Annotated in this window: 116 protein-coding genes and 3 pseudogenes (2 of these 119 only partly in view); 52 read left to right on the top strand and 67 right to left on the bottom strand. The window is 65.5% G+C overall.

Annotated features, from left to right (window positions below; genetic code table 11):
• A protein-coding gene (locus tag PXJ20_RS15045; protein ID WP_199542164.1) for an MFS transporter crosses the window boundary here: on the top strand, positions 1–637 show its end. Its footprint begins 659 nt before the window's first position; the window shows 637 of its 1,296 coding nt (coding positions 660–1,296); its start codon lies off the left edge, out of view; the stop codon is at positions 635–637.
• 70 nt (positions 638–707) lie between these two features.
• Positions 708–1,490 (top strand): substrate-binding domain-containing protein, encoded by a 783-nt coding sequence (locus PXJ20_RS15040; RefSeq protein ID WP_421031264.1) that lies wholly within the window; start codon positions 708–710, stop codon positions 1,488–1,490.
• 24 nt (positions 1,491–1,514) lie between these two features.
• Here PXJ20_RS15040 and dctA read toward each other — a convergent pair whose 3' ends face one another.
• The 3 genes from dctA to PXJ20_RS15025 form a co-directional block, all read right to left on the bottom strand.
• Positions 1,515–2,897, bottom strand: coding sequence for a C4-dicarboxylate transporter DctA (gene dctA / locus PXJ20_RS15035; RefSeq protein ID WP_421031265.1), 1,383 nt, complete (start codon positions 2,895–2,897; stop codon positions 1,515–1,517).
• Positions 2,898–2,937: 40 nt separating this feature from the next.
• The gene (locus tag PXJ20_RS15030) at positions 2,938–3,855 is read right to left on the bottom strand and encodes a LysR family transcriptional regulator (protein ID WP_026121190.1); all 918 of its coding nucleotides are present in this window, start codon (positions 3,853–3,855) and stop codon (positions 2,938–2,940) included.
• Positions 3,856–4,002: 147 nt separating this feature from the next.
• Entirely contained in the window at positions 4,003–5,154 is a 1,152-nt protein-coding gene (locus PXJ20_RS15025) for an alpha/beta hydrolase (protein ID WP_421031266.1), read from the bottom strand.
• A 476-nt stretch (positions 5,155–5,630) separates the two neighbouring features.
• On the opposite strand from PXJ20_RS15025, the gene PXJ20_RS15020 reads away from it, so the two are divergent.
• The 12 genes and pseudogenes from PXJ20_RS15020 (at position 5,631) to PXJ20_RS14965 (ending at position 19,939) form a co-directional block, all read left to right on the top strand.
• Positions 5,631–7,397 (top strand): methyl-accepting chemotaxis protein, encoded by a 1,767-nt coding sequence (locus PXJ20_RS15020; protein WP_421031267.1) that lies wholly within the window; start codon positions 5,631–5,633, stop codon positions 7,395–7,397.
• A 478-nt stretch (positions 7,398–7,875) separates the two neighbouring features.
• Positions 7,876–9,447, top strand: coding sequence for an ABC transporter substrate-binding protein (locus tag PXJ20_RS15015; RefSeq protein ID WP_421031268.1), 1,572 nt, complete (start codon positions 7,876–7,878; stop codon positions 9,445–9,447).
• Between the two features lie 42 nt (positions 9,448–9,489).
• Complete coding sequence (locus PXJ20_RS15010; RefSeq protein ID WP_421031269.1) at positions 9,490–10,650, top strand: NAD(P)/FAD-dependent oxidoreductase; 1,161 nt, start codon at positions 9,490–9,492, stop codon at positions 10,648–10,650.
• Positions 10,631–10,918: pseudogene (locus tag PXJ20_RS15005) on the top strand ((2Fe-2S)-binding protein); the annotation flags it as partial. The gene PXJ20_RS15010 and the pseudogene PXJ20_RS15005, both read left to right, overlap by 20 nt.
• Before the next feature lie 80 nt (positions 10,919–10,998).
• Complete coding sequence (locus PXJ20_RS15000; RefSeq protein ID WP_421031270.1) at positions 10,999–12,396, top strand: FAD-dependent oxidoreductase; 1,398 nt, start codon at positions 10,999–11,001, stop codon at positions 12,394–12,396.
• The gene (locus PXJ20_RS14995; protein ID WP_421031271.1) at positions 12,393–13,562 is read left to right on the top strand and encodes an NAD(P)/FAD-dependent oxidoreductase; all 1,170 of its coding nucleotides are present in this window, start codon (positions 12,393–12,395) and stop codon (positions 13,560–13,562) included. Before PXJ20_RS15000 ends, PXJ20_RS14995 begins: the two co-directional genes overlap by 4 nt.
• Positions 13,559–14,500, top strand: coding sequence for an ABC transporter permease (locus PXJ20_RS14990; RefSeq protein WP_421031272.1), 942 nt, complete (start codon positions 13,559–13,561; stop codon positions 14,498–14,500). The genes PXJ20_RS14995 and PXJ20_RS14990 overlap by 4 nt, the downstream gene beginning before the upstream one ends.
• The gene (locus tag PXJ20_RS14985; protein ID WP_126875948.1) at positions 14,497–15,384 is read left to right on the top strand and encodes an ABC transporter permease; all 888 of its coding nucleotides are present in this window, start codon (positions 14,497–14,499) and stop codon (positions 15,382–15,384) included. Before PXJ20_RS14990 ends, PXJ20_RS14985 begins: the two co-directional genes overlap by 4 nt.
• Positions 15,381–16,397 carry an ABC transporter ATP-binding protein gene (locus tag PXJ20_RS14980; protein ID WP_421031273.1) on the top strand — a complete coding sequence of 339 codons (1,017 nt, stop codon included), beginning with the start codon at positions 15,381–15,383 and terminating at the stop codon, positions 16,395–16,397. The genes PXJ20_RS14985 and PXJ20_RS14980 overlap by 4 nt, the downstream gene beginning before the upstream one ends.
• Entirely contained in the window at positions 16,394–17,377 is a 984-nt protein-coding gene (locus tag PXJ20_RS14975; RefSeq protein ID WP_126875950.1) for an ABC transporter ATP-binding protein, read from the top strand. The genes PXJ20_RS14980 and PXJ20_RS14975 overlap by 4 nt, the downstream gene beginning before the upstream one ends.
• A 107-nt stretch (positions 17,378–17,484) precedes the next feature.
• Positions 17,485–18,864, top strand: a complete 1,380-nt coding sequence (locus tag PXJ20_RS14970) for an MmgE/PrpD family protein (protein ID WP_421031274.1) — start codon at positions 17,485–17,487, stop codon at positions 18,862–18,864.
• A gap of 160 nt (positions 18,865–19,024) precedes the next feature.
• Positions 19,025–19,939, top strand: a complete 915-nt coding sequence (locus PXJ20_RS14965) for a LysR substrate-binding domain-containing protein (protein WP_277599279.1) — start codon at positions 19,025–19,027, stop codon at positions 19,937–19,939.
• 20 nt (positions 19,940–19,959) lie between these two features.
• Here PXJ20_RS14965 and PXJ20_RS14960 read toward each other — a convergent pair whose 3' ends face one another.
• The 20 genes from PXJ20_RS14960 to PXJ20_RS14865 all read right to left on the bottom strand — a co-directional run bounded on the left by PXJ20_RS14960 (position 19,960) and on the right by PXJ20_RS14865 (position 40,887).
• Complete coding sequence (locus PXJ20_RS14960; protein ID WP_017773533.1) at positions 19,960–20,580, bottom strand: ANTAR domain-containing response regulator; 621 nt, start codon at positions 20,578–20,580, stop codon at positions 19,960–19,962.
• Complete coding sequence (locus PXJ20_RS14955; RefSeq protein WP_277599900.1) at positions 20,577–21,695, bottom strand: transporter substrate-binding domain-containing protein; 1,119 nt, start codon at positions 21,693–21,695, stop codon at positions 20,577–20,579. The genes PXJ20_RS14960 and PXJ20_RS14955 overlap by 4 nt, the downstream gene beginning before the upstream one ends.
• Positions 21,696–21,808: 113 nt before the next feature.
• Positions 21,809–23,101 carry an amidase gene (locus PXJ20_RS14950; RefSeq protein WP_421031275.1) on the bottom strand — a complete coding sequence of 431 codons (1,293 nt, stop codon included), beginning with the start codon at positions 23,099–23,101 and terminating at the stop codon, positions 21,809–21,811.
• Positions 23,102–23,127: 26 nt separating this feature from the next.
• Positions 23,128–23,835, bottom strand: a complete 708-nt coding sequence (locus PXJ20_RS14945) for an ABC transporter ATP-binding protein (protein WP_017773530.1) — start codon at positions 23,833–23,835, stop codon at positions 23,128–23,130.
• Entirely contained in the window at positions 23,832–25,619 is a 1,788-nt protein-coding gene (locus PXJ20_RS14940; RefSeq protein ID WP_421032606.1) for an ABC transporter permease subunit, read from the bottom strand. The genes PXJ20_RS14945 and PXJ20_RS14940 overlap by 4 nt, the downstream gene beginning before the upstream one ends.
• Before the next feature lie 70 nt (positions 25,620–25,689).
• Positions 25,690–26,523, bottom strand: coding sequence for a branched-chain amino acid ABC transporter permease (locus PXJ20_RS14935; protein WP_199542158.1), 834 nt, complete (start codon positions 26,521–26,523; stop codon positions 25,690–25,692).
• 66 nt (positions 26,524–26,589) lie between these two features.
• Positions 26,590–27,759 (bottom strand): substrate-binding protein, encoded by a 1,170-nt coding sequence (locus PXJ20_RS14930; protein ID WP_017773527.1) that lies wholly within the window; start codon positions 27,757–27,759, stop codon positions 26,590–26,592.
• 106 nt (positions 27,760–27,865) lie between these two features.
• Positions 27,866–28,837: a nitrilase family protein gene (locus PXJ20_RS14925; protein WP_421031276.1), complete on the bottom strand. Its 972-nt coding sequence runs from the start codon at positions 28,835–28,837 to the stop codon at positions 27,866–27,868.
• A gap of 220 nt (positions 28,838–29,057) precedes the next feature.
• On the bottom strand, positions 29,058–30,650 hold the full coding sequence (locus tag PXJ20_RS14920) for a methyl-accepting chemotaxis protein (RefSeq protein ID WP_421031277.1): 1,593 nt from the start codon (positions 30,648–30,650) through the stop codon (positions 29,058–29,060).
• 78 nt (positions 30,651–30,728) lie between these two features.
• A complete protein-coding gene (locus tag PXJ20_RS14915; RefSeq protein WP_199542157.1) occupies positions 30,729–31,448 on the bottom strand; it encodes a GntR family transcriptional regulator in 720 nt (239 codons plus the stop codon).
• Between the two features lie 5 nt (positions 31,449–31,453).
• The gene (locus tag PXJ20_RS14910) at positions 31,454–32,545 is read right to left on the bottom strand and encodes an ABC transporter ATP-binding protein (RefSeq protein ID WP_421031278.1); all 1,092 of its coding nucleotides are present in this window, start codon (positions 32,543–32,545) and stop codon (positions 31,454–31,456) included.
• A gap of 15 nt (positions 32,546–32,560) precedes the next feature.
• Positions 32,561–33,355, bottom strand: a complete 795-nt coding sequence (locus PXJ20_RS14905) for an ABC transporter permease (RefSeq protein WP_413214135.1) — start codon at positions 33,353–33,355, stop codon at positions 32,561–32,563.
• Position 33,356: 1 nt separating this feature from the next.
• Entirely contained in the window at positions 33,357–34,241 is an 885-nt protein-coding gene (locus PXJ20_RS14900) for an ABC transporter permease (RefSeq protein WP_199542155.1), read from the bottom strand.
• Positions 34,242–34,316: 75 nt separating this feature from the next.
• A complete protein-coding gene (locus tag PXJ20_RS14895) occupies positions 34,317–35,348 on the bottom strand; it encodes an ABC transporter substrate-binding protein (RefSeq protein ID WP_126875959.1) in 1,032 nt (343 codons plus the stop codon).
• Positions 35,349–35,412: 64 nt separating this feature from the next.
• Complete coding sequence (locus PXJ20_RS14890; protein WP_017773519.1) at positions 35,413–35,727, bottom strand: NIPSNAP family protein; 315 nt, start codon at positions 35,725–35,727, stop codon at positions 35,413–35,415.
• A 29-nt stretch (positions 35,728–35,756) separates the two neighbouring features.
• Positions 35,757–37,229: an aldehyde dehydrogenase gene (locus PXJ20_RS14885; RefSeq protein ID WP_421031279.1), complete on the bottom strand. Its 1,473-nt coding sequence runs from the start codon at positions 37,227–37,229 to the stop codon at positions 35,757–35,759.
• Between the two features lie 51 nt (positions 37,230–37,280).
• A complete protein-coding gene (locus tag PXJ20_RS14880) occupies positions 37,281–38,324 on the bottom strand; it encodes an LLM class flavin-dependent oxidoreductase (protein WP_421031280.1) in 1,044 nt (347 codons plus the stop codon).
• 70 nt (positions 38,325–38,394) lie between these two features.
• A complete protein-coding gene (locus PXJ20_RS14875; RefSeq protein ID WP_421031281.1) occupies positions 38,395–39,351 on the bottom strand; it encodes a flavin reductase family protein in 957 nt (318 codons plus the stop codon).
• Positions 39,348–40,301, bottom strand: a complete 954-nt coding sequence (locus PXJ20_RS14870) for an alpha/beta fold hydrolase (RefSeq protein ID WP_421031282.1) — start codon at positions 40,299–40,301, stop codon at positions 39,348–39,350. The genes PXJ20_RS14875 and PXJ20_RS14870 overlap by 4 nt, the downstream gene beginning before the upstream one ends.
• Complete coding sequence (locus PXJ20_RS14865) at positions 40,291–40,887, bottom strand: amino acid synthesis family protein (RefSeq protein ID WP_421031283.1); 597 nt, start codon at positions 40,885–40,887, stop codon at positions 40,291–40,293. Before PXJ20_RS14865 ends, PXJ20_RS14870 begins: the two co-directional genes overlap by 11 nt.
• A gap of 269 nt (positions 40,888–41,156) precedes the next feature.
• On the opposite strand from PXJ20_RS14865, the gene PXJ20_RS14860 reads away from it, so the two are divergent.
• Entirely contained in the window at positions 41,157–41,843 is a 687-nt protein-coding gene (locus tag PXJ20_RS14860) for a GntR family transcriptional regulator (RefSeq protein WP_017773513.1), read from the top strand.
• Between the two features lie 46 nt (positions 41,844–41,889).
• Here PXJ20_RS14860 and PXJ20_RS14855 read toward each other — a convergent pair whose 3' ends face one another.
• The 5 genes from PXJ20_RS14855 to glnT are packed head-to-tail and all read right to left on the bottom strand — an operon-like array spanning position 41,890 to position 47,783.
• Positions 41,890–43,356 carry an ammonium transporter gene (locus PXJ20_RS14855; RefSeq protein ID WP_421031284.1) on the bottom strand — a complete coding sequence of 489 codons (1,467 nt, stop codon included), beginning with the start codon at positions 43,354–43,356 and terminating at the stop codon, positions 41,890–41,892.
• Positions 43,357–43,409: 53 nt separating this feature from the next.
• On the bottom strand, positions 43,410–44,771 hold the full coding sequence (locus PXJ20_RS14850) for an FMN-binding glutamate synthase family protein (protein WP_277599268.1): 1,362 nt from the start codon (positions 44,769–44,771) through the stop codon (positions 43,410–43,412).
• A gap of 25 nt (positions 44,772–44,796) precedes the next feature.
• Positions 44,797–45,486 carry a protein glxC gene (locus tag PXJ20_RS14845; protein ID WP_199542150.1) on the bottom strand — a complete coding sequence of 230 codons (690 nt, stop codon included), beginning with the start codon at positions 45,484–45,486 and terminating at the stop codon, positions 44,797–44,799.
• Positions 45,474–46,382 (bottom strand): class II glutamine amidotransferase, encoded by a 909-nt coding sequence (locus PXJ20_RS14840; protein WP_017773509.1) that lies wholly within the window; start codon positions 46,380–46,382, stop codon positions 45,474–45,476. Before PXJ20_RS14840 ends, PXJ20_RS14845 begins: the two co-directional genes overlap by 13 nt.
• A gap of 12 nt (positions 46,383–46,394) precedes the next feature.
• On the bottom strand, positions 46,395–47,783 hold the full coding sequence (glnT, locus tag PXJ20_RS14835) for a type III glutamate--ammonia ligase (protein WP_421031285.1): 1,389 nt from the start codon (positions 47,781–47,783) through the stop codon (positions 46,395–46,397).
• Between the two features lie 249 nt (positions 47,784–48,032).
• Between glnT and PXJ20_RS14830 the strand changes: the two genes are divergently transcribed.
• On the top strand, positions 48,033–48,635 hold the full coding sequence (locus tag PXJ20_RS14830) for a helix-turn-helix domain-containing protein (protein ID WP_126875967.1): 603 nt from the start codon (positions 48,033–48,035) through the stop codon (positions 48,633–48,635).
• 212 nt (positions 48,636–48,847) lie between these two features.
• Here PXJ20_RS14830 and hutG read toward each other — a convergent pair whose 3' ends face one another.
• Both hutG and PXJ20_RS14820 read right to left on the bottom strand, forming a co-directional pair.
• Positions 48,848–49,657, bottom strand: coding sequence for an N-formylglutamate deformylase (gene hutG, locus PXJ20_RS14825; RefSeq protein ID WP_421031286.1), 810 nt, complete (start codon positions 49,655–49,657; stop codon positions 48,848–48,850).
• Between the two features lie 17 nt (positions 49,658–49,674).
• Positions 49,675–50,640, bottom strand: coding sequence for a LysR family transcriptional regulator (locus PXJ20_RS14820; protein WP_277599264.1), 966 nt, complete (start codon positions 50,638–50,640; stop codon positions 49,675–49,677).
• A 190-nt stretch (positions 50,641–50,830) separates the two neighbouring features.
• On the opposite strand from PXJ20_RS14820, the gene PXJ20_RS14815 reads away from it, so the two are divergent.
• The 7 genes from PXJ20_RS14815 to PXJ20_RS14785 all read left to right on the top strand — a co-directional run bounded on the left by PXJ20_RS14815 (position 50,831) and on the right by PXJ20_RS14785 (position 59,402).
• Complete coding sequence (locus PXJ20_RS14815) at positions 50,831–52,018, top strand: NAD(P)/FAD-dependent oxidoreductase (protein WP_421031287.1); 1,188 nt, start codon at positions 50,831–50,833, stop codon at positions 52,016–52,018.
• Between the two features lie 58 nt (positions 52,019–52,076).
• A complete protein-coding gene (locus tag PXJ20_RS14810) occupies positions 52,077–52,856 on the top strand; it encodes an electron transfer flavoprotein subunit beta/FixA family protein (protein WP_421031288.1) in 780 nt (259 codons plus the stop codon).
• Positions 52,853–53,812, top strand: coding sequence for an electron transfer flavoprotein subunit alpha/FixB family protein (locus tag PXJ20_RS14805; RefSeq protein WP_421031289.1), 960 nt, complete (start codon positions 52,853–52,855; stop codon positions 53,810–53,812). The genes PXJ20_RS14810 and PXJ20_RS14805 overlap by 4 nt, the downstream gene beginning before the upstream one ends.
• Positions 53,809–54,486, top strand: a complete 678-nt coding sequence (locus PXJ20_RS14800; RefSeq protein WP_421031290.1) for a HutD family protein — start codon at positions 53,809–53,811, stop codon at positions 54,484–54,486. Before PXJ20_RS14805 ends, PXJ20_RS14800 begins: the two co-directional genes overlap by 4 nt.
• A 22-nt stretch (positions 54,487–54,508) precedes the next feature.
• A complete protein-coding gene (locus PXJ20_RS14795) occupies positions 54,509–56,200 on the top strand; it encodes an electron transfer flavoprotein-ubiquinone oxidoreductase (RefSeq protein WP_421031291.1) in 1,692 nt (563 codons plus the stop codon).
• A 149-nt stretch (positions 56,201–56,349) separates the two neighbouring features.
• Positions 56,350–58,038 (top strand): APC family permease, encoded by a 1,689-nt coding sequence (locus tag PXJ20_RS14790; RefSeq protein WP_421031292.1) that lies wholly within the window; start codon positions 56,350–56,352, stop codon positions 58,036–58,038.
• Positions 58,039–58,235: 197 nt separating this feature from the next.
• Complete coding sequence (locus PXJ20_RS14785; RefSeq protein WP_421031293.1) at positions 58,236–59,402, top strand: porin; 1,167 nt, start codon at positions 58,236–58,238, stop codon at positions 59,400–59,402.
• A gap of 108 nt (positions 59,403–59,510) precedes the next feature.
• Here PXJ20_RS14785 and PXJ20_RS14780 read toward each other — a convergent pair whose 3' ends face one another.
• From PXJ20_RS14780 to PXJ20_RS14770, 3 genes are read right to left on the bottom strand one after another with little or no spacing between them, the layout of a single operon-like run.
• Positions 59,511–60,278, bottom strand: coding sequence for a PAS domain-containing protein (locus PXJ20_RS14780; protein ID WP_421031294.1), 768 nt, complete (start codon positions 60,276–60,278; stop codon positions 59,511–59,513).
• The gene (locus tag PXJ20_RS14775; RefSeq protein ID WP_017773496.1) at positions 60,268–60,939 is read right to left on the bottom strand and encodes a response regulator; all 672 of its coding nucleotides are present in this window, start codon (positions 60,937–60,939) and stop codon (positions 60,268–60,270) included. Before PXJ20_RS14775 ends, PXJ20_RS14780 begins: the two co-directional genes overlap by 11 nt.
• The gene (locus PXJ20_RS14770; protein WP_421057425.1) at positions 60,939–62,060 is read right to left on the bottom strand and encodes a sensor histidine kinase; all 1,122 of its coding nucleotides are present in this window, start codon (positions 62,058–62,060) and stop codon (positions 60,939–60,941) included. Before PXJ20_RS14770 ends, PXJ20_RS14775 begins: the two co-directional genes overlap by 1 nt.
• A gap of 296 nt (positions 62,061–62,356) precedes the next feature.
• On the opposite strand from PXJ20_RS14770, the gene PXJ20_RS14765 reads away from it, so the two are divergent.
• From PXJ20_RS14765 to PXJ20_RS14730, 8 genes are all read left to right on the top strand, one after another.
• Positions 62,357–62,926, top strand: a complete 570-nt coding sequence (locus tag PXJ20_RS14765; RefSeq protein WP_421031297.1) for a dimethylamine monooxygenase subunit DmmA family protein — start codon at positions 62,357–62,359, stop codon at positions 62,924–62,926.
• Positions 62,923–63,858, top strand: a complete 936-nt coding sequence (locus PXJ20_RS14760) for a PDR/VanB family oxidoreductase (RefSeq protein WP_421031298.1) — start codon at positions 62,923–62,925, stop codon at positions 63,856–63,858. Before PXJ20_RS14765 ends, PXJ20_RS14760 begins: the two co-directional genes overlap by 4 nt.
• 10 nt (positions 63,859–63,868) lie before the next feature.
• Entirely contained in the window at positions 63,869–64,879 is a 1,011-nt protein-coding gene (locus PXJ20_RS14755; RefSeq protein WP_421031299.1) for a heme-dependent oxidative N-demethylase family protein, read from the top strand.
• Between the two features lie 49 nt (positions 64,880–64,928).
• Complete coding sequence (locus PXJ20_RS14750) at positions 64,929–66,059, top strand: aminomethyltransferase family protein (protein ID WP_421031300.1); 1,131 nt, start codon at positions 64,929–64,931, stop codon at positions 66,057–66,059.
• Between the two features lie 84 nt (positions 66,060–66,143).
• Positions 66,144–67,001, top strand: coding sequence for a formyltetrahydrofolate deformylase (purU, locus tag PXJ20_RS14745; RefSeq protein ID WP_277599251.1), 858 nt, complete (start codon positions 66,144–66,146; stop codon positions 66,999–67,001).
• On the top strand, positions 66,998–67,891 hold the full coding sequence (locus tag PXJ20_RS14740; protein ID WP_421031301.1) for a bifunctional 5,10-methylenetetrahydrofolate dehydrogenase/5,10-methenyltetrahydrofolate cyclohydrolase: 894 nt from the start codon (positions 66,998–67,000) through the stop codon (positions 67,889–67,891). Before purU ends, PXJ20_RS14740 begins: the two co-directional genes overlap by 4 nt.
• Positions 67,892–67,926: 35 nt before the next feature.
• Positions 67,927–69,291, top strand: coding sequence for an NAD(P)-binding domain-containing protein (locus tag PXJ20_RS14735; RefSeq protein WP_017773488.1), 1,365 nt, complete (start codon positions 67,927–67,929; stop codon positions 69,289–69,291).
• Between the two features lie 16 nt (positions 69,292–69,307).
• Entirely contained in the window at positions 69,308–71,659 is a 2,352-nt protein-coding gene (locus tag PXJ20_RS14730; RefSeq protein WP_421031302.1) for a DUF1989 domain-containing protein, read from the top strand.
• A 46-nt stretch (positions 71,660–71,705) separates the two neighbouring features.
• Here PXJ20_RS14730 and PXJ20_RS14725 read toward each other — a convergent pair.
• Both PXJ20_RS14725 and PXJ20_RS14720 read right to left on the bottom strand, forming a co-directional pair.
• Positions 71,706–72,123, bottom strand: a pseudogene (locus tag PXJ20_RS14725) (DDE-type integrase/transposase/recombinase); the annotation flags it as partial.
• Positions 72,124–72,196: 73 nt separating this feature from the next.
• Positions 72,197–72,568, bottom strand: a complete 372-nt coding sequence (locus PXJ20_RS14720) for a VOC family protein (RefSeq protein WP_017773486.1) — start codon at positions 72,566–72,568, stop codon at positions 72,197–72,199.
• Between the two features lie 54 nt (positions 72,569–72,622).
• Here PXJ20_RS14720 and PXJ20_RS14715 point away from each other — a divergent pair.
• Both PXJ20_RS14715 and PXJ20_RS14710 read left to right on the top strand, forming a co-directional pair.
• A pseudogene (locus PXJ20_RS14715) lies at positions 72,623–72,970 on the top strand (carotenoid oxygenase family protein); the annotation flags it as partial.
• Positions 72,918–73,133: a DUF3820 family protein gene (locus PXJ20_RS14710; protein ID WP_026121182.1), complete on the top strand. Its 216-nt coding sequence runs from the start codon at positions 72,918–72,920 to the stop codon at positions 73,131–73,133. The pseudogene PXJ20_RS14715 and the gene PXJ20_RS14710, both read left to right, overlap by 53 nt.
• A gap of 75 nt (positions 73,134–73,208) precedes the next feature.
• On the opposite strand, the gene PXJ20_RS14705 is transcribed toward PXJ20_RS14710, so the two are convergent.
• The 16 genes from PXJ20_RS14705 to nifH form a co-directional block, all read right to left on the bottom strand.
• Positions 73,209–74,000 carry an ATP-binding cassette domain-containing protein gene (locus PXJ20_RS14705; protein WP_413214111.1) on the bottom strand — a complete coding sequence of 264 codons (792 nt, stop codon included), beginning with the start codon at positions 73,998–74,000 and terminating at the stop codon, positions 73,209–73,211.
• Between the two features lie 13 nt (positions 74,001–74,013).
• Positions 74,014–74,781, bottom strand: coding sequence for a molybdate ABC transporter substrate-binding protein (gene modA / locus PXJ20_RS14700; protein ID WP_017773483.1), 768 nt, complete (start codon positions 74,779–74,781; stop codon positions 74,014–74,016).
• Between the two features lie 16 nt (positions 74,782–74,797).
• Positions 74,798–75,472, bottom strand: coding sequence for a molybdate ABC transporter permease subunit (modB, locus tag PXJ20_RS14695; RefSeq protein WP_026121180.1), 675 nt, complete (start codon positions 75,470–75,472; stop codon positions 74,798–74,800).
• Between the two features lie 94 nt (positions 75,473–75,566).
• Positions 75,567–76,553, bottom strand: coding sequence for an LLM class flavin-dependent oxidoreductase (locus PXJ20_RS14690; protein WP_421031303.1), 987 nt, complete (start codon positions 76,551–76,553; stop codon positions 75,567–75,569).
• A 3-nt stretch (positions 76,554–76,556) separates the two neighbouring features.
• Complete coding sequence (locus PXJ20_RS14685; protein ID WP_421031304.1) at positions 76,557–77,153, bottom strand: oxygen-binding protein; 597 nt, start codon at positions 77,151–77,153, stop codon at positions 76,557–76,559.
• Positions 77,154–77,254: 101 nt separating this feature from the next.
• Complete coding sequence (locus PXJ20_RS14680) at positions 77,255–77,851, bottom strand: nitrogen fixation protein NifQ (RefSeq protein WP_421031305.1); 597 nt, start codon at positions 77,849–77,851, stop codon at positions 77,255–77,257.
• Positions 77,852–77,868: 17 nt separating this feature from the next.
• On the bottom strand, positions 77,869–78,174 hold the full coding sequence (gene fdxB, locus PXJ20_RS14675; protein ID WP_017773478.1) for a ferredoxin III, nif-specific: 306 nt from the start codon (positions 78,172–78,174) through the stop codon (positions 77,869–77,871).
• Between the two features lie 28 nt (positions 78,175–78,202).
• Entirely contained in the window at positions 78,203–78,406 is a 204-nt protein-coding gene (locus PXJ20_RS14670; RefSeq protein ID WP_026121178.1) for a CCE_0567 family metalloprotein, read from the bottom strand.
• Positions 78,407–78,420: 14 nt separating this feature from the next.
• The gene (locus PXJ20_RS14665; RefSeq protein ID WP_199542129.1) at positions 78,421–78,915 is read right to left on the bottom strand and encodes a NifX-associated nitrogen fixation protein; all 495 of its coding nucleotides are present in this window, start codon (positions 78,913–78,915) and stop codon (positions 78,421–78,423) included.
• Entirely contained in the window at positions 78,908–79,324 is a 417-nt protein-coding gene (gene nifX / locus PXJ20_RS14660; RefSeq protein WP_042302364.1) for a nitrogen fixation protein NifX, read from the bottom strand. Before nifX ends, PXJ20_RS14665 begins: the two co-directional genes overlap by 8 nt.
• Positions 79,325–79,349: 25 nt before the next feature.
• A complete protein-coding gene (nifN, locus tag PXJ20_RS14655; RefSeq protein WP_413214105.1) occupies positions 79,350–80,741 on the bottom strand; it encodes a nitrogenase iron-molybdenum cofactor biosynthesis protein NifN in 1,392 nt (463 codons plus the stop codon).
• A gap of 31 nt (positions 80,742–80,772) precedes the next feature.
• Positions 80,773–82,266 carry a nitrogenase iron-molybdenum cofactor biosynthesis protein NifE gene (gene nifE / locus PXJ20_RS14650; RefSeq protein WP_017773473.1) on the bottom strand — a complete coding sequence of 498 codons (1,494 nt, stop codon included), beginning with the start codon at positions 82,264–82,266 and terminating at the stop codon, positions 80,773–80,775.
• Positions 82,267–82,438: 172 nt separating this feature from the next.
• The gene (locus PXJ20_RS14645; RefSeq protein WP_017773472.1) at positions 82,439–82,759 is read right to left on the bottom strand and encodes a hypothetical protein; all 321 of its coding nucleotides are present in this window, start codon (positions 82,757–82,759) and stop codon (positions 82,439–82,441) included.
• Positions 82,760–82,771: 12 nt separating this feature from the next.
• On the bottom strand, positions 82,772–84,331 hold the full coding sequence (gene nifK / locus PXJ20_RS14640) for a nitrogenase molybdenum-iron protein subunit beta (RefSeq protein ID WP_421031306.1): 1,560 nt from the start codon (positions 84,329–84,331) through the stop codon (positions 82,772–82,774).
• Between the two features lie 90 nt (positions 84,332–84,421).
• Positions 84,422–85,885, bottom strand: coding sequence for a nitrogenase molybdenum-iron protein alpha chain (gene nifD / locus PXJ20_RS14635; protein WP_017773470.1), 1,464 nt, complete (start codon positions 85,883–85,885; stop codon positions 84,422–84,424).
• An 85-nt stretch (positions 85,886–85,970) separates the two neighbouring features.
• The gene (nifH, locus tag PXJ20_RS14630; RefSeq protein WP_017773469.1) at positions 85,971–86,852 is read right to left on the bottom strand and encodes a nitrogenase iron protein; all 882 of its coding nucleotides are present in this window, start codon (positions 86,850–86,852) and stop codon (positions 85,971–85,973) included.
• Positions 86,853–87,280: 428 nt separating this feature from the next.
• Between nifH and PXJ20_RS14625 the strand changes: the two genes are divergently transcribed.
• The 5 genes from PXJ20_RS14625 (at position 87,281) to PXJ20_RS14605 (ending at position 89,886) form a co-directional block, all read left to right on the top strand.
• Positions 87,281–87,700: a group II truncated hemoglobin gene (locus PXJ20_RS14625; RefSeq protein ID WP_277599245.1), complete on the top strand. Its 420-nt coding sequence runs from the start codon at positions 87,281–87,283 to the stop codon at positions 87,698–87,700.
• 104 nt (positions 87,701–87,804) lie between these two features.
• Entirely contained in the window at positions 87,805–88,413 is a 609-nt protein-coding gene (locus tag PXJ20_RS14620) for a hypothetical protein (protein WP_421031307.1), read from the top strand.
• Positions 88,414–88,512: 99 nt separating this feature from the next.
• Positions 88,513–89,154, top strand: coding sequence for an ankyrin repeat domain-containing protein (locus tag PXJ20_RS14615; protein ID WP_421031308.1), 642 nt, complete (start codon positions 88,513–88,515; stop codon positions 89,152–89,154).
• Positions 89,155–89,194: 40 nt separating this feature from the next.
• A complete protein-coding gene (locus tag PXJ20_RS14610) occupies positions 89,195–89,629 on the top strand; it encodes an ArsC/Spx/MgsR family protein (protein ID WP_421031309.1) in 435 nt (144 codons plus the stop codon).
• Between the two features lie 14 nt (positions 89,630–89,643).
• Complete coding sequence (locus PXJ20_RS14605; protein ID WP_421031310.1) at positions 89,644–89,886, top strand: FmdB family zinc ribbon protein; 243 nt, start codon at positions 89,644–89,646, stop codon at positions 89,884–89,886.
• Between the two features lie 19 nt (positions 89,887–89,905).
• Here the strand turns inward: PXJ20_RS14605 and PXJ20_RS14600 are convergent, their stop codons facing one another.
• The 16 genes from PXJ20_RS14600 to nifA form a co-directional block, all read right to left on the bottom strand.
• Entirely contained in the window at positions 89,906–90,280 is a 375-nt protein-coding gene (locus PXJ20_RS14600; RefSeq protein WP_042302354.1) for a hypothetical protein, read from the bottom strand.
• Positions 90,281–90,293: 13 nt separating this feature from the next.
• The gene (locus tag PXJ20_RS14595; protein ID WP_026121177.1) at positions 90,294–90,590 is read right to left on the bottom strand and encodes a 2Fe-2S iron-sulfur cluster-binding protein; all 297 of its coding nucleotides are present in this window, start codon (positions 90,588–90,590) and stop codon (positions 90,294–90,296) included.
• Between the two features lie 48 nt (positions 90,591–90,638).
• A complete protein-coding gene (locus PXJ20_RS14590; protein ID WP_421031311.1) occupies positions 90,639–91,487 on the bottom strand; it encodes an SIR2 family NAD-dependent protein deacylase in 849 nt (282 codons plus the stop codon).
• Positions 91,488–91,499: 12 nt separating this feature from the next.
• Positions 91,500–92,663, bottom strand: a complete 1,164-nt coding sequence (locus PXJ20_RS14585) for a DegT/DnrJ/EryC1/StrS family aminotransferase (RefSeq protein WP_421031312.1) — start codon at positions 92,661–92,663, stop codon at positions 91,500–91,502.
• The gene (locus PXJ20_RS14580; protein WP_017773459.1) at positions 92,650–92,931 is read right to left on the bottom strand and encodes a hypothetical protein; all 282 of its coding nucleotides are present in this window, start codon (positions 92,929–92,931) and stop codon (positions 92,650–92,652) included. Before PXJ20_RS14580 ends, PXJ20_RS14585 begins: the two co-directional genes overlap by 14 nt.
• A 1-nt stretch (position 92,932) precedes the next feature.
• Complete coding sequence (gene nifT / locus PXJ20_RS14575; RefSeq protein ID WP_026121175.1) at positions 92,933–93,151, bottom strand: putative nitrogen fixation protein NifT; 219 nt, start codon at positions 93,149–93,151, stop codon at positions 92,933–92,935.
• A 28-nt stretch (positions 93,152–93,179) separates the two neighbouring features.
• Positions 93,180–94,355: a cysteine desulfurase family protein gene (locus PXJ20_RS14570; protein WP_421031313.1), complete on the bottom strand. Its 1,176-nt coding sequence runs from the start codon at positions 94,353–94,355 to the stop codon at positions 93,180–93,182.
• A gap of 48 nt (positions 94,356–94,403) precedes the next feature.
• Positions 94,404–94,784 (bottom strand): hypothetical protein, encoded by a 381-nt coding sequence (locus PXJ20_RS14565; protein ID WP_421031314.1) that lies wholly within the window; start codon positions 94,782–94,784, stop codon positions 94,404–94,406.
• Positions 94,781–95,056: a nitrogen fixation protein NifZ gene (locus PXJ20_RS14560; RefSeq protein WP_421031315.1), complete on the bottom strand. Its 276-nt coding sequence runs from the start codon at positions 95,054–95,056 to the stop codon at positions 94,781–94,783. The genes PXJ20_RS14565 and PXJ20_RS14560 overlap by 4 nt, the downstream gene beginning before the upstream one ends.
• Positions 95,053–95,469: a nitrogen fixation protein NifZ gene (locus PXJ20_RS14555; protein WP_421031316.1), complete on the bottom strand. Its 417-nt coding sequence runs from the start codon at positions 95,467–95,469 to the stop codon at positions 95,053–95,055. The genes PXJ20_RS14560 and PXJ20_RS14555 overlap by 4 nt, the downstream gene beginning before the upstream one ends.
• A complete protein-coding gene (locus PXJ20_RS14550) occupies positions 95,462–96,316 on the bottom strand; it encodes a 4Fe4S-binding leucine-rich repeat protein (protein WP_421031317.1) in 855 nt (284 codons plus the stop codon). Before PXJ20_RS14550 ends, PXJ20_RS14555 begins: the two co-directional genes overlap by 8 nt.
• Positions 96,313–96,915 (bottom strand): hypothetical protein, encoded by a 603-nt coding sequence (locus tag PXJ20_RS14545; protein ID WP_421031318.1) that lies wholly within the window; start codon positions 96,913–96,915, stop codon positions 96,313–96,315. The genes PXJ20_RS14550 and PXJ20_RS14545 overlap by 4 nt, the downstream gene beginning before the upstream one ends.
• A 14-nt stretch (positions 96,916–96,929) precedes the next feature.
• Positions 96,930–97,334, bottom strand: coding sequence for a HesB/IscA family protein (locus tag PXJ20_RS14540; RefSeq protein WP_017773451.1), 405 nt, complete (start codon positions 97,332–97,334; stop codon positions 96,930–96,932).
• A 64-nt stretch (positions 97,335–97,398) separates the two neighbouring features.
• Positions 97,399–97,593, bottom strand: a complete 195-nt coding sequence (locus PXJ20_RS14535) for a 4Fe-4S binding protein (RefSeq protein WP_017773450.1) — start codon at positions 97,591–97,593, stop codon at positions 97,399–97,401.
• Positions 97,594–97,697: 104 nt separating this feature from the next.
• Positions 97,698–99,299: a nitrogenase cofactor biosynthesis protein NifB gene (gene nifB / locus PXJ20_RS14530; protein ID WP_421031319.1), complete on the bottom strand. Its 1,602-nt coding sequence runs from the start codon at positions 99,297–99,299 to the stop codon at positions 97,698–97,700.
• A gap of 226 nt (positions 99,300–99,525) precedes the next feature.
• Positions 99,526–101,259, bottom strand: a complete 1,734-nt coding sequence (nifA, locus tag PXJ20_RS14525; RefSeq protein ID WP_421031320.1) for a nif-specific transcriptional activator NifA — start codon at positions 101,257–101,259, stop codon at positions 99,526–99,528.
• A 341-nt stretch (positions 101,260–101,600) separates the two neighbouring features.
• On the opposite strand from nifA, the gene PXJ20_RS14520 reads away from it, so the two are divergent.
• From PXJ20_RS14520 to PXJ20_RS14455, 14 genes are all read left to right on the top strand, one after another.
• The gene (locus PXJ20_RS14520) at positions 101,601–102,839 is read left to right on the top strand and encodes an IscS subfamily cysteine desulfurase (protein ID WP_421031321.1); all 1,239 of its coding nucleotides are present in this window, start codon (positions 101,601–101,603) and stop codon (positions 102,837–102,839) included.
• A 43-nt stretch (positions 102,840–102,882) separates the two neighbouring features.
• A complete protein-coding gene (iscU, locus tag PXJ20_RS14515) occupies positions 102,883–103,326 on the top strand; it encodes a Fe-S cluster assembly scaffold IscU (protein WP_017773446.1) in 444 nt (147 codons plus the stop codon).
• Between the two features lie 29 nt (positions 103,327–103,355).
• Entirely contained in the window at positions 103,356–103,727 is a 372-nt protein-coding gene (gene erpA, locus PXJ20_RS14510; protein WP_017773445.1) for an iron-sulfur cluster insertion protein ErpA, read from the top strand.
• A gap of 11 nt (positions 103,728–103,738) precedes the next feature.
• Complete coding sequence (iscA, locus tag PXJ20_RS14505; RefSeq protein ID WP_026121171.1) at positions 103,739–104,062, top strand: iron-sulfur cluster assembly protein IscA; 324 nt, start codon at positions 103,739–103,741, stop codon at positions 104,060–104,062.
• 38 nt (positions 104,063–104,100) lie between these two features.
• Positions 104,101–105,981, top strand: a complete 1,881-nt coding sequence (hscA, locus tag PXJ20_RS14500) for a Fe-S protein assembly chaperone HscA (protein ID WP_421031322.1) — start codon at positions 104,101–104,103, stop codon at positions 105,979–105,981.
• Between the two features lie 33 nt (positions 105,982–106,014).
• Entirely contained in the window at positions 106,015–106,350 is a 336-nt protein-coding gene (locus PXJ20_RS14495) for a 2Fe-2S iron-sulfur cluster-binding protein (protein WP_017773442.1), read from the top strand.
• A gap of 207 nt (positions 106,351–106,557) precedes the next feature.
• Positions 106,558–107,694: a homocitrate synthase gene (gene nifV, locus PXJ20_RS14490; RefSeq protein WP_017773441.1), complete on the top strand. Its 1,137-nt coding sequence runs from the start codon at positions 106,558–106,560 to the stop codon at positions 107,692–107,694.
• Positions 107,695–107,728: 34 nt separating this feature from the next.
• On the top strand, positions 107,729–108,067 hold the full coding sequence (gene nifW / locus PXJ20_RS14485) for a nitrogenase stabilizing/protective protein NifW (RefSeq protein ID WP_017773440.1): 339 nt from the start codon (positions 107,729–107,731) through the stop codon (positions 108,065–108,067).
• A gap of 15 nt (positions 108,068–108,082) precedes the next feature.
• Complete coding sequence (locus PXJ20_RS14480) at positions 108,083–108,931, top strand: electron transfer flavoprotein subunit beta/FixA family protein (RefSeq protein WP_421031323.1); 849 nt, start codon at positions 108,083–108,085, stop codon at positions 108,929–108,931.
• On the top strand, positions 108,928–110,055 hold the full coding sequence (locus tag PXJ20_RS14475) for an electron transfer flavoprotein subunit alpha/FixB family protein (protein WP_421031324.1): 1,128 nt from the start codon (positions 108,928–108,930) through the stop codon (positions 110,053–110,055). Before PXJ20_RS14480 ends, PXJ20_RS14475 begins: the two co-directional genes overlap by 4 nt.
• A gap of 49 nt (positions 110,056–110,104) precedes the next feature.
• A complete protein-coding gene (locus PXJ20_RS14470; protein ID WP_126876013.1) occupies positions 110,105–111,415 on the top strand; it encodes an FAD-dependent monooxygenase in 1,311 nt (436 codons plus the stop codon).
• Positions 111,412–111,711, top strand: coding sequence for a ferredoxin family protein (locus tag PXJ20_RS14465; protein ID WP_421031325.1), 300 nt, complete (start codon positions 111,412–111,414; stop codon positions 111,709–111,711). Before PXJ20_RS14470 ends, PXJ20_RS14465 begins: the two co-directional genes overlap by 4 nt.
• Positions 111,712–111,722: 11 nt before the next feature.
• Positions 111,723–112,049 (top strand): (2Fe-2S) ferredoxin domain-containing protein, encoded by a 327-nt coding sequence (locus PXJ20_RS14460; RefSeq protein ID WP_126876014.1) that lies wholly within the window; start codon positions 111,723–111,725, stop codon positions 112,047–112,049.
• A protein-coding gene (locus PXJ20_RS14455; RefSeq protein ID WP_126876015.1) for a hypothetical protein crosses the window boundary here: on the top strand, positions 112,046–112,200 show its 5' portion. The gene runs 322 nt beyond the window's last position; the window shows 155 of its 477 coding nt (coding positions 1–155); its start codon is at positions 112,046–112,048; the stop codon falls past the right edge of the window. Before PXJ20_RS14460 ends, PXJ20_RS14455 begins: the two co-directional genes overlap by 4 nt.

Here is a 112,200-nt window from a genome sequence, read left to right as displayed (position 1 = left end):
CCAGCATCGCCCCGGCATGAAGGAAGTGTTCGGCACGTTGCTGCAAAACTGGGGCGTCGTGATTGCCGGCATGTTGCTGGTGGCGATGACCACCACGAGCTTCTACCTCATCACGGTCTATGCGCCCACCTTCGGCAAGACGGTGCTGCACCTGAGCACCGCCGACAGCCTGCTCGTCACGCTGTGTGTCGGCGTGTCGAACTTCGTGTGGTTGCCGGTGGGCGGTGCGCTCTCCGACAAGATCGGCCGCCGGCCGCTCCTCGTCGGCATGACGGTGCTGACCATCGCCACCGCCTATCCTGCGCTTTCGCTGCTCGCTCACGCGCCGTCGTTCGTCAACATGCTGCTCGTGCTCCTCTGGCTCTCGTTCATGTACGGCATCTACAACGGCGCGATGGTCGTGGCGCTCACGGAAGTGATGCCGGTCCAGGTGCGCGTTGCCGGCTTCTCGCTGGCCTACAGCCTCGCGACAGCCGTGTTCGGCGGCTTCACGCCGGCCATCTCGACGGCACTCATCCACATGACCGGCGACAAGGCTGCCCCTGGCTACTGGATGAGCCTCGCCGCGGCGTGCGCCCTCTGCGCAACGTTCGCGCTCTATCGCCGCCGCGCGGCGACGCTGACGCCGGCACACTAATGCCGGCGCACTGATGCCCAGACCGTCCGTATCCTCGCGAACCACACACACGACACCCCCCACCTCAACCATGAAAAATCTGCTTCTGAAACTCGGCGCGGCCGCGCTCGTTGCCACCTCCGCAGCGGCGGCGAACGTACAGGCCGCCGACCTGCACGTCATGAGTTCGGGCGGCTTCACCGCCGCCTACAAGGTGCTCGGCCCCCGCTTCGCCGCCCAGACAGGCGACACGCTGGAAACCGCGCTCGGCCCGTCGATGGGCAAATCGCCCGAAGCGATTCCGAACAGGCTCGCGCGTGGCGAGCCTGCTGACGCCGTCATCATGGTCGGCTATGCGCTCGACGATCTGATCAAGCAAGGCAAAGTCATTCCCGGATCGCGGGTCGAGCTGGCCGATTCGCGCATCGGCATGGTCGTGCGCGAGGGCGCGGCGAAACCCGACATCAGCTCGCCCGAAGCGCTCAAGCAAACGCTGCTGCATGCGAAGTCGATTGCCTACTCGGACAGCGCGAGCGGCGTCTATATCGAGCGGGAGCTGTTCAAGAAACTCGGTATCGAGGATGAGGTGAAATCGAAGGCAAAGATGATTCCGCGAATTCCCGTGGCGTCGGTGGTCGCGAACGGAGATGATGAAATCGGCTTCCAGCAGGTGAGCGAGTTGCTGCCCGTGCAGGGCGCGACCTTCGTCGGCAAGATTCCGGAGTCTCTGCAGTCGGTCACGCGCTTCGCCGCGGGCATCCCCGTCGGGGCGCAACATCCGAAGGAAGCGAAGGCGCTGCTCGACTATCTCGCCTCACCCGGCGTGCAGCCCGAAGTGAAAGCGACCGGTCTCGATTCCGTTTCCGCACATTGAGACAAGACCGCGGGAAGGCTTGCGTCAGCCGGCTTTTCCCTCACGCCGGGCGGGGGTTACGGCCGGGGTTACGGCCGGGGTTACGGCCGGGGTTACGGCCGGGGTCACAGCCTCATCACCGGCATCATCGCCGCCGCCCGAGCCGCCCGGCTCGGCCCCGCTGAGCCTCTGCGCAAGCCGCGTACGATCGCATGCGCCTTCCCACAACGACACGAAGATCACCGCGCAGGCATTGCTGATCACGCTCGTCAGGGCGCGCGCTTCGGACATGAAGCGATCGATGCCCACGAGAAGCGCTACCCCGGCAACGGGCAGATCGGGAATCACCGCGAGCGTAGCGACGAGCGCAATCAACCCGCTGCCGGACACGCCCGCCGCGCCCTTGGACGTGAGCAGCATGACGGCGAGCATCGTCGCGATCTGCGTCGCCGAAAGCGGCACGTCGCACGCCTGCGCAATGAACAACGAGGCGAGCGTCAGATAGATCGCGGTGCCGTCCAGGTTGAACGAGTAGCCCGCGGGCAGCACGAGCCCCACAACGCCTTTGTCGCAGCCCAGCGACTCCAGCTTGACGATCAGGCGCGGCAATACCGGCTCCGTAGACGACGTCGCGAGAACAATGAGCAACTCCTCGCGCAGGTAGCGCAGGAGCCGCCAGAGCGAGAAACCGTGCAGCCGCGCGAGCGACGCGAGGACCAGCGCCACGAAGAGCCCGCATGCCACGTAGAACGACACCATCAGCATGGCGAGCGAGCCGACCGAGCCAATGCCGAAGCGGCCCACCGTGAACGCCATCGCCCCGAACGCGCCCAGCGGCGCGAGCCGCATGATCATTGCGAGAATGCGAAACACGATCTCGGCGATGCCGTCGATCAACGCCAGCACCGGCCGACCGGCCTGCGGATGTGCGTTCAGCGCAAAGCCGAACAGCACCGAGAGCAGCAACACAGGCAGCACATCACCCTTCGCGAAAGCGGCGAACATCGTGTCCGGGATCACGCTCAGCGCGAAGTCCACGAGCCCGTGCGCCTGTGCATGCTTCGTATAGGGCGCGAGGATGCTCGAATCCAGACGATGCACATCGATGTGCATGCCGGCACCAGGCCGCAGCACGAATGCGGTGACGAGCCCCAACAGGAGCGCTGCCGCAGTCAGGAGATAGAAGAGCGCCAGCGCCCGCACGATCGTGCGTCCGATCGCCTTGCCGTTGGCCAGCGACGCGATGCCCGAGACGATCGTGCAAAAGACGACCGGCGCGATCATCATCCGCACGAGGCCTACGAATGCATCGCTGAGCGGCTTGAACATCGCGCCCGCAGTCGGCCAGAAATGGCCGACGGTCACGCCAAGCACCATGGCCACGAGGACCTGCACGTACAACGAACCCGGCGGTCTTGCCCACCTCACGATGCTGTCTTCCTTCCAGTCTTTTCTATCGTCGTCGCGTTCATGCAGCGCTGCGGGCCATGCCGCCGCGCTTCGCTTCGATGATCGCCCGGTGAAATTCCTCTGCGGCCGGCGTGAGCGGCCGTCCGCGCCGCTTCACGATGCCCACGCGCCGTTTCACTGCCGGTTCGACGAGCGGCACGCTCGTGAGAACAGGGTGATCCTGTCCGGGCATGGCCATCGACGGCACCGCAGCCACGCCGAGCCCCGCTTCCACCAACCCGAGCATCGTGGTGACGTGCCGCGTCTCGCACACGCTCGGCGCACGCGGCGCCACCGCCGAAAGCGCCTGGTCGAGCAACAGGCGGTTGCCTGAAGTCTTGTCCACCGACACGTACTCGTGCTCGTAAAGCTCGTTCCACGTGACGCGCTTCTTGCGCGCGAGGGGATGGTCGCGGCGACAGGCCACGACAAAGCGCTCCTGCAGCAACAACTTGAACTCGATGTCGGACTCCTGGCTGCCCATGAAACTCACGCCGAAGTCGGCCTCGCCGCTGATAACAGCGCCCAGCACTTCGTTCGCGCTCGAATCCAGCAGCTTGACCCTGATGCGTGGAAAGCGGCGATGATAGTTCGCGATGACGTTCGGCAGGAAATAGTAGGCCACCGAAGGCACGCACGCGATGGTCACGTGGCCCAGGCGGCTCGACGAAACATCGCGGATGCCGAGCAGCGCGACGTCGAGATCGTCGAGCAGCTGTTCGGCGCTGCGGGCAAATACGCGGCCCACAGTGGTGAGCGTGACACTGCGCGTGGTGCGCTCGATGAGACGCACGCCGAGCGCTTCTTCGAGTTTGTCGATCCGACGGCTCAAGGCCGGCTGGGAAATGCTGACCGCCTCGGCGGCCTTGCGGAAGCTTCCCAACTCCACCACGGCGCGAAACGCCTGCAAGTCCGTCAAATCAAAGTTAATCGCCACGGGGCCGGTCTCCGCATCTCAGATCCCGGGTATTTTGCCCGATTGAGCCGGACGCACCGCGCCGAGGGGTCTTTCGTCTGCGCGCAGTGCTGAACCCGTCGATGGCTTGCGTCGGTGGCTTGCGTCGATATGCCTGTCTCGTCGCGATCAGCCGGGTGGGTCCGCCATGGCGCACTGGCCGTCGGCTGTCGGATTCGCACCGTCAGGCGCGGCGTCCGGCACCCGCCCAAACAGCGCCGCCCTGCCGCACGGCGATGCGTACATGCGGGTGCTGCTATGTCCAACGCCTGGCACCTCGAGAACGCGCTGGCCGAGATGTCCGCCGCTTTGGGTGCGCAGCCAGGCGACGTAGTCGAGCCCGCGTGCAAAGCGCGTAGGGCCCTGTGCCTCGGCGGCGCATGAACGGTCCAGTTCCTTGTGGTTCGGATCGATGTCTGCCGTACCGAGGAGATACACGACGTCCTGCGCCAGGTAATGCGCTTCGACGGCGGACACGGAGACGGGTTGCTGGACATAGGGCGGCAGACCGCCATCGAGCCCATATTCCCAGCGGTTCAGGCGCGGGCACGACGCGGCTGACGTAGCAACGGGCCGCGCCTCGCCGAAATACAGATACGACGACGGATTGGCCACCACGTAGCGGATCGCGATGCCTTGCGCGAGCAGTGGCGCCTGCCCCCGGCCCACTGCCGCATAGCGTTGCACGTACTGTCCGCCGGCCGAGTGCCCGGCCAGCACGACCTGTTCGAGCGACGGAAAGAGCCGCCGGTCGGCAAGGCGCGCGAAGATGGTGTCGACCACGCTGAACGAACTGATGGGCGCGGGCCCGTGGGCGTCGTAGCCCGTCTTCCAGCCGTCCCGGCCCCAGCGCAGTATGTCGCCGGGCAGGTGATGCGCCTCGATGTCCGCGGCGATGAGGAACTGCGGCGTGATGATGACCGTGTGCTGCGCAGCCGGCCCCGCCTCGACCGCCGCCCGCTCCGCCGACGTCAGGTCTCGCCGCGGCCAGCCGTGAATGACCACGACGGCACGCGTCACGTCGGGCTGCGGCACCGACCAGTCGCGCGTCACGTGAATCGGGACAACGCCCCGGCCCGCCGGCGTCGCGACCTCGAGCCGGCCGTCCTGCACGACCGGCACTGGCGTGAGCACTAGCGGATCGGTCCTCGGCTGCGCGGACGCGGCTGCTTCGACAGACGCCGCCTGCCCGGCGCATCCCGACGCAACCTGCAGCAAGAGTCCGAGGGCGGCGGCAGCCAGCACGCGTGAGCAGGGGGTGGAGCGCATGTTCGTCCGCATGTTCGTCCTTTCCGTTATCCGGGCATGAATTCCTTTAACGCACGCGGCGGGCGAATCCGTCGCGGGCCGCCGTAACTTCCTCTGGCCCCCTGCTCGCGGTCAAGCCCGGTCTATCGGCGCAGTCACCCGATCTCGAACCGCCGGTTGCGGTGCCGCCGACCGCTGGAGCCCTCCTCTTCCTGTCGTTCTCGATATGCGTCAAGTGGCGCCTGGAAGCCCTGCGGACAAAGACATTCCGCACGATTCGCCGTTTCAGCGAATGCTCCATTGCGCGGCTTTCCCGCCTTCGAGTTACGGAGCCTTTCTTCCGGAAATGCGTCGCTAAAAACGCACGTGCGTGCGACCTTTCGGTCTTTTGCCTGGAGCAAACCCTGAAGCAAACGATTTGCGCGCGCATTGCGATTTAGGAAATGCGCGACGGCGACGAAATAGCAAGACAAGAGATCGTTCAATGCGAACCACAGGAGGACACGCGTATGAACTTCAAGGAAATGACGGTGCGAGCCAAACTCACCGTGACCTTCGGCCTGCTGGCGTCCCTCGTTCTGCTCGTTTCGGGGATCGCGCTGCGTGCGCTTGGCGACGCGAACGAACGGTTTTCGGACTACGTGAGCGGCATCAGCGCCCGCGCGGAACTGGCCGAACAGGTTCGCACCGCAGTGGATCGGCGCGCGATTGCCGCGCGCAACCTCGTGCTCGTGACCAAACCCAGCGACATCGAAATCGAAAAGGCGGCCGTCACGCAAGCCCACGAAGATGTGCAGGCGCGGCTTCGCCAGTTGAAGGAAGCGGTGGCGAACAGCGCGAGCGCAACCCAGCAGGCGCGCGAACTCGTGGCCGGCATCGACCGCGTCGAAACGCAGTACGGCCCTGTCGCGCTTGCCATCGTCGACGCCGCCCTGCACAACCAGCACGATCATTCCATCGCGATGATGAACGACCAGTGCCGCCCGCTGCTTGCCGAACTCATCAAGGCAACGAACGCCTATAGCCATTACACGCGTAGCCGCGCGCAGCAGATGATGCAGGAGTCCGCCGAACACTATGCGAGCCAGCGTGTCCTGCTGATCGGCATCTGTCTCGCCGCCCTTGCGGCTGCTGTGGTCGCGGCGCTGCTCATCACGCGCGGCCTCACGCGATCGCTTGGCGCAGAGCCATCCACGCTCAGCGACATCACGCGCCGCGTGGCCGCAGGCGATCTGAGCACGGTTGCCGGCGCCCAAAGTGCGCCGAAGGGCAGCGTGCTCGCCTCGATGAGCGAGATGCAGGCAAGCCTCGTGCGGCTGATCGCCCAGGTTCGCACCGCCGCCGACGGCATCGCCACAGGCTCCAGCGAAATTGCTTCGGGCAACCAGGATTTGTCTTCGCGTACGGAACAGCAGGCGTCTTCGCTGCAGGAAACGGCTTCGAGCATGGAGGAACTCACCTCCACCGTGCGGCAGAACGCGGAGAACGCGCAGCAGGCGAGCGCGCTGGCCGGCAATGCGTCCGAGGTGGCGCACAAGGGCAGCACCGTAGTGGGTCAGGTCGTGGAGACCATGACCGACATCAGCCACAGCTCGTCGAAGATTGCGGAGATCACCGGCATCATCGAAGGCATCGCATTCCAGACCAACATCCTCGCGCTCAACGCCGCGGTGGAAGCCGCTCGCGCCGGCGAGCAGGGCCGCGGCTTCGCGGTGGTGGCCAGCGAAGTGCGCAGCCTCGCGCAACGCTCCTCGAGCGCGGCGAAGGAAATCAAGGATCTGATTGCCGCCTCCGTGCAGAAGATCCAGGACGGCTCGCGCCTTGCCGACGACGCGGGCAGCACCATGGTCGAAGTCACCCAGGCCGTGGCGCGCGTGACCGACATCATGGGCGAGATCGCGGCGGCCTCCACCGAACAGAGCCGCGGCATCGAGCAGGTCAACGTCGCAATCACGCAGATGGACGAAGTCACGCAGCAGAACGCGGCGCTCGTGGAAGAAGCAGCGGCGGCGTCGAGGTCGCTCGAAGACCAGGGGCATCAGTTGACCGAGGCCGTGTCGTTCTTCCGTCTGGGTTCGAACGAGGAAGCCCGGTATGGCCGGCTCGCGGTGGCCCCGGCCGCGCCAGCCGCAACGGCCGCAACGGCACGCAAGCCGGCAGCGAAGCGCCGTGCGGCTGACCGGCCTGCGGTTTCGAGCCGCACGCCGGTGGCGGCGCCCGCGTCCGCTCCCGCCCTTGCGAGCGCGAATGCCGCTCGCGACTGGGAAACCTTTTGACGCTCGCATACCGCTTCATCACGGGAGAATGCAATGAACGCAGTCATGGAGTCCGCGCGGCTCGCGCGCGCCGGGCGTATTGGGTGAGGCTGCGCAAGCTCACGCTTTCGGCTCTCCACGTTGCGTTGCGCGGCCCGCTTCGACAGGCGCGAAGCGATCAGGTATCGCGGGCGGCCCCGTCTGCCCGCGAGCCATACGGGTTCCAGTGAAAACACCTGGCATGCCGCGGCGATGCGGCAATCTCGGGCCCAGGTCCAATTCTGTTGATGTCCATCCCGCCTGGTTGCGCCAACGGGCGAGCAGTGACAAGGCGAGTTGCAGACGCCTTCGGCACGCCGCCAGGGATTACCCCATCTATAACCGCACGGAATAGCCCACGCCAATCCCGGTCTTTGACAGTCGAATTTGACGGTCCTACCGTAGGGCCACCCATAACGATGCGTTCTAAACAACGCATTTCGACTCAAGAACGGACTACATGAACAGTCGACTCTTCCCCTTGCTTCTCGGCATGCTGGCTGCGGCGGGTGCCGTGTATCCGTTCACCGCTCACGCGCAGGCCGATTCGCGCCCGGTGATTCGTGCGGCCTCCGGCGCCGAGGACATCGCGACGCTCGACCCTGACCGCGCCACGTCGACGAACGACGTCACCGTCGTTGCCGAGATATTCAATGGCCTCGCGCGTTTCGCCCCCGGCAGCGCTGATCCGAAATCGCTCGAAGCGGATCTTGCCGAAAGCTGGCAAGCCTCGAGCGACAGCAAGGTCTGGACGTTTCATCTGCGTCACGGCGTCCAGTTCCAGGGCGGCTGGGGCGAGTTGACCTCCGCAGATGTCGTCTACTCGCTCAAGCGCGCCGCAGACCCCAAGCGTTCGAGCTTCGCCGCGAGCTTTGCCGAAATCGACGGCGTCGAAGCCGTTGACCCCTATACCGTGCGCGTCACGTTGAAGTACCCGGACGCCAATTTTCCCGGGCGCGTGTCGAACTATCACGGCGGTTATATCGTCAGCATGAAGGCTGCCGAAAAATACGGCAGTCAATTCGGCAATCATCCGGTCGGCACCGGCCCGTTCGCATTTGGCGAGCACGTCACGCAGCAGTACGTGAAACTGGTCGCGAACGACCAGTACTTCCGCGGCAAGCCGAAGCTCGCGGGCATCACCTGGCGGATGATTCCCTCAGACAGCGATCGCGAGCTGGCCTTCGCTTCCGGCGAACTCGACGTCATTTACGGCAAGCGCGAGCAGCGCTGGGTAGAACGCGAGCGCAAGCGCAACGGGGCGCACGTCGACATCTTCCAGCCGGCGGAATTCCGCACGCTGTTCATCAACCGCACCATCAAGCCGCTCGACAACCTCAAGGTGCGTGAAGCGATTGCCGAGTCGATCAACATCGACGAGATCATGCATTACGTGGGCGCCGACGTAGCCGTCAAGGGATGCTCGGCCGTTCCGCCGGGCTACCTCGGAGAAGACTGCTCGAGCGGCGGCTACGCGTACAACGTCGAGAACGCGCGCAAGTTGCTGGCGCAGGCCGGCTATCCGAACGGAGTCGCGATCAAATCGATCGTGTCGAACATCTCGGCGCAGCGGCCCATCATGGAAATCATCCAGGCACAGCTGGCCAAAGCCGGAATCAAGCTGGACATGCAGATCGTCGATCACTCGACTTACCAGGCGCAAAGCCGGAAAGATCTGAGCGCGCTTGTCTTCTACGGCGCGGCGCGTTATCCGGATGCCGATATCTGGCTAAGCGAGTTCTACGATTCGGCTGCCTCGGTGAATACGCCGACAGCGATGTCCAACTTCTCGCATTGTTCGGTCGCCGACGCCGATATCCGCGCGGCGCGCGTCGAGCCGGATCTCAACAGAAAGCTCGCGTCGTGGAAAAGCGCGCAGCAGAAGATTCACGACGACGTGTGCTCCGTGCCGCTCTTCGGTCTGCTCCAGGTCTGGGTGCACAGCGACAAGGTGCAGTATGGCTACGACCTGAAAGGCTCGCTGAACCTCGCCCCGCTCATTACCGAAAAGACCACGCTGGCTGATCACTGAAACCGGTAATGCGTCGAACTGTTTCATTCATCGCGTACGCTCATGAAACCAGTTAGTGATCCAGAATATAGACGCGATGCGCAATCCAGCGATGCCATCGTGGTGGGCGCGGGCGTAGTCGGAAGCGCCATTGCTTACGGCCTCGCCCGGCAGGGTTGGCGGGTGCTCGTGCTCGACGGCGCAGATGGCGACTTGCGCGCGGCCAAAGCGAATTTCGGTCTCGTATGGGTGCAGGGAAAGGGCTTCGGTCAGCCGGCCTATCAACAGCTTTCGCGTCGGAGCGCCGCATTGTGGGCCACCTTCGCGCAGGAATTGACGGCGGATAGCGGCATCGAAATCGACCACCGGGCGAATGGCGGCATTCACTTCTGCGTCGGTCAGACGCAATGGGAACAGCGGGCCGAGAAGCTCGCGCGCTGGCACGAGCAACTGCCAGGGCAAGCAAGCTGTACGGAGATGCTCGATCGCGCGCAGCTGCAGCGCCTGTTCCCAAAGGCGCAATTCGGGCCGGAAGTGAGCGGCGCAAGTTATGGACGCATGGACGGCCACGTCAATCCGCTGCGTTTGCTCGCCGCTTTACAGCGCGGGCTGCAAGTACACGGCGGCACATTGCGGACCAACAGTCCGGTCTCGCGCATTGCGCCGCTCGCCGGTGGCGGCTTCTCGGTTCATGTCGGCGCACAGCGTTTCGAGACGCCTCGGGTCGTCGTCGCCGCGGGTCTGGGTTCGTCGGCGCTCGGTCCCATGGTCGGGCTGGACGTTCCGTTGCGGCCGCAGCGCGGTCAGCTGCTTGTCACCGAGCGCCTGGCGCCCATCCTGCCGCTGCCCGCGAGCGGCCTGCGGCAGACGGCGGAAGGGACCGTGATGATCGGCGTCACGCAGGAAAACGTCGGCTACGACCTGAGTACGACGACGACTGCCGCAGCCCGCATGAGCCGCCAGGCCGGCCGGATATTGCCCGCGCTCCGGCAGGCGCAACTGGTGCGGCACTGGTCGTGTCTGCGCGTGATGACGCCGGATGGTTGCCCGGTTTATGCCGAGTCTGCCCACTACCCTGGCGCTTGGGTCGCGCTGTGCCACTCCGGCATCACGCTCGCCGCATTCCATGCCGGACCGCTTGCCGCCGCGGTGGCGCAAGCACGGATTCCAGACGAACTACAGATCTTTCACCATGGACGTTTCAATGTTCCGCAAACTGCATGACCCCGGGGAGCAGGCCCCCGTCATGACCTTAACGGTCGATGGACAGACGGTCAGCGCAGAGCCGGGCGAAAGCGTGGCCGCCGTATTGTTGCGGCTCGCTTCCCCGATCTCGCGCACAACGCCGGTGAACGGCAGCCCGCGCACGCCGTATTGCATGATGGGCGTATGTTTCGAGTGCCTCGCGAACGTGGACGGCGTGGCTTCGGTTCAGACCTGCCTCGTCCAGGTACGCGACGGCATGCGCGTGGAGCGCCAGCACGGTCGGCGGGTACTCGCCGCGACCGTGCGCGACGATGCGGTGGCCGGCGCTGTCGCCTCTCCCGGCGCAACGGCGCAAGGGGCGCCGCGATGAGCCGCTCAGTCGACCTGTTGATTGTGGGAGCCGGGCCAGCAGGCATGAGCGCCGCGCTGCGCGCGCGCAGCCTGGGCCTCAGCGTGATCGTCGTCGACGAACAGCAGGCGCCGGGCGGGCAGATCTGGCGCGCCGTCGAAGCACGGGCCGGCACCCGGACCGGCGACCTGCTGGGTGACGAATACGGCGCGGGTCTTCCGCTTGTCCGCGCATTTCGCGCGAGCGGTGCGCTCTACGAGCCGGGCACGCAGGTCTGGCAGATCGAACCCGGCTGGCAAGTCTTCATGAGCCGTGGCCAGCAGGCGGAGTGCGTGCACGCGGCCAACGTGTTGCTGGCCACGGGCGCGCAGGAACGCCCCGCCCCGTTCCCGGGCTGGACCTTGCCTGGCGTGTTGACGGTTGGGGCCGCGCAGATTCTTCTGAAGACCGCGCGTGAGATTCCACAACCGGCACCGTGGATCGCGGGCAGCGGTCCCCTGGTGTTGCTGTACATGGTGCAACTGCTGCGAGCCGGCGGCCGGATTGCGGGATGGCTCGATACGTCCCCTGCCGGCGGCTGGCGGCGCGCCCTGCCACACATGGCGCAGGCGTTGCCTGCGTGGAAAGACCTGCTCAAAGGCCTCGGCTGGACGCGCGAGTTGCGGCGTGCCGGCTTTCCCATTGTCCGCGGCGTGACGCAGTTACGCGGCGAAGGACAAGAGCGCCTCGCGCACCTCGTCTATCGCACCGCCGACGGACAATCGCGGCGGCTCGACCTGGATCTGCTGCTCGTACACGAAGGGGTGGTGCCTTCCATACACATGACCCAGGCGCTGGGCTGCCAACATGCGTGGCGCGCCGACCAGCGATGCCTCGCGCCGGAACTCGACCCGTGGGGACAGACGAGCAAACCAGGGATATTTTCAGCTGGTGACGGCTCCGGCATCGGCGGGGCGCGCGCAGCGTGCACGCGTGGCGAACTGGCCGCGCTCGGCATCGCGCTGCGGGCCGGCAAGCTGACCGACGAGGCGGCGCAGCGCATGGCGGCGCCGTTGCGGCGAACGCTGGCTGCACAACTGTCGATGCGAGGCATGCTGGACGCGCTGTATCCGCCGCGCGCGGAACTCTTCGCACCGGACGACGACACGGTCGTGTGCCGTTGCGAGGAACTGACCGCCGGCCAGATCCGCGCGGCGGCCCGCATCGGCCAGCCCGGCCCGAATCAGATCAAGGCCTTCACGCGCGCAGGCATGGGGCCGTGCCAGGGTCGCCAGTGCGGCTATACCGTTGCGCACATCCTGGCCGCGGCACACGGCAAGAGCGTCGAGCAGATCGGTTTCTATCGCATCAGGCCGCCTTTGAAGCCGTTGACGCTCGGAGAACTGGCATCGCTCGACACCGGGAGCGACACGTGACGAGCCAGGCCGTATTCGACGTTGCCGTGATCGGGAGCGGGTTGCACGGCCTGTCGGCGGCGTTGCACCTGGCGCGCGCGGGCAGGCGCGTCGTCGTGCTCGAACGCGCGTGGGCCGGCAGGCATGCCTCGGGGGCGTCGGCTGCGGGCGTGCGTACGCTGAACCGCGACCTGCGCGAACTGGATCTCTCGCTCGAAGCCATGGAGATGTGGCACGGCATCGCATCGCTCGTCGGCGACGATTGCGGCTTTCACGCGCATGGCCAGATTTGCGTCGCGGAAGATGCCGCGAGCTTGTCGAAGCTCGAGGCGCATGTCGCCGACCTCAACGTCAGGGGATATACGCACGAGGCGATCATCGATGCCAAAGAACTGCGCCGACGGGTTCCCGCGATCAGCCCGCATTGCGTCGGCGCCTCCATTGCGGCGGACAACGGAGCGGCGGATCCGCATCGCACGCTGGCTGCGTTTCGGCGCAGCGCGCAAGCGGCCGGCGTCGTGATTCGCGAAGGCTGCGGCGTGCGCGGTATTGCGCGGTGCGGGTCGGACTGGGCCATCGACATGGACCCCACAGCGGATGGCGCCAACCAGCAAGCCGGCACGCTCGTCGTGCCGGCCGTCGTCAACACGGCGGGCGCGTGGGGCGCGCGCATCGCGGCGATGGTCGGCGACACGATTGCACTCGGCACGAAAGCCTCCATGATGATCGTCTCCGAACGCATTGCCCCCATGATCGAACCGGTCGTTTCGATCATGGGGCGCCCGCTGTCCTTCAAGCAGTCGGATCAGGGTACGCTCGTGATCGGCGGGGGCCTGCAAGGCGTGCCCGATCTGGACCGCGAGACCGCGGAGGTGCGCATGGGTGTTCTGTGCAAAGGCGCCCGCGCGGCAACCGACCTGTTCCCCTGCGCACGCGACGTTCGGATCGTGCGCGTCTGGTCCGGTCTCGAAGCGAGGACAGCGGACATGCTCCCCGTGATCGGGCCTGCGAAGAACGCGCCGGGCGTGTTCCACGCCTTCGGGTATTCGGGCCACGGCTTTCAGCTCGCGCCCGTGGTGGGCGCCGCGCTGGCGGACCTGGTCGTCCATGGTTCGACGCGCCGCGCCATCGCGGCGCTCAGTGCTCACCGCTTGATGGTTGTCCCGCCTTCGGAGGTCTGCGCATGATCCGATACACCCTCAAGCGCCTGTTGCTTGCGGTCCCCACCCTGCTCGCCATGCTCACCGCGGTGTTCGTGCTCGTTCGGCTCGTGCCGGGCGACCCGGCCGCCGCCATGCTCGGCGACCAGGCGAGCGCACAGGCGCTGGCAGCCCTGCGCAATCAACTCGGTTTGAACCTGCCGCTGCACACGCAATATCTGCACTTCCTCGCCGACGTGCTGAGCGGCAATCTGGGCCGCTCGCTTGCGAACGGCCACAGCGTGTTGCGCGAAGTAGCGGCCGTGCTGCCATGGACGCTGCAGCTCACCGTCGCCGCGATCGTGATCGGCATCGGGCTCGGCTTGCCGCTCGGAATCTGGGCCGCACTCCGGCGCAATGCCTGGCCCGACTACGTCACGCGTCTGCTTTCGTTGGCCGGCCTGTCGTTTCCGGCGTTCGTCTCGGGCATCCTGATGCTGCTCGCGTTCGCCATCGAACTCGACTGGTTTCCCGTCATCGGCAGTTCGACCTCGGGCAACCCGTGGGGCCAATGGCGCGGTCTGGTGTTACCGGCCTTCAACCTCGGGCTGATCATGACGGCCTATGTGACGCGCGTCACCCGCTCCTCGATGCTGAGCGTGCTGTGCGAGGACTACATCCGCACGGCCCGGGCCAAAGGGCTGCGACCGGCCCAATTGATCCTGCGGCACGCCTTGCGCAACGCGCTGATTCCTATCTTGACGGTGGTAGGCCTCTATTTCGGCACGCTGATCGGCAACTCGGTGCTGACCGAAATCGTCTTCAACCGGCCCGGTATCGGAAAACTGATTCTGGGCGCCTTGAATTCGCGCGATTACACGCTGCTGCAAGGCCTGATGATCGTGTTCGCCTTTTGCGTCATCGTCGTCAATCTGGTGACCGACCTCGCCTACGCGTGGGTCGACCCTCGGGTGAAATTCAAATGAGCACTGTGGCCACTTCGTCTCCTCCCGCCACGCCCGCCGCCCGTTCTGGCGGGCTGTGGCGAACGCTGCTAGGCAATCGCATCGCATGGATCGGCCTGATCGTGCTCGCGACAGTCACGCTCGCGGCGGTATTCGCACCCTGGATCGCACCGCACGACCCCATCAGCCAGCACATCGCCTATCGGCTGGACCCGCCTTCGGCGCAGTACTGGCTAGGTACCGACAGCTATGGCCGCGATGTCCTGTCGCGGCTCATCTACGGCGCGCGCATTTCGCTGCTGGTGGGTTTTCTCGCCGTGTTGATCGCGATGGTGGTGGGCCTCGTGCTCGGCATCCTGGCGGGGTATCTCGGCGGCTGGGTCGATCAGCTCGTGATGGGGCTCGTCGATGTGCTGCTTTCGTTTCCCGCGCTGCTGCTGGGCCTCATGGTGGCGGCCATGCTCGGCGCCAACCTGCAGAACCTGATCGTGGCGATCGCCATTACGGAGATTGCGCCCTTCGTGCGCGTAGCGCGCGCACCGACGATCGCGCTCAAGCAGCGCGACTTCATCGAGGCCGGCCGGGCCCTGGGCTACGGGCCGATTCGCCTGATGGCCGTGCATATCCTGCCCAACATGATTTCGGAAGTGATCGTACTGGGATCCATGTGGATGGCCACGGCGATCCGCACCGAAGCCTCGCTCAGCTTCATCGGGCTCGGCGTGCCGCCCCCCATCGCGACATGGGGCGGCATGATCCGCGATGGCTTCGACAACATTCTCGACGCCTGGTGGCTGATCGTCTTTCCCTGTCTCGCCATTCTTGTCACGGTGCTCGCCTTGAACCTGCTGGGCGACGCCCTGCGCGACGTGCTCGACCCCAAACTTCGCGGAGAGAACAGATGACGCAGCCTTCGCCCGTTCTGGAACTTCGCGCGTTGCGCACCGAATTCCGCATCCGCCGGCAATGGCGCGCCGCCGTGCGCGATGTGTCGCTCTGCGTGGCGCGCAACGAAACGGTGGCGCTCGTCGGCGAGTCGGGTAGCGGCAAAAGCGTGACCGCGCTATCCATCCTGCGGCTGTTGCCGACAGCGGCGGCACGTCACGGCGGCGGTCAGATCCTGTTCGAGGGGCGCGACCTTTCGGCGTTGTCCGAGGCGGAGCTTGCCCACGTGCGCGGCAATCAGATCGCCATGATCTTCCAGGACCCCATGACGTCGTTGAACCCGACGATGAAGGTGGGCGATCAGATCGTCGAAGCGATCCGCCAGCATCACGACGTTCCGTATGCCGACGCGCGCCGCCAGGCGCTCGCGGCTTTGCGCGAGGTGGGCATCCCGGGTGCTGAGAATCGCATCGACGACTATCCGCATCAGTTTTCAGGCGGCATGCGTCAACGCGCCATGATCGCGATGGCGCTTGCGTGCAAGCCGGCGCTGCTCGTGGCCGACGAACCCACCACCGCGCTCGACGTCACCATCCAGGCGCAAATCCTGGCGCTGCTGGCGCAGCTCAAGGCCGCGCATGGCATGTCGGTGCTGTTCATCACGCACAACCTGGGCGTCGTTGCGCAAATCGCCGACCGCGTGGCGGTCATGTATGCGGGCGAGATCGTCGAGCTGGCGGATGTCGACGCGCTGTTTGCACAGCCCACGCATCCCTACACGCAGGCCTTGCTGCGCGCGATGCCGCGCGTCGATCTCGACATCGACGCCTTCCAGGGCATTCCGGGGCAGGCACCTACGCTCTCGACGACGCCCTCCGGCTGCGCGTTCGCGGCACGCTGTCCGCACAGGCAGGCTCGGTGCGAACACGAGCATCCCGACTTGCTGCCGGTGCCGGGCGGCGCCCGCGATCATGTCGCGCGCTGCCCGGTGGCGCTGACACCGTTACGAACGAAGGGGGAGACGTCGCTATGAGCGAACTGCTGCGTGTAGACCGTCTGGTCAAGCATTTCGTGAGCGGCGGCGGGCGCTTTGGCGCACCACGCCAGGTCGTGCGGGCCGTGAACGAGGTTTCCTTCACGCTGGAGCGAGGCGGCTCGATGGGGCTCGTGGGCGAATCCGGCTGCGGAAAGTCGACGGTTGCGCGCACGTTGCTGCGCCTCATCGAACCCGACTCCGGCTCCATCGTGTTCGACGGAATCGATCTGAGGCAGGCGAGCGCCGTGCAAATGCGCGCGTTGCGCCAGCGTATCCAGATCGTGTTCCAGGACCCCTATGCGTCGCTCAACCCTCGCCGCACGGTACGCCAGACGCTCGAAGAACCGTTGTACGTTCACCGCCGGGGCAATGCCCGCACGATCGCGGAGAAGGTGGCGAAGACCTTGCTCGACGTCGGGCTGCCGCTCGACGCGCTCGACCGCTATCCGCACGAATTCTCTGGCGGCCAGCGCCAGCGTGTCGGGATCGCGCGTGCACTCGTGCTCGACCCCGAACTCATCATTGCCGACGAGCCCGTGTCGGCCCTCGACGTCTCGGTGCAGGCGCAGATCCTTCAACTGCTTGCGAGCTTGCGCAAAGAGCGTGGGCTGTCGTTCGTTTTCGTCTCGCACGACCTCGGCGTCGTCCGGCAATTCTGCGACACCGTGAGCGTCATGTACCTCGGCCGCATTGTCGAAAGCGGTCCAACCCGCTCGCTGCTCGATACGCCGGCGCATCCGTACAGCGGCGTGCTCAGAGATTCGTCGCCGGTGCCTGACCCGAGGGAACGGCTGCACCTGGCGAAGATCGAGGGTGAAATTCCATCGCCTACCCGGCTGCCTGCCGGCTGCGCTTTCCATCCGCGTTGTCCGCGCGCCAGCGGGCCTTGCATGGAGAAGACCCCGAATCTCGACGCGGTGGCGGCCGGGCGCAGCGCGGCCTGCCATTTTCCGTTGACGGCGCACGAGTGCGCGTAGCGATACTCAACGAATCGGTTCCGCACATCATGGTTGCATCAAGTGAACATTCGCAGGCGGCCGCCCAACCCGGGCAAGCAGCCTCGGACGCCGCCCGCGCACACGGAATGACGACGCACATTGCGCAGTACGTCGTAACGGCCCGCGAACAGCGCGCGAACGAGCCTGCAAGGCAAGCCGCCTTCCGCTGCATCCTCGACCTGTTGAGCGCGGCTGCGGCGGGTCTTCACGAGCGAGGCGTCGTGGCGGTGCGCGGCATGGCGCTCGACACCTTCGGCGCGGGGCGATCGTCGATCTGGTTCGCGGGACTGGCCGGGTCCGCTATCGGCGCGGCGTGGGCCAATAGCGCCGCGGCGTCCGTGCTCGACCTCGACGACGGCCACCGTCTCGCACGCGGCCATCCTGGCGCAGCCGTGATCCCGACCGCCTTCGCCGTTGCCGAGGAAACCGGCGCCACCCTGGAAGAACTCATCAGCGCCATCGTCATCGGCTACGAGGTCGGCGTGACGATCGGCGCGGCACGCCTCACGTATGGGAACACGGGCACGTGGTCCGCCTACGCTGTCGTTGCCACGGCCGCGGCGTTGCGCAAGACGCCGCTTGCCGTACTCGAGCATGCACTCGCCATTGCGGGAGAAAGCGCGCCAAACCAGGCGTTCGCGAGTGCCCCTGCGCCTCGCACGACGAACCCGGAGGGAAGCGACGTCAAGGAGGGCATCCCCTGGTCGGTGGTCACCGGTCTCATGGCGCTCGGCTTGGCCCAGGCCGGACATACCGGGCCGCGCAATATTCTCGACAGCGCCCGTCATTTCCGCTTTCCCGACGCGTTCCGTGCGGGCGAGGCCGCGCACATCCGCAACGTCTACTTCAAGCTCTATGCGTGCTGCCGCCACGTGCATGCACCGGTCGATGCCCTGTTGGCGCTGATCAGCCGACACGGCCTCGACATGCGCAGCGTCGACGCCATCGAGGTCGCGACTCATAGCGGCGCGCTGCGCATCCTGAATACGCCACGTCCGGCGAATCTCGTCGAAATTCAATACAGCATTCCCTACTGCCTCGCCATCGCGGCAATAGCGGGCCCGTCGGCATTGCTGCCTCTCACGCGCGAGCAGCTGTTTCGGGAGGACATCAGCGCGTTGGCGGAAAAGGTGACGCTGCGCCTCGCCCCCGAACTCGACGCCTGCTTTCCGGCGCAGACGTTGGCTCGCGTCACGGTGACGAGCGCAGGGCGACGCGTCACCTCCGATGTCACCGCCCCGCGCGGGGAAGCGACGAAAGCCCTCACCTGGGCCGAGCTGGAGGCCAAGTTCCGCGCAGCGACAAGACTGATCTCCACCGAAGAACAGCAAAGCCGGCTGCTCGATGCCGTCGATGCGCTGGCGTCCGGCGACCTGGACGGCCTGCTGGCGTGCCTCGGTACGTTGGTGTTCGACCATGCGTCATCGGACGTGCCGACGGATGCCCCGGCAGCTGGCGCCCGGTAGGCCGCGAAGCGACCGCGCCGTGCCTTCATCACCCCTTCATCGCCCACCGTGCGGTGAACGGCAAGGGTGCGGAATCTCGCGTTGCAGGCGCCGTCGCCTTCGATGCATCATCCTGAACTTCAGCACCGGCTGCGATAAATCGATCCCATAGGGTGATGGCATGAAGCGTCAGGTGAATCTGCGACAGATCGAAGCGTTCAAGGCGGTCATCGAACAGGGCACAGTCAGCCGCGCCGCCGAGATTCTCTATATCTCCCAACCCGCAGTCAGCAAGATGCTGACCCACCTGGAAGACGACTCCGGCCTGACCTTGTTCGATCGCGTACGCGGCAAGCTCGCGCCGACGCGCCAGGGAATGCGTTTGTACGGCGAGATCGACCGCATCTTCGCCGGCCTGCGGCAGCTCGAGCAGGCTATCGACTCGATTCGCCGCGACGAGCAGCGCCATTTGACCGTGGGCACCCTGCCCGCGCTGGCCGGCTCGTTCATACGCCGGGTCTCGCTCAATTTCCTGAAAACGCACCCGGACGTCACGTTGGCCATCCACTCGCGCAGCTCGCAGATCGTGACCGAATGGCTCGTGACCCGCCAGCTCGATCTTGGCCTCGTGAACGGTCTGGTGGACAACACCTACATCGCGCGTGAACCGCTGATGGAGCATGCGCTCGTCTGTGCGCTGCCACCCTCGCATCCGCTGTGCAAAAAGAAGGTGATTCGCCCGCGCGATCTGGACAACGTCCCGTTCGTCACGTTCTTTTTCATGAGCCAGACACGCCAGCTGGTGGAAACGGTTTTCGAAGAGCACAACGTCCACCTGAACGTCGTGCTCGAAACCGACAATGCGCCGAGCGTATGCGAGTTCGTCGCCTCCGGCCTTGGCGTCTCATTGATTCATCCGCTGTTCGGCGGCGGCATGCAGGACCGCATCGTGCTGCGCCGCTTCGAACCGGAGGTGCATTTTCGTTTCCAGCTGTGCCGCATGCCGGCGTCGCAGAACTCGAGTCTGGTCGAGGCGTTCTTCCACGAAGTACGGCAGGTGGCCGACGAAGTCTTTCACGAGACGTTGAAGGCGTGAGTCCTGCGGCAGCCGCGCCGTCACGAATTCGCAGGCTTGGCGAGGCCAAGCTTTTCCATCGCCTCGTGCGCATCGATCACCATCGTCGCAATCTCGCCCACGGTGATGCGCAGGCTCGTGGCACGCGCGCGCATATGTTCGTACGCTTCGTTTTCGCCGAGCCGTTGCGAATCCATCAGCAGGCGCACGGCCTTCTCGATGTGCCGGCGAGCCTTGATGGCTTCCTCCAGCTTGCCGATCTTGCTGTGCAGCCGCTGCTGGTAGCCCGACGAGGCGCGTGCGAGCACCAGCGTGCTGAGAATGCCGGTGGAGCGATACGGCTTCGTGATGACGCCATGCGCCTGGGTGTCCACCAGCATCTTCAGCGCGGTCGGGTTCTCATAGTCCGACAGCGCGACGAGCGTCGCGTTGCTGTCCGCCGCGCACCAGTTGCCCGCACTGCGAAGCTCGGGACCGACGAGAAAGAAGATGACGTCCGTATCGGCCGGCAGGCGCGCGGGGAACGGCCAGATCACGCGCACCGGGCAGCCGATGCGGCGCAGCTGCTCTTCCAGCACGCTGCGGTCGTCCCCCGGTGGATGAATGACCGTGACCCGCAGCGAACGCAGGTCGTCGAACAGGCGCCGTGCGCTGCCGCTCATGCCGTTTCCCCATCGAGCCAGAATTCGCCGAAGCCATAGGCGGTCAGATACGGGTCGGGCTTGACCACGCCACGGCTTTCCCACACCACGTCGAACGCGCCGTCCGGCCGGCAGACGGCAATGCGCGGCGTCAGGATCGCATGGTTGTTGGCGGGGTCGATCTTCAACAGACCTTCCGGCGAGTCGAATTCCACCTCATGAATCGCTTCGACCAGCTTTGCCGTGTCGAGGCTGCGGGTCTGTTTCAAGGCCGCCGCGAAGAGCTGCACCTGGTTGTACGCCATCTCCGACCACATGCTGGCGGGCCGGTCGCCGAAGCGCGCTCGCCACGACGTCAAGAAACGCCGGTTACTGTCGTTGTCGAGCGTGTTCAGATAAGTGGCCGAGACGATGTGGCCACCGCACAGCGCGGGGCCGATCATGCGCGTTTCGCCCTCGGTCATCGTCAGGCTCGCAATCGGCATGCGCGCGGGGTCGAGCCCGTGCTCGCGGTACAGCGCGTAGAACGCCCGCGCCGAGCGGCCGATCAGCGTGGAGAAGACCACGTCCGGTTCGACCGCCCGAATGTCGCGCAGCACGCGTTCGAGCGAGGCGGCATCCGCGTCGCTCGGCAGATAGATCTCTTCGACGATTTCACCGCCGTGATCTTCCACGATGTCGCGCATGATCCGGTTCGACTCGCGCGGATAGATGTAGTCCGCGCCGATCAGGAAGAAACGCCGGCCCACGTGGCGCAGCAGCCACGCGGCAAGCTGCATGCTGTTCTGGTTCGGCACCGCGCCGGTATAGATGACGTTCGGCGAATACTCGAACCCTTCGTAGATCGAGCAATACCAGAGCAGCGCGTTGTTGCGCTCGATCACCGGCAGCACCGCCTTGCGGCTCGACGACGTGGAGCAGCCGAAGATCACGTTGACGTCGTCCTCCTGCAGCATGCGGGTGGCGAGCCGGCGGTATTCGTCGGCGTCGCTCTTCGGGTCGTACACGACCGGGTCGAGCAGCCGCCCGTCGATGCCGCCCGTCGCGTTGATCTCTTCGATGGCGAGCGCGGTGCCGAAAAAGTGCTCGGACTCCGTCGCCGCGGTGATGCCGGTTCGCGAATAGAGCACGCCAATGCGCCAGCTTTCGTCGTGGCCTGCCCGCGGCGGCTCGCCGCCCGATGGGTCCGGCGCATGCTTCGCCGCGTCGTCGCGTGTGGCCGCCTCCCGGGCGGCGCCGATGGAAGCACTCACGGCGCCACCTTGCCCGCGCTCGCCATTGCCTGCTCGACGAAGGCCGCTGCGGCGAGCGTCCGCGCGTCGTCCCACGGCCGGCCGATCACCTGCACACCGACCGGTGCGCCGTTGCTGCCGCGCAGACCCGGCACGTTCACGCACGGACACCCGAGCAGCGTCCAGTTGCGGTTGAACGCGGGGTCGCCGGTCGTGCCCAGGCCCTCGGGCGCTTCGTCGGGCGCGCTCGGCGTGAGGAGTGCCGTCACGCCGTCGAACAGGTCGTCGAGCCGGCCCTTCGCCCGGTGCATCTGCGCGCGGGCGTTCGAGTAAGCCACGACGTCCACCGTGCCGGCACGCTCCAGAAACTCGCCGAGCAGCGCGGAGAGCGCAGCGCGATGGTGGTCGTACTCATAGCCGAGCGTCTGCCATGCTTCGTAGCTCTGGATCACGCCGTGCGCGGCCACCAGTTCCGCCATCCACGCCTCGAAGCGCACCGGCCTGACACTGCCGCCCGCCTGCTCGACCGCGCGGATCGCGGTGTCCATGGCCGCCACGGCGTTCGCCGACGGCGCGGTCCACGGGTAGTCGACAGGCACGCCGAACACGGGCCGCTGCGGCCCGGCCGCGACCGACAGCTCGCGCCCGGACAGCGCCTGCCCAAGAAACGCGACGTCGCGTACGCCGGCCGCGAACAGCCCCACCGTATCGAACGACCACGAGAAGCACTTCATGCCCACGGTGGGCAGCATGCCGAAGGTCGGCTTGTAGCCGGCGATGCCGCAGAAGGAGGCCGGCCGGATGGTGGAGCCACCGGTTTGCGAGCCGATGGCGAATGGCGCGATGCCGGCCGCCACCGCCGCCGCGGAGCCCGACGACGAACCGCCCGGCGTGCGCGCGAGGTCGCATGGATTGCGCGTATCGGTGGGCGCCATGTACGCGAATTCGGTGGTCGCGGCCTTGCCGAGCACCACGGCGCCAGCGCGGCGCAGCAAGGTCACGATCACCGCGTCCGCAGCCGGCCGATGGCCTGCGTAGATCGGCGAACCGTAACTTGTCGGCAGATCGGCGGTATCGAAGATGTCTTTCACCACGACCGGCAGGCCGGCCAGCGGCCCGCGCGCAGCCGCCGCGCAGGCCAGCGCCTCTTCGCGGCCGAGCACGGCGGTCATCGCGCGCAGGTCGGCGTCCACTGCTTCGATGCGCGCGAGCGCTTCCAGCACCGCACCGCCCCGTTCCTCTGGCGTGTCGCCGCTGCTCTCGCGCAGCGCAAGGCCGGACACCGGCCGATAAAGCATGTCTGCATTCATGTTCGAAGCACTCTCCTGGGTGTCGCTCATACGCGCAGATGATCGAAGATCGATGCCGCGGCGGCGGCGTCTTTCGCGTCGCCGTGGTCGATAATCTCGCCCTGCTTGAGGATCGCATAGCGGTCCGCGACCCGCAACGCGAAGGGCACGTGCTGCTCGATCAGCAGCACCGTCGTGCCATGGCGGCTACGCTCCCACAACAGCGCTTCGGCAACGCGGTCGATTACCGAAGGCTGCAGGCCCTCCGTAATCTCGTCGAGCAGCATCATCGACGGTCGCGTCATCAGCGCCCGCGCCACCAGCAGCATCTTTTGCTCGCCGCCGGACAGCGTGCCGGCATGCTGCTTCAGGCGGCTCTTGAACACGGGAAACAGCGGTTCGAGGTCCGCGAAGCGTTCGTCGAACACGGAGACGTCCGGCAGCCCCAGCCGCAGGTTGTCGCGAATCGACAGATCCTGAAACAGGGCATGCTCCTGCGGCGCATACGCGATGCCCGCGCGCGCGATGCGGTGCGGCGGCAGTCGCGTGACGTCGAGACCGTTCACGTGGATGGAGCCGCCCTGCTTCGGCAGGTAGCCCATGATGGTCTTCAGCAGCGTGGTCTTGCCCATGCCGTTCTTGCCGAGCAGCGCAACCGCCTCGCCGGCCGCCACGCTCATCGACAGACCGCGCAGCACGACGGACGCCTTGTACCCGCTCGTCACGCCGCGCAGCTCCAATGCGTTTGCGCTCATGCTGCCTCCCCGCCCGCAGCGGCGACGCCGTCCGCCTGTGGCTGCGCCGTACCGGCATAGATGGTGCGCACCAGCTCCGAATGCACGACTTCGTCGAAGCTGCCTTCCATCACGATGCGCCCCTGGTGCAGCACGACGATGCGCGTGGCGATCTCCGAGACGAAATCCAGGTCGTGTTCCACCAGCAGACAGCACAACCGGTACCGATGCGCCAGCGCGGCAAGCACGTTGCCGATCTGCGTGCGTTCGGTCTTGGTGAGGCCCGCCGTGGGTTCGTCGAGCAACACGATGCGCGGCTCCAGCGCGAGCACCATCGCCAGTTCCAGTGCCTGTTGCTCGCCGTGCGAGAGGTCTTTCGCCACGGCCGCCAGTTTCTGGTCGAGGCCCGTGGCACGCACCACGTCGAGCGCGTAAGGCGGCAGCGCCAGCGAATCCGACACGCGCAGCAGCGAAGGCCGCTCGAGCAGCGTGCCCGCGATCCGCAGGCATTCGGCGACCGTCAGCGTGTCGAAGATGTTCGCGTTCTGGAATTTGCGGCCCAGGCCAAAACGCACGCAGCGGTCTGCAGGCAAGCGCCGGATGTCATGGCCGCACAGCTCGACTTCGCCTGCCGAGCGCTCCGCGCCGTCGCTCATGCAGCGCATCAGCGTGGTCTTGCCCGCGCCGTTCGGCCCGATCAGCCCGACCAGCTCGCCTGCCTGTGCGCTCAGATCGATGCCCTGCAGCACCTTGAGGCTGCCGAAATGCCGCGCCACGCCCTGCATGCGCAAGGCCATGCCGGACTCGTCCCGCGTGCCGGCATCGTCGCGCACGGGCCGCTCGACCAGGGTGGGCACCCGGCGCGTGGCGGCGAAGCCGCGCAACGGACGCATCAGCAACGGCACGAGCCCTTGCGGCAGCAGCACGATCACCGTGACGAACGCCGCACCCAGGATCAATTGCCACGCGAACGGCAGGCTGCCGCTGAGATAGGACGTCACGACGTTGATCAGAAGCGCGCCGGCCACCGGTCCCCACAACGTGCCGCGCCCACCCAGCGCCACCCAGATGATCAGTTGCGTGCCGAGCACGAAGCCGGTCAGCTCGGGCGCAACGACGCCGCTGAACGAGCCGTAGCCGAAGCCTGCAATGCCCGCGACCACCGCCGTCACGACCAGCAGCACGATCTTGACGCGCGACGTGTCGATGCCGAGATACGAGCAGCGCGATTCGTTGTCGCGAATCGCCATGAGCACCCGGCCGCCGTCGCTGCGCACGAACACCCACCCGGCCGTCGCGACGATGGCGAGACCCGCGCCCGCGATCCAGTACCAGGCCTGCAGCGAGAGGTCGAAGGTCTGGTAGCCCGTCAGGCCGGAACTCGAGCCGGTCCATTGGCCGCCCGACAGCACGAGTTGCGACAGCACGATCGGCAGCACCAGCGACATGACGGTTGCGAAAAACGGCGACGCGCCCCGGTAGAACGAGAGCCAGCCGAGCAGCGCTGCCACCGTCGCGCTGGCCGCCACGGCCACCAGCAGCGCGAGCAGCACAAAGCCGGGCGAGAAGCCGCCATGCGTGAACACCACGCCGGCGGCATACGCGCCAATGCCGAAGAACGCCGACTGCCCGAACGTCAGATAACCCGTGTAGCCCCAGAGAATGTCCACCGTCACCGCGACGATCGAAAAGAAGAACGCCTGGATCAGCACGTTCAGCAGATACGTGCCGAACACCAGCGGACCCGCCGCGAGCAGCACCAGCCCCACCGCGGCCAACGGCAACGCGCGGCGCACCAGCGGCATGCCCAACCCCACCGGCCGGAGCGGACGCCGCATCGCGTCGTGGCCGGCGTGGCGCTGCGAAAGATTGCCCTTAGCCATGCGAGAACCCCCTCGGCCGGATACGCAGCGTGAACGCCGCCAGCACGGCGATGGTCAGTCCGCCGAGCACCGGACTCACGAAGGTGCTGACGAGCACCTGGCACGCACCGAACACCAGACACGTGAGCAGCAGGCTCGTCATCGAATAGCCGGACACCATCACGAGCATGAACGCGTTGACGAGATACGGCAGCCCCATATCGGGATCGACGCTGGACAGCGGTGTAATCAGCATGCCCGCGAGCGAGCCGAGCGCCGCGCCAAGACTGAAGGTAATGAAGCGGATGCGGCCGGAATGAATGCCGAGGCCGCGCGCCAGGTCCTCGTTCATGATGACCGCGCGCGTCTTCACGCCGAAGCGGGTGCCCGACAGCAACGCGACGAGCGCCGCGCAAAGCACGAGCGCCACCGGCACCAGCAGCAGGCGATACGCCGAATAGTCCGTGCCCGCCACGGACACGGCCCCTTTCAGCGGCGACTCGACGAACTGCACCTCGCGCCCGAAACCCATCACGATGAGCTGGCCGATCACGATGCCGAGCCCCCACGTCGCGAGAATCGCATCGAGCGGGCGCCTGTAAAGCGGCCGCACGATCACCCGTTCAACGAGCATGCCGGCCGCGACCCCGACGACGAGCGCAAGCGGCACGCCAAGCCAGGGGTTCAGCTTGAGTTGCGTGACGACGAAGCTCGCATATGCGCCCATCGTCAGCAGCGCGCCGTGCGCGAAGTTGACGATCTTCATCACGCCGAAAATCACCATCAACCCGGCCGTCACGATGAACAGCACCGCCGCCGTGGTCAGGATATCGAGTACCAGAACCATGCCTGCCTCCGCTCGCACGCGTGCGCCTGCCGTTGCAACGGCGGGCGCACGGAGCGCGTTGAATCGCTACTTGATGTTCGGGCACTGCTCTTGCGGATCGACGCTCGGGAAGGTCTGCAGGATCTTCACCGACCCGTCGGGCTGAATCTGGCCGAGGCGCATCGCGAGCGGCGTATGGCGGCTGCGGTTCATGCTCACCGGCCCGCGCGGTCCGTCGAACGACACGGTGCCGAGCGCCGCGATCACCTTCGAGGCGTCGGTCGAGCCCGCTTTTTCGACCGCGCTCTTGTACAGATAGAACGCCTCGTATTGCGGTTCGGACAGCTCGTTCGGCGTCTTCATGTCGTTGCCGAAGCGCTTGTGCAGCGCGGCCATGAACTTCTTGTTGCCCGGGTTATCGATACCCGTCAGGTACGAAGCCGACATGTAGATGCCCGTTGCCACGTCGCCCATGCTTTTCGCCGTGCCCTCGTCGATTGCCAGGTTGCCGTACGGCAGATCCAGCCCCGAGCCCTTCAACTGCTTCGCGAGCGACACGTTCGGCGCGCCGCCCGCCGTTGCGCTGATGAGCGCATCGGGATGCGCCGCGCGGATCTTCGAGAGGATCGGCGTCCAGTCGGTGCCGTCGATGGGCAGGAACTCCTCGCCGATCACCTTGCCGCCGTGCTGCACGATGTACTTCGAGGTGAAGTCGAGCATACCGCGGCCAAAAGCGTAGTCGTTGCCGACGAGGAAGAAGTTCTTCGCGCCCTTCGTTTTCATGAAGTAGTCGACGACCGGCGCCACCTGCTGGTCGGGCACCCAGCCGTTCACGTACATCCACGGGCTGCACGAGCGGCCTTCGTAGAACGACGTGTAGATGAACGGCTTCTTGCCGCGCGCAACGATGGGCAGCGCCGCGTTGCGCGCCGCGCTCGTTTCCATCGAGATCACGGCGTCGACGTTCTTCTGGAACACCAGCGTGTCGTAGGCCTTTTGCGCGCCGACGGCGCCGGACGCGTCGTCGGCAATATCGAGTTCGACCTTGCGCCCGAGGATGCCGCCCGCGGCATTGATCTCGTCGACGGCAAGCTGCGACGACTGCACCACGGCAGGCGCCACCACGCTGTTCGCGCCGGACAGACCGACGGCGACGCCGATCTTGATGGGCTCGGCGGCCCACGCGCCGGCACAGACGATGGAAGCGACGGCCGCCAGAACGGCTCCGGCCGCCATGCGATGCTTGAATGGGTTCATGCGATCTCCTTCAGGTGTGGTCGAGGTACTGCAAAAGGGAATTGCAAACGGCAATTGCGGAAGGGAACGGCGAAAGGAACGACGCAACGGCACGAGCATTGCCGGCTCAGCCCGCATCGCGCGGTGGCGAGCCGGTGCCGGCAACCAGCTCATACACGTCGGTGCGGCGGTCGCGCAGCACGTGATTGAGCGGGCCGAGCGAACGTCCGGCGCGAATGCGCTCGAGATCAATCGGCGCGTAGAGGATCGCTTCGCGGTCGTGGCTCGCGGGGCCCGCGAGCGGCAAGCCGTTGCCGCCCACGATCAAACTCTGGCCGAGGAATGGCTGTCCGCGCTCGGTGCCGATCCGGTCCGCGCACGCAATCATCAGCCCGTTGCTGTGCGCGGCGGCCATCGCGAGGGTTGTGGCGAGGGCGGGCTCGTCGGGCCGCTGCCCCGGCATCGGCACCCAGTTGGTCGGCACGCAGACCAGATCGACGCCCTGCGCGGACGCCAGCCGGTAGACCTCCGGAAACCAGCCGTCATAGCAGATCGCGATGGCAAGCCTCCCGAAGGGCGTGTCGAACACCGGCAAGCCGAGGTTGCCAGGCTCGAAGAAGCGCTTCTCGTCGTTCCACAGGTGCAGCTTGCGATAGCGGCCGATCAGGCCGGCCGGTCCGACGAACACAGCGGAGTTGTAGAGATGCTCGCCTTCGCGCTCGGCAATCCCGGCGACGAGATAGATGCCGAGGCGCCGCGCGGTGTCGCACCAGAGGCGCAGCGTGTCGCTCTCGTCGAAGGCTTCGGCGAGCGCCGCCGCTTCGGCGCGATCGGCAAAGACGTAGCCGGTGTTGACGAGTTCGGGCAGCACCATGAGCGACGCCCCGTGCGCGGCGGCGGCTTCCATCCGCTCGAGGGTGCGCGCAACGTTGTCGCGCTTCTCGCCGACGCGAGGTTCCATCTGGATGCAAGCCACGACCGGCAGGCCGGGACGTGCATCCGGGGTATTGCGTGAGTCGATTGCCAAGTTCGTTCTCCAAAAGCAAAAAGCCCCCGAACTGGCGTTGAACGCAAGTTCGGGGGCTACGTAGCCGTCCATGTGTCGCGCGGCATCGTTGCCGCGGGTTGCCGCCGCTGAGGGCCCGCAACCAGTGATGCGAATTTAGGAAGCCAGTTTTCTGCTGTCAACCTATTTTCAAAATACCGGGAAAAACACGAGGCAACCCGGCACCGAATCCCCGCACCGGATTCGACCCGCCAGACCGATCAGCTGCGATGCGTGCGCTGAACGAAGCGATCCTTCTGGCCTGCCCGGCGGCTCAGGCAAACCCGACGGGGGCGTGCTCGCGCTGCGTGCCGTCGGCCAGCCTGAATATCGCCACGGCCTGCTTCAGGCCGGCTGCCTGTTCCCTGAGCGACTGCGCAGCGGCAGCGGCCTGCTCGACGAGGGCCGCGTTCTGTTGCGTGACCGTGTCCATTTCGTTGACGGCCAGATTGACCTGTTCGATGCCTCGCGCCTGTTCCTCGGATGCGCTCGCAATCTCGCTGACAATGTCCGAGACCCGCTTGATCGCCTCCTTGACCTGCCCGATGGTCTCGCCCACGTCTTCCGCCTGCTTTTCGCCGGCCTGAATCATCGCGACCGAGGTGCCGATCAGTTCCTTGATCTCCCTCGCCGCATTGGCCGACCGTTGGGCGAGGCTGCGTACCTCGCTTGCCACCACGGCGAATCCACGGCCCTGCTCGCCTGCGCGCGCCGCTTCGACAGCCGCATTCAAGGCCAGAATGTTGGTCTGGAATGCGATGCCTTCAATCACGCCGGTGATCTCGGAAATCTTGGTGGAGCTGCCGCTGATACGGGAAATCGTTCGAACCATGCCGAGCACCGCATCGTTGCCGGCGTTGGCCACCTCGGAAGCGCTCGCGGCCAGCACATTGGCCTGCCGGGCGTTGTCCGTGTTCTGCCTCACGGTCTCGGTCAACTGCGTCATGCTCGCCGCCGTTTCCTCCAGCGAACTGGCCTGTTCCTCCGTGCGCGAAGACAGATCGTCGTTGCCGGCGGCTATCTCGTTGGACGCCGTGGCGATATTGTCGGTGCTGGTTCTGACCTGGGCCACGATGCGCGACAGACTCCGGTTCATGGTTTCCAGACTTCGCATCAGACGGCCCGTCTCGTCCGTGGACGCCACTTCCATGCGCGCCGTCAGATCGCCCTGAGCCACGCATGTCGCAAGCGACACGGCGCGTTGCAGCGGACGCGAAACAGCGCGTGCAAGCCAGGTTCCCGCGAAGATGGCCGCCATCAGGGCAAGCGCCGACGTCACGAATATCGTCACGTACATTTTCGTACGCAGCGATTCGAGTTCCCCCTGGCGCGTCTTCATCAGCGCCCGCTCGTAAGCATCCAGCCTGTCGATAGACGCGATCAGTTTCTCCGTGCCCAGGTAAGCGCCGAATCCTTCTGTCATGTCCGAAAGATCGCTTACGTTGGTCGCGAACTCATCCACCTTCTTTCGCATGGCCACAAGAGGATTGACGACGGTCTGCAACCACGCGTCGTATTGCTCCTGGCACGCCGCAGCCAGCGCCGCACCCTGCGCCGAGCCGTCTATGGCCCGCAGCGCAGCGAGCCTCGTGCCGAAATCGCCGCCGTGCTTGACGATCCATTCCCGGTGCCCCGCTTTACCGTTCAGGTTGTTCGCCAGAACGGCCCAGACGATGTTCAGGTAATCCGCAGTGCCATCCTTGAGCAAGAGAAGAATCGCCTCTGATTTCGCGATCTCCTTTTGCCTGAGGTCGATCGACCGGATGCTGGAAATGCAGACCAGCGCGCTGATACCAAACATCAGGACGATGCTCGCAAACGCGACACCGATCTTTCCGGCAATGGGGAGGTTCTTGATTGTTCTCATGATGGTCATCGTAAAGACGCGCCATACAGCCCCACGGAAGACCGTATAGCGGCGTGCAGAAAGCGGCAGCGCGGCGCCCTACACCGCGCCGCGCACCTGTTCCCCGGCCTGGGCGCGCTCGTGGGCCTGCTGCAAAAGCCGCCCGGCAATCGCGGCGACGCGCGCCACGTGCGCCGTTGCCGCATCGCGGGCACGTATCGCGTCGCGACAACGAATTGCGTCGAGTATCTGGTTCATCTCTTCCACGGCCTGCCGGCCGCGGTCGTCGGAGGCAATGGTCATCGCGCGCAAACGGTTGACGCGCGCATTCAAGGTCTGGGCAATTTCCCAGGCGACCTTCTTGCCGCCGCCCTCGAACATCTGCTCGTAGAAACGCGTCGTGAGTTCGCGGACCGCCGCATGCTCGTGCGCCTCGAATGCCCGCTGGATGTCTGCGATGCAGGCGGCCAGACGCGACACCACGCCGTCGTCTGCAGACCGTGCGCACGCCATCGCCGCGTCGCCCTCCAGCAGTGCGCGGATCTCGTAGATCTGGGCGGCTGTTTGCGCATCGAGCACCGCGACGATCGGCCCCTGGTTCGGAATCGAATCCACGAGCCCTTCCGCCTCCAGGTGCCGCAACACCTCTCGCACCACGGTCCGGCTCACGCCCAGTTCCTCGCACAACGTGCGCTCGACAAGCCGCTCGCCTGGCGCGAAATGCGCATCGAGAATCGCCGTGCGCATCTTGTCCAGCGCGAGCTCACGCAACGTCGTCGTATTGCGTTCGACCTTCAGCGAGACAAGCGTGCCGCTCATCGTCGTCATGCCTGCGCAAAGAGGCGCACGTCGCGCGCATCCCAATCGACCAGCGCTTCGGTCCCGATCGCGAGGCCGCTGTCGTGGCGATGGGCCGCCGGCATGCGAATGGAAATCTCCTGCTGCCAGGGCGTCGCGACCGCGTAATGCATGGCGTCGCCCAGATAGGTGATGTCGCGCACCGTAACGGGCAGCCCCGCGGTGCCATGGGTTTCCTGCAGCGCGCGAATGCGCATCTGCTCCGGCCGGATCATCAGCGTGCCGTCGTCCCCGGCCGCCAGCACCGAAGCGAGGTGCGCAGCCGTCACCGCATGGCCATTCGGAAACACGCCGTTCATGCCGCGTTCGTTGTTGGACATCACGCGCACCGGCAGGAAATTCGAGTTGCCGATGAAGCTCGCAACGAAGCGCGAAGCAGGGTTCGCATAGAGCTCTTCGCCTGTACCGACCTGCTCGATGCGCCCTTTGTTGAACACTGCAATGCGATCCGACAGACGCAACGCCTCTTCCTGGTCGTGCGTCACGTAGAGAATCGTGACGCCGGTCTCCTGATGGATGCGGCGCAGTTCGAGCTGAATTTCCTCGCGCAGCTTCTTGTCGAGCGCCGAAAGCGGCTCGTCCATCAGCAGCACGGGCGGGTCGTAGGCCAGCGCGCGCGCAATCGCGACGCGCTGCTGCTGGCCGCCGGAGAGTTGCGCCGGCATGCGGTCGCGGCAGTCGGAAAGATGCACGAGCTTGAGCATCTGCTCGACCTTCGCCTGCACCTCGCGGTCGGAACGGCGGCGCACGCGCAGCGGAAACGCCACGTTCTCGCCCACCGTGAGATGCGGAAACAGCGTGTAGCGCTGGAACACCATGCCGATGTTGCGCTTGTTCGGCGCCACCGAAAGCAGCGGCTTGCCGTCGAGCAGCACGCGTCCCTCGCTCGGCTCCTGAAAGCCCGCCACGATGTACAGCGTCGTGCTCTTGCCCGAACCCGACGGCCCGAGGAACGTCATGAATTCGCCCTTGCGCACGTCCAGCGACACATGGTCGATGGCGACGACGTCGTCGTACGTTTTACGCAAGCGCTGGATTTGCAGGAATGCGGCAGTCATGGCTCATGCACCTCCTTATCGGGCGCGGCGCAATACTGCGCCCGCCAACATCAATACGGTCGTCAAGCCGACGAGCAACGAAGACGCTGCCGCGACGACAGGCGTCAAATCTTGCCGCAGCGTGGTCCAGATTCGCACCGGCAGCGTCTGCAACGTGGGGCTCGCCATGAAGATCGAGATGACCACTTCGTCCCACGACGCGAGGAACGAGAAGATCGCGGCAGCAAAAAGCCCGAGCCTGATGGCGGGCAGCGTCACGCGCAGCTTCACTTCGAGCGGCGACGCGCCGCAAATCAGCGCGGCGTCTTCCAGCGCAGTGTCGAAGCTCACGAGCGAATTGCTGATGGAAATGATCGAGAACGGCAACGCGATGATGAGATGGCCGATCACGAAGCCCACCATCGTGCCGTTCAAGCCGATACGCAGCGTGAACGCATACAGCGCGACGGCGAGCACGACGACGGGCAGCACCATCGGCGTGAGGAAAAACGCCTGTACGGCGCCGCGCCCGCGAAACTTGCCGCGCACGAGCGCGAGCGAAGCAAGAAAACCGATCGCGACGGAAAGCACCGTCACGATTGCCGCAAGCTGCGCGCTCGTCAGCAGCGAGTTGAGCCAGCCGGCGTCGGTGAAGAGCTGCCGATACCATTGCAGCGTCCAGCCAGGCGGCGGAAAGATCAGCCATTGCGAATCGCCGAACGACAACGCGACGATAAACACGATGGGCAGCAGCAGGAACACGGCGACGGCGGCGCCCACCGCCAGCAGCAGCCAGCGCACTGCGCCCAGACGATCGAAGTCGAGCAACATGTCAGCGCCCTCCCGGATTCGTGCGCGCACCGCTCGTGAAGCGCAGCTGCAACGCGTACAGCGAAAGGGTCACGGCGAGCAGCACGAATGCGGCGGCGCCCGCAAGCCCCCAGTTCAAGAGTTCCTGCACGAGCTGCGCGATCAGTTCGGCCAGCATCATGTACGACGGTCCGCCGAGCAGCGCCGGCGTGACGAAGTAGCCGAGCGCCATGACGAACACCATCAACGCACCGGACGCGACGCCCGGCAGCGCGAGCGGCACCAGCACGCGCCAGAACGCCTGCCAGCGGCTTGCGCCGCAGATCGCCGCCGCGCGCAGCGTGGACGGATCGATGCTGCGCAGCGTCGCATGCAGCGGCATGACGAGAAACGGCAGCATGATGTACGTCATGCCGATCGTCACGCCGACGAGGTTGTTCACCAGGGCGAGCGGCTCGCGGATCAACCCGAGCGCCATGAGCACACGGTTGATGGGACCTGTGGCCTGCAGCAGCACCATCCATGCGAACGTGCGCGCAAGCAGATTGGTCCACATCGAGAGCAGCAAGATCGCGAACAGCACGGAGCTGAGCTTGCGCGGCGCGACGGCCAGCAACCACGCAGTGGGGAAGCCGATTGCAACGGTCGCGACCGTCACGACGGTCGCGACGAGGAACGTATTGCCGAACACCCGCAGATACGTCGTGGACCCGAGCAGTTGCGTGTAGTTGTGCAGACCCGGCGTCGGTTCGAGCACGCTGCGCAGCAGCAGCGAAAGCACCGGCAGCAGGAAGAAAACCGCGAGCAGCAGCAAGGCCGGCGCGAGCAGGCGAAAGCTGCGCCAATCGCGCCGCCGGCGCGAAGACGTGGCGGGCGGCTGGGCGACGGTACTCAAGACGTTAGGCATGGTGACTCCCAATCACACTGTGCGGCGCCCGCTGCGGGGCGCCGGGGTCATGCTTACTTCATGCTTGCTTCATGCTCACTTCGACTGCCACGCATACCAGCGCTTCGCGATCTCGTCGCGATGCTCGGCCCAATACTTCATGTCGAGGTCGATCTGCGACGACTTGTACTGGTCGGGAAGCGTCTTCGCGACCGCGGCGGGCATCAGTGCCGGCGCTTTCACGTTGATCGGCGCATAGCCCGTATCCGCGGCAAATTTCGCCTGCGCCTGGGCGCTCGTTGCGGCGGCGAGATACTTCATCGCCTCGTCGCGATGCTTCGCGCCCTTCGGGATCACCAGCAAGTCGGCCGCGGTCAGGTTCTGGTTCCACGAAATGCCCACCGGTACGCCGGTCTGTTCGAGCGCATGCAGTCGACCGTTCCAGAACATGCCGATGGGCGCCTCGCCCGATGCAAGCAACTGCTGCGATTGCGCGCCGCCGCTCCACCAGACGATGTCGCTCTTGATGGTGTCGAGCTTCTTGAATGCACGGTCGAGATCGAGCGGATAGAGTTTGTTGGCCGGCACGCCGTCGGCGAGCAGCGCCAGTTCGAGCACGCCCGGCGCGGACCACTTGTACAGCGTGCGCTTGCCGGGGAAGCGCTTCGTGTCGAACAGGTCGGTCCATGTCGAGGGTTGCGCCCCCGTGTACTTCGCCTTGTTGTAGCCGAGCACGAACGAGTAGTAGAAGCTGCCCACGGCGGCAGGCGACGTGAAGCGCGGATCGAGTTCGTCCTTCTTGACGACGGAGAAGTCGATCGGCTCGATCAATCCCGCCTTCTGTGCGGCGTACGCGAAGTCGCCTTCCACGTCGACGACGTCCCAGGTCACGTTGCCGCTTTCGACCATGGCCTTCAACTTGCCGTAGTCGGTCGGGCCGTCCATCAGCACGTTGATGCCCGTTGCCTTGGTGAAGGGCTGGGCCCAGTCCTTGTCCTGCGAAGACTGCGTCGTGCCGCCCCAGCTCGTGAAGACGATCGGCTCGGCCGCCGTAGCGCTTGCGGTTGCGAAGGCGGCCGCGCATGCCGTGATCAGCGCTGCCGTTTGAAAGACGTTCCTGCTGTTCATGTTGGTCTCCTGCCTCAGGCAGTTATCAATCGTGGAGTGGGGACATCCGTGAATTACGTGGCCTTCATCCGAGCGGCGAGAAAGGCGCGGGCTTCATGATCTTGCTTTCCATTTCTTCCATCAGCGCCTGAATCTTCGGCGCAAAGGACTGCCAGGCCGGGTCTGCGGCAAGTTGCGCGCGGCGCCGTTCGCGCTCGTCAAGGCTCGGGTAAGCCCAGATGTGAACGATCTGGTTCAGCGGACCGATTTCCGAATAGAAATAGCCGATCAACTGGCCCAGATAGCGCTTCTGCAACCCGATGCCCTCTTCCTCCACGAGCTTCAGATACGCGGGCACGGCGCCCGTCTTGATGCGATAGGTGCGGACTTCGTAGAACATGGCGGCTCTCTCTTGAACGCTTGAATGCTTCAACGCATGACGAACGGGTCTGCAATAGGCTCGTCCGACGTGCGAATCCATACCGACTTCGTGCGCGTGTAGTCGAGCACCGCTTCGAGGCCACCTTCGCGCCCCAAGCCGCTCAGGCCATAGCCGCCGAACGGCACGATCGGCGACACCGCCCGATACGTGTTGACCCACACGATGCCCGCGCGCAATGCACGCGTGAGCCGATGCGCGCGCGTGAGGTCCCGCGTGAACACGCCTGAGGCGAGGCCGTAACGGGTGTCGTTCGCAAGCGCAATGGCGTCGGCCTCGGTGTCGAATGCGACGACGCTGAGCACCGGGCCAAATAGCTCCTCCGTCACGCACGGCACGTGCGCGTGCGGACAATCGACGATGGTGGGCAGGAAGTAGTGGCCGGTAGTCATGCCGTCCGGCTGCGCGCCGCCCACCACGACGCGGCCGCCGGCTTCCACGCTCGCGCCCAGTACCTGCCGGATATGGTCGAGCTGACGGCGGGTGGCGAGCGGCCCCATCTCCGTGGCCTCGTCCTGCGGGTCACCAATGCGGATGGCGCCCGCCCGCGCGATCAGACGCTCGACCAGCACGTCGTGAATGCCGCGCTGCACGAGCAGCCTGGAACCGGCCACGCAGCTTTGCCCCGTGGCCGCGAAGATGCCCGCCACCACGGCGTTGCATGCGCTGTCGAGATCGGCGTCGTCGAACACGAGCACGGGCGACTTGCCGCCCAGTTCGAGCGACGTCGCGGCGAGGTTCTCCGCGGAATTGCGCACCACGTGTCGCGCGGTGTGCGGACCACCCGTGAACGCGATGCGCGACACGAGCGGATGGCTCGTCAGCGTGCGTCCGCATTCGTTGCCGAAGCCCGTCACGATATTGACCACGCCCTGCGGAAAACCGGCTTCGTGAACGAGCCGCGCGAATTCCAGCAGCGGCGCCGGGCCGTCTTCGGAAGCCTTGAGCACCACGGTGCAGCCGGCCGCAAGCGCCGGCCCGATTTTCACCGCCGACAGGAACAGCTGCGAGTTCCACGGCACGACCGCGGCGACGACACCCACCGGCTCGCGTCGCAGCGTCACTTCCATGTCCGGTTTGTCGACGGGCAGCCACGCGCCCTGGATCTTGTCGGCCACGCCCGCGTAGTAGCGGTAGTACTCGGCGACGTAGCCAATCTGGCTGCGCGTCTCGCGAATGATCTTGCCGGTGTCCCGGGTTTCCAGTTCGGCAAGACGCGGCGCATGCTGCTCGATCAAGCCGGCGAGCCGGTACAGGAGCTTGCCGCGCGCGCTCGCGGTGAGATCGGCCCATGCGGAGCCTGTGAGCGCGCGATGCGCCGCGCACACGGCCCGGTCCACGTCCTGCGCACTCGCCGCGGGCATCTGCGCCCATACGCTGCCAGACGACGGATCGATGCTGTCGAAATGCTCTGCGGCGTCTTCGAAGGCGCCGTCGATGTACTGCTGGAACCGTTGCAACATGGTCAAGCCGCTCCATTCATGAAGTTGGCTTAGAGGCTCAGGGACTTCGCGTCAGCGCACGCCGAACGCGGGCATCACCTCGGAGATGAACAGCTCGAGCGACTTGCGCTTGCGCTCGAAGCTCATGTGGCTGTCGAGCCAGAAGCTGTACTGGTCGTAGCCCAGTTCCTCGTAGTGTTTGAGCCGCCCGATGACTTCCTTCGGCTCGCCGATGACGAGGTTCTTGCGAATCGCCTCGCGCGAATACTGGGGGAACATCTCGATGTCGGCATCCGTGAGCGGCTCCATGAAGCCCTGCGTGACGGGGCGTTCGTTCTTGAACCACTTGGAGAAGCACCGATAGAAGTCCGCCAGGTCTTCGACGGCCGCGTCCACCTCGGCTGCATTGGCCCCGACGAACGTGTGCATCAGCATCATCACCTGCGGACGCGGCACGTCCGGATGCGCGGCACAGGCGGCGTTGAAGCGCTCCATCAGGCTGACGACTTCGGCGTCGCCTGCGGCGAGCGACGTCACCTGCACGTTGCAGCCGTTCGCGACGGCGAACGCGTGCGAGTTCGGATCGCGTGCGGCGAGCCACATGGGCGGATGCGGCTGCTGGATGGGGCGCGGCACCGGCGTCGTCGCGGGAAACGACCAGAATTCGCCCTGATGCGCGTAGTCGCCCTCGAACAGCTTGCGCAACGCCGGCACGAGTTCGCGCATGCGAGCGCCGGCGCTCATCGCGTCGAGCCCCGGCAACAGGCGCTCGTACTCGAACGAATACGCGCCGCGCGCCACGCCCAGATCGAGCCGGCCGTTGCTCGCGACGTCGACCATGCCGGCTTCGCCTGCAAGCGCGATGGGATGCCAGAACGGCGCGATGACGGTGCCGGTGCCGAGCCGGATGCGCTCGGTCTTCGCGGCGAGATACGACAGATTCACGAACGGATTGGGCGCGATCGTGAACTCCATCGCGTGGTGCTCGCCGATCCAGGCGGTCTCGAATCCGCCGCGTTCGGCAAGCTGCACGAGTTCGGTCATCTCGTCGAACAGTTCGCGATGCGACGTCTTTGTGTCGTACCGCTCCATGTGCAGGAACAACGAAAATTTCATGATGTTTGCCTCCGACAGGCCGGCTGCCCGGCAGCGTTTCGTGCGCGTCAGCCGCGATGTTTGAATGCGTTCAGTGAGTGGTTGCGAGCGCCTGGACCGTGCCGGCTTCGCTGTCGCCGACATACACGCCGAAGGCGTCCTCGCTGCGCTCGCGCATGTAGCGCTCGAGCATGGAGCGCTCGGCTTCGTCGTGTAGCTCGCTCCATGGAATCTGCATCAACGGAACGATGCGGATGGGGCCGCCCGATTGCGGCGCAATGTCGTTCTTCACGCGGCCGCGGTAATAGATCTGCACACCCGGCGTGGGCTGCCTGTCGGACTCGAACACGGCGAACAGGAAGTCCAGATGCGCCTTAATGCCGAGCTTCGCCAATACGCCCGCAAGGCTCGCGGCATCGCTCTGCGGTTCGAGCCGCGCGCCCGTAGGCAATTGCAGGCCTTGCGGCGTATCGAGCAGCACGAGCCCGTCGCGATGTTCGAGAATCGCGCCCACCCGCGCGCGGGTGCCGGCCGCGGCGACTGCGTCGAGTGTGAGGCTGAAATTCACGTAAGCACCACGGCAATAGCCGAGCGGCGAAGAAGGCGTATGAACGAAATCGAGCACGCGGCCAATCAGGATGATGTGGTCCCCCGCATCGATCACTTCATGGGTCGCACAATCGAAGCTTGCCGCGGCGCCTTCCATGACCGGAGCGCCGGTCACCCGGGCGCGCCATGCGACCTGCGAGAACTTGTCGGCAGCCTTCGAGGCAAATACGCCGGACACGGCCTTCTGGTCTTCCGCCAGCACGCTCACCGCGAAATGGCGCGTTTGCGAGAACACCGGATAGCTCGATGCCGTCTTCGCGATGCAAACCAGGATCAGCGGCGGATCGAGCGAAACGGAGGTGAACGAATTGGCCGTGAAGCCGCGCGGCGAGCCGTCGGACTGGATCGTCGTGACCACCGTCACGCCCGTTACGAAAGCGCCGAGCGCACGGCGGAATTCGGCGATATCGATAGTCTGTTCGTTGATCGGCTCAGTCATTGCATTCTCCTGATATCGGACCGCGGCTCGCCGTTCACACCTGCTTTCGACGTGCCGAGCAGGAATTCCAGCAACCGTTCGTTCACTTGCGCCGGATTGGTCACGTTCATCATGTGGCGTTCGTTCGCGATGATCGTGGCGTGGCCGAGCGGCGCGGCCGCCGCCATGGCATGCGACATGGCCGGGTTCGAGTTCGCATCGCATTCGCCCGTGAGAAACAGTGCGGGCACGGCGAGATCCGCAAGCCTGCCGACATGCGCGTCGTCCGAGCAGGCAAAGAGCTGATAAGTGCGCGCATAGCCGACCGGATCGACGTTCACGAGCAGCGCGCGTATCGCGTTAGCCGCCTGCGCGAGATGCGCGGGAACCGGGTCGCCGAACCAGCGCGCAAGCGTCACGTCGACGCCCGCTTCAATGCCCGTTGCAATGCCCGCTTCAAGCCCGGCTCCAACGCTTCCTTCCGTGCCCGCCTGGCTACTGCGTGCACGCGGCGTATCACCGAGCATCGCCGCGCGGCTCATCACCGCAGCCCGTTGACGAGGCGTGCGGTTGTACACCGCATTCAACGCCGCCACGCTCAACGCGCGCTCCGGATGCGTCAGCGCGAACTCGAGCGCGACGAGCGCGCCCATCGAATGCCCCACCACATGCACGCGCTGAATCTGCAACGCGTCAAGCAGCGCTTCGAGCTGAGCGGCGTACTCGCCGAGCGTGGGCGCCGGCGTGGGCAAGCCGCTGCCGCCGTGTCCCAGCATGTCGTACGCAACAACCTGGTAGTGCTGCGTCAAGGCGTCGATCTGCGGCGCCCACACGCTGTGGTTCATGCCCACGCCGTGAATCAGCACGACCGTCTCGCACGCGAGCGCCCCCTGTGGCGGGTAGACGCTGTAGCTCGTGCCCGCGGCGACGCCGCGCGTCACGGTACGGTCGAGCACAGGGTCAACCTTCATTGGACGCAAGCTCCTGGAGGTCCTTCAGATCCTGATACCGGTCACCGATACGGTGATGCGGCCGGCCGCCCACCGATGCGCCCAGCGCGATCACCAGTTCGTCGGGCGCGGGCGCGTCGGTGATCGAAAATTGCACGGTGAGGTAATGCGAGCGCATCCCTTCGTCGTGCTTGTGCATCAGCGGAATCGAGATCGGGCAGTTCGGACCGCCGCGCAGGTTCGTAAAGCTCAGATAGCTCTTTGCGCCCACCGCCTGGCGATAGTGATTGCCGAATCGCAGCGTATGGATCAGCGCGGAAGCGTGCTCGAGTTCGCCGGACGTGCCGACGATCGCCGCCTTGCCATAGCCTTCGACCGCGTCGCCAGACCCCGCCGCGCGCAGGATCTCCGCCGTCAGCAATTCGCCGAGTTGCGGCGCGAGCGCGTGAATTTCGGGCTTCAGGTCTTCCACGAAGCCGCGGCCAGCCCACGGATTGCGCAGCACGGCGGCCACGCCGAACAGCTTCAGCGGCCGGGGCGCAGCCTTGCCGCCTTCAATGAACGTTTCTTCAACGTAGCTGACCAGCTTGCGCACTTCTAGCTTCATAGCGTTCTCCTGACTTGAACGATGCCCTGAATGTCATCGTTGAGATTATGGTATACCAAATTACGGTGCACAAAAATCCAGAGATACTATGGAATACCATAGTACGAACCTCATATTTTGGGCACGATCCTTGCCGGGAGTTCAGCTGACTGCAAGAAGTGGCGGCATAACGGTCGCGTGTGGGCGTAGAAGATCGGCGATAATACGGAATACCACGTGCCGGACGTCCGAGCCAACCGTACAAAAAACCTGTCTTCCTTTTCTACGCCATGCCCGACCTGAAAATAAATCGAACGGCCAAGACCCTGAGAGAACTCGCGCTCGACAAGCTGCGCGGCGCCATCGTGCAGGGCTATTTCAAGCCGGGCACCCGCCTTGTCGAGCGCACCCTTTGCGACGAACTGGGCGTGAGCCGCACGGTGGTGCGCGAAGTGCTGCGGCATCTGGAAACCGAAGGTCTCGTCGAGACCGTGGCGCGGCAAGGCCCGATCGTTGCGCGCCTCGATCCGAGCCAGGTGGGCGAGATCTATGAATTGCGCAGCCTGCTCGAAGCCAACGCCGCAAGCGCCTGCGCCACGAGTGCGACGCCGGAGCTGGTTGCGCGCCTGCGCGGCATTCGCCGCATGATCGAAGCAGCCTTCGCCGCGGGCGACGCGTCACGCGTACTCGAACACACGGAACAGTTCTACGACGCCATGTTCGAGGGCGCGGGCAAGGTCGTCTCGCTGGGTGTCGTCAAGTCGCTGAACGCGCGGATCAACCGGCTGCGCGCGCTGACCATCGCCACGCCGGGCCGCAGCGACGAATCGAACCGCGAGATGAACGCGTTGCTCGACGCAATCGAACGCGGCGACGGGCAAGCAGCGGCAGAGGCTTCGTGCACCCACATCAAGCGCGTGTCCGAGCTTGCGCTGCGCGCGCTCGCCGAACAAGGCGAGGCGAGCGGCAGCACGTGAGTCGCGCGCACTGCCGGCCAGCCGCCCGCCCTCGCCCTTGACGCGCTCACGGGTGGTAAGCCGTCTCGCCGTGCGAGCTGACGTCGAGCCCTTCGCGCTCGCCGTCCGTATCCACACGCAGCCCGATCGTGAGGTCGACCAGCTTGAACGCAATGATCGAGACGACCGCCGACCACACGAGCGACGTGCCCACGCCCCAGCACTGCGCGATCAGTTGATCGGCGATGTGATAGTCGGCCACCTTGTTCGCGGTGTAGTCGTAGATGCCGGTGCCGCCCAGCGACGGCGACGCGAACACGCCGGTCAAGAGCGCGCCGGCAATGCCGCCGATGCAATGCACGCCGAAGACGTCCAGTGAATCGTCCACGCCGATCAGGCGCTTGAGTCCGTTCACGCCCCAGTAGCACAGCGCGCCGGCCACGCCGCCCATCACGAGGGCGCCCATCGGACCAACGAAGCCGCACGCGGGCGTGATGACGACGAGGCCGGCAATGGCGCCCGACACCGCGCCGAGCATCGAGGGCTTCTTCTTCAGCATCCATTCGACGCCGGTCCACGACACCGTGGCCGCACACGTGGCGAGCAGCGTCGTGACGAACGCGAGCGTAGCCGCACCGCTCGCCTCCAGCGCGGAGCCCACGTTGAAGCCGAACCAGCCCACCCACAACAGCGAGCCGCCGATCATCGTCATGGTCAGGCTGTGCGGCGCCATGGACTCGCGACCAAAGCCCACGCGCTTGCCGATCATCACAGCGCCGACGAGCGCCGCGATGCCCGCGTTGATGTGGACGACGGTTCCGCCCGCGAAGTCGATGGCGCCCTTCTGGAACAGGAAGCCGGCGGTCGCATTGGCCTTGTCGGCCGCGGCGGCGCTCGTGTACGCATCCGGGCCCGGCCAGTACCAGACCATGTGCGCGATCGGCAGATACGAAAAGGTGAACCAGAGCACCATGAACATGAGCACAGCGGAAAACTTCGCGCGCTCCGCGATGCCGCCCACGATCAGCGCCGGAGTGATCGCCGCGAACGTCAGCTGGAACGAGACGTAGATGAATTCGGGAATCACCACGCCCTTGCTGAACGTGGCAGCGACCGAGTCCGGCGTGATGCCCGCGAGAAACGCCTTGCTGAGTCCGCCGAAGAACGCATTGCCTTCGGTGAACGCGATGCTGTAGCCGTAAAGCGCCCACAGCACGCCGAGCAGGCAAAAGACCACCAGCGTCTGCATCAGGATGGACAGCATGTTCTTCGCGCGCACCATGCCGCCGTAAAAGAGCCCCAGCCCCGGGGCCGCCATCATCACCACGAGAAGGGTCGCGACGATCATCCACGCCGTATCCCCCTTGTTCGGCACGGGGGTAGCCGGGCCGGTCTGGGCCCAGGCGGGCATCGCGAGGACGAGCGTCCCGATCAATGCAAGCAAACCGATCATTCTTTTCATTTGCCGATACCTTGAACAAAAGGGGAGCCGGCGGTCCCCCGCAGGGGCCGCGCCGAAGCAAACACATGCCAAAAGGAATGTTCCTGTAGCCGGGGCCGCCTCGACGTTAGTCGAGGCAACGGGCGCTAGTCGCGAACGCCCGGAATCCACGACGTGCCGGCGAGCGGCACGCGCGCCATGGCGGCCGCTTCGACCGTGAGCGCAACCAGATCCTCCCGTTCGAGGTGATGCACGTTCTGCTTGCCACACGCCCGCGCGATGGTGGCTAGTTCCATGTTCAGCGTCTTCAGGTAGTTCCGCACACGACGCGCGCCTTCCTCCGGCTCGAGACGCCGCTCGAGCACGGCGTCCTGGGTCGTCACGCCAACCGGGCACTTGCCGGTGTGGCAGTGATGACAGAAGCCGGGCGACGTATGCAGCGCCGCGTAATCGGCCACGGCCGAATGCAGCATGCCGTCCTGGAAGTACGTTTCGCCGTTGCAGCCGAGCGCCATCAACACGCCCTGGCCGATCGCGACGGCGTCCGCGCCAAGCGCCAGCGCCTTCGCCACGTCCGCACCGGTGCGAATGCCGCCCGACACGATCAGTTGCACCTGGCCCTTCATGTTGAGGTCTTCGAGCGCGTCCACCGCCTGACGAACCGCAGCGAGCGTCGGGATGCCGACGTTCTCGATGAAGCAGGTCTGGGTAGCCGCCGTGCCGCCCTGCATGCCGTCGACCACCACGACATCCGCGCCCGCATGCACGGCGAGCTTCACGTCGTTGAAGGTGCGCGTGGCACCGACCTTCACGTAGATCGGCTTTTCCCAGTCGGTGATCTCACGCAGTTCCTGAATCTTGATCGCCAGATCGTCGGGGCCGGTCCAGTCCGGGTGGCGGCTCGCCGAACGCTGGTCCACGCCGGCCGGCAGCGTACGCATGGCGGCCACGCGCGGGTTTACCTTCTGCCCGAGCAGCATGCCGCCGCCGCCGGGCTTCGCGCCCTGCCCGATCACGACCTCGATCGCGTCGGCACGGCGCACGTCGTCGGGGTTGAACCCATAGCGCGAAGGCAGGCACTGGTAGACGAGCGTCTTCGACGAAAGGCGCTCCTCCTGCGTCATGCCGCCGTCGCCGGTCGTGGTGGACGTGCCGGCGGCCGTCGCTGCGCGACCGAGCGCCTCCTTCACGTTCGCCGACAGCGCGCCGAAGCTCATCCCCGCCACGGTGATCGGGATGTCGAGCACGATGGGCTTTTTCGCGAAGCGCGTGCCGAGCACGGTCTGCGTCGAGCACTTTTCGCGATAGCCTTCCAGCGGGTAACGCGACAACGACGCGCCGAGAAACAGCAGGTCGTCGAAATGCGGCACGTGGCGCTTCGCGCCCAGACCGCGAATCTCGTAAAGACCGCGCTGTGCGGCCGTGTGGATGTAGTCGATCGTCTTGCGGTCGTAGCCGTACGACTCTTCCTGCTGCAAGCGTGCGAAATGAACGGGTTTGACTTCCATGGCGTCTTCTCGGTGGAGCGTGGATTCAATATTCCTGGTCCGCATCGGCGTTCCAGTGGTAGAGCGTGCGCGCCGACGCAATGCGCTTGAACGCACGCGGATCGTGGTCCAGTCCGGCTGCGTCGAGCAACGCTGCGACGGCACTCACGTCGGCGTCGGTCATCGGTTCGAACTGCGCGTCGGCGCCGAGCGACTTCACGTCGCCCTTCACGTAGAGCACGGCCTCGTACAGCGAATCGCCCAGCGCGTCGCCCGCGTCGCCGCAGATCACCATGCGCCCGGCCTGCGCCATGAAGGCGGAGAAGCTGCCCACCGAGCCGCCCACCACGATGTCGCCACCCTTCAGCGAGATGCCGCAACGCAGCCCCGCGTCGCCCTCGATCACGAGCAACCCGCCGTGCGCGGACGCCCCCGCGCCGTTCGACGCAAAGCCTTTCACGTGCACCTTGCCGCTCATCATGTTTTCCGCGACGCCGGTGCCCGCGCTGCCTTCGATGACGATGGTCGCGTGCTTGTTCATGCCGCCGGCGTAATAGCCGGCGTGGCCTTCGATGGTCACCGTCACGTCGGCATCCACGCCCACTGCGATGTTGTGCGCGCCGTTGGGCGAGGTCACGACGATGGCCTCGCCGCGCAGCGTGTCGGCGCTGCCGTGCAGATACTGGTTGACCTCCCGGACGGTGGTGCGCTCAAGGTCGAATGTCATGCGTTCCATACGTACATCTCCTCGGGGGCAGGTTCGAAGACCTTCGCGTTCTTGATGTCGGGCAGATGCGCGAGCGAGCGGAACTCGGACGCGATTGCCACGTAGTCGTCGTTCTCCGCCACGACGGCGGGCTTGCACGCGAACGGGTCGCGAATCAGCGCGAGTTCGGTGGGCGTGCCCATCAGGAAGGTGTAGAAGCCGTCCAGCTCCTCGAAGCCCCGTTGCAGCGCGACGGGCAACGTGTCGCCTTCGCGCAGGCGCCATTCGAGGAAACGGCACGCGGCCTCGGTGTCGTTGTCGGTATCGAAGTGGATGCCCTTGGGTTCCAGCTTGCGGCGCACGCCATATGGATTCGAGAGCGAGCCGTTGTGCACGAGGCAAAAATCTTCGCCGGCCGTAAACGGATGCGCGCGATCAGGCGTCACCGCCGACTCCGTTGCCATGCGCGTGTGGCCGACCAGGTGCGAGCCCTTCAGCTCGCTGAACGCGTAGCGCGCGGCAATGTCGGCGGGCAGACCAATGTCTTTGTACAGATCGATGGACCGCCCCGCGGACAAGACGTAGAGGCGCGGGTAATGCTCGTTCAGCCATTTCCTCGCCATGTCGGCCTGAGCATGCACCGTGAGCACCGCATGATTCTGTTTGGCCTCGACGTGCGCGCCCGCATCGACGGACGCCTTCACGCGGTCGAGCAGCACGTCCCACGGGAAATGCTCGCCTTCGTCCGTAAAGCCCGAGTACAGGCTGAGCTTGCGCTGGTCCGCATCCACGGCATCCGCGAACACCGCGAGGCCGGCCGAATCCGGGCCCCGTTCGGTCATGCCGATCAGCATCGGCACCATCAGTTCGCCAAGCCGGTCGCGCAATGCCGGTGTCTTGACCAGCAATCCCACGATTCCGCACATGTTGCTTTCTCCTCAGAAAAATTCGACGTACTGCCTGATTTCCCAATCCGATACGTGGCGCATGTATTCGAGCCACTCCATTCGCTTGAGCTTGATGAATTCGCCTACCACCGGCCCGAGCGCATCGCAGAGGGTCTGGTCGGCTTCGAGTGCATCAAGCGCTTCGCCCAGGTTCTGCGGCAGCACGCCGATGCCGTGCTCGCGCAGCTTTTGGGGCGACCATTCGTACAGGTTCTCGTTGGCGGGCGCGCCGGGCGAAAGACCACGGTCGATGCCGTCGAGGCCCGCGGCGATCACGGCTGCCGTCGCGAGATAGGGGTTGCATGCGCCGTCGGGCAAACGCAGTTCGATGCGGCCGCCCGGCATGCGCACCATGGTCGAACGGTTGTTGTCGCCATAGCTGATGTAAGCGGGCGCCCAGGTCGCGCCCGTCAGCGAGCGGCCCACGACCAGCCGCTTGTACGAGTTCACCGTGGGGTTGCACAGGGCGGTCAGTGCGGGCGCATGGGCGAGCAGGCCAGCCGTGAACTGGTAGCCGAGTGCCGAGAGGCCCATGCCGAGCGCGTCCGCCTTGTCGGCAAAGAGGTTGCGCTCACCGTCGCCAATCGACATGTGCATGTGCATGCCGTTGCCCGGCCGGTTCGCGAACGGCTTCGGCATGAACGAGCAGATCATCCCGAGTTCGTTGGCGATTTCCGATGCGGCCATCTTGAAGAACACGTAGTGGTCGCACGACGTCAGGCAATCGGTGTACGTGTAGTTGATTTCGAACTGGCCGTTCGCGTCCTCGTGATCGATCTGGTAGACGTCGATGCCGACCGCCCGCAGCGATTCGGTGAGCCGCTCCAGAAACACGCGCGTGCGCGACAGCCCCTTGTAGTCGTAACAGGGCTTGGCAAGCGTGTCGCTCGCGTCGCAAGGTTCGAGCACGCCCGACGCGCTGCGCTTCAACAGCGAAAACTCGGGTTCGAGGCCCGTGTAGAGCGTCCAGCCGCGTTCGGCAACGCGGGCCACCTGCTTCTTCAGCGTCACGCGCGAATCGAACGCCCACGGCGCGCCGCTCACGTGACCGTCGCAGACGATCCGCGCGAGGCCCGCCTGCCACGGCACCGGCGTGAGCGTCGCAAGGTCGCCGACCGCCATGTAATCCGGCCCGTTCGGCTCGATGCCCACGCCCCAGATCGCAAAACCCGCGAAGCCCGCGCCCGCCTCCAGCACGCTGCGCAGATGCGCGAGCGGCACGGACTTCGCCTTGGCTACGCCGTGAATGTCGACGAATTGCGCCAGCACGTACTTCACGCCGTGTTGCGCGAGGTATGCCTGGGCTTCTTCCGCACTACCAAAGCGGGGCACGCTTCCGAGCGCGTTGACGGGCAACTGGCTCGCATCGTTCAGGTTCATCGCCACTCCTTCCTGTTGCATGGTTCGCTGATTTGAGGAAGCCGCCCGGCAGACGAGCGGCCCGACTTCGCGACATGGACAGGTACCGCGCACGGCACGCTTGAACCACGTCTTCAGTATGTGGAGGAATTTATTGTCATGCAACAATTATTCCCTCCATGAAACTTCCGGCGTACACGCCGGCGTCAAGGGCAGCCGCCTGCGCGAATACCGCAATCTGCTACTCTTGCCGATTTACCGAGGTCGACGATGCCCACCGCAGACGACAGCAAGACACCGCTCGAACGCTATCTCGGGGCCACCATCCGCGAGCTGCGCCAGAGCCACGACCTGACCATCGCGCAGGTTGCCGAACAGGCCGGCATCAGCCGCGGCATGCTCTCCAAGATCGAGAACGCGCAGACCTCGGCCGGACTCGACGTGCTCAACCGGATCGCCCAGGCGCTCGGCGTGTCCATGTCCACGCTATTCCGCAACTTCGACGTCCCCCAAGGCGGCGCCCAGCTCGTGAAGAAAGGCGCGGGCATGGAAGTGGTTCGCAAAGGCACGAAAAGCGGCCACACCTATCACCTGCTCGCTTACGATCAGGGGCCGCGCAAAACTTTCGAGCCGTTCCTGATCACGATGGAAGACAAGGCCGAACGCTTCCCGGTGTTCGAGCACCCCGGCACCGAGTTCATCCACATGCTCAGGGGCGTGATCGAATACCGGCACGGCCAGCAGACCTACGTCCTGCATCCGGGCGACACCCTGACGTTCCGCGGCGATGTTCCGCACGGCCCGGAACGCCTGATCAAAACCCCCATCCAGTTCCTGTCGATCTTCGTCTACGGACAGCCCACCGAAGAGTGAGTCGCCCGCCCGCCAATACAGTGCAAGCTTCATGCCATGTTTATTGATGGGAACCAAAGATTCCCATGGATAAACACTCTGGGCGGCAATGCTCCGGGTCGTCATCGAAGGCTTAGGCTGTTTCTGCGAGTTGAGGGTGCGCTGGAGCAACGATTCCGGTGCAGCGCCGCACTATTACGGAAAGCGCGGTTACGAAGGTGTATCACTCATGCTTATGCTGCGTGCGGTGGCAGCGACGCTAACGCAGCCAGCGCCGCATCGACCATGGCGCGCACCGTGCCCTGTACCGCCGCCGCTCGCGCCGGCTCGTAGGCGAACGGGTGGGTTTCGTTCATGTACGTCGACTGACACATCTCGAGCTGCACCGCGTGCACACCGTCCGAAGGGTTGCCGAACGCGCGCGTGATATAGCCGCCCTTGAAGCGGCCGTTCGCCACCCACGTATGCGGGCTGGCCGCCGCCTCGCGCTCGATGGCGCGCTGCACGGACGGCGCGACCGTGCGGCCATCCTGCGTGCCGATATTGAGGTCCGGCAACTTGCCGTCGAATAGCCGCGGCAGCACGCTCGCGATCGAATGCGCTTCCCAGAGCAGCACGTGCGCGTGGCGCTCGCGCAGTCGGGCCAGTTCGGCCGCGAGTGCCGCGTGATAGGGCCGCCAGTATTCGGCCACCCGCCGGCGCTTCTCCTGCTCGTCCGGTTGGCAACCGTCGCGATAGAGCGGCTCGCCGCGAAATGTCTCGGCTGGGCACAGGCCGGTGGTGGTCTGGCCCGGGTACAGGCTCTCGTCGTTCGGCGGCCGATTGAGGTCGATGACGTAGCGCGACACCGTCGCGCCCAGCACCGTTGCACCGAGCGACTCAGCGAACGCGTACAGGCGGTCGAGATGCCAGTCGGTATCGGCGAGCGTCAAGGCGGTGTCGGTATAGGTGTCGCGCAGCGGTGCGGGAATCGCCGTTCCCAGGTGCGGGATCGAGATCAGCAACGGCGCGTCGCCGCGTTGCAGCGTGTAGAGGTCGCTCATGCGGGGCTCCTGGTGAATCAAAGCAATGCGTCGCCGGAAAGCTGCGGCAAGGTACGTGCGAGCGCTGGCCGGATGGAGTGGTCGAGCACGGACCGCGTCAGTTCCACGATCTCCCTGACGAAGTCTTCCCACTCGCCTTGCCTGTGCAGCAGAAAGAAATCGCGCCGCCCAAGGCGGCCGGACGGCAACGGCAGGATCGCGATCTCACCGAGGTAGTGCCGCGCCTGCCACAGACACAGCGGCGTCGAGATGGCGAAGCCCACCCGCGCGGCAACGAGGCTCAACAGCGGGTCGGTCGCGTCGAATTCGAACCGTCTCGGGCTGTCGATACCCAGATGGCGCGCAAGCCGTTCCACCTGCTGGCCGATGACCGAACGCGCCGTGTAGCGGATCAGCGGCAGTTCGGCCGCGAGCGTGCGCCAGTCCACGTTCGGGCGTCCGGCCAGATGGCTGCGTGCGACGACGGCGACGAAGGCCTCCGAGAAAAGCGGCACCTCCACGATGCGCGCGTCGCTCAGCGCGGTTTGCGTGCACACGGCGACGTCCAGTTCGCGGTCGTGCAATTGCTTGCTCAAACCCGGCGTAATGCCGGACCACATCGAAATCTGCCGCGACGTGCCGGACACCGCGCGGATCAGTTCGGGGCCCACGGTCGCCGCGAACGAATCGACGCAGCCGAGGCGCACCGGCAGGCGTCCCGAATCCGATGCGTCGCCCACCCGCGTGCTGACCATTTGCGCGTGCTCGAGCAACGGCCCGGCGAGTTCGAGCAGCGCGCGGCCGGCAATGTTGGGCCGCGGCGGGCGGCTGTCGCGATCGAACAGCACGGCGCCCTGCTCGCGTTCGAGTGCCGAAACGGCCTGGCTGATCGCGCTCTGGCTCACGCCGATACGCTTCGCCGCAGCGGTCATCGACCCGGTCTCGCACACGGCAACGAAAGCCTGCAGCGCGCGCAGGTCGATTGGCGGTGGGGTGCGTCGCATCTTCTCTCCAGTTGCCGTCGCATACGGCCGTTCCGGCAAGGTGGCAGGAATGATGCGCCGGTTCGGTCGGCCCGCGCTCTGGATGAGCACTTCCGGGCGAGCTTCATAAGTTTGCCTAATACAAAATTCGGCAGGGCCCCCGCTGCCTAGAATCGGCTCACCGTCTACCCAGAGGACCCTGAGGGGAACCATGAGCCACTTCGACTTCATCGTGATCGGCGCCGGCGTGATCGGCACGTCGGTCGCGCACCACCTTGCCGCGCTCGGCGCCCACAGCGTGCTCGTCGTCGAGCACGGCATGATCGGCGCCGGCACCACGTCGCAATCGTCCGGCCTGTTGCGCACGCATTACTCGGTCCGCCAGAACGTCGAGCTGGCGCGCGCGTCGTGGTGGGCATTCAACAATTTCGCCGACTACGTGGGCGACGACGAAGCGTCGTGCGGGCTCGTCAAGTGCGGCTACATGATCTGCGCGCCCGACGGCCCGAAGCTCGACCCGCTGCGCGCCTCGCTCGACGCCCAGCGCGCGATGGACATCGAAGTCCAACTGCTCGGGCGCGACGAGGCCCGCGAGCGCCTGCCCATCGCGCAGTTCGACGACGCGGCGCTGATCGGCTTCGAGCCGGAAGCGGGCTTTGCCGATGCGTACCTCGTCGCGACGAGCTTCGCCAAATCGGCACGGCGGCGCGGCGTCAAGATCCTCGAAGGCACAACCGTTACGGGACTCGTGCGCGAAGGCCGCCGCGTGGTCGGCATCGAGACGAGCGCGGGCCGCTTCACCTGCGCCACGCTCATCAGCACGCAAAACATCTGGACGCCTGAACTGTCAGGCTGGATCGGCGTGCCGCTGCCCGTCGCGCCCGAACGGCACACCGTGCTGGCGCTCGAATGCGACGAGGCCCGGTACTCGTATCAGATGCCAGCGTTCAAAGACCTCGGTTCAGCCGGCATGTTGTACTACCGCAGCTACGGCGGCAGCCAGATGCTGGTGTCCGAGGGCGTGGTGGGCGAAACGCTGAACGCGCCTGAAACCGAGCAGGGCGACATCTCGCTCGATTACGTCGCCGAAGTGGGCGCGCAGGTCGCCGAGCGCTTCCCCGCCTACGAAACAGCGGGGCTGGCGTCGTCGTGGACCGGGGTCTACGACGTGACGCCCGACTGGAACCCGGTGCTCGGCAAGGTGGGTGACATCGAAGGGCTCGTGGTGGGTTTCGGCTTCTCGGGCCACGGCTTCAAGCTCTCGCCCGCCATCGGCAAGCTCCTCGCCCAGCACGCACTCGGTCAGCCGACCGACGTGTCGCTCGCGCCCTACGCGCTCGAACGCTTTGCGACCGGCGCGCTGCTGACCGGCAAGTACGGCCTGGGTGCCGTGTCCTGATTGGCCTGATTGTCCTGGCTCCCCCGCTTACCCTCCATTCCGTTTCAGACAGACATCCATGTCCCTCAAGATACTGGTGCCGGTCAAGCGCGTCGTCGATCCGAACGTGCGCGTGCGCGTCGGTTCGACCGGCAGCGTCGAGACCACTGGCCTCAAGATGTCCCTCAATCCGTTCGACGAATGCGCGCTCGAAATGGCGCTGCGCCTGCGCGAAGCCGGCCACGCCGCGCATGTGACAGTCATCACGTGCGGCCTGCCGGTCTGCCAGGACGTGCTGCGCACGGGCCTCGCGATGGGCGCCGACGACGCGGTCCTGATCGATACGGGCGATGCCGCCACGCATCTGGACTCCGCAGGCGTCGCGCGCCTGCTGCACGCCTGGCTCGACACGTCGCCCTACGATCTCGTGCTCTGCGGCAAGCAGGCCATCGACGACGACACAGGAGGCGTCGCGCCGATGCTCGCCGGCCTGCTGGGCTGGCCGCAAGGGCTCGACGCCACGGCGCTCGTTCGCGAAGGCGACGGCTGGCGCGTGGTCTGCGGCGACGACAGCGGCACCGCAACGTGGCTGCTCGCCGGGCGCGCCGTCATCAGCGCCGACCTGCGTCTTGCCGAACCGCGGCGCGTCACGCTGCCCGGCATCGTCAAGGCGAAACAGAAGCCGCTTGCCATCGTCGACGCGAGCCGGTTCGCCGTGGATCTCGCACCGGCATCGCGCACTGTGCGGCTCGATGAACCGTCCGTGCAGCGCGCCGGCCATCGTGTCGCCGATGTCGATGCACTGCTCACCGCGCTCGCCGCACACCACGTCTTTTCCCGTTCAGGAGCCAGCGCATGAGAACGCTCGTCGTCGCAGAACCGACTGCCGACCACACGCTGCCGGAGGCCGTTCGCCGCCTCGTGAGCGCGGCGCGTGTGCGCCGCGGTCCGGTCGATGTGCTGGTCCTCAATCCCGCCATGGCCGCACAGGCCGCGCTGATCGATGGCGTGGACTGCGTCATCCAGCCGGATACGCCGGCCTCCGCCAACGCGGCGTTGCCCAACGACATCGCGCCGGAAAGTCTTGCCGCGCAGCTCGCCGGCCTGGCCCCGCGCTATTCGCTCATCGTGGCCGCCCATCGCACACTGGGCCGCAATGCGTTGCCGCGCGCCGCCGCGCTCGCCAACGCCGCGTTCGTGGCCGACGTGACCGGCCTCACCGGCGACGGCCACTTCGTGCGCGGGCTCTACGCGGGGAGCATCGTCGCGACGGTGGCCAGCACGCGCGACACGACCTTCGCGACCGTTCGTACGTCGTCGTTCGCGGTAGCGGGAGATCGCACCGAACCAGCGCCGATCGCCTCGCTCGAAGCACCGCCTGCATTCGCCGCGACGACCTTGCTCGAACGCAACGGTGCAGAGGCCACCGGAATCGATCTCGCGAATGCGCCGATCGTGGTTTCGGGCGGTCGCGGCCTCGCGTCCGGCGAAAACATGGCGCGGCTTGGCGCACTCGCCTCGCGGCTCGGCGCGGCCCTGGGCGCCTCGCGTGCGGCAGTCGATGCAGGCTACGCGCCGAACGCCATCCAGGTGGGGCAAACCGGCAAGACCGTGGCACCCGACGCCTATCTCGCGTTCGGCATTTCCGGCGCCATTCAGCATCTGGCCGGAATGAAAGACTCGAAGCTGATCGTCGCCATCAACAAAGATCCCGATGCGCCGATCTTCTCGTTTGCGGATGTGGGCTTCGTTGGTGACCTGTTCGATGTGGTGAGCGCGCTCGAGCGCCACGTCGGGGCCGGAGACGGCGCATGACGCACGCGAGCTACGAAGGTGGCGCGTCGTTGCACGGCGCAGCGGTTGCGCCTGCCGCCCGCGCGACGAACAGCGTGCCGGCATCGCGCTATCCGTGCGTCCGGTTCGTCGATTGCGCGCAGATTCCACCTGAAGCGTGGGCCAACGGCGCGGGCGTCACGCGCACGATCGCGAGCGGCACCGGCCCTCACGGCGAGGTCGACTGGCGCATCAGTCTTGCCACGCTAGAGGGCTCGGCCGCGTTTTCGCGCTTTGCGGGCATGGACCGCGTGCTGGTGCCGATGGACAACACGAGCGTCGAACTGCACGCACAGGACGGACACCTGATCGCAAGCCCCTTCGCCCCCGCGCACTTTCCGGGCGACATGCCGGTGTGGGCGCGCGACGTCGTCCGGCCAACACACGTGCTCAACGTCATGACGCGGCGCGCGGCCTGCGTTGCCACCGTCGTGGTGGCAACGCATTCGCATCGTGTCACACCGGCGCCCACGCAGATGCTGATCTGCGCGTCGGGCCATTGGCGCGTGGGCAGTACGCTGACAGGCGCCCACGACCTGCACCCCATGCACGGGCTGTGGCTCGACGGCCGCAGCGAAGAACTCGACCTGACGCCCATCGCGCCCGAATCCCGGCTGATCTCGATCGCCATCGCTGCGGGTTCAGCCGCACGCTAACCCTTCTCTCTCGCATCCGCTCATGTCTCATGCCTCGCTGATCGAACCCGGCGAATCGTACATTTCGCACGTTTCGCGCGATTCGATGGAATACGACGTGGTGATCGTCGGCGGCGGGCCCGCCGGGCTCTCCGCAGCCATTCGGCTCAAGCAGCTCGCCGCCCGCACGGACGCCGCGATAAGCGTGTGCGTGCTCGAAAAGGGTTCGGAAATCGGCGCGCACATTCTTTCCGGCGCCGTGATGGACCCGCGCGCGCTCACCGAACTGATTCCCGACTGGAAAGCACGCGGCGCGCCGCTTACCGTCGAGGTCACCGAAGACCGCTTCCTGTTCCTGTCCGAAAAGCGCGCGCGAAAGACGCCGGACTGGGCGCTGCCGGACAACTTCCGCAACCATGGCAACTACGTGGTGAGCCTCGGCAACGTCACGCGCTGGCTCGGCCAGCAGGCCGAAGCGCTGGGCGTCGAAATCTTTGCGGGCTTCGCGGCGACAGAAGTGCTGTACCACGCCGACGGTTCGGTGAAAGGCGTCGCGACGGGCAACATGGGCGTGGGCAAGGACGGCCAGCCGACCGAAAATTTCCAGCCCGGCATGGAACTGCACGCGAAATACACGCTGTTCGCCGAAGGCTGCCGCGGCCACCTCGGGCGCCAGCTGATTGCGAAGTTCGGGCTCGACGCCGGCCGCGACCCACAGGCGTACGGAATCGGCATCAAGGAACTGTGGGAAATCGATCCCGCGAAGCACCAGCCGGGACTCGTGATTCACACGGCTGGCTGGCCGCTGAAGGCCGACACGTACGGCGGCTCGTTCCTGTACCACCTGGACGGCAACCAGGTCGTGGTCGGCTTCGTGGTGGGTCTCGGTTACACGAACCCGTACCTGTCGCCGTTCGAGGAATTTCAGCGCTACAAGACGCATCCGGCCATCCGCGCGTTTCTCGAAGGCGGCAAGCGCCTCTCGTACGGCGCGCGCGCCATGACGGCGGGCGGGCTCATGTCGCTGCCGAAAACGGTGTTTCCGGGCGGCGCGCTGATCGGCGACGACGCGGGCTTCCTGAACGCCGCGCGCATCAAAGGCAGCCACGCAGCCATCAAGACCGGAATGCTTGCTGCCGAAGCGGCGTTCGACGCCGTGCAAGCCGGCCGCCGCGCCGACGAACTCAGCGCGTACACCCAGGCATTCGAGCAGTCGTGGCTTTACACGGAGTTGCACCGTGCGCGCAACTTCAAGCAGTGGATGTCGAAAGGACTGTATCTCGGCACGCTGATGGTGGGCATCGAGCAGAAGATCATGGGCGGCAACGTGCCGTGGACGCTGCATCACCGGCACGCGGATCACGAACCGCTGAAGCCCGCATCGCAATGCAAGCCGATCGAGTATCCGAAGCCCGACGGCGCGCTCACTTTCGACCGGCTTTCTTCCGTGTTCATTTCCAATACGAACCACGAAGAGAATCAGCCCGCGCATTTGACGCTGAAGGACGCGCAGGTTCCCGTCGACGTGAACCTGCGCACCTACGCGGGGCCGGAGGCGCGTTTCTGCCCGGCGGCGGTGTATGAGTTCGTCAAGAACGACGACGGCGCCGACAGGCTGCAGATCAACGCGCAGAACTGCTTGCACTGCAAGACCTGCGACATCAAGGACCCGACACAGAACATCGTCTGGGTGGCCCCGGAAGGCGGCGGCGGGCCCAATTACGCCGGGATGTAATCGCCCCGCCGAATGCCCGGTTCAATGGCCCGCATAGCAGATGTACCGCTACTCCGTTAGGGGTATATCTTCGTGAAGGTTGATTTCGATTTATTGGTTGACGATCTTCAACGTGTGCAAGCTAGTTTGCATATCGTCGGAGACACTACATGAGTTCAATCAACGATGGGGCGCAGACGAATCTATCTGGACTCCAGACTGAAATTTCGGGCCTGCATCGAAAGATAGGTTGGGCAGGCGCCTTCTGGGTAGCGAGCGGTGTTCCTGCGCTCGTGCTTTTTTCGATCGGTTCGATCGCGGCGACTGTCGGCAAGCCGTCGTGGATCGTCTGGATGCTCTCGATCGGATTCGGCTTCATCCAGGCCTTCTCTTATGCAGAAATCGCGGGGCTCTTTCCGCACAAGTCGGGTGGCGCCTCCGTCTACGGTGCCATCGCCTGGGTTCGCTACAGCAAGCTGCTCGCACCGCTCTCGGTCTGGTGCAACTGGTTCGCATGGTCGCCGGTGCTGGCCATCGGCTCCGGCATGGGCGCAGGCTACGTGCTGAACATGCTGTTCCCGGCCACGGCCGCCATCAACACGTGGCAGATCACCCTGCTCGATCTCGGCTGGCTCGCGAGCGGCCTGACGCTGCGCATCAACGCGACCTTCCTGATCGGCGCCGTCATTCTGCTGGCCGCGTTCGCCATTCAGCACCGCGGCATTCTGCAGGCTGCGAAGCTGCAGATGATCCTCGCCATCGCCGCGCTGCTTCCGCTCTTGATCGTAGGCGTCTATCCGATCCTGAGCGGCGATCTGCCGAAAGATCATCTGCTGCCGCTCTATCCGCTCGCGAAGGATGCAGCCGGGCGCGTCATCGACGGCACGTGGAACGCGGGCGGGTTGCAGCTGATGGCGGGCGGGCTCTTCATCGCCGCATGGTCCACGTACGGCTTCGAAACGGCCGTCTGCTACACGCGTGAATTCCGCGATCCGCGTCGCGACACCGTCAAGGCGATCCTCTACTCCGGCCTGCTGTGCATCGTGTTCTTCACGATGGTGCCGCTCGCCTTCCAGGGCGCACTGGGTCTCGGTCAACTCGTCACGCCCGAAGTGCGGGATGCCGCCGGCAACGTCACGCAGGCGGCGGTCTACGACGGCGTACTGTCGCCGGGCATCTACAGCGGCATGGGCGTTGCCGAGGCCATGGCGAAGATCACGCACGTCGGCTCGTGGGGCGAATACATTCTCAAGCCCATGCTCGTCTTCGCGCTCGTTCTGGCGATCATGACCTCGATGGCCGGTTCGTCGCGCACGCTGTACCAGGCATCGGTGGACGGCTGGCTGCCGAAGTATCTTTCGCACGTCAACGAAAACGGCGCACCGACCCGCGCGATGTGGACGGACCTCGTGTTCAACCTGTTCCTGCTGATGATGTCGGACTACACGGTCGTGCTCGCGATGTCGAACGTGGGCTACATCATCTTCAACTTCCTGAACCTGAACTCGGCGTGGATTCACCGCATCGACCGCGCGTCCTGGAGCCGGCCGTTCCGCGCCCCGACGTGGCTGATTGCAGCGGGCACGCTGCTGTCCTTCGTCAACCTTGCGCTGATGGGATTCGGTGCGGACGTGTGGGGTAAAGGAACGCTGATCTCGGGACTGGTCTTCGCCGCGCTGATCATTCCCGTCTTCGTCTGGCGCCACTACGTGACCGACAAAGGGCGCTTTCCCGACCAGATGCTGGAGGACATGGAGCTGTCCCGCAGCCAGCCCTCGCGCAAGGCGGGCTACCTGCCTTACGCCGTGCTGGCGCTCGGCGTCGCCGTGGTCGTCGTGACCCACCTGCTTGCCCCCTGACGCCGGGCTCGCGCGTTTCGATTCACCCAGTAGTGACTCCGTAGTTCGCCCCGTTATTCGCCCCGACCCGTCTCGGGGAACAACCCACAGGAATGCGTATCAACCGCCAGCCCCGCCGATGCGCGCGGAGCCGGCGGCTGGCGCACGCCCCGTCACGCTACACGATCAACCATTCACGCTATTTTTCGGAGAACCAGGTGAAATACATTGCCCTGCCCTCGCTGTCGTTGACCATGTTCGCCATGCTCGCCGCCAGCGGCGTGGCTCATGCGCAAAGCAGCGTCACGCTGTACGGCGTCATCGACGAATCGCTCGAATACGTGAGCAACGCCGGCGGTCCCGGCGCCACGGGCGCGCAGCGCCGCTACGGGCTCGACAACAGCGCGGTCGGCGTCAGCCTCTGGGGTCTCAAGGGCAAGGAAGATCTCGGCGGCGGCCTCGCCGCGCTGTTCCAGCTCGAAAGCGGCTTCAACACGACCAACGGTTCGGTCAGCGGCCAGCAGCCCGCCGCCTCGCTCTTCAGCCGCGATGCGTTCGTCGGCCTGTCGTCGGAGCGCTTCGGCACGCTGACCTTCGGCCGCCAGTACGACGCCGTGACCGACATGGTGCAGCCCTTGACCGGCGACATGTGGGGCGCGTCGGCATTCGCGACGCCGGGCGACGTCGACAATAACGACGACGGCACGGTGGTCAACAACGCGGTGAAGTACGTGTCGCCGGTGTTCGCCGGGCTGCAGATGGAAGGCGAATACGCGTTCGGCGGCGTGGCGGGCGCGACGGGCGCGGGCCAGTCGTGGTCGGTGGCGGCGACCGGCACCACCGGCGGCCTGACCGTAGCGGCCGGCTACTTTCGCGCGAACTACAACCAGCTGACCGGCAACTGGTCGAGCGCCACGGCGCAGCCGCTGCTGGGCGGCGCGCTCGGTTACGATCCGGCCTCGTATCGATCGGCCGGCATCGCGCAGGCCGCCGTGCAGTACGCGACGGGCCCGTACACCGTCAGCGTGCGCTACAGCAACGCGCAGTATCACGGCGCAAACGGTGCGCCGTCGGTGCACTTCAACGTGGGCGCCGCGCTGTTCCAGTACCAGGCGACGCAGGCGTGGACGCTCGGGCTCGGCTATGCCTACGTGCACGGCAGCGCGCCGGCGGCCGTGCAAGGCGTCGATCCATCCGCGACGGCGGCATCGATCCACCAGATTTCGTTGGGCGCGCAATACGCCCTGTCGAAGCGCACGACGCTCTATGCGGTGGGCGCGTACCAGCACGCGAGCGGCGCGCTCGCATCGGCCGGCGACATGTACTACACGTCGAGCAACGGCGCGCAGGTCATCGCCAACCTCGGCATCCTGCACCGGTTCTGAACAGCCCGGCGATACCGCTGCGCACGCTCACGGGGCTTCGGGCATCCATGCCGGCCAGCCCGAGCAAGCGGAAGCCCGGCCTCCTTGCCGGGCTTTCGCTATCCGGACTCAGCACGCGCCGTCGCGATAGCCCGGCCGCACCTCGAAGATCACGCCCTCCACGCCCAGCACTTCGCCGCTCGCCGAATAAATGCCGACGCCGGTTTCCCACACGCGCTTGATCTGTCCATCTGCGCAGCAGATGCGATAGCGCAGTTCGAACACGCCTCGCACCGCCAGCGCTTCCTGCACGCTGCCCCACACGTAGTCGGCGTCGTCGGGCACGATCAGCTTGCCGAAGGTGTGTTCCTGGCTGTCGAGAAACCACTGACGGGAATAGCCGGTCACGTTCTCGCAGCCCGCGCTGACGAACTCCATCGTCCAGAGCCGGTTGTTGCGGCCGCGATAGACCATCCCCGGAATGTTGTCGAGCAGGCCCAGTGCGCTACGCAGATGCGCCTGCGCCGACGTCTCGCGCCGCCGGTCCGCGGTAATGTCCGACAGCGCGACGAAGAAACGGTCGTCGGCCACGCGCACGGAGACGTCGTACCACAGCAGCCCGCCGTCCGGATGAACCAGCCTCAGCCGTTCCCGTGCCGTGCCGGCGACGCCGCCCTTCGAACGCTGCAGCATGGCGCACCAGACGCACCGGTCTTCCGGATGAACGTAATCGGTCATCAGCGTATCCGCCGCGGGTGCCTCCATCGCTTCCACCCACGCGGTATTGCAGCCCTGAATCCGGCCCTCCGCCGACACGCGGATCAGCGAGACCGGAAACACGTCCGCATCGAGTCTCTCGCCGCGCAGGCGTTCCATGATTTCGCTCTCACGACTCATCGCCACTCTTCCCCAACTGCGGCCCCATCCCGCTTCGATGCACCGATGCAGCAAGTTCGAGCCGGCTTCTCACACCCAGCTTGCGCAGCAGGTTTTTCACGTACACCTTCACTGTTCCCTCGCTGATGCCCAGTTCGCGCGCGATCTGCTTGTTGCTCATCCCCTCTGCGATCAGCGCGAGCGTCTGTCCTTCACGGCCGGTCAGGTCGGACACCCGGAGCGGCTCCGCGTCGTCGCCTGCTGCACGCGTCTGCGCGAGCAGGCGCACAAGCTCGTCGTCGAACACCACCACGCCCTGCATGCAGCTACGCACGTAGGCGAGCAGCGCCTCGGGCTCCGACTCCTTGAGCATGTAGCCGTTCGCCCCGAGGCGAATGGCGCCGATCAGTTCGTCCCGGCTCATCTCCGCGCTCAACAGCACCTTCACGCAATCCAGTTCCAGTTGCTGCAACTCGTCGAGCACCTGCAAGCCGCTCAGGCCCGGCATGTGCAGATCGATCAGCACCAGCGCGGGCCTCAGCTCGCATGCGAGCGAGACGCCCTGACGCCCGCTCGATGCGTCGCCCACGACGCGGAACTCGCCGGTCGAATTGAAGAATTCCGCCAGCCCGCGACGAAACAGCGGGTGATCGTCGATCAGCAGCATGGTCGTCGGGCTCATCAACGAACCTCCTTCGCAGACAAGCTGCCGGGCACGAACAGGTTCACGCAGGTTCCTCCGTCCGTGCCGCTGCCGAACTCGAGCGTGGCGCCTATCGCCTGTGCACGTTCGCGCAGGATGGTCAGCCCATAGTGATTCTCTGCAACCGAGGCACAGCCGAGGCCGACGCCGTCGTCCATCACGGACACGTGGAACCCTCCCTCACCGTCGCGCAGCACGACCCACGCATGATTGGCCTGAGCATGGCGAACGACATTGGACAACGCCTCGCGGACGATCTGCAGGATGTGCAGTTCGACCCCAGGTTCGAGACGCAGATGCGGCAGGCGATTGTCCAGTTCCAGCACCACGCCGCACCGGCGCGAAAACTCCACGATCGAATCGGCCAGCGCCTGCTGGAGAGAACGTCCGTCGAGCGTCAGTCTCGCGCTCGTGATGAGTTCGCGTACCTGGCGTTGCAGCCGCGTCGTGAGCGCGCGGATCTCCACCAGAAGCGGATCGTGGCGCGCGCCCTGTTGCGGCAGGCGGGCCACCAGCAGCGACAGGAAGCCGAGCTGCTGCGCCACCGAATCGTGCAGTTCGCGCGTCAACGCCTCCGCCTCGCCGACACCGCGGCCCGCTGCGCCCGCTGTGCCCGCGGTGCCCACTGTGCCCGCCGTCCTGCCTGCCGCGAGTTCGAGCGCACGCTCGACCATGTTCACGACGCGATCGATATCGTCCAGCACCCCGGGCTCGGCAGGAGCCGGCACGTCCAGCACCAGCACGACATCGGCCAGCTTACGCACGGCCCTCATGAAACCGGTCGACGGGCTGCAATCGGGACACCATCCGGCTGGCGCGCGCGCGGCCTTGCTGAACTGGCAGTGCGTCCCCTGCGTGCAGCACGCCGCCGCATCCTGCGTCGATTCATGGCGATCGCGTCCGTTTCCCGCCAGCTCGATACGGCTTCCCGGCAAGACATTCCTCAAACCACAAGCCAGAACCTGCAACGCCGTGGCCTGTCCGGAATCGCTCAACAACTCCGCGAGACACGCCAGCAATACGTCACGGAAACGCGCCGCTACCGGCGTGTTTCCGGCAGCCGGACAAGCATCACCGACCAGACTGGCATCCGCGATCACAGGGCATCCGCTTCGGATTGAAAAAACGGCTGCATCAAGCAAGTTTCGCGCCTTTGTCCGCTTGCGACGGACATTTACCTCTTTCTGGATACCTCGTCTTCCGGATTGATGGCCGATTACTGTCGAGAAACCATGTTTCCTAACAAGAAATGAGCACGTGCGCTCAGCAGGCCGTCCGCAGAGCGCCCACGAATGAATACGCGTGCTCGTTCATGGGACAGGCGATGCACTTTTTTTGAACCTGGCCGGCCGCGCGTGCACCGCGGCGCGCGGCATCCACCCTTGCGAGACATGTCATGTCGATCAGCCCTCTGGATCATCCGCATAGCGTTCCGCGCTATGCCGCCTTGCAGCTCGATGCATCGGGAACAGCCCATCTGCTGGTGGCGCAGGCTGAAGCGTTGAGCGAGCAGGCGGCCTTCGCTGCGCAACTGTCCGGCAACGCACAGGCGAGCGCGCTCGTGCTAGGCGCATCCGGTGAAGCAGGCGAACTGACCGGCATTACCGCGCAATACGTCCGGCAGCAGGACGAACTCGAAGATGCCGTTCGCCAGACACTGGCCGCCGCCTCGGTCGGCACGCGCCTTTACCTGTGTGGTACCGAAGCCTTCATCTGGCGCGTGCGCCGGATCGCCGCCGCAGCCGGCATGCGCGCGGAAGAGATGCGCGCATCGGTGCATGGGTCATCTCGAAACGTCTATTGCGTGCACTGCGGCGAGACGCACGGCTATCCATCGAACGACGAAGTGATCTGCGCCGGCTGCGGCCTGCGCCTCGCCGTGCGCCAGCATTTTTCACAGGCACTCGGCGCGTACTTCGGCGCGTGCGCGAATCCCGATCATCCCTACGCGGAGAACCAACCATGAATACGCTCGATGTTCGCGTCTGCGCGATCCGCTCGCTGACACCCGTGATCCGCGAACTGACGCTCGAGCCGGTCGACGCCGGGTTGCCGCCCTTCTCGGCCGGCAGTCACATCCAGCTCTGGATGAACGACGGCACACGCACCATCCGCAATGCCTACTCGCTGCTCGGCGACCCGATGGACCGCCGGACCTGGCGCATTGCCGTGCGTCGGCAGGAACGCTCGCGCGGCGGCTCCGCCTTCGTGCACGAACGCATTCATGCCGGCATGACGCTGCGCGTGACGGCGCCGGCCAACCTGTTCGCGCTCAATGCGACGTGCCGGACGCACATTCTTGTCGCAGGCGGAATCGGCATCACGCCGTTCCTCGCGCACATTGCCGAACTCGAACGCAGCGGCGCCGACTACGAACTGCACTACGCCTGTCGCCCCGGCCTGACCGATGCCTATCTCGCCGATCTGTCGGCGCGACTCGGCACACGCCTGCACAGCTACGACGGCAGCGAGCGCGTGTTCGACGCGCGCCGCGTGCTCGCCAGCCGGCCGCTCGGTGCGCACGTCTACGTCTGCGGCCCCGAACGCATGCTGGCCGACGTTCGCCATGTAGCACGCGCGCTCGGCTGGCCGGACAGCCGGGTGCACTGGGAAGCGTTCGTGGCCGCGGCCCCTGGTGCGCCGTTTACCGCGCAACTCGGACGCAGCGCACGCAGCATCGACGTCGCGTCGGACCAGAGCCTGCTCGAAGCGCTGGAAAGCGCGGGCCTCCACGTTCCGAACCTGTGCCGTGGCGGCGTATGCGGCCAGTGCGCGACACGGTATCTCGACGGCGAGGTCGAGCACCGCGACGCGTATCTCACAACAGAGGAACGCGCGACCCATCTGATGCCCTGCGTCTCGCGTGCGTGTGGCCGAACCCTGACACTCGATCTCTGAGAGCCGAACCATGAGCCTGCCCATCGAATCCGTCGAAACGTATCGCGACGACTTCACGTTTCGCAACAGCGAACGGGCCATTGCCCGCTTTCCCTTCCCGTTTCCCGAGGACAAGTACATGTACTCGGTCAACATCGAGCCGGCTGTCTCGCGCAACCCCGGTTCGGTCTTCGAGCATAACTTCGACATCGACGAACACTACCGCGCGGAAGTGGCCGAACGCGCCATCGTCCTCGAACAGGACCCGCGCCGGTGCATCGTGATGCCGCACATGGAAACGGCCTCGTGGGACGCGCTCGACATGATCATGCATCACCTCGCGGCCGACTACCCCGCGTGGTTCGCGCTCGAATGCGACGGGGACCGCTGGCACTGGACCAACCGTCCACTGAACATTCAGCAAACCTTCACGTTCGGCGACGCAGCGACGCTGCCCTGCCCGCCGCTCGAATACATCATGCGGCAGACCCAGGGCGACATGGCGCTGCTCGATCAGCGCGACGGCGATCTGTTCATGGATGCCGGCGTGATTACCGGCCCGGCGGACTGGTCGCTCGCGTTCGATGCCGGCATGAGCTTCAGGCAGTGGCACTCGCCGGTTCCGCTCGCACACCAGGCCGGCATCTTCGAGCGGGCGCTCAAATACCTGCTCGCGATCCAGCCCGGCAGCCCGGTGCGCCGGCTGAACTGGACACTCACCATCCATCCGCGCCTCGATACCTCGTCGGAAACCTGGCACCTGTGGGGCAGCGAGCGCGGCCACGTCACGCCGGAAAACGTAGGCGACATCGTGCACCTGCGCGTCGAGCTGCAGTTCATGGCCCGTCTGCCGCGCAGCCATGCGCTGATGTTCGGCATCCGCACCTTTCTATGCAGCATGGCCGACCTCGCGACCAACCCCGAGTGGGCGCGCCGCCTGCACCGCGTGATGCGCGACCTGCCCGAGCCGATCGCCGAATACAAGGGCATATCGCGGTACCGCACAACGTTGGTGGACTGGCTGAGCCAGTTCGACAGGTAAGCACCGTGCAGGACATTCAACCCATCATCTTCTTGTCGGAGCATTCAGCATGGCAACTTCCTGGCGCATTTCCGCACTCGCCGACCGTCACCGCGCACTCGGCTCGAACCTCGAAGACTGGAACGGCATGGGAACGGCGTGGACCTACTCCAGCGATCTCGCCGACCACCACGAGGCCATCCGCACCCGCGCGGGACTGATGGACGTCTCGGGCCTGAAGAAGGTCCACTACGTCGGCCCGCACGCGCAAAGCCTGCTGGACTGGGCGACCACACGCGACATCGGCAAGCTCTATCCGGGCAAGTCGGTCTACGCCGCTATCCTCAACGAGGAAGGCAAGTTCATCGACGACTGCATCATCTATCGCACGGGTCCCAATGCGTTCATGGTCGTGCACGGTTCGGGAACGGGCTATGAACGCCTCGTCCGTTCTGCTTACGGACGGCAGGTTGCCGTGTTGTTCGACGACGACCTGCACGATCTGTCGCTGCAAGGCCCGGCAGCAGTCGACTTCCTGGCCGAATACGTCCCCGGCATTCGCGACCTGCCGTACTTCCACCACGTGCAGACCCGCCTGTTCGGGCGGCCGGTGACGATCTCCCGCACGGGCTATACCGGCGAGCGCGGCTACGAAATCTTCTGCAAGGCTGCGGATGCCCCGCTGATCTGGGACACCATCCTGGAGAAAGGCCAGCCGCTCGGCATCATCCCTTGCGCGTTCACGGCACTCGACTGGCTGCGTGTTGAAAGCTACCTGCTGTTCTATCCGTACGACAACTCGGAAATGTATCCCTTCGCCGACGAAAAGGCCGGCGACACGCTGTGGGAACTCGGCCTCGACTTCACTGTTTCGCCGGGCAAGACCGAATTCTGCGGCGCGACCGAACACTTCCGTCTCCAGGGGCGCGAGCGCTTCCGGATTTTCGGCATCGAGATCGACTCGCAAAAAGCCAGCGCGGGCGGCGACACGCTCTGGCACGACGGCAGGCAGGTCGGCGTCGTGACCTGCGGGATGTACTCGCGCCTGACCGGGCGCTCTCTCGCGATCGCGCGGCTCGACGTCCCGCAGGCGGTACCGGGCACGCCGCTCGTGGTGAGGGGCAGCATCGAAGCCACGGCCCGCGCCGCGGCGCTGCCGTTCGACGATCCGGAAAAGAAGAAACGCACCGCAATCGGCTAGGCGATTGCCCGCGTGCAAAAGACGCGCCCGGCCAGGCCGCGCGCGCCGCCCGGTTTTTCCTTCACATGGACTCAAGGACTCAGCGTGAGCCAGAACTACATTTTGACGGTGAGCTGCCCCGCCACATCCGGCATCGTGGCAGCGGTCACCTCTTACCTTGCCGCGTCGCACTGCTATATCGGCGAACTCGCCCAGTTTGACGACGAGACCAGCGGCACGTTTTTCATGCGGGCGGTATTTCGCTTCAACGAAGGCGCCAAGAGCGACATCGATCGCGTGCGTCATGAATTCTCCAGCATTGCGAACGATTTCTCGATGCAATGGAAACTGACGAACGCCTCGGAGCCCATGAAGGTTCTCTTGATGGTCAGCAAGTTCGACCATTGCCTCGCCGACCTGCTTTATCGGCTGCACAAGGGCGAACTGCGCATACGCATCACCGCGGTTGTCTCCAACCATCTGGACCTGCGCCCGATGGTGGAGCGCGAAGGCATCCGCTTCGTCTATCTGCCCGTCACGCCGGAAACGAAGGCCCGCCAGGAAGCCGATCTGCTGCACATCGTCGAGGAAACCGGCACGGAGCTGGTCGTGCTCGCCCGCTACATGCAGATTCTCTCCAACGATCTCTGCACGAAGCTGGCCGGCCGCGCCATCAACATTCACCACTCGTTCCTGCCGGGCTTCAAAGGGGCGAGGCCGTATCACCAGGCGTTCGACCGCGGCGTCAAGCTGATCGGCGCCACGGCCCACTACGTGACGTCCGACCTCGACGAAGGGCCGATCATCGAACAGGAAGTGCAGCGCGTGGACCACGTGCTCAAGCCCGACGATCTGGTGGCCATCGGCCGGGACACCGAAACCGTGGCCCTCTCGCGCGCCGTGAAATACCACACGGAGCACCGCGTATTCCTGAACCAGCACCGCACGGTGATCTTCCGATGAACGCCGCACACGTGATCGACGGCAAGGCCGAGGCCGCACGTCTGCTCGACACGCTGCGCGAAGACGTGTCGCGTCTGCGCGCGCAGGGCGTGGCGCCGTGCCTCGCCGTCGTGCTGGTGGGCAACGATCCGGCCAGCGAGGTCTACGTGCGCAACAAGGTGCTGCGCGCCCGCGAAACCGGCATCGAATCGCTCGAATACCGCTTGCTGGCCGACACGGACGAGCCCGCGTTGCTCGGCCTGATCGCAAAGCTCAACGCCGATCCGGCCGTGCACGGCATTCTCGTGCAGATGCCGCTGCCCGCAGGACTCAACGAAAGCGCCGTGATCGATGCAATCGACCCAGCCAAGGACGTGGACGGGTTCCACCGCGAAAACGTCGGTCGGCTCGTGCTCGGCGAACCGGGGCTTGCGCCGTGCACACCGGGCGGCTGCCTGCATCTGCTGCGCCTGGTCGCGCAAGACCTGAGCGGCAGACACGCGGTGGTGGTGGGCCGCTCGAACATCGTCGGCAAACCCGTGGCGACACTGCTGCTCCAGGCGAACTGCTCGCTCACCGTCGTGCATTCGCGCAGCGTCAATGCGGCGCAACTGTGCCGGCAGGCCGACATCGTGATCGCCGCGGTCGGCAAGCCGCAACTGATCGACGCGAACTGGGTCAAGCCAGGCGCAATCGTCATCGACGTGGGCATCAACCGCATCGAAGTGGACGGCAAACCGAAACTCGTCGGCGACGTGGACTACGACAGCGTATCGCGCGTCGCCAGTGCGATCACGCCCGTGCCGGGCGGCGTCGGGCCGATGACCATTGCTTTCCTGATGAAAAACACGATTGCCGCCGCAGCCGCGCAGCATGGCCTGCGGCAGCAGGCTCCCGCTTCAGCGGCCTGACCGCCGCCCGATTTCTTTCCAGCAAGGTGAACACCATGAAGAAACGCGTTGCAATCATCGGCGCCGGTCCTTCCGGTCTCGCGCAACTTCGCGCATTCCAGTCGGCCGCGGCGAAGGGCACGGAAATTCCGGATCTCGTCTGCTTCGAAAAGCAGGCCGACTGGGGCGGCATGTGGAACTACACGTGGCGCACCGGCACGGACGAGCACGGCGAGCCGGTACACGGCAGCATGTACCGCTACCTGTGGTCGAACGGTCCGAAGGAATGCCTGGAATTTGCCGACTACACGTTCGAGGAACACTTCGGCAAGCCCATTGCCTCGTACCCGCCGCGCGAAGTCCTGTGGGACTACATCAAGGGCCGCGTCGAAAAAGCAGGGGTGCGTTCCCACATCCGCTTCAACACGGTCGTGCGCAACGTAAGCTTCGACGATGCGACCCGCCAGTTCACCGTCACGGTTCACGACTTCGACCGCGATGTCACGTACAGCGAGACCTTCGATTACGTGGTCAACGCGTGCGGACACTTCTCGACGCCCGACGCCCCGACGTTCCCCGGCTTCGATTCGTTCAAAGGCCGCATCCTGCACGCACACGATTTCCGCGACGCGATGGAATTCCGCGGCAAGGACATTCTGCTGATCGGCAGCAGCTACTCCGCCGAAGACATCGGTTCGCAATGCTACAAATACGGCGCCCGCAGCATCACGAGCTGCTACCGCACGCAGCCGATGGGCTACCAGTGGCCGCCCAGCTGGGAAGAAAAGCCGCTGCTCAAGTACGTGAACGGCAACACGGCCTTCTTCGCGGACGGCTCCACGCGCAAGATCGACGCGATCATTCTCTGCACCGGCTACAAGCATCATTTCCCCTTCCTGCCGGACAGCCTGCGCCTGCGCACCAACAACCGCCTGTGGCCGCTGAACCTCTACAAGGGCGTGTTCTGGGAAGCCAACCCGCAGATGATCTATCTCGGAATGCAGGATCTCTGGTACTCGTTCAACATGTTCGACGCCCAGGCTTGGTACGTGCGCGACGTGATTCTCGGCCGGATTGCCCTGCCCTCGCGCGAAGCGATGCACGCGGAAGATCTCGCGTGGCGAGCCCGCGAAGAAAAGCTCGTCACGAATCAGGAGATGTTCGAGTTCCAGGGCAGCTACATCCAGGAGCTGATCGACGCGACGGATTACCCGAGCTTCGACATTGCCGGCGTCAACCGCACGTTTCTCGAATGGAAGCACGACAAGCACGAGAACATCATGGCGTATCGCAACAAGTCGTATCGTTCGCTGATGACCGGCACCCAGTCCCCGCCGCATCACACGCCGTGGATCAAGGCGCTGGATGACTCGATGGAGGCCTACCTCGGCGAGCCGGCACCCATCGCCAAAGCCGGTTGAAACGCGGAGCCTGCTCATGACGATTCGCGCACCTTCCGTCTCCCGACCGCACGAGCCGGCTCTCGCTGGCCATCACGACGGATGTGAACGATACCGCGTGGCTGGCGGCGGCCTGAGTGTCGTCGAGCTGCAACCTGGCGACACGTTGCAGGTCATCGACATCGAAGGGCTCCAACCGGCGGAACTGCTCGCCGTGCATGCCGGAGACGGCCGCTGCGCGCTGGCCGCCCTCGACCTGCGGGCGGACGCGCGCGCGACCTTCATTGCCGGTTCGCTCGGGCAGGCAACGCAGCACAACGTCAAGATATCGGCCATCCTCGCCCGCCGTGGGCTCGATGTCCGGCGGGCGCAGGCGGCCGTGCTGTGGCCGCCCGGCACGGCCGCCGGCCATGCCTGCACCATGACTGCGAGCGAGCCCGTGGTCGTGTTCGTGGCCGCGCCGGGCAGACCGGGTACGCCCGACGAGATCGGACAGCAGGCGACGGAGCTTCAGCTCGTCGTGCGCCGCGCCCATCCCCCGTTTGTGCACCAGCCGCAAGAGAGCGTGCCGCTGGCCGACGCGCTCGACGACTTCCTGATTCACCCCGGTACGGCGCGGGCCTATACCGTGCGGGCCGGCGAGTACGTCCAGATACTCGACGTGGCAGGACGGCAATGCACAGACTTCGTCGCGTTCGATCTCGCCGCGCTCGAGCAAGGCGACGTGCTCGATCTCGACCCGACCGTCACGCGTACCCTGAACGGCAGCGCCTGGCCTGCACCGGGCCTGTTCTCCCGCTTCTACGACCGCAACATGCGACCGATGCTGGAGGTCGTGCGCGATACGGCAGGCCGGCATGACTCGTTCTCGCTCGCCTGCACGGCGCGGTATTACGAGTCGCAAGGCTACCCCGGTCACCCGAATTGCAGCGACAACATCAGCGCCGCCCTCGCGAATTTCGGCGTACCGGCGCGCCCCGGCTGGCCGGCCATCAACTTCTTTTTCAACACGAGCATCGACGCCCGTCAGCAGATCACGATCGACGAACCGTGGTCGCGGCCCGGCGACTACGTGCTGTTGCGCGCGCAAAGGGATCTCGTCTGCGTCAGCACGTCGTGCCCCGACGACATCGACCCGGCCAACGGCTGGAATCCGACCGATATCCAGGTTCGCACCTATTCGAGCAAGGAGCGCATTTCCGTGTCCATGGCCATCCGATCCACGCCCGACGCCCCGGCGGTTCTCACGCAGGAATCCGGCTTTCATCCGCGCACCGCCGCGCTGACGCGCCGCTTCACGCAATACCGCGGCTGGTGGCTGCCCTCGCAGTTCGACGGCTACGGCGCAATCGACGAATACTACGGCTGCCGGGAACGTGCCGCGATCATGGACCTCTCCGCGCTACGCAAATTCGACATCCTCGGGCCCGATGCCGAAGCGCTGCTCCAGTATTGCCTCACGCGCGACGTCCGCAAGCTCGCGGTCGGGCAAGTGGTGTATGCCGCCATGTGCTACCCGCACGGCGGCATACTCGACGACGGCACGCTGCTGCGCTTCGGCCCGGACAACTTCCGCTGGATCTGCGGCGAGGATTACGCCGGCATCTGGCTGCGCGAACAGGCCGAAAAACTCGGTATGAAGGTCTGGGTCAAATCGGCCTCCGCGCAGATTCACAACGTCGCCGTGCAGGGACCGCAGAGCCGCGCGATCCTGCAACAGATCGTCTGGACACCGGGAACCCAACCTACGCTTGCTGGCCTCGGCTGGTTCCGCTTTCTGGTGGGCCGCATCGGCGGGTACGACGGGCTGCCGGTCTGTGTCAGCCGCACGGGCTACACCGGCGAGCTTGGCTACGAAATCTGGTGTCATCCCGATCATGCGGCGGCCGTGTGGGATAGCGTGTGGTCGGCGGGAGAGCCGTTCGGACTCGTACCGCTCGGCTTCGATGCGCTCGACATGTTGCGCGTGGAGGCCGGGCTCGCGTTTTCAGGCCACGAATTCAGCGATGAAATCGATCCTTTCGAAGCCGGCATAGGCTTTTGCGTACCGCTGAAAACCAAGAGCGACGATTTCATCGGACGCGAAGCGCTGCTGCGCCGTAGCGCGCATTCACAACGCAAGCTCGTCGGGCTCGAACTCGCCGGCAACGAGCCCGCCGCGCATGGCGATTGCGTGCACACAGGACGGGCCCAGACAGGCGTCGTGACAAGCGCGACCCGCTCGCCGGCCACGGGCCGCAACGTCGCGCTCTGCCGGTTGGACGTGGCTTACGCCGAACCGGGCACGGTCGTGCAGATCGGCAAACTCGACGGCCAGCAGAAGCGCATCGACGCCACGGTCGTAGCGCCGATTTTCTACGATCCGGAGAAGTCCCGCGTGCGGAGCTGACAGCCGGCTAGCGCTGCAATTGCGTCGACAACGCCGACCATGAGCAACCCTGCATCTGACGCTCACGCCGGCGCGTCGGCTGGTGGCTGCTTTCCTCTCGGTGATTGACCCGCGCCGAGGCCTTCACGAAGACGTGCTTCACGCTGGCCAGCTGCGGCACCTCGGCTCTTGCCGCCGGATAGCTGTGCAGCCGGTCGGTGACAATCTTCCGGGGCACCGGGTATCAGCGCAGCCTCTTTCCGAAGAAGCGCCTTGCCGCAGTTTTGTCGCGGCGCTTCTGCAGCAGCACGTACGGCTTACCGCGCAGTTTGACGAACAGCTCATCGAGATGCCACGTCGTGCCCGGCACGCGGCCGGGCCGCTTTCACCTGGCAGGCATACATCGCGCCGAACCGGTCGCACCCGTTGCGCACCGACTCGTAGCTGACCACGACGCCGCGCTCGAGCAGCAATTCCTCGATGTCATCCCCCAACTCTACCCAGCGCGGCCTTCACGTTGACATTGCCGGATGGAGTGATCTCCGCCCGGGCGAAAACTCAGGCCGCTTTGTGGCAAACCACTTCGATGTTGTGCCCGTCCGGACCAATGACGAACGCGGCAAAGTAGTTCGCGTGGTAGTGCGGGCGCAGACCCGGTGCGCCATTGTCTTTGCCGCCCGCGGCGAGCGCTGCGCGATAGAAATCTTCGACTTGCTGGCGAGTCTCGGCTACGAACGCCAGGTGAAGATGCGCCGGCTTTTCCCCGGTCTGGTACAGACACAACGACGCCTTGCCCGGCGGGCTCAGCTCGACACCGTATGTCGGCACCCCCTCCCCGACAACCGCTACGCCGAGCGGTTCGAGTGCCTTGAGGAAAAACGCTTTGCTGGCTGCATAGTCGCTGACGCCGAATTTGACGTGGTCGAACATGGGTTCTCCTGGAGTGTGGGATCTGCGCGAGGCCGGACGCGATCGAGCGCTCACCGCGATGTTGCCACACGTCGCCGACAGCGCTACGCCGCCGGGCAGCCGACCCCCATCGAACTGCGCGCAATCGTGCAGTACGACTGGGAAAGCGGTGCGCTTGCACGGTATGCGGTGCCACCGGGGGATCAGAACAGCGAGCCGGTTTTCGTGCCGCGACGCAGGACGACAGCCGAAGACGACGGATGGTTGCTGTGTTGCGTGTACCGCCACCCGACGGATACCAGCGACGTTGTCGTGCTCGATGCGCGCGATCTTGCCCGGCGAAAACGCAAAGCCGTGCACAATACCGCCCATGCCAGCCCCCGACCTCGAACGCCTTGTCACCCTCGCCATGCCCTTTGGTAAATACAAAGGTCGGCTCATTGCCGACCTGCCCGGGCATTACCTCAACTGGCTGGCCCGCGAAGGGTTCCCGCGCGGCGAGATCGGGCGGCTGCTCGCGCTGATGCACGAGATGGACCATAACGGCCTGAGGGGCCTGCTCGATCCGCTGCGCAAGCGCGAATAACGCAATCGCGTCGATGCGGCCCGTCGGCGTTCATCACGCATCCGGCAAGCTCTCGACAGATGCGCTCCCCGCCGCTCAACGCGCCGCGTGCACGTGCAGCAGTTCCCGTACGCGGTGTGCGCGCGCATCGAGCGGTTCTGCGCCACGCCCCGGCAGCAGCGCGCGCGTCGTCATGGCGCGCGACTCGCCGCTTCGCACATCCACTTCGCGAATCACGCGGCCGCTCTCCACGATGAACGCAACGTCGGCCAAGGCCAGCACGTCGTCGATGTCGTGCGTGATCATCACCACCGGCATCTGCCAGCGCGCGAACACGTCGCCCAACTGCCCACGCAACTCGTCACGCAGCAGCGGGTTCAGCGCTGCGAAGGGCTCGTCGAGCAACAGCAGGCCCGGCCGGCATGCTAGTGCGCGAGCGAGCGCGACACGTTGCTGCTGCCCGCCCGAGAGCGTGGCGGGACGGCTCGACGCCAGTGCCGCGAGCCCGAACGTCTCCAGCAGTTCGTCCACGTGCCGGGCGTCGTCGTGCGAAAGCCTGCGCCGTTGCCATGTCGTCAGGCCGAACGCAATGTTGTCGCGCACGTTCAGGTGCGGAAACAGCGCGTAGTGCTGAAACAGATAGCCGACGCTGCGTTGCTCGGGCGGCAGGTCGATGCCCTGTCGCGAATCGAACAGCACGCGCGCGCCGATGCGCACATGCCCATGCTGCGGTTTCAGCAGCCCCGCCATGGCCTGCAGCGTCATCGACTTGCCGCCGCCCGAGGGGCCATAGAGCGCGACCACCTGCGCATCCGAGATGAACCGCGTGGCGAGCGTGAAACGCCGTGCGCCGTCGCAAACGGTGGCATCAAGATCGATATCGATCATCGCGTGCAGGCAGTCACGGCTGCGAGAAGCCGTGGCGCTTCAGGATGTCCTGCGCGGCGGGACTCAGCAGGTAGTCGATGAACGCCTTCGCAAGTGCCTGCTCGTGGCTCGCGCTCACGGCGACCACGGGATACGTCACGGGGTCGTGTCCGCCCACGGTCTGCACGATCTCCACCTTGCCGGGCATCAGCACGGCGTCGGTGCGATAGACGAAGCCGGCTTCGGCTTCGCCGCGCGAGACGTAATCGAGCACTTGTCGCACGCTGTCGGCCTGCACGAATTTCGGTGCGAGCGCATTCCAGAGCATCGCTTTTTCAAGCGCCTGTTGCGTGTAGCGGCCCACCGGCACCGTCGACGTCTTGCCGATCGCGATGCGCCGCACGGCCGGGTTCGAAAGATCCGCCACGCTCTTCACGGGCGAGCCCTGCGCCGCGGGCACGATCAACACCAGTGCGTTTGCAGCGAAGTCGCGCCGCGTGGAGGCATCGAACAAGCCGGCTTGCACGCCGCGCGTCACCGTCTGCTCATCTGCGCTGGCAAACACATCGACAGGCGCGCCCTCACGAACCTGTTGAAGCAGCACGCCGGAGGCCGCGAAATTGAAGCGCACGGTCACGTCCGGATGCAACGCCTGGAATTTCGCGCCCACCTCGTTGAACGCTTCGGTCAGACTGGCCGCAGCCGAAACGGTGAGCTGCTGCGCGAGCGCGGCAGAGGGCAGCACGACACAAGACAGCACTGCAATCAGGATGGCGAACAAAACGGCGCGAAGACGGTTCACAAATCACCTCAAGAAGTCAGCGAAGAGAGAGAAAGCGGCCGGACAACACCAGCACTGCGATAGAAAGCATCGACGTGACGAACACCAGCAGCAAGGCGGCCTGGTCGCGGCCGTCCTGCATGGCGTCGTAGATCGCCATGGAAAGCGTTTGCGTCTGGTGGGGAATGTCGCCGGCCACCATCAGCGTCGCGCCGAACTCGCCCATGGCGCGCGCAAAGGCCAGCAGCGTGCCGGCGAGGATGCCGGGCCACGCGAGCGGCAGCGTAACGCGCACGAACACGGACCACGGCGACTGGCGCAGCGTGCGCGCTGCGGCCTCGAGCGAGCGATCCACACCAGCGAACGCAGCGTTCGCGGACTTCAGCACGAGCGGCAACGCGACGATGGCCGACGCGAGCACGGCCCCGTGCCAGTTGAAGACGACCGTGTAGCCCACCTGCCGATACAGCCAGCCGCCCACCACGCTGCGCCGACCGGCCGCGACCAGCAACCCGTAGCCGATCACCGTGGGCGGCAACACGAGCGGCAGCATGAAGACCGCCTCCAGCATCGCGCTGCCCGGAAAGCGCCGGCGCGCGAAGAGCCAGCCCAACGCAATGCCCGCCACGAGCGCGAGCACCGTCGCGATGCCCGCCACGCGCAGCGAAAGCCAGAATGGCGACCAGTCCATTGAATGTAGGGAATCCGACATTTCCGACAATCCGTGTGAAGAATCGGGCGATGCGTGAGGCAGTGCAAGATGCAAGCCATGCACGGCGGCCATCGTCGTGTCGACGCGATCACGTTCAGCCCAGCCCGGCCGCACGCGCGAACAGCGCGAGCGACATGCGCGCCTTCGCCGCGTCGTGTGTCGCGGGCTTGAGCAACAGTCGATGGGGACCGAGCCACTCGCTCATCGACTTCACACGCGCAATGCACTGCTCGGGGTCGCCGATGATCGCGTTCGCAAGAATCACGTCGTTGGGCGCATCCGGCGCGAACATCGGCGGCAGCTTGCCTGGCGGAAAGTGCACGCCCATCAGCCGCGGGTACGCGCGCACGGCTTCAATGCCGTGCTCCATGGCACGACGCCCGTCTTCGTCGCAATGAAAGAAGCGCGCAATCGCGAAGGGAAAAGCGCCGCGTCGCTCACGCTCTGCCGCCACCTGCTTTGCGACCTGATCGAGATCCGCAGAAGGTGCGGCCATCAGGCCATAGCCGTGCTCCGCGGCAATTTTCGGCGACGCCCCGCTCAGGCTCGCCAGCCACACCGGCACCGGCTGCTGCAACGGACGCGGATAGACCGCCACGCTTTCGTAGCGAAAGAAGCGCCCTTCGAAATGCGTTTCGGGTTCGGCCCACAACCGTTCGATCAACGCGAGCGCCTCATGCATGCGCTCGCGTGCCATGTCCCCGGACGCAATTCCCGACGGACGATACTGTGCAGGAAACGGCCCACCCCGCGCAACGCCGAACTCGATGCGCCCGCCGCTCAGCAGATCGAGCGATGCGATGTCTTCCGCCACGCGCAGCGGGTCGTTCAAGGCGAGCAACGATGCGCCCGTGCCGAGCCGGATGGACGACGTGCCCGCCGCAATGTGCGAAAGCAGCACCGTGAGCGCACTGCCGATTGCGAACGAACTGTAGTGATGCTCGGCCACCCACACGTCGTGAAAGCCCATCTGTTCCGCCGCGACCCCGGTGCGAACGGTTTGCCGCAGCGCGTCGCGCGCATCGCCGTGGGGATTTTCGACGTTGAGAAACACGCCGTATCGTGGTGGGAAATCCGACATGGCTCAGGTCCTGCGATTCAGGTCTCGGCAAGGCGTCGCAAACCAGCTGCGCACCGTGTCGTAGGCATAGCGCGTGAGCCCATCGTGACGCGCGCGCGGCGCGAGCAGATGAACCGAAAGCGGCTCGGCCCAGCCCCAGAAGTCGGCGCGCAGCGCAGGCGGAAAATCCACGTCGTCGAACGCGTGCCACAACTGCACGAGCCACAACTCGCGCCCTTCTTCATCGAGCAACAGCGGCAGGCCCGCGCCCGCCTGCAAATGCGCATGACGCTGGCTGTAATAGAGCGGGCCGCCGCACGCTTCCACGACATAGTCGGCCACACGCTCGGTCACGCAGTCGAAGCAGTCGCCCGCATGAATGAAGAGCGGCGTGGTTCTGAGGCGGTGCATGTGCTGCCGCACGAGTTCGCGCAAACCCGCTTCCTCGCAGATGGCGAGCAGACGATGCGGCGGCGCCGGCATCGGCGGACAAATGGTGTGCCCGCCGTGCAACCCGTGATCGCGCGACGATTGCGCAACGGGCCAGCGCAAGGTCCGGTAGCAGGCGCGCGTGCACGGTGTCCAGCGCGCACGCGGCGTGGCCGCAGAAGTGGGTTTCATGAGCGTGTCGGATGTCTTGTCCAGTTTGTTGGCTATATATCGCGATACATAACGGTGGTCACGACAAAGCAAGTACCAGGCCGGAACCGGCCGACCGCCTGCTACTCGGGCCCGAAGCAGTGCGCGTAGTCCGTGCACACGCCGCAACTCGGCGCCTTGCAGACGAACAGTCCTTCACGCTCGCACAGTTGCTTATAAAAGAACTTCTTCCACTTCATGTCGTGGACGTTCTTTGCGGCGAGCCGCGGATACCAGTAGCCCAGCAGCGCGGAAAGCTCACGCCGCGACGGCAATCGCAGGTCCTGCCAGAGATGATTGGCACTCAGGCACGCGCACGCCAGCGCATGCGCCACACAGGTGGCTTCCTCGCGCGTGCCCGCACGCGGATCGACGTGATCGGCGAACAGCGTCACTAGGTCTTCCACTTCGTCGTAGCGCGAGCCGCACTGCGATACGTGCTCCGATACGTGCTGCGATGCCTGAACAGAAACCGCGGCCCACGCAGGCGCAAGCGCCGCCTCTGCACCGGGAAACCAGCGGGCAAGCAGCCATTGCGTCTGCAGCACGTCGAGACCGCGAATGGGCAGCACGTGCACGCCGTCCCGCTCGAACGCGGACGCGAGCACCCCGGCAAGCGCCAGCACCGTCGGGTTGTCGGTGCTAGCCGCGTGGCGCATCAGCGTGGCGTGGAAGTTCATGATGCGATCCGATGCGCTCAGATCTGCGCGGCCGCGTGCGTATAGCACTTCTTCGGGCAGATCTTCGCGCACGCCGTGCAGCCGATGCACAGCTCGCGATGCGCGATCGTCATGACCTTCTTTTCGTACTCGTCGTCTTCGTCGTCGCCGTCAAGGCGAATGTGCGCGCCTTCGTCGTCGAGCCCCACGAGTTCGAGCACGCCACGCGGGCACACGCGAAAGCACCGTCCGCAGCCAATGCATTTTTCCTCGTCGAGCGTCGACACGAAGGTCGGCGTCCAGGTCTCGCCGCTTGGCAGCGTCACGCTGAAGGTATCGCTCATGGTCGCCTCTATGGTGGTTTCGGCCGGCTCACGCCGAAGCCGAGGCCGCGGCTGCGGCCTTGCGTGCATCCATGAGCGCCGCGTGCGCGTCGTGGCAGCGCTGCGCGACAGCGAGAATCTGTTCCCAGTTCGTCGGCAGTTCCTCGGAAAGATCGTGCAGGTCCATCTTCGCCTGCGTGGCCTGCGCGTTGAGCTTTTTCAGGCGGGCCTTCAGTTCGTCGGCATCGGTCATCGTGTTCTCCCCTTTCACGCGCCGTATTGCGCGACAGCCGGATACGTGCGGATCATTTCCACCGCTTCATTGAGAAACTTGCCGCCCGCCTCGGCCAGCTTCGCGAGCGACGGAAAGCCGAAGCGATGCACGTCGCGCAGCTGCTTGTTGACCACCACGAGCCGCCCCGCAATCAGCACCATGCGGCCGAATCCTTCGTGGCTCATCTTCATCATCGGCGACACCATCTGCCCCGTTTCGCGTTCGATCGCCACCGCGATCGCGTTGTAGAACAGCTCCAGATGCCAGAGCGTTTCGGGGTCCGGGTCGCCCATGATCGGAATCGCACGGCGTTCCTCGGGCGTGAGGATGTACCGCTTCAGCAGTTGCAGATCGCTCTTGCCTTCCCACGCGCCGTGGGTGTCCTGCGCGCGTAGTTGGCGAATGAGCTGCTGGACGAACGGCGTGGCCAGCAGCGGCGCATCGCTGTCGGCTTCGGCGTGCGTGTTGTCGGTGATGGCTTCAGCCATGAGATACCTCGTCGTCCTCTTCGAAATCGTATGAACGTGCCCCGTCTTTCGCGAGCGCCTTGCGCAGCCACGGCGGCGGCGTGCCTTTCAGCACGTCGCGCAGCTTCACGAGAATGGCTTCTATAGGCTCCGGCTGCGGCACCTTGATGGGATGAATCTTCAGCGCCACCACGCGTGCCGCGCCGGAGCCGCCAATCGCGGCAACGTACAGAATCGCGCAGTCCTTGACGGCTTCGAGCTTGGGCGCGAGCTTGTCTTCGTCGCCGTCTTCTTCCAGCTTGCCGCCGAAGTCGAACGTTTCGACGAACGTATGACCGTCCGCCGTTACGTCGTAAGTGACGATGCTTTTGGCCCAGCCGAAGTGCGCATCGACGTGCACCTTGTCCTGGGTCGCGAATGCGATTTTCATGAGTGGGGCTCCTCGTGCCGTTGGTTCACGCGCCGGCCGCAACGACCGGAATCTTCACTTCACGCGCGGGGTCGCGCGCGGCCAGATCCACCGACGCCTGCGGCAGCGGCCAGTCGCCGGGATGGTGATGGGCAATCTGTTCGATCATGAGATTCGCGACTTCGAAGATCAGGTTCATCGTGCCGCGATAACCCACCTGGCAGCGGTGTGCATTGCCCACGCGGTCGAACACCGGAAAGCCCACGCGCATGAGCGGCTTCCCAAGCCGCTCCGCCATCTGCCGGCCATGCGAATGCGTGATGAGCAGATCGCAGTCGCGTGCGGCGCGCTCCATGTCTTCCAGGTCCCCCAGCACCACTTCGCTCGCCGGTAGCTGTTCGTGCGAAGGCGACGCCGTGGTGCTGATGCAGACCGCAAGCTCCGCGCCCATTTCATGCAGCAACGCGCCGAGCGCGAGCAGCAGGTCCGGCTCTGCGCCAATCGCAACCTTGATGCCGCCCGTGTAGAAGTGGCCGTCGAGCATCGCATCGAGCAACTGGCTGCGCTGCCTGCGGTATTTCGCGGGCACGGGCCGCCCCGACAGTTGCGCGAGGCGCTGAAGCAGGCGGTCGTTAGGTTCGAGCCCGGTCAGGCGCCCGAATATCTCGAACGGCGTGCCCGCCACGTCCTGCAACGCCTGCGCGCCTTCGCGCGTTTGCTCGCCCACACCGATCGTGAACGCCGACGCCCCGGCCGCGCGAATCTGTTCGAGCGTCGTGCCGCCCAGCGTGGTGCCGCGCCAGTCGGGCGCAATGTGGCCGTCGAGCGAGCCCGAGAGATCGGGCAGCACGATGACGTCGAGCCCGAATGCGGTAACGATCTCGCGCAGTTCGTCGATATCGGCCGGCGAGAGATGGCTGCCGGGCAGCAACGTGATCTGCCTCGCGACCACGGGCAGCGGCTTGACCAGCGCCTTCACGATGGCCGTAACGGCGTGCCGGTAGCCGTCTTCGAAACCACCCACGTAGTCCGGCGTGGACACGTAGACCAGTTCCGTATCGTCCAGCTCGGGCTTGCGCTTGCGCACTGTCGTGAGATAGCCCTCCACGTCGTCGCCCTTCGTTTCGGTGAGACCGGTCGAGCAGATCGCGATGATCTTCGGCGCCGCGCGCTTGCGGATGTTGAGCAGCGCCGTCTCCACGTTTTCGTAGCCGCCCAGAATCGTGGTGACCTCGTTCATCGCCGTGGTCTGTAGCGGAATGGCTTCCTTGAAGTGCCGCACCAGCAGCACGAGACCGAACGACGTGCAGCCCTGCGAACCGTGCATGACCGGCATGCACGCGTCGAGCCCCATGAACGCGTAGCTCGCGCCAAGCGGCTGGCTCATCTTGAGCGGATTGACCGCACAGGCTTTCTTCGATTCGACGACCACGGCCATGATTCTCTGCTCCCCTTGCGCTCGCTTGCATTCAGGCCGGCACGCCGGGCTCGAGCCCCATCGCCCAGGCGCGCACACCGGCAAAAGCGGCGGGCTCGACAGCTGCAACAGGCGCACGTACAGCGTTCAGCGTTTCGCCGTCGTCACCCCAGGGCGCGGGAATGCGCACCTGCTGCCACACGGGGTTGTGTATCGCGCGGTCGATCTCGTGCACGAGTTCCACCATCCCCTCGTACGCCCCATACGGGTGATGCCGCTCCTGGTTGATGTCGAGCCACGGCATGCGCGCCTTCAGCGCGACGAATTGCGAGCGCCCACCGGACAGCATGATGTCCGCCTTCGCATCGCGCAGCATGGTGTACATCTCGCGCGGCGTCATGTCGTCGATCATGTGGGCGTCGTCACCCATGATCTCCTTGATCTTCTCCTTGTCCTCTTTCGTGCTCTTCTTGACGCTCGTGCCCACAATTTCGAGCCCGGCTTCCTGCAGCGCGGCGACCACCGACCACGATTTCACGCCGCCCGTAATGAGCAGCACACGCTTGCCTTTCAGCCGCTCGCGATAGCGCGCAATGCGTGCCCACGCGCGCGCCTCTTCGGCGGCAATCAAACGTTCCGTGCGTTCGAGCAGGTCTTCCGGCGCGCCCTGCTGCACCAGCAGCTTCGCGATCTGCCGCAACGTATCGCTCATGTCGCCAATGCCGTAAAACGAGCCCTCGAAATACGGAATGCCGTAGCGCTGCTGCATCTTCGTCGCGATGTTGATCATCGACTTCGAGCAGACCATCATGTTGACCTTCGCACGATGCGAGCCGGCAATCTCGTTGTAACGGCCATCGCCCGAAATACACGAGAGAATGCGGACGCCCAGTGCGTCGAGCAGCGGCTTGGTCTGCCACAGTTCGCCCGAGAGGTTGTATTCGCCGATGATGTTGATGTCGTACGGCGTCGTGTATTCCGGCTCGCGCGTGCCGATGACGTAGTCGAGCAGCGCCTCGCCTCCCAGCTTGTTGCCCAGATTCTTCGGTCCCGCGAAGCCCGGTGAATTGACGGGAATGACGGGCTTGCCGAACTTCTCCGATGCCCGTTTGCAGACCGCTTCGATGTCGTCGCCAATGAGCGCCGTCACGCAGGTCTGATAGACGAACACGGCAGGCGGATCGTATTTCTCGATGATCTCGCGCACGCTTCTGAAGAGCCGCTTCTCGCCGCCGTACACCACGTCGAGTTCATTGATGTCCGTCGTAAAGCCCGTGCGGTAAAGCGTGGAGCCCGACGACGCCGCATGGCGGTTGTCCCACGAATTGCCTTCGCATGCGATAGGCCCATGCACGAGATGCGCAACATCCACCACGGGCTGCAACGCGATCTTTGCACCGTCGAATGCGCAGCCGCCCGCGGCCGCGCCAGGCGAGAGTTGCTTCGTGCAGCCCTTCTTGCGCTCCTTTTCGCTTTTGCCCTGGTTCTTGTCGCAACCGGGCTCGTCGAAGACTTCGGCAATCTTGGCCTTGAGCGAAGCGGACATGACGGGCTCCTGACGATGTGGGGTGAATCGAAACTGGCAAGTTCCGTACCACGGGTTGACTGCCTGCAACGCGCGCAACGGCCGTGCTTGCGGCGAGAGATGTGCACGCCGATTGTCGTCATCGAAACGCAGATTGGCCGGTTTGAAGGGATTGCGACAGCCAGTGGACCGACTACTCCGCCCCTTCCGCCGCACTCTTCGCCCACACCGCGAAACGGATGCGCTGCGTAATGCCGGCCGGGCTCGCATCGAACGCACGGTGTGATGCAGCCATCGCCCCCTGCGCGATGGCCGCTTCCGCGTGGTTCAACGGCAACCGTCCCGCCACGTGCGTGGCGCCCGGCACGTTGCGCGTAATCGCCTGGCGGTTCGGATGCTCGATAACCGGCACCAGATGGTCCGCTTCACGCACGCCAGCCAGGCAGACCCAGCCGTCGATCACCTCGACCTTGCGGCCGTCCTGCGTGACCTTGACGAGTACCGGGTCTGCCATCGCTGCGCCCCTTCAGCGAATGATGTCGTAGCTGTAGTCGGTCTTCGCGGGCACGATGGTGTTCGCATCGAGCGTCTCGAAGAACTCGTCCAGCAGCATCACGAGCACGCGCAGCGCACCGTCGTAGCCCCACGTCGGGTAGCGATGGTAGTGATGGCGGTCGAAGATCGGGAACACCATGCGAATGAGCGGCGTCTTCGTATCGCGCTCCAGGTACTTGCCGTAGGTGTTGCCGATCAGGAAGTCCACCGGTTCCGTGTACAGCAGCGAACGCATGTGCCACAGGTCGCGCTTCGGGTACACCTTGCAGCCTGCGCCGTAAGGCGAGGCGTCGAAGAGCGCCTGCACTTTCGCGGCCCAATCGTCGTTGCCGTTGGTCGCCAGCACGTGCGCCGGTTCCGCGCCCAGTTCGAGCAGGAACTGCGTGTAGCCGAGCATCTGGTCCGGGTCGCCGTACAGCGCGAAACGCTTGCCGTGCAGGTGGGCCTGGCTGTCCGCCATCGCATCCACCAGTTGGCCGCGCTCCTTTTCGAGTTGCGCGGGAATGGGCTTGCCCGTCACCCGCGAAATTTCCATCAGGAAGCGGTCGGTGCCCGCCACGCCAACGGGCGCGTTGAGCACCACGACTTCCTGCCCGTGTTCCGCGATGAACTTCGCGGTCTTCTCGCAGCAGTATTCCTGGAACACGAAAGTGGCCTTCGCGTGCAGCGCGCGCTCCACTTCTTCCTTCGTCGTGCCGCCCTCGTACATGCGGAATTCGCCGTCGGTAGGCGTATTCCACGTTTCCGACGGGTCGCAGATCACATTCACCGTCACGCCGAACAGTTCGAAGATGCGGCGAATTTCCTTCATGTTGCCCACGACGAAGCCGTCGAAGCCGCCGATAAAGTTCACGCTCTCGTCCGGCACGCGCACGAGCGGCGCGGTGGTGCCGGCCTTGCCGCCCCAGAAGTGCTTGAGAATGCCGAGCAACGCGTTGTCGTAGCCCGTCACGTGGCTGCCCACAAAGGCCGGCGTGTGGGCGAACGGCACGTCATAGTCTTCCGGCACGCTGCCCTTCTGCTTGCTGTTCTTGATGAACGCGTCGAGGTCGTCGCCGATCACCTCCGCCATGCACGTGGTCGACACGGCGATCATCTCGGGCTTGTAGAGGTTGTACGCGTTCGCGAGGCCGTCGATCATGTTGTTCAGGCCACCGAACACCGCGGCGTCTTCGGTCATCGAAGAACTCACGCACGACGTGGGCTCCTTGAAGTGCCGCGAGAAATGCGAGCGGTAGTACGCCACGCAGCCCTGCGAGCCGTGCACGAACGAAAGCGTCTTGTGAAAGCCGTTGGCCACGTAGACCGCGCCGAGCGGCTGGCATGCCTTGGCGGGGTTCACCGTGAGCGAATCGCGGGCGAAGTTCTTCTGCTTGTAGTCTTCGGTCTTGGTCCATTCGACGATCTGCTTGACCGTCTCGTCGGGATGGTTGAACTCGAAGTTCTCTTTCTTGGTACGGAATATTTCCTGATACTCCGGCTCGCGGAACAGCAGCTCGTGATCGAGAATCCTGTCGGCGGATTGGGGCATGACGTCACTCCTGAATCGGTATCGATGAGGTCGGCGACCGAAGCGGCGGCCTCGCCGGCCGCCGACCGCTTGCGCCTGAAAACTGCTGTTTTATGCCGCGTTTTTCCAGGGCGCCTTCGCAAGTCCCCACACGGGGCTCGAAATCGCCATGTCCATGTCGCGCGCGAAGATCGCGAAACCGTCGTAGCCGTGGTACGGGCCCGAATAGTCCCAGCTGTGCATCTGGCGGAACGGCACGCCCATCTTCTGGAACACGTACTTTTCCTTGATGCCCGAGCCCACCAGGTCCGGCTGCACCTGCTCGACGAACTTCTCGAACTCGTAGCCCGTCACGTCGTCGTAAATCAGCGTGCCGTCTTTCACGTAGTGCGTGGTGCGCTGATAGTCGTCGTTGTGGCCGAACTCGTAGCCCGTGCCCACCACGTCCATGCCGAGGTCTTCATACGCGCCGATCACGTGGCGCGGACGCAGCCCGCCCACGAACAGCATCACCTTCTTGCTCTGCAGACGCGGCTTGAACTTCGCGATCACGGCGTCCACCAGCGGGCGGTACTTCGCGATCACGCGTTCAGCGTTCGCCTTGATCGTGTCGTCGAAATGGCTCGCAATCTCGCGCAGGCTCTTCTCGATCATCGAAGGGCCGAAGAAGTTGTATTCGACCCACGGAATGCCGTACTTCTCTTCCATGTGCCGGCTGATGTAGTTCATCGACCGGTAGCAGTGCAGCACGTTGAGCTTGGCCTTCGGCGTGTTCTCCAGTTCTGCGAGGGAGCCGTCGCCGGACCATTGCGCGATCACGCGCAGGCCGATTTCTTCGAGCAGGATGCGGCTCGACCACGCATCGCCGCCAATGTTGTAGTCGCCGATAATCGCCACGTCGTACGGCGTGGATTCGAACTCGGGGCGCTTGGCCGCATCCGTCTTGTCGAATACCCAGTCGCGAATGGCGTCGTTCGCCAGATGGTGGCCAAGCGACTGGCTCACGCCACGAAAGCCTTCGCAACGCACGGGCACAATCGTATGGCCTTCGTACTGCTTGCTCTTCTTCTTCGACACGGCCTCGATGTCGTCGCCGATCAGCCCGATCGGACATTCGCTCTGAATCGAGATGCCCTTGTTGAGCGGGAACAGCTCCTGAATCTCGTCGATGATCTTGTCGAGCTTCTTGTCGCCACCGAACACGATGTCCTTCTCCTGGAAGTCGGACGTGAACTGCATGGTGACGAACGTGTCGATGCCCGTGGTGCCGATGTAGTAGTTGCGGCGCGCGGCCCACGAGTACTGGCCGCAGCCCACCGGGCCGTGGCTGATGTGAATCATGTCCTTGATCGGCCCCCAGACCACGCCTTTCGAACCCGCGTAGGCGCAGCCGCGAATGGTCATCACGCCGGGCAGCGATTTGATGTTGGACTTCACGCCACAGTCGGGCTTGCCCTCTTCGAAGGTTCCCAAATGCTTGGCGCGCCGCTTGGCCATTTTCTCGGGATAGGCCTTTAGCACTTCGTCGATCAGGGCCTTGTTCGCGGCCTTGCGCTCTTCAACCGTGGCGGTCATGGAATGCTCCAGATGTGAAAATTGTGCGTCGCTGCATGACGGCCCGCGCGCGGTGCGCAACGCGCGGGCGGCCGTCTCTGCGGGTTCAGGCGACCAGTTCGTCGGCCGTCTTGCCAACCTGCGATTCGTCGATCGCCTTCATGATGCCGTGCTCCATCAGCAGATCTTCAAGCTGATCCATCGTGATCGGCGTCGGGATCGTGCCGTTGCCGGCGTTGTTGTGGATCTTGCTCGCAAGCTGGCGGTACTCGTTCGCCTGGTTCGAATCCGGCGCGAACTCGATCACCGTCATGCGGCGCAGTTCCGCGTGCTGCACGATGTTGTCGCGCGGCACGAAGTGGATGAGCCGCGAACCGAGCATGCCCGCGAGCGCTTCGGCCAGCTCCAGTTCCTTGTCGGTCTGGCGCTCGTTGCAGACGAGGCCGCCCAGGCGCACGCCGCCGCTGTTCGCATACTTGAGAATGCCCTTGGAGATGTTGTTGGCCGCATACATGGCCATCATCTCGCCCGACATCACGATGTAGATTTCCTGCGCCTTGTTTTCGCGAATGGGCATGGCGAAGCCGCCGCACACCACGTCGCCCAGCACGTCGTACGACACGTAGTCCACGCCGTCGTACGCGCCGTTTTCTTCGAGGAAGTTGATCGACGTAATCACGCCGCGGCCGGCGCAACCGACGCCCGGTTCCGGACCGCCCGATTCGACGCAGCGAATGTCCTTGTAGCCGATCTTCATCACGTCATCGAGTTCGAGGTCTTCCACCGACCCCGCTTCTGCCGCGAGCGAGAGGATGGTGTCCTGTGCTTTCGCGTGCAGGATCAGACGCGTCGAGTCGGCCTTCGGGTCGCAGCCGACGATGAGGATCTTCTGGCCGAGGTCGGTGAGCGCCGCGAGCGTGTTCTGCGACGTGGTGGACTTGCCGATGCCACCTTTGCCATAAAAGGCGATTTGCCGAAGTTGAGACATTCACGTTCTCCAGTTCAGGAATAGGTTGAAACGAGGGGTGCGTACCAAAGCCGAAAAGCAGAGCTGCCAGGCAGACTGCAAAGCTGCGACCAGGTCCTCAGCCGGTGGTGTCCGTATGGTCTTCTTCTCTCGATTCACGCATGGGCCGGAGTGTGTCCGCGGACGGCTCCAGTGCAGCTTCCGTGCCATCTTTCGTGCGATCTGCCGAAAAACTTCGGAATCCCCGCTATAGCGGGCTTTGGGCGCGGTTCAAGGTATTTGCGCTGCGGCGTTGTAGCGCGTGCGACGCGACAGTCGCGCTGTCGGCTTCCCGACAAAAGCGTGGGCGTTTCGTCGCAAACAACACCGTGTGCGAAGGCCCTGGCGCATGCGCTCATGCGTGAGTGGCGTGTTTTGTCGCTGGTACGGTTGTTGCACCGCAGCCGGCCATGAACCCGCTCACCGTTCCTGTTGTGGATGCCAGCCACGCTTCACCGCATTTCGAAGCGATAGGCGGCGAAGCCGCGGTCACACGCCTCGTGGATGCGTTCTACCGGCAGATGGACACGCGGCCCGACGCACGCGTCATTCGCGCGATGCATGGCCCCGACCTCGCGCCTGTGAAAACCGTGCTCGTGCGGTATCTCTGCGAATGGCTGGGCGGGCCGAAGCGCTATTCGGAAGAACGCGGCCACCCGCGGCTGCGCATGCGTCACGCCGCCTTTTCCATCGGCGCGGCCGAGCGCGACGCATGGCTTGCCTGCATGCGCGCCGCACTCGACGAAACCGGCACGGATGCGGCGCTACGCGACAAGCTGATGCTCGCGTTCTTCAAGATCGCGGACTGGATGCGCAACAACGGCAGCTGAAAAAGCAGGCGTTGTGCCGACGAAGTAATGAACGAAATGAAGCAAAACGAAGCGGCAATCTGCGACGCAGCCGCCCTCGAAGCTATGTAGCCAAGGAATCCGTCATGACAGACACGCTCATCCGCAAGGAACTCGACAACACCGCCTTCGCCCGTCTGGAACAGGAAGGCCGTCTGCTCAACCCCGTCTTCAAGGGGCTCACGAACACGTTCGGCCGCGTGGGCTTTCGCGGCGAACTCGCGCTGCGTTTCGCGCCGAAGCTGGCCGACGAGGCTCGCCCGCCCGAGCTTTCGTGCGAGCAGGTGATGGCCGTCGCGAAAACCGGCGAGCCGCAGCTGCCGTTCTTCGCCGGCTGGCTGCTGAGCTTCGAGCACCTGAAGGACGTGGCCGAAGTGCTGGGCGAAGCATTGTCCGCGGGTGGAAAGTACTTTCTGTTCTGCGACAACATCGACCTCAGCAAGCGCTACCAGGTGCCGTACAAGGGCGCGATGTTCTACGTGCTGCCCATTCTCGAATCCACGGTCTACAACGAGATGCTCGAACTGCTTTACCTCGAGAAGAACGACCTGAAGAAGAAGGACACGGCGGGCAAGCTCGACGCGATTGCCGACGCCGCGCTCCGCTTCGACGTGACCTTCGACACGATCACCTACGCGGAAGGCCGCGAATTGATGGGCCCCGTGCGCGACCCCAGCGAGAACCGGCCGGTCTGAAGACCGGTTGAACGTATTCGTGCCCTGCTCGTGGTGCACCGCTTTGCCGATGCGCCACGACGTACCCACCCTGACAGCACCCCGAACCGGAGCGCGCTCATGTCACTGCACACCGACATCGTCCCCGTCGTGCGCGAAAGCGCCGGCCGCCGCGTTGTACCGTCCGTTGATACGAGCACACAAAGCAACGTACCTGCAGCGCTCGCAACGTGGCTCTCGATTCACGACTTCCCCGACTTCCATTCGCGCAGCTACGAGGGCGTCACGCCGCTCATGCTGGCGTCGCTGCATGGCGAGGACAACGTCGTCGCCGCGCTGCTCGAAGCAGGCGTGCACATCGACGCGCTCGACGACGAGGGCAACAACGCCCTGTGGTACGCGTGCCTGGGCGGCGCGCCCGCCACGCTTCTGCGCCTTGTTGAAGCGGGCATCGAGATCGACCACGCGAACGACAGCGATATCACCTGCCTCATGCAGGCCGCGGCGAGCGGGCGCGTCGAGGTGATGCAACTGCTGCTCTCGCTCGGCGCGAGCGAAGGGCTCTATGCGCCGGACGGCCGCAACGCACTCGACATGGCCGCCGACCGCGGTTTCGAACTGCTGCGCACGGCACGCCGTCTGGACAACGACAAACGCAACGGGTCTTCGCACCATGCGTACACGGCCCTTCAGATCATCGACGCCGCGCACCCCGCCAACGCGGCGGAGGTATTTGCGCTCGTCTCAGACAAGGCCGCTTGAGCCGCAGCACGCCACCGCGGCCACACGAGGAGCAACGCACATGGCTCACATCACGTTTTACGAGAAGCCCGGTTGCGGCGGCAATGCGAAACAGCAAGCGCTGCTCGTGGCTGCGGGTCATACGCTGGAGGTGCGCAACCTGTTGCGCTGGCCATGGACACCGCGCACGCTGCTCGCGTTCCTGGATCCGCTGCCCGTGCCCGAGTGGTTCAACCGCGCGGCGCCCGACATCAAGTCCGGCCGCATCGTGCCCGAGTCGCTCAACGCCGGCAACGCGCTCGCGCTGCTGCTGGCTCATCCGCTGTTGATTCGCCGCCCGCTGATGGAGGTGGGCGACACGCGCATGGTGGGCTTCGACATGGCCCGCGTGCATGCATGGATAGGCCTTGGACACGAAACCGCCGTCGCCCGCATGCCGCCGTCTCTCGAGGGCTGCGCCGCCGCGACGAGCGGCTGCGATGCCCCGTCCCATTGAACAGGAGTCTTGCGATGCCGCTTTACGACTATCACTGCCGTGATTGCCAGTTGCAGTTCGAAACGCTGGTGCGCGCCGGTACCACGCCTGTCTGCCCGCGCTGCGGCAGCGCCGCGCTCGACAAGCAGGTCAGCGCGCCCGTGCCGCCGGGGCGCAGCAAGGCCATCATCGCGTCGGCACGCCGTCAGGCCGCGCGCGAAGGGCACATGAGCCACTATTCCGAGGCCGAACGCAGCAAGCTGCTGCGTCAGCGCTGAAGGTACGGCCTGGTACGGCCTAGATCGTCATCCGAAACAACGCGCCCTGGCGCTGACGATGCACACGCAGCCACAGCAGCGTTGCAGGCACCAGGGACTCGCACGCGAACCACAACGCGTCGTCATGCTCAGCGCCGGGCGGCAGCGCGAGCCGTGCACGCACGCGCTGCCAGCCGATCCAGTCGATCTCGGGCATCGCCGCGCATATCGGTTCGCTAAGGCCGAGCGCGCCATCCGCCAGCCTCAGCAACTGGCGATGCACCTCCGTGCGCGTGAGCCGCGAGCGCAACAGTTCGTCGCGCCCGATCCCTTCGGCCAGCGTCATCACCACGATGCCCGCCTGCTCGACGATGGACAGCCGGGCGCTGTCCTCGATCGCGCGCGCTCCGTTCATGGCACCGTTCCGCTCAAACGAAGCTGAGCAGTTCGACCGTTACGGCTTCGTCGCCCAGCACCGCCTGGCACGCGAGGCGCGATTTCGAACCCACGCCCACGATCGTGTCGAGCTTCTCGTTCTCGGTGCGCTGAATTTTCGAAAGGCTCTTGCGCCCTTCCTGCACGAACAGATGGCACGATCCGCATTCGGCCTTGCCGTCGCATTTGTGCGCAATGTTTTCGCCTGCATCGCGCAGTGCCTGGAGCAGCGTGGTGCCGGCCGTCACGTCGTAGGTCTTGCCCGAAGGCAGTACGGTCAAAGTCGTCATGATGTGATGTGTAACGTGGAGAATGGGAAGGTAATGAAAGGCGCCGGCTCAGGCTGCCAGCGCAGGTTGCAACGCGCTCACCAGTTCGTCGGCGAACGTCGCGAGCGGCATGGCGATGCGGGTGATCTGCTGCTCGGCGAGAAAGCGTGCCTCCATGCGCGTGGGCTCGTCGGGCAGCACGGACCAGTGCGTGCCCGACGAACGCTTCATGATCTGCCGCGCGAAGCTGCGCGCCAGCTGGTCGTCGAAGCGGCAGCCCAGAAACAGGAAGCTGCGGCCGCTGCGCCATGTCTGCACGGCGGGAGGAATCGGCGTCTGGATGTCGATCTCGGTCAGCACCTCCACATAGTCGCTGTCGGACACGAGATAGTTGCCCGCCGGCGCATGCGAGCCGATGGGCTTGTAGAGCAGCGCGCCGGCTGCCGGCACGTCTTCGAGCGGCGCGCCCACTGCATCGTAGGCACCAAACCACTGGCCGAAGTGCTCCGCCTGCGAAAGCCCCTGCACCTGCGCCCACTGGCCTGCGGGCCGCGCGTCGGCCAGCGCGGTGGCGAACGTGTCGTCGTACCAGCTATCGACGTACAGCCCGGCGCCGCTCGCCGCAAGCGCGCGGTGCAGCGCCGAAGGCACGGGCGTGACGCCGAACGCCTCGTTCATGAGACTCACCACCGACTTGCGATGCTTGAAGTTCTCGATGAACTGCGCGGCCTGCGTGAGCCGGTTGCGGATCTTGTGGGGCACGGAAACGCGGGCGGTCATGATCTGCGCGAGCGCCTCGGCAGTGGCCGGCACCCGCACGTCGTCGCACAGCGCGAGCATGCCGGGCCCCAGATACGGCACCACGTTGCCGTCTTCGATCTGGCGGGCAATGTGCCCGATTGAAACGGGAAGGCTCATGAATGCGGTCCCTCAGAGGTAAATGGCGGCGCCCGCGCCCACGTTCGTCGCAGTGTCCTTCAGCGTCTTCACGATGTAGCGCACCTGGTCCGCGTCGAGCTGCGTGTGCAGCGGCAGCGCAAGCGCGCGGTCGCCGATGCGTTCGGTGTCGGGCAGCGTGCCGCGCTTGCGGCCAATCGCGTCGCCCGAATTCATGTAGTGGAACTGCTCGTGCAGCGGGTGGCTGTAGGCCGCTGTTTCCACGCCGCACGCTTTCATGTCGTCGATCATCTGTGTGCGCGCACTCTGCGTAAAGCGCTTGCCGAGGTGCACCACGTAAAGCATCCAGTGCACTTCCTCGACGTCTTCCGCGAGATAGGGCGGCTTGATGCCTTCGAAGCTCTGCATGGCTTCGTGATACCAGGCTTCCACCTGCTTGCGTCGCGCAAGCCGTTCGTCCAGCCCCGCCAGTTGCGCGAGCCCGAGCGCGGCCGTGAGTTCGCTCATGCCGGCCTGCAACGGCACGCGCGCGCCCACCGAGACCGACTCGCGGTCCGCGAGACGCCGCTGGCGCAGGTAGCGCAGTTCGTGCGCGAGGCGCTCGTCGTCGGTTACGAGCATGCCGCCTTCGCCGGTGCACAGCGCCGAAGGCGAGGAGAAATCGAACACCGATACATCGCCGAACGTTCCGACGTTGCGGCCCATGTAGCGCGAGCCGAGAGCCTCGGTGCTGTCTTCGATCAGCGTCAGGCCGTGCGTTTGGGCGAGTTCGCGCAACGGCCCCCACGCCGCGGGATGCCCGTTGGTGTTGCCGGCCAGAATGGCGCGCGTGCGCGGGCCGATCTTCTGCTGCGCCTTCGCTGCACTCAGGCAGCCGCTCCAGTAGTCGATATCGGCGAAGACCGGTGTCGCGCCCGCGAGCGTCACGGCCTGCGCCACCTGGTGCCAGGTGTGCGACGCGCAGATCACCTCGTCGCCTGCGCCCAGACCGAGCGCGCGCAGCGCGATCCACGTGCCCAGCGTGCCGCTCGCCACGGCCACGGCGTGCGCGCGACCACACCAGCCGGCAAACGCCGTCTCGAACGATTCGAGCAGCGGGCCGTCGCTCCAGCGCGACGACTGCAACACCGCGTTGACGAGTTCGATCTCGCGCGGGCCGCACATGGGCTCGCTGAGCGCAATTTCATCGAGTTCCATGCGCGGCTCCGTCTTCGGCAAAGATCACCATGTTGGCTTCGCCGGCCTCGCGCGTGACGGACACGCACATGCCGTCCGACCTCGCGAAATACGCGCGGCGCGCGCCGCATTCGAGCGCAGGCGTTTCGTCGCGCATCTCGTCGGCGCCGATGCGCAGCGTGCGCACGCCGGGATAACGCTCGCGCCAACTCGCGGCTGCATCGAACAGGGTGGGCGCCGTACGCAGCACTTCGGCAATCACCTGCACCTGGGTCGTGTCGAGCGCCATGTCAGTCCTCTACGTCGGCCAAACGCCGCGCTTCCACGGTAATGGGCAGCGTGGTGTCGGCCGCCATCTCGGGCAGCTCGAGCCGCCAGCCGTTCGCGAGCGTGACGAGGCCGCCCCACATCTGCGGGCTCGCCATCGAAACGATGGGCTCCTCGAGATCCTTCTTGGGCACGTAAGCGGTCAGCGTGCCCTTGCTGTCCTTGCGGATCATGACTTTCACGACGGAAGCTCCTGGGTTCGAGGGGAATTCATGCGGCGTGCGCGGCATCGCTCTGGACCGACGGCGCAAGGCCCGGATCAAGCAGCGGAGCAAGCAGCGGCGGCAACGCCGCCAGCAGGTATTCGATGTCGCGCGCGGACGTTGTTTCGCCGAGCGACAGGCGCACGGCAGCCAGCGCCTCGTCGCGTGAGACGCCCATTGCAGTCAGCACGTGCGAGGGTTCGCTGCCCCCCGACGAACACGCAGCACCCGACGACGCACACACGCCGAGCTGATCGAAGCGCTGCAACACGACATCGGCGGACACCATGCCGAAGCGCAGATAACTCGTAGAAGCGACGCGCGGCGCCGCAGCCGAAAACACGTGCACGCCGGGCATCGCTTCCTGCAGCCCGCGTTCGAGCGCATCGCGCAGTTGCGCCACGCGTGCGGCCTTTGCCTCGACGTCGCCCAGCGCATCGAGCGCCGCCGCGAAACCCGCAATGGCCGGCAGATTCTCCGTGCCGCCACGACGGTGCCGCTCCTGGCTGCCCTGCATCTGCGGCAGCAACGTCACGCCCTGGCGCAGCAGCAATGCACCGATGCCTTTCGGTCCGCCGATCTTGTGTGCCGACAACGAAACGGCGTCGGCGCCGAACGTGGCGAAATCGAACGGCACCTTGCCCACGAACTGCGTCGCATCCACGTGCATGCGGGCACCCGCAGCCCGCGCCAGTGCGTACACGTCCTGCACGGGCATCAGCACGCCGGTCTCGTTGTTCGCCGCCATCAGCGAAACGAGCGCGACGTCGGGGCTGATCAGGCGCGCTGCGTGGTCCAGGTCGAGCGTGCCGTCCGCATGCACGCCGATGAAGTCCACCGGCACACCCTGCGCAATCAGCGCTCGCGCAAGCGCGAGGTGTCCCGCATGTTCGACGGCGCTGAACACGATGCGGCGACGGCCCGTGCCCTGTGCCGCCGCGTGAAAGCCCAGCACCGCGAGGTGGTTCGCTTCTGTCGCGCCGCTCGTGAAGATCACTTCCGCAGGCTTGCAACCGAGCGCGCTCGCCACGCGCGCCCGCGCCGCCCCAAGCGCGCGCTTCGCCTGCTGCCCCTGCCGATGTTGCGACGACGCGTTGCCCCACACGTCCGTCATCGTGGCCAGCACGGCCTGCACGACGCCCGGCGTGGGCGGCGTCGTCGCGTTGTGGTCGAGGTAGATCATGGTGGGCTCCGTCGGTCGCGCTGGAACGTCAAGCTTCAAGATCGTGCTTCATGGCCAGAACACGCGCGCGGCGTCCACGCAGAGGATGTCGAGCAGCGCGGTGAGATCGAGGCTCGCGCACTGCTCGTCCCATTCGTGCAGCGCGTGATTGCGTGCATGCAGATGCCACATGCCGTCCGCGTCGCGCGTAAGCCAGGCAATGTCGATCACGCCGCCGTCGCGGTCCACGTTGCGCGAACAGCACGGGCTTTCAATGCGATACCCGTCCGCCTCATGCGCCACGCGGGGGCGCACGTAGCGGTACCGCACGCGGTTGCGCAACGCGCGCTCGATCTGGTGTTGCGTGAAGTCCACCACGGGGCCGCTGTCGGACCACACGCGGCGTGACGCCTTCAAGCCACCACCGCCTCGCACGGTGCGCGCGATCATGAGCGCACCTCGTCTTCGGGTTGCAGCCCTGCGGGCGCCGGTGCGATCTCGTCTTCCGTGCAGCCCACTACGTGCCTGCCGAACTCGACGAGGTACACCGGCTCGCCGTTCTCCACCACGTGCCCTACGTTGACGATCTCGCCCAGCGTGCCCGCCGTGACGAGGCATTCGTCCTGCGCGCGGTCCGGGTAGCTGCCGTCGTTGCGGAGGTCGTCCAGCGCGACCACGCGCATGCCCCAGGCGTAGGCCGGCTCGATGGGTACGATGTTCATCGCGTGCAGTCCTCCGCTTCGTCATGCGCCTCGCCGTCGGCATGCATGTTCTCGTCTTCGGCATGGCCCGCGTCACGGCGCCCCAGCGCCGCAAGCGCTGCCGCGCGTTCGCCCAGCCGTTCGAGCACGTCGTCGGGCAGGTTGTCGAGCGTGCACAACTCCTTTGCGCGCATGCCGACGCGGTGGCCGCTTTCCACGAAGTCCACCGCGTAGATGTAGAACTGCTGCAGGAACGTGTCGATGCGCGTGACGTAGCCGATATCGCCCTTGCTCACGAGCACGTCGCCGATATCTTTGCCCGTATAGGTGCCGTCGTTGCGCACCACGGTGCGGGCAATCACGCGCTCGCCGAAGGCAAAGCGCGGCGGAAAGGCAATCTCGATGGCGTCGTCGTCGCGGTTGATGTCAGCCATGGTGTGCTCCGACCTGGGCTTCTCTGTAGCACCGCTCTTCGTCCTTGCGTGCCACCGCGACGCACGGGGCATCGCCGCACAGCGCGTCGATGCGTTGGCGCGCAACGGCGCGCACCTCGTCGTCCGGGTCGGCCAGCAACGGCGTCAAGGCCTGCGGCTGCGCGCGCTGCGCGGCCTCCCAGCGCACGCGCCAGTCCTCGTCGTCGAACAGACGCGTGACGAGCGCGGCAGGCAGGCGCGCCGCGACGATGCGGCGCACTTCGGGTTCCGTGTCGTCGGCCATGCGCAGCAGCGCGGGCATGTCGATACGTTCGGCCACGCGCATTCTCACCACGCGGTCGGCGTCGCGGGCCATCAGCGGCAGCAGCGCGGAAGGCAGGCGCCTTGCGACCCATTCGCGCACCCCGTAGTCCGGGTCCGTGCGCAGATGGGCCAGCGCCTCGGGCGCGAGCCGCTGCGCGACGCGAATGCGCACCTCGCGGTGCGGGTCGCCCGCCATGCGCGCCAGTTGCGCCTGCGGCAGACGCACCGCAATTTGCAGGCGCACGGTTTCGTCGGTGTCATCGATCAGTGCTGGCAGACGGAACACGTCGGCATGGCGCGCCGCGATGGCGCGCACCTCGAAATAGGGGTGATCGAGATGCGCGTTGCCCAGTTCGGGATGCCAACGAAAGAAGCGGTCGATGCGACGCGCGTAGGCGTCCTGCATGCAGGCGTGGCCCGGCTCGCAGCCTGCTTCGTCGGGCAACGCACGCAATGCCTGATGCGGGCACGCTGCGCAGTTCACCGGTCCACCCTGCCAGTGACGCGGCGGAATGTCTGCGGAAGGGGCGCGGCGCGTGTTCATGGTTGTGCCGCCCAGCCGCGTGCGGGGTATGCGTGCCGTGTCGCGAAGCCGTCGGCATCCGCATCGGCGTCTGCCGCTTCTTCGTGGCGCGTCAGCACATGCAGCAGCAACGCGCTGCCCACCTGGTCGTCCGGATCGAGGCGCCGCAGTTCGCCGAGGCACCTCCGCGCTGCCTCAAGCTCGCCCAGCCGCATATGCAGATACGCGAGCCCCTTCAACGTGAACAGATAGAAGCGAACCGCCGCGTCGTAGCGCACGGCGTCGTGCGACGGCGGTACTGCATCGAAGCGCGTGCCGAGCGCCGCGCGTGCCACGGCAAGCGCCGCTTCGCCCACGTTGCGCGCCTCGGGCAGCCGATGCCCATAGAAGTAGAAGCGATACAGCGCAATGAGCGGCGCCGGGTGATCGGGCGCCATCGCGCGAGCCCGTTCGAGGCACGCCAGTGCCTCGTCGGGACGGTCGCGCAGCCGGCTCGCTTCGGCCACAAGCTGTTCGGCTTCAGGCGCGAGCCCGCCACCCAGCGCGGACAGCGCGAAGCGCGCCATCGCGTCGTCAACGCCCAGCCCTTCGGCTGCTTCGAACGTGAGCGGCTGCGTCATGACACGGCCCTGCTTCAGGAAGCCTGCGGCGGCAACGGCGGACGACCCCGCCCAATCGCGCCCACGTCGATGCGCGCCACGCCCGGCTCGCTCGCGCCCGTGCTGCTGCACGCGCACGGCGCCTGGTTCCGGCTCACGAACGTGAGGCCCGACTGCGTCGGCGTATCGACGAAGTCGATCGTCACGCCGTCCAGCAGCAGCCGGCTCTCGGCGGGCAGGAAGAGCAGCAGGTCGCCCACCTCCAGCGCCTGCTCGCCTTCCTTGAGCGCCGCCTCGGCGCTGAACTCGGCCTGATAGCCGGAGCAGCCGCCCGGGCTCACGAGCAGACGAAAGCCTGCGCCTGCGGGCAAGCCCGAAAAGCGCACGATGCGGCGCATGAATTTCTCCGCGGCGGGAGTGACGGTAACGTGGGGCAGCATGGTGCAGGGGATCTCCAGTTAAGGCAGTCGAACGGTCAGGCAACGGCGCGGCGCGTGCCGACGCTCACGCCTGAACGATGCAGCCGTCCACGGGGCACACCGCGACACACTGCGGGCTGTCGAAATGGCCGTCGCATTCCGTGCACTTCTTCGGGTCGATCGTGAACACGCCGCCTTTCTCGCTGATCGCGACGTTGGGGCACTCCGGCTCGCATGCCGAGCAGCCGGTGCAAGTCGAGCCAATGATCTTCAGGGCCATGGGGACACTCCTTTGAATGGTGATTCGTGTAACTGATGCTGAACGGGCCGCGTGTCATGCAGCCCGCTCGCGTGGTCCGCTTATGCGCTTATGAATAAATGCCGCTACGCCGCCGCCCCTGCGGCCGAGCCCGTGAACGCGCCCTGCCGGATGGCCGCGTCGCCGCGGTCTTCGTGCACGATGGCGCCGCTCGCGATGCGTTCGCGGTAGCCGTTGAACCAGGCCAGCGCGGCTTTTTCGATGAACTCGCCCACGTACTGATCCACGGGTTCGATGCCCGCCTGCGCGAGTTCATCGCGCGGGCAAGCGCCAATCTTCGCGACCAGCACCGCATGGCAGTCGTTAATGGCGCGCACGACAGACGGCAGTTGTTCGTCGTCGCCATAGCCGCCCTGGCAGTACAGGTCCACGCGGCGATGGCCGACGAACAGCGCTTCGGTCGCGCTCACCTCGAAGATCTGGAATTCGGTGACGTGGCCGAAGTGCTCGTTCACGCGTCCGCCGCCCTTCGTCGCGACCGCCACCAGCACCTTGAGGTCGTCGGCTACGTCGATGGCCTGCGCGGCGGCCAGCGCTTCCTGCTTCGCTGCATGCTGCGCCTCGCGTTCCGCCTCCACGCGGCTCTGGTATTCGCGGCGACGGTCGAGGTCGTAGACCACTTCCATCTGCTCGATCTTGTCGAGCGTGAATTCCTCGCTGCGGTCTTCGCCCAGCAGGCCCACCGCGTCCGCACGGCACTGGCGGCAATGGCGCATCAGGTTCGCACCGCCCATGCAGGCGTCCTGCACGGCCTTCAGTTCCTGTGCCGTCGGCCCGCGCTGGCCCGTGAGGCCGAAATGCGTGCCGTGCTCCGCTTCGGAAATGAGCGGCATGATGTTGTGCAGGAACGCGCCGCGCTTTTTCACCTCGCGGTTCACGTCGATCAGATGCGTTTCGTTGATGCCCGGAATCAGCACGGAATTGATCTTCGTGAGCACGCCGCGCGCGGTGAGCATTTCGAGCCCCTTCATCTGCCGCTCGTGCAGAATCTGCGCGGCTTCGTAGCCGGTTACGCGCCGGTGGTCCCAGAAGATCCACGGGTAGATCTTCGCGCCCACGGCCGGGTCCACCATGTTGATGGTGATGGTGACGTGGTCGATGTTGTACTGGCAGATCTCGTCCACGAGGTCCGGCAGTGCGAGGCCGTTCGTGGAAAGGCAGAGCTTGATGTCGGGCGCCTGCTCCTGGAGCATGCGGAACGTGTCGAAGGTTTTCTTCGGATTCGCAAGCGAATCGCCTGGGCCCGCAATGCCGAGCACGGTCATCTGCGGAATCTCGCTCGCTACGGCGACCACCTTCTTCACGGCCTGTTCGGGCGTGAGCTTCTGCGAGACGACGCCGGGCCGCGACTCGTTCGAGCAGTCGTATTTACGGTTGCAGTAGTTGCACTGGATGTTGCACGCGGGCGCGACGGCCACGTGCATGCGTGCGTAGTGGTGATGCGCTTCTTCGGAATAGCAGGGGTGGTTCTTCACCTTCTCCCATATTTCGGCAGGCATGTCGTCGGGGCCGCCCGACGACCCGCAGCTCGCCTTGCCGTCGCCGCCCTGCGAACCGCAGCCGCCGCCGGCTGCGGGCACATCGATGGTCGAGCCGAGCGGCTTGATCTGCCCGATGCCGATATAGGCGGCAGCGGGTAGCGTGCTGGCATTCGCGCGATCTTGCATGGATATCTCCTCGCAACCGTGGGTGGCTACGCGTGGAGATAAAAGCCAGATCCATGCCATTCACGCAGGGCCCGCGAAATCGCGGATGTGGCCTACATGCGTGCGTTTTGTCGTGTGTTTTGTGATGGGTTTGTCGGGCCTCTACGTCACTCAGACCCAACAAGGCCCGGCGTTTCTGTCGCTGTTGCGACAAAGCTCACAACGATGCGTCGTGCTCGGCGCAGTGCTAGAAGCGTCGCACTTCGATGCCGTACTTGTGCAGCGCGTAGCCGATCTGCCGCGGCGTGATTCTGAGCAGACGTGCGGCCTTCGCCTGCACCCAGCCGCAGCGCTCCATGGCCCAGATGAGCCGCTCGCGCTCGCCCTCGGGTTTGCCTTCGTCGGTGTCCGCGGGATGGCAGGCGCCCGAAGGCTCGCCCGTGTTCGGGTCCGTAGAGACGTCGTCGCCGAAATCGTCGGGCAGCGCAAACGACGAATCGTGTTCGCGTGCGCCCGCGCCGGCGTCGCTTGCGGGCGTGCCGGGAATCTCGCGAATCGGAATGTCCGCGAGACGCGCCGGCCGTACCGCATCTTCGCGTTCGATGTGATGGAGCACGCGCGTGAGGCACTGGTCTTCCTGGCAGAGAAACGCGAGGCGGTCGATCACGTCGCTATGCGTCATGGTCGCCGTGCGCTCTACGCAGTTCTCCAGTTCGCGCACGTTGCCGGGCCAGTAGCAGCTCGTCAGCACGCGCATGGCGTCGGGGCTGAAACGCAGTTCGCGGCCGTTGTCGCGATTGAAGCGGTCCAGAAAGTACTGCGCCATTTCGGGAATGTCTTCGCGCCGCTCGCGCAGCGGCGGCAACTGGATGCTCACCACGTTGATGCGGTAATAGAGGTCGGCGCGAAACTCGCCCTCTTTCACCATGCGCTCCAGATTGCGGTTGGTGGCAAGAATGAGCCGCACGTCCACCTTCACGGGCGCGGAGCCGCCCACGCGCTCAAACTCGCGTTCCTGCAGCACGCGCAGCAGCTTCGCCTGGAACGACGGCGAGATGTCGCCTATCTCGTCGAGGAACAGCGTGCCGCCGTGCGCCAGTTCGAAGCGCCCCTTGCGCTGCCCCTGCGCGCCCGTGAAGGCGCCTTTCTCGTGGCCGAACAGCTCGCTTTCGAGCAGCGATTCCGTGAGCGCCGCGCAGTTCACTGAAACGAACGCCTGCTCGCCACGCGGCGAGAGCCGGTGAATGGCGCGCGCAATCACTTCCTTGCCGGTGCCGCTTTCGCCACGCAGCAGCACCGTGGTGCGTGCAGGCGCGACCTGGTGAACCTGTTCGAAGATGCGTCGCATCGGCTCCGAAACGCCCACCACCTGATCGAGCGGCTGAAACGGTCGAATCGCCTTCTGCATGCGCCGCACTTCTTCCTGCATGCGGTCGTGCGCGGCGCTCACGCTGCGATGAAGCAGCAGCGCCTGGCCCATCAGCGTGGAGACGATCTTCATGAGGTGCAGGTCGCCCGCGAACATGCGCGTGCCGCCCGGGTTCATGCAGAACACGGCAAGCACGCCGAGCGTGTGATGCTCCTGGCGCAAAGGCGTGGCGAGCAGCGCGATACGCGCGTCGCCGAATTCGCCGGGCACGTCCGCGCTGCCGGTGCGGTCGAGAAACACCGGTTCGTCGCGCACGTCCGGCACCACCGCGGGCAGGCCGCTCTTGTAGACGCGCCCCACGATGCCTTCGCCCGGATGAAAACGAATGCGCTGATGCTCGTCGCTCGAGAGTCCCGCACTGCATAGCCCGCGCAACTGGCCGCCGGGTTCCGCGACCACGACGAACGCACGCCGCCATTCCAGCGCGTGCAGGAGGTATTGCAGCGACGTGCGGAACGTCTGCGCCACGTCGAGCGACGACACCAGCGTCTTGCTGACTTCATAGACCGCGTCAAGTTCACGACGGGCCTCGCCTGCACCTGGGTTCTGCATGAATCCCTCCGCTCGTGCTGTGGCCCGGTCGAGGCGCCACGGCCCAACAACAGCACGATCCGCCATCAAAGCAAGATTTAGCCCAAGCCGGGACCGGACCGGCATTCGGGCACACAACGAAGCGGGGCGACAAAGCCGACACGAAGACGACAGGGAGCCGACAAACACAACACGCCTGAGCCGCGATTCCGCCTCTACACCGTACAAAAAAAACATTGCGTGCCGAGGAAATAACAATACCCGTCAAAAAAAACCGTGGCATGGATGTTGCAAATTTTGGCTGCCTGCCTTGATCCGCTCCATTCGCCTGATCCGCTCGACACGCAAAAAGGGAGTTCGCCATGCCGGACCTTGCCCGTGACCCTGAACGCCGCGCCCAGCCTGTCTATCTGGACTACGCGGCCACCACGCCCGTGGACCCGCGCGTCGCGCGCCGCATGCTGCCCTATATGACGCAGTTGTTCGGCAACCCGGCGAGCCGCTCCCACGCCTACGGCTGGGCGGCCGACGAAGCCGTGGAACTGGCGCGCGAGCAGGTGGCGAGCCTCGTGAACGCCGACCCGCGCGAGATCGTCTGGACCTCGGGTGCGACGGAGTCGAACAATCTCGCGCTGAAAGGTGCCGCGCACTTCTACCGCTCGCGCGGCAACCACCTCGTGACGGTCGCCACCGAGCACAAGGCCGTGCTCGACACCCTGCGCGAACTGGAACGCGAAGGGTTCGAGGTGACGGTGCTGCCCGTGCAGCCCGACGGTCGCGTGGATCCGGCCGCCTTCGAAGCGGCGCTCAAGCCCGGCACCGTGCTGGCGTCGGCCATGTTCGTCAACAACGAAACGGGCGCCATGCACGACATTGGCGCGCTCGGCGCCATGTGCCGCAGCCGCGGCGTGCTGTTCCACGTCGACGCCGCGCAGGCCGCGGGCAAGGTGCCCATCGACCTCGACACGCTGCCCGTGGACCTGATGTCGCTTTCCGCGCACAAGATGTACGGCCCGAAAGGCATTGGCGCGCTCTATGTGCGCCGCAAGCCGCGCGTGCGCCTCGAAGCGCAGATGCACGGCGGCGGCCACGAGCGCGGCATGCGTTCCGGCACGCTGCCCACGCACCAGATCGTGGGCATGGGCGAGGCGTTCTGGCTCGCGCGCGAGAGCATGCAGGCCGACACCGAGCGCATCCGTGCGCTGCGCGACCGGCTCTGGGCGGGTCTCTCGGCCATCGACGCCGTGTGCCTCAACGGCGACCTCGCGCACTGCGCGCCGCATTACCTGAACGTGAGCTTCCGCTACGTGGAGGGCGAATCGCTGCTGATGGGCATCAAGGACATCGCGGTGTCGTCGGGGTCCGCCTGCACGTCCGCGAGCCTCGAACCCAGCTACGTGCTGCGCGCAATGGGGCGCGAAGACGAACTCGCGCACAGCTCCATCCGCTTTTCCCTGGGCCGCTTCACGACGGCGGAAGAAATCGATTTCGCCATTGACCAGGTCACCCAGGTGGTGGGGCGGCTGCGCGAAATGAGCCCGCTGTGGGACATGGCGCGCGCGGGCGTGGACCTGGCTTCTATCCAGTGGGCAGCGCATTGAGGCACTGAACACACATTCCGCCGTTCTCCACGAGGAGCATGCGATGGCTTACAGCAACGAGGTTCTGGACCACTACGAAAACCCGCGCAACGTCGGCTCGTTCGCGAAAGACGACAGCGCGGTGGGCACCGGCATGGTGGGCGCGCCTGCCTGCGGCGACGTGATGCGGCTGCAGATTCGCGTGAACCGCGACGGCGTGATCGAAGACGCGCGCTTCAAGACCTACGGCTGCGGCTCCGCGATTGCGTCGAGTTCGCTCGTCACCGAATGGGTGAAAGGCAAGACGCTCGACGAGGCCATGACGATCCGCAATACGCAGATCGCGGAGGCGCTCGCCCTGCCGCCCGTGAAGATTCACTGCTCGATCCTGGCCGAGGACGCCATCAAGGCCGCCGTCGCCGATTTCCGCTCGCGCCAGCACACACAAGCGGACGAAGGTGACAGCCTCACGACCGAACAGCCGGCCTGCGCGTCCGGCGCCCAGTGAACGCGCTCATTCGAACGAGGACTCGCACCATGGAAATGCTTGAACCTGTGGCCGCCGCGCCGCAATCCGCGCCGGCCTTTCTCGACTTCACCGCGCGCGCCGCGGCGAAGGTCGCCTCGCTGATCGAAGAAGAAGGCAACCCGCAACTGAAGCTGCGGCTCTACGTGTCGGGCGGCGGCTGCTCCGGCTTTCAATACGGCTTCTCGTTCGACGACCAGGTGGCCGAAGACGACATGCAGGTGGTCACAGACGGCGTCACGCTGCTGATCGACGCCATGAGCCAGCAATATCTGCTCGGCGCGCGCGTGGATTACGAAGACGGGCTCGAAGGCTCGCGTTTCGTGATCCAGAACCCGAATGCGCAGAGCACGTGCGGCTGCGGCAGTTCGTTCTCCGCGTGAGCGAGGTTGCCATGTCCATTTCGCTTACGCCTGCCGCCGCGCGGCACGTCGAACGGTCGCTGCAAAAGCGCGGCAGCGGCGTCGGGCTACGCCTTGCCGTGAAGACGAGCGGCTGCTCGGGCTTCGCCTACGCGCTCGAATTCGTCGACACGCCGAACGCCGAGGACCAGTGCTTCGAAGCGCACGGCGTGACCATCGTCGTGGACCCGCGCAGCCTGCCCATGCTCGACGGCACCGAACTCGATTTCGTCCGCGAAGGCCTGAACGAAGGGTTCAAGTTCCACAACCCGAACGCGAAAGCCAGCTGCGGATGCGGAGAAAGCTTCGCGGTCTGACGCTTCGCCATCCGAACCAACCGACGAGGACTCCGCCCATGGCCCTGCTGCAGATCGCCGAACCCGGCCGTGCGGCCGCCCCGCATCAGCACCGGCTCGCGGCCGGCATCGACCTCGGCACGACGAACTCGCTCGTCGCCACGGTGCAAAGCGCGCTGGCGCGCGTGTTGCCGGATGTGGACGGTGCACCGCTGATGCCTTCTATCGTCCGCTATCTGCCTTCGGGCGAAATCGAAGTGGGACGTGAAGCGCAGGCGCACGTCACCGACGATCCGGCCAACACAATCGTTTCGGTAAAGCGCTTCATGGGGCGGCGCCTCACGGACCTGCCCGATGCGGGCGCGCTGCCCTATCGCTTCGTCGACCGGCCCGGCATGGTGAACGTGGCCACCGTGGCGGGCGAGCGCTCGCCTGTCGAAGTGTCCGCTGAGATTCTGCGAGCGTTGCGCGAGCAGGCCGAAGCGTCGCTGGGCGGCGAACTGACAGGCGTGGTCATCACCGTGCCTGCGTACTTCGACGACGCGCAGCGCCAGGCCACGAAAGACGCCGCGAAACTCGCCGGTCTGACGGTGCTGCGTCTGATGAACGAACCCACGGCGGCGGCCGTCGCGTATGGACTCGACCGCGCGGCCGAAGGCACCTTCGCCGTCTACGACCTGGGCGGCGGCACGTTCGACATCTCCATCCTGCGGTTGTCCAAGGGCGTGTTCGAAGTGCTCGCCACGGGCGGCGACTCCGCGCTCGGTGGAGACGACTTCGATTACGTCATCGCGCAGTGGCTCTGCGACGCGCATGGCGTGGGCGGCGTAGCGTCGCTCGGGCCGCGCGATCAGCGGGCGGTGCTAGTCGCGGCGCGCGCCGCGAAAGAAGCGCTTTCGCAAACGGACACGGTCGAGGCGGTGGTGGACATGGCCGACGGCACGGTCTGGCGGCGCACGCTCACGCGCGCCACGTTCGCTGCGCTCGGCGCGCCGCTGATCGAACGCACGCTCGCCGCCACGCGGCGCGCGCTGCGCGACGCCCGCTTGCAGAGCACCGAGTTAGCGGGCGTGGTGCTGGTGGGAGGCTCGACGCGCATGCCGCTCGCCCGCGACGCCGTGCGTGCGTTCTTCGGCCGCGAGCCGCTTGCCGACATCGACCCCGATCAGGTGGTCGCGCTCGGCGCCGCGAAGCAGGCCGACGTGCTGGCCGGCAATGACAATGGCAACGACGGCGGCTGGCTGCTGCTCGACGTGTGCCCGCTGTCGCTCGGTATCGAAACCATGGGTGGGCTTGTCGAAAAGATCATTCCGCGCAACTCGACGCTGCCGCTCGCACGCGCCCAGGAATTCACCACGTTCAAGGACGGGCAAACCGCCATGTCGATTCACGTGGTGCAAGGCGAACGCGAAGGCGTGGCGGACTGCCGCTCGCTCGCGCGCTTCGAGTTGCGCGGCATTCCGCCCGCAGTCGCGGGTGCGGCGCGCATTCGTGTGACGTTCCAGATCGACGCGGACGGTTTGCTCGCCGTAACCGCACGCGAGCAAACCACGGGCACCGAGGCGCATGTGGAAGTAAAGCCGTCGTATGGTTTGAGCGACGCCCAGGTGGCCGCCATGCTGAAAGAGGCCATCGAAACCTCGACCGACGACATGCAGTTGCGCATGCTGCGCGAGGCGCAGATCGACGCGCGGCGCTTGCTGGACGCCACCGAAGCCGCCCTTGCCACCGACGCCGACCTGCTCGGCGACGAAGAACTCGCTGCCATCCGGCAAGCGGGCTTTCGCGTGGCCGACGCTCTGGAAACCGGCGCGCCGCCCGATACGCTCAAGGCGATTGCCGCCGTGCTCTCCGAGGCCACGGAGGAATTCGCCGCGCGCCGCATGAACGCATCAATTCGCGCCGCGCTGACGGGCCGCGCACTCGACAGCCTCGCCTGATTGCATCATTAGCGCATCAAGAGGCTCGCGACCATGCCACGCATCCAGGTACTCCCTCATCCCGAGCTATGCCCCGCAGGGCAAACGCTCGACGTCAAACGCGGCACGTCGCTGTGCGAGAGCCTCGTTCAGTCGGGCATTGCGCTCGAACACGCCTGCGAAATGGTCGCGGCGTGTGCCACGTGCCACGTCTACGTGCGCGAGGGAGGCGCATCGCTCGCGCCGCCCGAGGACGACGAAAGCGATCAGCTCGATCACGCCTGGGGGCTCGACGCGCAATCGCGTCTGGCCTGCTGCGTGAAGCTGCGCGACGCGGATCTCGTCGTCGAACTGCCGCGCCACACGCGCAACCTCGCGCGCGAGCGCTGAGCGCCGTTCAGCGCGCGCTGCGTCACACGTACGACTCCGTTCCCTGGCTGTCTGAAACAGAACATTCGCGACACGGACAACGCAGCCACGAAGGGTTCGGATCTCGACAGATTGCGCGAAAAGCGCTTCCCGCAAGCCCTCTCCGTGTTGCTGCCCTCGCTGGCATAGCCCTTGCAATTCATGTCGCAACCACCAGAGAGGTCACCGATGTCCAACCCGATCATCAACGACACCACGCTGCGCGATGGCGAGCAGACTGCCGGTGTCGCGTTCACGGTCGACGAGAAGTGCGCGATCGCCACGGCGCTCTCGCGCGCGGGCGTGCCCGAACTCGAAATCGGCATTCCGGCGATGGGCGAAGAAGAGATTGCGTGCATCAAGGCCATCGTGGACCTGAACCTCGATGCCGGCATGATGGTCTGGGGGCGCCTCACCGACGCCGATCTGGCCGCGGCGCTGCGCTGCAATCCCGACATCGTGCATCTTTCGATTCCCGTTTCGGACATCCACCTTCAGCACAAGCTGCGGCAACCGCGCAGCTGGGCGCTTGCGCAGGTCACGCGCGTGATTGCCGAAGCGGCGAAGAGCGGGCGGAAGGTGTCGCTCGGTCTAGAAGACGCGTCGCGCGCAGACCCGGCCTTCATTGCCGACATCGCGCAGCGGGCGCAGCAGTGCGGCGCGCAGCGCGTGCGCTTTGCCGACACGCTCGGCGTGCTGGACCCGTTCGCCACCTATGAGGCGATTGCCCGCTTGCGCGCCGCCGTCGATATCGAAATCGAAATTCATGCGCACGACGATCTGGGCCTGGCGACGGCCAACACGCTCGCGGCGCTGCGCGCGGGAGCTACGCATGCGAATACGACCGTCAACGGTCTGGGAGAGCGCGCGGGCAACGCGGCGCTGGAAGAAGTGGTGATGGGCACGCGCCACCTGCTGGGGCGCGACACGGGCGTGGACACCACGTCGCTGCTCGGCATCTCGCGCCTCGTCGAACAGGCGTCGGGCCGCAACGTGTCGTTCAACAAGAGCATTGTGGGCGGCGGCGTATTCACGCACGAATCGGGCATACACGCAGACGGCATCGCGAAGCACCCCACCACCTACGAAGGCTTCGATCCGGCCGAACTGGGCCGCGAACGCTCCGTGGTGCTCGGCAAACATTCAGGATCACAAAGCGTGCGTCAGGCGTACGACGCGCTAGGGCTCAATATCGCCGACCAGCTCGTGCCGCTGCTGCTGACGCGCATTCGCCACTTCGCCGTGCGCTACAAGCAGGCGCCGAGCGCGAGCGACCTCTACCGGTTTCTGGTGGAAGCGCGCGGCACGCTGGAAGAGGTGTCGTGAGCGACGTATGGAACGCCATGAAGGAGTCACTGCGATGCAAGGCTTCATCGAACAACTGAAAACGCTCTCGTCCGCCGAAGACTTCCTGTGCTTCTTCGGCATTCCGTTCGACCAGAAGGTGGTGGACGTGAGCCGGCTGCACATCCTGAAACGTTTTTTCCAGTACATCCGGCAGCAGGACGCGATAGCTCAGGGCGACGAGGCCGCAATGTACACGGCCTATCACGGCCTGCTCGCGAAGGCCTATGGCGACTTCGTCGTCTCCACGCCCGCCGAGCAGAAGGTGTTCAAGGTCTTTCAGGACGTGGACGGCCGCCAGCACGTTTCGATCGAGAATCTGCGCGCGTCGATGCCCGCGCGCGACGCCGCCTGAGCGAGGAGAGCTGTCATGCACATCGTCGTCTGCATCAAGCAGGTTCCGGATTCGGCGCAGATTCGCGTCCATCCGGTCACCAACACCATCATGCGGCAGGGCGTGCCTGCCATCGTGAATCCGTACGACCTGTTTTCTCTGGAAGAAGCGCTGCGCCTGAAGGACCAGTTCGGCGGCAAGGTCACGGCGCTCTGCATGGGCCCGCCCCAGGCTGAAGAGGCGCTGCGCAAGTGCATCAGCTACGGCGCCGACGACGCGGTACTCGTGACCGACCGCGCCTTCGCCGGCGCGGACACGCTCGCCACCTCGTACGCGCTCGCGGCCGGCATCCGCCAGATCGCGAAAGAACAGGCCGTGGACGTGGTGTTCACCGGCAAGCAGACCATCGACGGCGACACGGCGCAGGTGGGCCCCGGCATCGCCAAACGTCTGGGCCTGCAATTGCTGACCTACGTGTCGCGCATCGTCGAGATGAATCCGGACGCCCGCACCATTCGCGTAGAGCGCCGCGCCGAAGGCGGCGTGCAGGTGCTGGAAACCGCGCTGCCGTGCCTCGTGACGATGCTCGAAAACACCAACGAGCTGCGCTTCGCGACGCTACCCGCCATGATCCACGCGGCCGGCTTTCCGGTGCGCAAATGGAACCGCGAGCAGGCTGGCATCGAAGACGTGAGCAAGATCGGGCTCAAGGGTTCGCCCACGGTGGTGAGCAAGGTGTTCGGTCCCACGCCGCGCAGCGAAAAGGCCGAGATGCTCGTGCTCGACGTGTCGAACCTACGCGACGTTTCCATGAACCTGCTGCAGAAGATCTTCACCCGCCATCCGACGCTGGAGGCCGACTTGCTCACGAAGGAAGCGCCATGAATACGCCAGCCGCTGGTGTTGGAAACCCCGCCGGAAAACCCGCCGCACCCGTGAAGAAAGCGGCGGGCCGCAACCTCGAACTGCCCGAGCATCTGAAGGCGTACAAGGGCGTCTGGGTGTTCCTCGAACACGACCGCGGCCACGTGCACAGCGTGTCGTGGGAACTGCTGGGCGAGGCGCGCAAGCTGGCCGATACGCTGGGCAGCAACGTGTCCGTCGCGATACTGGGCGGCCCCAACGAGCCGCTCGAACAGTTCGCCGCCGAGGCATTCGCCTATGGCGCGGACAAGGCCTACGTGATGCACGACGCCGCGTTGCTCGGCTACCGCAACGAGCCGTTCACGAAGGGTCTCACCGATCTCGTGAACCGCTACCAGCCCGAAATTCTGCTGCTGGGCGCGACCTCGATGGGCCGCGACCTCGCGGGGTCGGTGGCCACGACGCTCGCCACCGGCCTCACAGCGGACTGCACGGCGCTCAACATCGACCCCACGTCGCGTGCGCTCGCGGCCACGCGGCCCACCTTCGGCGGGTCGCTGCTCTGCACGATCATGACGCTCGCCTACCGTCCGCAGATGGCCACGGTGCGCCCACGCGTGATGGCGATGCCGCCGTCGCAGCCCGAACGCACAGGCGAGATCGTGCAGGAAACGCTGGGCATGGTGGAGACGGCGATCGTGACGAAGCTGCTCGACTTCATTGCGGATGCGAACAGCAACAAGATCAACCTGCCGTATGCCGACGTGATCGTGAGCGGGGGCAAGGGGCTCAAGCAGCCCGACAACTTCCGGCTCGTGTTCGAACTGGCGCGCGTGCTGGGCGGCGAAGTGGGCGCAACGCGGCCGTGCGTGCAGGCGGGCTGGGTGGAGGCTGACCGCCAGGTCGGGCAGACCGGCAAGACGGTGCGGCCTCGGCTCTACATCGCGGCGGGCATTTCGGGCGCGATTCAGCACCGCGTGGGCATGGAAAGCTCGGACGTGATCGTCGCCATCAATACGGACCCGAACGCGCCCATCTTCGACTTCGCGCACTACGGGATCGTGGGCAACGCATTGCAGGTGCTGCCGGCGCTCACGCAGGCTTTCGCAGAGCATCTCGCGTTGCGCGGGAAGCAGGCTGCATGAGCAGGCCGCATGAGCAGACTGCATGAGCTGACGTCCTAAGGAGACGCCGATGAAAAAACCCTCGCAATTCGACGCGATCGTCGTGGGCGCCGGCCCTTCCGGCAACGCCGCCGCCTACGTCATGGCGAAAGCCGGCCTCAAGGTGCTGCAGATCGAGCGCGGCGAGTATCCCGGCAGCAAGAACGTGCAGGGCGCGATTCTGTACGCGAAGGCGCTCGAGGAGATCATCCCCGACTTTCGCGACGATGCGCCGCTCGAACGGCACATCATCGAGCAGCGCATGTGGATGCTCGACGACACCTCGTTCGTCGGCACCCACATGCGCAGCGACGACTACAACAAGCCGCCGTACAACCGCTACACGATCATTCGCGCCCAGTTCGACAAATGGTTCTCGTCGAAGGTGCGCGAGGCCGGCGCGCTGCTGATCTGCGAAACCACGGTCAATCAGTTGATCATGGACGGCGACCAGGTGGTGGGCGTGCAGTGCGATCGCGAACAGGGCGACGTGTATGCCGACGTGGTGATTCTCGCGGACGGCGTGAATTCCACGCTGGCGCGCAAGGCCGGCTTTCATGGCGAGATAGAGGCCGGCAACGTGGCGCTCGCCGTGAAGGAAATCCTGTTCATGCCCGAGGAGACCATTCGCCAGCGCTTCAACGTGGGCGAAGAAGAAGGCGTGGTCATCGAAATGGTGGGCCGCATTACCGACGGCATGATGGGCACGGGCTTTCTCTACACCAACAAGGAGTCGCTCACCATCGGCGTGGGCTGCATGCTGGGCGACTTCAAGAAGAACCCCAACCGCACGAGCCCTTACGTGCTGCTCGAACAGATGAAGCGCCACCCTTCCATTGCGCCGCTGATCGAGGGCGGCGAAATGAAAGAGTATTGCGCGCATCTGATTCCCGAAGGCGGCTTTCATGCCGTACCGCAGGTGTACGGCAACGGCTGGATGATCGTGGGCGACTCGGGCGGCTTCGTGAACGCCGCGCATCGCGAAGGCTCGAATCTCGCGATGACCACGGGCCGGCTCGCCGCCGAAACGGTGATCGCGGCGAAGGCCGCGGGCAACGGCTATCGCGCGGGTTCGCTGAAGGCATACAAGGCGGCGCTGGACGAAAGCTTCGTGATGAAAGACCTGCGCAAGTACCGCGACATGCCCGCCGTGCTGCACAACAACCCGCAGTTCTTCACGACGTGGCCCGATCTCGTGGCGCGTGCCGCGCGCACGATGATCACCGTCGACGGCGTCGACAAGAAGAGCAAGGAACGCGAAGTCATGTCGAGCTTCCGCAAGAGCCGGTCGCTGACCGGGCTCGTAGGGGACGCATACAAACTCTGGAGGGCATTCCGGTGAACACCTTAACCGTCAACGTCGAGGAAAAGCTGTTCCAGAACCGCTACCGCGTGGACGCGGGGCGGCCTCATATCCGCATCAAGAACGCAGACGTCTGCACCAACCAGTGCGGCTCGAAGAGCTGCACCTTCGTCTGCCCCGCGTCGTGCTACAAGGCCGAAGGCAACGGCTCGGTCACGCTGATCACGGACGGGTGCCTCGAATGCGGCAGCTGCCGCATCCTGTGCACGGAACACAACAACGTGGAATGGGAGTACCCGCGCGGCGGGCACGGCATTCTGTTCAAGTTCGGCTAAGGACGACGGCAATGAGCAAACCGAAACGGCATGTCTTCGTGTGCACGCAGAACCGGCCGCCGCAGCATCCGCGCGGATCGTGCGGCGCCGGCAAGGGCTCCGCTGCCCTGATTCAGGCGTTCTGGGCCGAACAGCAGAAGCGCAACGCCTACGAGACGGTGGCGATCACCTACTCCGGTTGCCTCGGCCCATGCGACCAGGGTGCGAACGTGGTGGTCTATCCGGAAGCCGTGCTGTACCGCGGCGTGACGCCCGCCGATGTCGACGAAATCTTCACGTCGCATCTGGAAGGCGGCGAGCCCGTGGCGCGGCTTGTCGCACCCGAGGCGGTGTGGTGAACATCTTCACGGGCGTTGAGTCATCCGAACTATTCGGCGGCCAGGTGCCGCCGCCCGTGCAGCGCCTGATCGCCACCGCACGCAACGCGCCGCCCGACGAGGCCGGCGCCGCGCTGTGGACCGCCGTGCTCACGTTTCCGCGCTGCCTGCC

The sequence above is a fragment of the Paraburkholderia sp. A1RI_3L genome (assembly GCF_048957895.1).
In the GTDB taxonomy this organism is placed as follows: domain Bacteria; phylum Pseudomonadota; class Gammaproteobacteria; order Burkholderiales; family Burkholderiaceae; genus Paraburkholderia; species Paraburkholderia kururiensis.
The sequence above is the reverse complement of the archived record's forward strand: the minus strand, read 5'-3'. Positions and strand labels throughout refer to the sequence as shown.

Coding starts and splice junctions, on each gene's coding strand:
- PXJ20_RS15040 (WP_421031264.1), top strand. CDS start 708: ATGAAAAATCTGCTTCTGAAACTCGGCGCGGCCGCGCTCGTTGCCACC.
- PXJ20_RS15025 (WP_421031266.1), bottom strand. CDS start 5,154: ATGCGGACGAACATGCGCTCCACCCCCTGCTCACGCGTGCTGGCTGCC.
- PXJ20_RS15020 (WP_421031267.1), top strand. CDS start 5,631: ATGAACTTCAAGGAAATGACGGTGCGAGCCAAACTCACCGTGACCTTC.
- PXJ20_RS15015 (WP_421031268.1), top strand. CDS start 7,876: ATGAACAGTCGACTCTTCCCCTTGCTTCTCGGCATGCTGGCTGCGGCG.
- PXJ20_RS15010 (WP_421031269.1), top strand. CDS start 9,490: ATGAAACCAGTTAGTGATCCAGAATATAGACGCGATGCGCAATCCAGC.
- PXJ20_RS15000 (WP_421031270.1), top strand. CDS start 10,999: ATGAGCCGCTCAGTCGACCTGTTGATTGTGGGAGCCGGGCCAGCAGGC.
- PXJ20_RS14990 (WP_421031272.1), top strand. CDS start 13,559: ATGATCCGATACACCCTCAAGCGCCTGTTGCTTGCGGTCCCCACCCTG.
- PXJ20_RS14985 (WP_126875948.1), top strand. CDS start 14,497: ATGAGCACTGTGGCCACTTCGTCTCCTCCCGCCACGCCCGCCGCCCGT.
- PXJ20_RS14980 (WP_421031273.1), top strand. CDS start 15,381: ATGACGCAGCCTTCGCCCGTTCTGGAACTTCGCGCGTTGCGCACCGAA.
- PXJ20_RS14975 (WP_126875950.1), top strand. CDS start 16,394: ATGAGCGAACTGCTGCGTGTAGACCGTCTGGTCAAGCATTTCGTGAGC.
- PXJ20_RS14970 (WP_421031274.1), top strand. CDS start 17,485: ATGACGACGCACATTGCGCAGTACGTCGTAACGGCCCGCGAACAGCGC.
- PXJ20_RS14965 (WP_277599279.1), top strand. CDS start 19,025: ATGAAGCGTCAGGTGAATCTGCGACAGATCGAAGCGTTCAAGGCGGTC.
- PXJ20_RS14960 (WP_017773533.1), bottom strand. CDS start 20,580: ATGAGCGGCAGCGCACGGCGCCTGTTCGACGACCTGCGTTCGCTGCGG.
- PXJ20_RS14950 (WP_421031275.1), bottom strand. CDS start 23,101: ATGAATGCAGACATGCTTTATCGGCCGGTGTCCGGCCTTGCGCTGCGC.
- PXJ20_RS14945 (WP_017773530.1), bottom strand. CDS start 23,835: ATGAGCGCAAACGCATTGGAGCTGCGCGGCGTGACGAGCGGGTACAAG.
- PXJ20_RS14940 (WP_421032606.1), bottom strand. CDS start 25,619: ATGCCGCTGGTGCGCCGCGCGTTGCCGTTGGCCGCGGTGGGGCTGGTG.
- PXJ20_RS14935 (WP_199542158.1), bottom strand. CDS start 26,523: ATGGTTCTGGTACTCGATATCCTGACCACGGCGGCGGTGCTGTTCATC.
- PXJ20_RS14930 (WP_017773527.1), bottom strand. CDS start 27,759: ATGAACCCATTCAAGCATCGCATGGCGGCCGGAGCCGTTCTGGCGGCC.
- PXJ20_RS14925 (WP_421031276.1), bottom strand. CDS start 28,837: ATGGACGGCTACGTAGCCCCCGAACTTGCGTTCAACGCCAGTTCGGGG.
- PXJ20_RS14920 (WP_421031277.1), bottom strand. CDS start 30,650: ATGAGAACAATCAAGAACCTCCCCATTGCCGGAAAGATCGGTGTCGCG.
- PXJ20_RS14915 (WP_199542157.1), bottom strand. CDS start 31,448: ATGAGCGGCACGCTTGTCTCGCTGAAGGTCGAACGCAATACGACGACG.
- PXJ20_RS14910 (WP_421031278.1), bottom strand. CDS start 32,545: ATGACTGCCGCATTCCTGCAAATCCAGCGCTTGCGTAAAACGTACGAC.
- PXJ20_RS14905 (WP_413214135.1), bottom strand. CDS start 33,355: ATGTTGCTCGACTTCGATCGTCTGGGCGCAGTGCGCTGGCTGCTGCTG.
- PXJ20_RS14900 (WP_199542155.1), bottom strand. CDS start 34,241: ATGCCTAACGTCTTGAGTACCGTCGCCCAGCCGCCCGCCACGTCTTCG.
- PXJ20_RS14895 (WP_126875959.1), bottom strand. CDS start 35,348: ATGAACAGCAGGAACGTCTTTCAAACGGCAGCGCTGATCACGGCATGC.
- PXJ20_RS14890 (WP_017773519.1), bottom strand. CDS start 35,727: ATGTTCTACGAAGTCCGCACCTATCGCATCAAGACGGGCGCCGTGCCC.
- PXJ20_RS14885 (WP_421031279.1), bottom strand. CDS start 37,229: ATGTTGCAACGGTTCCAGCAGTACATCGACGGCGCCTTCGAAGACGCC.
- PXJ20_RS14880 (WP_421031280.1), bottom strand. CDS start 38,324: ATGAAATTTTCGTTGTTCCTGCACATGGAGCGGTACGACACAAAGACG.
- PXJ20_RS14875 (WP_421031281.1), bottom strand. CDS start 39,351: ATGACTGAGCCGATCAACGAACAGACTATCGATATCGCCGAATTCCGC.
- PXJ20_RS14870 (WP_421031282.1), bottom strand. CDS start 40,301: ATGAAGGTTGACCCTGTGCTCGACCGTACCGTGACGCGCGGCGTCGCC.
- PXJ20_RS14865 (WP_421031283.1), bottom strand. CDS start 40,887: ATGAAGCTAGAAGTGCGCAAGCTGGTCAGCTACGTTGAAGAAACGTTC.
- PXJ20_RS14860 (WP_017773513.1), top strand. CDS start 41,157: ATGCCCGACCTGAAAATAAATCGAACGGCCAAGACCCTGAGAGAACTC.
- PXJ20_RS14850 (WP_277599268.1), bottom strand. CDS start 44,771: ATGGAAGTCAAACCCGTTCATTTCGCACGCTTGCAGCAGGAAGAGTCG.
- PXJ20_RS14845 (WP_199542150.1), bottom strand. CDS start 45,486: ATGGAACGCATGACATTCGACCTTGAGCGCACCACCGTCCGGGAGGTC.
- PXJ20_RS14840 (WP_017773509.1), bottom strand. CDS start 46,382: ATGTGCGGAATCGTGGGATTGCTGGTCAAGACACCGGCATTGCGCGAC.
- glnT (WP_421031285.1), bottom strand. CDS start 47,783: ATGAACCTGAACGATGCGAGCCAGTTGCCCGTCAACGCGCTCGGAAGC.
- PXJ20_RS14830 (WP_126875967.1), top strand. CDS start 48,033: ATGCCCACCGCAGACGACAGCAAGACACCGCTCGAACGCTATCTCGGG.
- hutG (WP_421031286.1), bottom strand. CDS start 49,657: ATGAGCGACCTCTACACGCTGCAACGCGGCGACGCGCCGTTGCTGATC.
- PXJ20_RS14820 (WP_277599264.1), bottom strand. CDS start 50,640: ATGCGACGCACCCCACCGCCAATCGACCTGCGCGCGCTGCAGGCTTTC.
- PXJ20_RS14815 (WP_421031287.1), top strand. CDS start 50,831: ATGAGCCACTTCGACTTCATCGTGATCGGCGCCGGCGTGATCGGCACG.
- PXJ20_RS14810 (WP_421031288.1), top strand. CDS start 52,077: ATGTCCCTCAAGATACTGGTGCCGGTCAAGCGCGTCGTCGATCCGAAC.
- PXJ20_RS14805 (WP_421031289.1), top strand. CDS start 52,853: ATGAGAACGCTCGTCGTCGCAGAACCGACTGCCGACCACACGCTGCCG.
- PXJ20_RS14800 (WP_421031290.1), top strand. CDS start 53,809: ATGACGCACGCGAGCTACGAAGGTGGCGCGTCGTTGCACGGCGCAGCG.
- PXJ20_RS14795 (WP_421031291.1), top strand. CDS start 54,509: ATGTCTCATGCCTCGCTGATCGAACCCGGCGAATCGTACATTTCGCAC.
- PXJ20_RS14790 (WP_421031292.1), top strand. CDS start 56,350: ATGAGTTCAATCAACGATGGGGCGCAGACGAATCTATCTGGACTCCAG.
- PXJ20_RS14780 (WP_421031294.1), bottom strand. CDS start 60,278: ATGAGTCGTGAGAGCGAAATCATGGAACGCCTGCGCGGCGAGAGACTC.
- PXJ20_RS14775 (WP_017773496.1), bottom strand. CDS start 60,939: ATGAGCCCGACGACCATGCTGCTGATCGACGATCACCCGCTGTTTCGT.
- PXJ20_RS14765 (WP_421031297.1), top strand. CDS start 62,357: ATGTCGATCAGCCCTCTGGATCATCCGCATAGCGTTCCGCGCTATGCC.
- PXJ20_RS14760 (WP_421031298.1), top strand. CDS start 62,923: ATGAATACGCTCGATGTTCGCGTCTGCGCGATCCGCTCGCTGACACCC.
- PXJ20_RS14755 (WP_421031299.1), top strand. CDS start 63,869: ATGAGCCTGCCCATCGAATCCGTCGAAACGTATCGCGACGACTTCACG.
- PXJ20_RS14750 (WP_421031300.1), top strand. CDS start 64,929: ATGGCAACTTCCTGGCGCATTTCCGCACTCGCCGACCGTCACCGCGCA.
- PXJ20_RS14740 (WP_421031301.1), top strand. CDS start 66,998: ATGAACGCCGCACACGTGATCGACGGCAAGGCCGAGGCCGCACGTCTG.
- PXJ20_RS14735 (WP_017773488.1), top strand. CDS start 67,927: ATGAAGAAACGCGTTGCAATCATCGGCGCCGGTCCTTCCGGTCTCGCG.
- PXJ20_RS14730 (WP_421031302.1), top strand. CDS start 69,308: ATGACGATTCGCGCACCTTCCGTCTCCCGACCGCACGAGCCGGCTCTC.
- PXJ20_RS14720 (WP_017773486.1), bottom strand. CDS start 72,568: ATGTTCGACCACGTCAAATTCGGCGTCAGCGACTATGCAGCCAGCAAA.
- PXJ20_RS14710 (WP_026121182.1), top strand. CDS start 72,918: ATGCCAGCCCCCGACCTCGAACGCCTTGTCACCCTCGCCATGCCCTTT.
- PXJ20_RS14705 (WP_413214111.1), bottom strand. CDS start 74,000: ATGATCGATATCGATCTTGATGCCACCGTTTGCGACGGCGCACGGCGT.
- modB (WP_026121180.1), bottom strand. CDS start 75,472: ATGTCGGATTCCCTACATTCAATGGACTGGTCGCCATTCTGGCTTTCG.
- PXJ20_RS14690 (WP_421031303.1), bottom strand. CDS start 76,553: ATGTCGGATTTCCCACCACGATACGGCGTGTTTCTCAACGTCGAAAAT.
- PXJ20_RS14685 (WP_421031304.1), bottom strand. CDS start 77,153: ATGAAACCCACTTCTGCGGCCACGCCGCGTGCGCGCTGGACACCGTGC.
- PXJ20_RS14680 (WP_421031305.1), bottom strand. CDS start 77,851: ATGAACTTCCACGCCACGCTGATGCGCCACGCGGCTAGCACCGACAAC.
- fdxB (WP_017773478.1), bottom strand. CDS start 78,174: ATGAGCGATACCTTCAGCGTGACGCTGCCAAGCGGCGAGACCTGGACG.
- PXJ20_RS14670 (WP_026121178.1), bottom strand. CDS start 78,406: ATGACCGATGCCGACGAACTGAAGGCCCGCCTGAAAAAGCTCAACGCG.
- PXJ20_RS14665 (WP_199542129.1), bottom strand. CDS start 78,915: ATGGCTGAAGCCATCACCGACAACACGCACGCCGAAGCCGACAGCGAT.
- nifX (WP_042302364.1), bottom strand. CDS start 79,324: ATGAAAATCGCATTCGCGACCCAGGACAAGGTGCACGTCGATGCGCAC.
- nifN (WP_413214105.1), bottom strand. CDS start 80,741: ATGGCCGTGGTCGTCGAATCGAAGAAAGCCTGTGCGGTCAATCCGCTC.
- nifE (WP_017773473.1), bottom strand. CDS start 82,266: ATGTCCGCTTCGCTCAAGGCCAAGATTGCCGAAGTCTTCGACGAGCCC.
- PXJ20_RS14645 (WP_017773472.1), bottom strand. CDS start 82,759: ATGGCAGACCCGGTACTCGTCAAGGTCACGCAGGACGGCCGCAAGGTC.
- nifK (WP_421031306.1), bottom strand. CDS start 84,331: ATGCCCCAATCCGCCGACAGGATTCTCGATCACGAGCTGCTGTTCCGC.
- nifD (WP_017773470.1), bottom strand. CDS start 85,885: ATGACCGCCACGGTTGAAGAGCGCAAGGCCGCGAACAAGGCCCTGATC.
- nifH (WP_017773469.1), bottom strand. CDS start 86,852: ATGTCTCAACTTCGGCAAATCGCCTTTTATGGCAAAGGTGGCATCGGC.
- PXJ20_RS14625 (WP_277599245.1), top strand. CDS start 87,281: ATGAACCCGCTCACCGTTCCTGTTGTGGATGCCAGCCACGCTTCACCG.
- PXJ20_RS14620 (WP_421031307.1), top strand. CDS start 87,805: ATGACAGACACGCTCATCCGCAAGGAACTCGACAACACCGCCTTCGCC.
- PXJ20_RS14615 (WP_421031308.1), top strand. CDS start 88,513: ATGTCACTGCACACCGACATCGTCCCCGTCGTGCGCGAAAGCGCCGGC.
- PXJ20_RS14610 (WP_421031309.1), top strand. CDS start 89,195: ATGGCTCACATCACGTTTTACGAGAAGCCCGGTTGCGGCGGCAATGCG.
- PXJ20_RS14605 (WP_421031310.1), top strand. CDS start 89,644: ATGCCGCTTTACGACTATCACTGCCGTGATTGCCAGTTGCAGTTCGAA.
- PXJ20_RS14600 (WP_042302354.1), bottom strand. CDS start 90,280: ATGAACGGAGCGCGCGCGATCGAGGACAGCGCCCGGCTGTCCATCGTC.
- PXJ20_RS14595 (WP_026121177.1), bottom strand. CDS start 90,590: ATGACGACTTTGACCGTACTGCCTTCGGGCAAGACCTACGACGTGACG.
- PXJ20_RS14590 (WP_421031311.1), bottom strand. CDS start 91,487: ATGAGCCTTCCCGTTTCAATCGGGCACATTGCCCGCCAGATCGAAGAC.
- PXJ20_RS14585 (WP_421031312.1), bottom strand. CDS start 92,663: ATGGAACTCGATGAAATTGCGCTCAGCGAGCCCATGTGCGGCCCGCGC.
- PXJ20_RS14580 (WP_017773459.1), bottom strand. CDS start 92,931: ATGGCGCTCGACACGACCCAGGTGCAGGTGATTGCCGAAGTGCTGCGT.
- PXJ20_RS14570 (WP_421031313.1), bottom strand. CDS start 94,355: ATGATCTACCTCGACCACAACGCGACGACGCCGCCCACGCCGGGCGTC.
- PXJ20_RS14565 (WP_421031314.1), bottom strand. CDS start 94,784: ATGATCGCGCGCACCGTGCGAGGCGGTGGTGGCTTGAAGGCGTCACGC.
- PXJ20_RS14560 (WP_421031315.1), bottom strand. CDS start 95,056: ATGAACATCGTACCCATCGAGCCGGCCTACGCCTGGGGCATGCGCGTG.
- PXJ20_RS14555 (WP_421031316.1), bottom strand. CDS start 95,469: ATGGCTGACATCAACCGCGACGACGACGCCATCGAGATTGCCTTTCCG.
- PXJ20_RS14550 (WP_421031317.1), bottom strand. CDS start 96,316: ATGAACACGCGCCGCGCCCCTTCCGCAGACATTCCGCCGCGTCACTGG.
- PXJ20_RS14545 (WP_421031318.1), bottom strand. CDS start 96,915: ATGACGCAGCCGCTCACGTTCGAAGCAGCCGAAGGGCTGGGCGTTGAC.
- PXJ20_RS14540 (WP_017773451.1), bottom strand. CDS start 97,334: ATGCTGCCCCACGTTACCGTCACTCCCGCCGCGGAGAAATTCATGCGC.
- PXJ20_RS14535 (WP_017773450.1), bottom strand. CDS start 97,593: ATGGCCCTGAAGATCATTGGCTCGACTTGCACCGGCTGCTCGGCATGC.
- nifB (WP_421031319.1), bottom strand. CDS start 99,299: ATGCAAGATCGCGCGAATGCCAGCACGCTACCCGCTGCCGCCTATATC.
- nifA (WP_421031320.1), bottom strand. CDS start 101,259: ATGCAGAACCCAGGTGCAGGCGAGGCCCGTCGTGAACTTGACGCGGTC.
- PXJ20_RS14520 (WP_421031321.1), top strand. CDS start 101,601: ATGCCGGACCTTGCCCGTGACCCTGAACGCCGCGCCCAGCCTGTCTAT.
- iscU (WP_017773446.1), top strand. CDS start 102,883: ATGGCTTACAGCAACGAGGTTCTGGACCACTACGAAAACCCGCGCAAC.
- erpA (WP_017773445.1), top strand. CDS start 103,356: ATGGAAATGCTTGAACCTGTGGCCGCCGCGCCGCAATCCGCGCCGGCC.
- iscA (WP_026121171.1), top strand. CDS start 103,739: ATGTCCATTTCGCTTACGCCTGCCGCCGCGCGGCACGTCGAACGGTCG.
- hscA (WP_421031322.1), top strand. CDS start 104,101: ATGGCCCTGCTGCAGATCGCCGAACCCGGCCGTGCGGCCGCCCCGCAT.
- PXJ20_RS14495 (WP_017773442.1), top strand. CDS start 106,015: ATGCCACGCATCCAGGTACTCCCTCATCCCGAGCTATGCCCCGCAGGG.
- nifV (WP_017773441.1), top strand. CDS start 106,558: ATGTCCAACCCGATCATCAACGACACCACGCTGCGCGATGGCGAGCAG.
- nifW (WP_017773440.1), top strand. CDS start 107,729: ATGCAAGGCTTCATCGAACAACTGAAAACGCTCTCGTCCGCCGAAGAC.
- PXJ20_RS14480 (WP_421031323.1), top strand. CDS start 108,083: ATGCACATCGTCGTCTGCATCAAGCAGGTTCCGGATTCGGCGCAGATT.
- PXJ20_RS14475 (WP_421031324.1), top strand. CDS start 108,928: ATGAATACGCCAGCCGCTGGTGTTGGAAACCCCGCCGGAAAACCCGCC.
- PXJ20_RS14470 (WP_126876013.1), top strand. CDS start 110,105: ATGAAAAAACCCTCGCAATTCGACGCGATCGTCGTGGGCGCCGGCCCT.
- PXJ20_RS14460 (WP_126876014.1), top strand. CDS start 111,723: ATGAGCAAACCGAAACGGCATGTCTTCGTGTGCACGCAGAACCGGCCG.